At 62.3% G+C, this 113,404-nt stretch carries 106 protein-coding genes and 3 pseudogenes (2 of these 109 cut by a window edge); 42 read left to right on the forward strand and 67 right to left on the reverse strand.

Going from position 1 to position 113,404, the window contains the following annotated elements; genetic code table 11:
* Both PSV38_RS07290 and rpiA read left to right on the forward strand, forming a co-directional pair.
* Nucleotides 1-514 carry the 3' portion of a heparan-alpha-glucosaminide N-acetyltransferase gene (locus tag PSV38_RS07290; protein ID WP_300546243.1) on the forward strand. It extends 245 nt beyond the left edge of the window, so 514 of the gene's 759 nt are visible here — the last part of the coding sequence; its start codon lies beyond the left edge, outside the window; it ends in the stop codon at nt 512-514.
* Nucleotides 515-521: 7 nt separating this feature from the next.
* Nucleotides 522-1,193, forward strand: a complete 672-nt coding sequence (gene rpiA / locus PSV38_RS07295; protein WP_300546245.1) for a ribose-5-phosphate isomerase RpiA — start codon at nt 522-524, stop codon at nt 1,191-1,193.
* A gap of 22 nt (nt 1,194-1,215) precedes the next feature.
* Here rpiA and PSV38_RS07300 read toward each other — a convergent pair whose 3' ends face one another.
* From PSV38_RS07300 to PSV38_RS07320, 5 genes are all read right to left on the reverse strand, one after another.
* Nucleotides 1,216-1,851, reverse strand: a complete 636-nt coding sequence (locus PSV38_RS07300) for a glutaredoxin family protein (RefSeq protein ID WP_300546247.1) — start codon at nt 1,849-1,851, stop codon at nt 1,216-1,218.
* Between the two features lie 19 nt (nt 1,852-1,870).
* Nucleotides 1,871-3,913 (reverse strand): M3 family metallopeptidase, encoded by a 2,043-nt coding sequence (locus tag PSV38_RS07305; protein WP_300546248.1) that lies wholly within the window; start codon nt 3,911-3,913, stop codon nt 1,871-1,873.
* 19 nt (nt 3,914-3,932) lie between these two features.
* Nucleotides 3,933-4,778 (reverse strand): bifunctional methylenetetrahydrofolate dehydrogenase/methenyltetrahydrofolate cyclohydrolase FolD, encoded by an 846-nt coding sequence (gene folD / locus PSV38_RS07310; RefSeq protein WP_300546250.1) that lies wholly within the window; start codon nt 4,776-4,778, stop codon nt 3,933-3,935.
* Nucleotides 4,779-4,883: 105 nt separating this feature from the next.
* The gene (locus PSV38_RS07315; protein ID WP_300546252.1) at nt 4,884-5,528 is read right to left on the reverse strand and encodes a response regulator transcription factor; all 645 of its coding nucleotides are present in this window, start codon (nt 5,526-5,528) and stop codon (nt 4,884-4,886) included.
* Complete coding sequence (locus tag PSV38_RS07320; RefSeq protein ID WP_300546253.1) at nt 5,525-8,107, reverse strand: PAS domain S-box protein; 2,583 nt, start codon at nt 8,105-8,107, stop codon at nt 5,525-5,527. Before PSV38_RS07320 ends, PSV38_RS07315 begins: the two co-directional genes overlap by 4 nt.
* 159 nt (nt 8,108-8,266) lie before the next feature.
* On the opposite strand from PSV38_RS07320, the gene aceE reads away from it, so the two are divergent.
* The 6 genes from aceE to PSV38_RS07350 all read left to right on the forward strand — a co-directional run bounded on the left by aceE (nt 8,267) and on the right by PSV38_RS07350 (nt 15,589).
* Nucleotides 8,267-10,966, forward strand: coding sequence for a pyruvate dehydrogenase (acetyl-transferring), homodimeric type (gene aceE, locus PSV38_RS07325; RefSeq protein WP_300546254.1), 2,700 nt, complete (start codon nt 8,267-8,269; stop codon nt 10,964-10,966).
* A gap of 20 nt (nt 10,967-10,986) precedes the next feature.
* Nucleotides 10,987-12,330: a dihydrolipoyllysine-residue acetyltransferase gene (gene aceF, locus PSV38_RS07330; protein ID WP_300546255.1), complete on the forward strand. Its 1,344-nt coding sequence runs from the start codon at nt 10,987-10,989 to the stop codon at nt 12,328-12,330.
* Nucleotides 12,331-12,346: 16 nt separating this feature from the next.
* Nucleotides 12,347-14,215 (forward strand): dihydrolipoyl dehydrogenase, encoded by a 1,869-nt coding sequence (gene lpdA, locus PSV38_RS07335; protein ID WP_300546257.1) that lies wholly within the window; start codon nt 12,347-12,349, stop codon nt 14,213-14,215.
* 66 nt (nt 14,216-14,281) lie between these two features.
* The gene (locus PSV38_RS07340; protein WP_300546258.1) at nt 14,282-14,425 is read left to right on the forward strand and encodes a hypothetical protein; all 144 of its coding nucleotides are present in this window, start codon (nt 14,282-14,284) and stop codon (nt 14,423-14,425) included.
* Nucleotides 14,426-14,480: 55 nt separating this feature from the next.
* Entirely contained in the window at nt 14,481-14,909 is a 429-nt protein-coding gene (locus PSV38_RS07345) for an MbcA/ParS/Xre antitoxin family protein (protein ID WP_300546260.1), read from the forward strand.
* Nucleotides 14,906-15,589 carry an RES family NAD+ phosphorylase gene (locus tag PSV38_RS07350; protein WP_300546261.1) on the forward strand — a complete coding sequence of 228 codons (684 nt, stop codon included), beginning with the start codon at nt 14,906-14,908 and terminating at the stop codon, nt 15,587-15,589. The genes PSV38_RS07345 and PSV38_RS07350 overlap by 4 nt, the downstream gene beginning before the upstream one ends.
* A gap of 5 nt (nt 15,590-15,594) precedes the next feature.
* Here the strand turns inward: PSV38_RS07350 and PSV38_RS07355 are convergent, their stop codons facing one another.
* The 23 genes from PSV38_RS07355 to PSV38_RS07465 all read right to left on the reverse strand — a co-directional run bounded on the left by PSV38_RS07355 (nt 15,595) and on the right by PSV38_RS07465 (nt 39,203).
* Nucleotides 15,595-18,762: an error-prone DNA polymerase gene (locus PSV38_RS07355; RefSeq protein ID WP_300546263.1), complete on the reverse strand. Its 3,168-nt coding sequence runs from the start codon at nt 18,760-18,762 to the stop codon at nt 15,595-15,597.
* Entirely contained in the window at nt 18,759-20,084 is a 1,326-nt protein-coding gene (locus tag PSV38_RS07360; RefSeq protein WP_300546265.1) for a DNA polymerase Y family protein, read from the reverse strand. The genes PSV38_RS07355 and PSV38_RS07360 overlap by 4 nt, the downstream gene beginning before the upstream one ends.
* A gap of 6 nt (nt 20,085-20,090) precedes the next feature.
* Complete coding sequence (gene imuA, locus PSV38_RS07365; protein WP_300546266.1) at nt 20,091-20,798, reverse strand: translesion DNA synthesis-associated protein ImuA; 708 nt, start codon at nt 20,796-20,798, stop codon at nt 20,091-20,093.
* Nucleotides 20,799-20,870: 72 nt separating this feature from the next.
* Nucleotides 20,871-21,341 (reverse strand): hypothetical protein, encoded by a 471-nt coding sequence (locus PSV38_RS07370; protein WP_300546267.1) that lies wholly within the window; start codon nt 21,339-21,341, stop codon nt 20,871-20,873.
* Between the two features lie 16 nt (nt 21,342-21,357).
* Nucleotides 21,358-23,022, reverse strand: a complete 1,665-nt coding sequence (gene leuA / locus PSV38_RS07375; protein WP_300546268.1) for a 2-isopropylmalate synthase — start codon at nt 23,020-23,022, stop codon at nt 21,358-21,360.
* Nucleotides 23,023-23,219: 197 nt separating this feature from the next.
* Nucleotides 23,220-23,669 (reverse strand): hypothetical protein, encoded by a 450-nt coding sequence (locus PSV38_RS07380; protein WP_300546270.1) that lies wholly within the window; start codon nt 23,667-23,669, stop codon nt 23,220-23,222.
* Nucleotides 23,662-24,648 carry a prepilin-type N-terminal cleavage/methylation domain-containing protein gene (locus PSV38_RS07385; protein WP_300546271.1) on the reverse strand — a complete coding sequence of 329 codons (987 nt, stop codon included), beginning with the start codon at nt 24,646-24,648 and terminating at the stop codon, nt 23,662-23,664. Before PSV38_RS07385 ends, PSV38_RS07380 begins: the two co-directional genes overlap by 8 nt.
* Nucleotides 24,629-25,147: a hypothetical protein gene (locus PSV38_RS07390; RefSeq protein ID WP_300546272.1), complete on the reverse strand. Its 519-nt coding sequence runs from the start codon at nt 25,145-25,147 to the stop codon at nt 24,629-24,631. The genes PSV38_RS07385 and PSV38_RS07390 overlap by 20 nt, the downstream gene beginning before the upstream one ends.
* Nucleotides 25,148-25,199: 52 nt before the next feature.
* Nucleotides 25,200-25,640, reverse strand: coding sequence for a Tfp pilus assembly protein FimT/FimU (locus PSV38_RS07395; protein WP_300546273.1), 441 nt, complete (start codon nt 25,638-25,640; stop codon nt 25,200-25,202).
* Between the two features lie 17 nt (nt 25,641-25,657).
* Entirely contained in the window at nt 25,658-26,188 is a 531-nt protein-coding gene (locus PSV38_RS07400; RefSeq protein ID WP_300546274.1) for a type II secretion system protein, read from the reverse strand.
* Between the two features lie 83 nt (nt 26,189-26,271).
* A complete protein-coding gene (locus PSV38_RS07405; protein WP_300546275.1) occupies nt 26,272-27,495 on the reverse strand; it encodes a type II secretion system F family protein in 1,224 nt (407 codons plus the stop codon).
* Nucleotides 27,496-27,510: 15 nt separating this feature from the next.
* On the reverse strand, nt 27,511-29,205 hold the full coding sequence (locus PSV38_RS07410; protein ID WP_300546276.1) for a GspE/PulE family protein: 1,695 nt from the start codon (nt 29,203-29,205) through the stop codon (nt 27,511-27,513).
* A gap of 1 nt (nt 29,206) precedes the next feature.
* Nucleotides 29,207-30,190 carry a tetratricopeptide repeat protein gene (locus PSV38_RS07415; protein ID WP_300546277.1) on the reverse strand — a complete coding sequence of 328 codons (984 nt, stop codon included), beginning with the start codon at nt 30,188-30,190 and terminating at the stop codon, nt 29,207-29,209.
* Nucleotides 30,187-31,062, reverse strand: a complete 876-nt coding sequence (locus PSV38_RS07420; RefSeq protein ID WP_300546278.1) for an AAA family ATPase — start codon at nt 31,060-31,062, stop codon at nt 30,187-30,189. Before PSV38_RS07420 ends, PSV38_RS07415 begins: the two co-directional genes overlap by 4 nt.
* 5 nt (nt 31,063-31,067) lie before the next feature.
* A complete protein-coding gene (locus PSV38_RS07425; protein ID WP_300546279.1) occupies nt 31,068-32,798 on the reverse strand; it encodes a secretin N-terminal domain-containing protein in 1,731 nt (576 codons plus the stop codon).
* A complete protein-coding gene (locus PSV38_RS07430; RefSeq protein ID WP_300546281.1) occupies nt 32,798-33,193 on the reverse strand; it encodes a hypothetical protein in 396 nt (131 codons plus the stop codon). The genes PSV38_RS07425 and PSV38_RS07430 overlap by 1 nt, the downstream gene beginning before the upstream one ends.
* Complete coding sequence (locus tag PSV38_RS07435) at nt 33,178-33,837, reverse strand: hypothetical protein (RefSeq protein ID WP_300546282.1); 660 nt, start codon at nt 33,835-33,837, stop codon at nt 33,178-33,180. Before PSV38_RS07435 ends, PSV38_RS07430 begins: the two co-directional genes overlap by 16 nt.
* Nucleotides 33,834-34,439, reverse strand: coding sequence for a PilN domain-containing protein (locus tag PSV38_RS07440; protein ID WP_300546283.1), 606 nt, complete (start codon nt 34,437-34,439; stop codon nt 33,834-33,836). Before PSV38_RS07440 ends, PSV38_RS07435 begins: the two co-directional genes overlap by 4 nt.
* Complete coding sequence (locus tag PSV38_RS07445) at nt 34,436-35,296, reverse strand: hypothetical protein (protein ID WP_300546284.1); 861 nt, start codon at nt 35,294-35,296, stop codon at nt 34,436-34,438. Before PSV38_RS07445 ends, PSV38_RS07440 begins: the two co-directional genes overlap by 4 nt.
* A 241-nt stretch (nt 35,297-35,537) precedes the next feature.
* Nucleotides 35,538-36,065: a type II secretion system protein gene (locus tag PSV38_RS07450; RefSeq protein ID WP_300546285.1), complete on the reverse strand. Its 528-nt coding sequence runs from the start codon at nt 36,063-36,065 to the stop codon at nt 35,538-35,540.
* Between the two features lie 115 nt (nt 36,066-36,180).
* Nucleotides 36,181-37,419, reverse strand: coding sequence for a GGDEF domain-containing protein (locus PSV38_RS07455; protein ID WP_300546287.1), 1,239 nt, complete (start codon nt 37,417-37,419; stop codon nt 36,181-36,183).
* Nucleotides 37,416-38,711: a diguanylate cyclase gene (locus tag PSV38_RS07460; protein WP_300546289.1), complete on the reverse strand. Its 1,296-nt coding sequence runs from the start codon at nt 38,709-38,711 to the stop codon at nt 37,416-37,418. Before PSV38_RS07460 ends, PSV38_RS07455 begins: the two co-directional genes overlap by 4 nt.
* A 204-nt stretch (nt 38,712-38,915) precedes the next feature.
* Nucleotides 38,916-39,203: a hypothetical protein gene (locus PSV38_RS07465; protein WP_300546291.1), complete on the reverse strand. Its 288-nt coding sequence runs from the start codon at nt 39,201-39,203 to the stop codon at nt 38,916-38,918.
* A gap of 111 nt (nt 39,204-39,314) precedes the next feature.
* Here PSV38_RS07465 and PSV38_RS07470 point away from each other — a divergent pair, with 111 nt between their 5' ends.
* Nucleotides 39,315-39,962: a DNA-3-methyladenine glycosylase I gene (locus tag PSV38_RS07470; RefSeq protein ID WP_300546292.1), complete on the forward strand. Its 648-nt coding sequence runs from the start codon at nt 39,315-39,317 to the stop codon at nt 39,960-39,962.
* Here PSV38_RS07470 and PSV38_RS07475 read toward each other — a convergent pair.
* Nucleotides 39,943-40,497: an NAD(P)H-dependent oxidoreductase gene (locus PSV38_RS07475; protein ID WP_300546294.1), complete on the reverse strand. Its 555-nt coding sequence runs from the start codon at nt 40,495-40,497 to the stop codon at nt 39,943-39,945. The two genes, PSV38_RS07470 and PSV38_RS07475, sit on opposite strands and share 20 nt — an antisense overlap.
* 192 nt (nt 40,498-40,689) lie before the next feature.
* Here PSV38_RS07475 and PSV38_RS07480 point away from each other — a divergent pair, with 192 nt between their 5' ends.
* Complete coding sequence (locus tag PSV38_RS07480) at nt 40,690-41,064, forward strand: response regulator (protein ID WP_300546296.1); 375 nt, start codon at nt 40,690-40,692, stop codon at nt 41,062-41,064.
* Nucleotides 41,065-41,083: 19 nt separating this feature from the next.
* Here the strand turns inward: PSV38_RS07480 and PSV38_RS07485 are convergent, their stop codons facing one another.
* From PSV38_RS07485 to PSV38_RS07495, 3 genes are all read right to left on the reverse strand, one after another.
* Nucleotides 41,084-41,308, reverse strand: coding sequence for a hypothetical protein (locus PSV38_RS07485; RefSeq protein WP_300546297.1), 225 nt, complete (start codon nt 41,306-41,308; stop codon nt 41,084-41,086).
* A 73-nt stretch (nt 41,309-41,381) separates the two neighbouring features.
* A complete protein-coding gene (locus PSV38_RS07490; RefSeq protein ID WP_300546298.1) occupies nt 41,382-41,948 on the reverse strand; it encodes a hemerythrin domain-containing protein in 567 nt (188 codons plus the stop codon).
* A gap of 17 nt (nt 41,949-41,965) precedes the next feature.
* Nucleotides 41,966-42,802 (reverse strand): universal stress protein, encoded by an 837-nt coding sequence (locus tag PSV38_RS07495; RefSeq protein WP_300546299.1) that lies wholly within the window; start codon nt 42,800-42,802, stop codon nt 41,966-41,968.
* A gap of 84 nt (nt 42,803-42,886) precedes the next feature.
* Between PSV38_RS07495 and PSV38_RS07500 the strand changes: the two genes are divergently transcribed.
* Nucleotides 42,887-43,621, forward strand: coding sequence for a response regulator transcription factor (locus tag PSV38_RS07500; protein WP_300546300.1), 735 nt, complete (start codon nt 42,887-42,889; stop codon nt 43,619-43,621).
* Nucleotides 43,618-45,687 (forward strand): PAS domain S-box protein, encoded by a 2,070-nt coding sequence (locus tag PSV38_RS07505; protein ID WP_300546301.1) that lies wholly within the window; start codon nt 43,618-43,620, stop codon nt 45,685-45,687. Before PSV38_RS07500 ends, PSV38_RS07505 begins: the two co-directional genes overlap by 4 nt.
* On the opposite strand, the gene PSV38_RS07510 is transcribed toward PSV38_RS07505, so the two are convergent.
* A complete protein-coding gene (locus PSV38_RS07510; RefSeq protein WP_300546303.1) occupies nt 45,681-46,472 on the reverse strand; it encodes a helix-turn-helix domain-containing protein in 792 nt (263 codons plus the stop codon). The two genes, PSV38_RS07505 and PSV38_RS07510, sit on opposite strands and share 7 nt — an antisense overlap.
* A gap of 225 nt (nt 46,473-46,697) precedes the next feature.
* Between PSV38_RS07510 and PSV38_RS07515 the strand changes: the two genes are divergently transcribed.
* The 13 genes and pseudogenes from PSV38_RS07515 to PSV38_RS07575 all read left to right on the forward strand — a co-directional run bounded on the left by PSV38_RS07515 (nt 46,698) and on the right by PSV38_RS07575 (nt 60,030).
* The gene (locus PSV38_RS07515) at nt 46,698-47,231 is read left to right on the forward strand and encodes a hypothetical protein (protein ID WP_300546304.1); all 534 of its coding nucleotides are present in this window, start codon (nt 46,698-46,700) and stop codon (nt 47,229-47,231) included.
* Nucleotides 47,232-47,235: 4 nt separating this feature from the next.
* On the forward strand, nt 47,236-49,497 hold the full coding sequence (locus PSV38_RS07520; protein ID WP_300546306.1) for a cation-translocating P-type ATPase: 2,262 nt from the start codon (nt 47,236-47,238) through the stop codon (nt 49,495-49,497).
* Nucleotides 49,498-49,503: 6 nt separating this feature from the next.
* Nucleotides 49,504-49,671 carry a cbb3-type cytochrome oxidase assembly protein CcoS gene (gene ccoS, locus PSV38_RS07525; protein ID WP_300546308.1) on the forward strand — a complete coding sequence of 56 codons (168 nt, stop codon included), beginning with the start codon at nt 49,504-49,506 and terminating at the stop codon, nt 49,669-49,671.
* A gap of 50 nt (nt 49,672-49,721) precedes the next feature.
* Nucleotides 49,722-49,856 (forward strand): annotated as a pseudogene (locus PSV38_RS07530) (nitrogen fixation protein FixH); the annotation flags it as partial.
* 67 nt (nt 49,857-49,923) lie between these two features.
* Nucleotides 49,924-50,604: a sulfite exporter TauE/SafE family protein gene (locus PSV38_RS07535; protein ID WP_300546309.1), complete on the forward strand. Its 681-nt coding sequence runs from the start codon at nt 49,924-49,926 to the stop codon at nt 50,602-50,604.
* Nucleotides 50,605-50,799: 195 nt separating this feature from the next.
* Nucleotides 50,800-52,215, forward strand: a pseudogene (ccoN, locus tag PSV38_RS07540) (cytochrome-c oxidase, cbb3-type subunit I); the annotation flags it as partial.
* 48 nt (nt 52,216-52,263) lie between these two features.
* Nucleotides 52,264-52,848, forward strand: a complete 585-nt coding sequence (gene ccoO, locus PSV38_RS07545) for a cytochrome-c oxidase, cbb3-type subunit II (RefSeq protein ID WP_300546404.1) — start codon at nt 52,264-52,266, stop codon at nt 52,846-52,848.
* A 14-nt stretch (nt 52,849-52,862) separates the two neighbouring features.
* On the forward strand, nt 52,863-53,015 hold the full coding sequence (locus PSV38_RS07550; RefSeq protein WP_300546311.1) for a cbb3-type cytochrome c oxidase subunit 3: 153 nt from the start codon (nt 52,863-52,865) through the stop codon (nt 53,013-53,015).
* Nucleotides 53,008-53,931 carry a cytochrome-c oxidase, cbb3-type subunit III gene (gene ccoP, locus PSV38_RS07555; RefSeq protein ID WP_300546312.1) on the forward strand — a complete coding sequence of 308 codons (924 nt, stop codon included), beginning with the start codon at nt 53,008-53,010 and terminating at the stop codon, nt 53,929-53,931. Before PSV38_RS07550 ends, ccoP begins: the two co-directional genes overlap by 8 nt.
* Before the next feature lie 7 nt (nt 53,932-53,938).
* A complete protein-coding gene (ccoG, locus tag PSV38_RS07560; RefSeq protein WP_300546314.1) occupies nt 53,939-55,423 on the forward strand; it encodes a cytochrome c oxidase accessory protein CcoG in 1,485 nt (494 codons plus the stop codon).
* Nucleotides 55,424-55,432: 9 nt separating this feature from the next.
* A complete protein-coding gene (hemN, locus tag PSV38_RS07565; RefSeq protein ID WP_300546315.1) occupies nt 55,433-56,800 on the forward strand; it encodes an oxygen-independent coproporphyrinogen III oxidase in 1,368 nt (455 codons plus the stop codon).
* A 78-nt stretch (nt 56,801-56,878) separates the two neighbouring features.
* A complete protein-coding gene (locus PSV38_RS07570) occupies nt 56,879-59,629 on the forward strand; it encodes a PAS domain S-box protein (protein WP_300546317.1) in 2,751 nt (916 codons plus the stop codon).
* Between the two features lie 17 nt (nt 59,630-59,646).
* On the forward strand, nt 59,647-60,030 hold the full coding sequence (locus PSV38_RS07575; RefSeq protein ID WP_300546319.1) for a response regulator: 384 nt from the start codon (nt 59,647-59,649) through the stop codon (nt 60,028-60,030).
* 19 nt (nt 60,031-60,049) lie between these two features.
* Here PSV38_RS07575 and PSV38_RS07580 read toward each other — a convergent pair whose 3' ends face one another.
* The 7 genes and pseudogenes from PSV38_RS07580 to PSV38_RS07610 form a co-directional block, all read right to left on the reverse strand.
* On the reverse strand, nt 60,050-60,223 hold the full coding sequence (locus tag PSV38_RS07580; protein WP_300546320.1) for a hypothetical protein: 174 nt from the start codon (nt 60,221-60,223) through the stop codon (nt 60,050-60,052).
* Nucleotides 60,213-62,048: a response regulator gene (locus PSV38_RS07585; protein WP_300546321.1), complete on the reverse strand. Its 1,836-nt coding sequence runs from the start codon at nt 62,046-62,048 to the stop codon at nt 60,213-60,215. Before PSV38_RS07585 ends, PSV38_RS07580 begins: the two co-directional genes overlap by 11 nt.
* Nucleotides 62,045-62,684: pseudogene (locus PSV38_RS07590) on the reverse strand (ATP-binding protein). Before PSV38_RS07590 ends, PSV38_RS07585 begins: the two are co-directional and overlap by 4 nt.
* Nucleotides 62,684-63,721: an ATP-binding SpoIIE family protein phosphatase gene (locus tag PSV38_RS07595; RefSeq protein ID WP_300546322.1), complete on the reverse strand. Its 1,038-nt coding sequence runs from the start codon at nt 63,719-63,721 to the stop codon at nt 62,684-62,686. The pseudogene PSV38_RS07590 and the gene PSV38_RS07595 overlap by 1 nt, the downstream one beginning before the upstream one ends.
* Before the next feature lie 7 nt (nt 63,722-63,728).
* Complete coding sequence (locus tag PSV38_RS07600; RefSeq protein WP_366526647.1) at nt 63,729-64,133, reverse strand: anti-sigma regulatory factor; 405 nt, start codon at nt 64,131-64,133, stop codon at nt 63,729-63,731.
* A complete protein-coding gene (locus PSV38_RS07605) occupies nt 64,117-64,497 on the reverse strand; it encodes an STAS domain-containing protein (protein WP_300546323.1) in 381 nt (126 codons plus the stop codon). Before PSV38_RS07605 ends, PSV38_RS07600 begins: the two co-directional genes overlap by 17 nt.
* A 13-nt stretch (nt 64,498-64,510) precedes the next feature.
* Nucleotides 64,511-65,362, reverse strand: coding sequence for an STAS domain-containing protein (locus tag PSV38_RS07610; RefSeq protein WP_300546324.1), 852 nt, complete (start codon nt 65,360-65,362; stop codon nt 64,511-64,513).
* Nucleotides 65,363-65,884: 522 nt separating this feature from the next.
* Between PSV38_RS07610 and PSV38_RS07615 the strand changes: the two genes are divergently transcribed.
* The 4 genes from PSV38_RS07615 to PSV38_RS07630 all read left to right on the forward strand — a co-directional run bounded on the left by PSV38_RS07615 (nt 65,885) and on the right by PSV38_RS07630 (nt 67,486).
* A complete protein-coding gene (locus PSV38_RS07615) occupies nt 65,885-66,010 on the forward strand; it encodes a hypothetical protein (RefSeq protein WP_300546325.1) in 126 nt (41 codons plus the stop codon).
* 78 nt (nt 66,011-66,088) lie between these two features.
* Entirely contained in the window at nt 66,089-66,733 is a 645-nt protein-coding gene (locus PSV38_RS07620) for a hypothetical protein (RefSeq protein WP_300546327.1), read from the forward strand.
* Between the two features lie 10 nt (nt 66,734-66,743).
* On the forward strand, nt 66,744-67,079 hold the full coding sequence (locus PSV38_RS07625; protein ID WP_300546328.1) for a heavy metal-associated domain-containing protein: 336 nt from the start codon (nt 66,744-66,746) through the stop codon (nt 67,077-67,079).
* Nucleotides 67,076-67,486, forward strand: coding sequence for a hypothetical protein (locus PSV38_RS07630; RefSeq protein ID WP_300546329.1), 411 nt, complete (start codon nt 67,076-67,078; stop codon nt 67,484-67,486). The genes PSV38_RS07625 and PSV38_RS07630 overlap by 4 nt, the downstream gene beginning before the upstream one ends.
* An 8-nt stretch (nt 67,487-67,494) precedes the next feature.
* Here PSV38_RS07630 and PSV38_RS07635 read toward each other — a convergent pair whose 3' ends face one another.
* Together PSV38_RS07635 and PSV38_RS07640 are read right to left on the reverse strand one after the other, a co-directional pair.
* Complete coding sequence (locus tag PSV38_RS07635) at nt 67,495-68,814, reverse strand: type II toxin-antitoxin system HipA family toxin (RefSeq protein WP_300546330.1); 1,320 nt, start codon at nt 68,812-68,814, stop codon at nt 67,495-67,497.
* A 15-nt stretch (nt 68,815-68,829) separates the two neighbouring features.
* Nucleotides 68,830-69,144, reverse strand: coding sequence for a helix-turn-helix transcriptional regulator (locus PSV38_RS07640; RefSeq protein WP_300546331.1), 315 nt, complete (start codon nt 69,142-69,144; stop codon nt 68,830-68,832).
* Nucleotides 69,145-69,366: 222 nt separating this feature from the next.
* Here PSV38_RS07640 and PSV38_RS07645 point away from each other — a divergent pair, with 222 nt between their 5' ends.
* The gene (locus tag PSV38_RS07645) at nt 69,367-70,587 is read left to right on the forward strand and encodes a hypothetical protein (protein WP_300546332.1); all 1,221 of its coding nucleotides are present in this window, start codon (nt 69,367-69,369) and stop codon (nt 70,585-70,587) included.
* A gap of 44 nt (nt 70,588-70,631) precedes the next feature.
* Here the strand turns inward: PSV38_RS07645 and PSV38_RS07650 are convergent, their stop codons facing one another.
* Nucleotides 70,632-71,513 (reverse strand): alpha/beta hydrolase, encoded by an 882-nt coding sequence (locus PSV38_RS07650; RefSeq protein WP_300546333.1) that lies wholly within the window; start codon nt 71,511-71,513, stop codon nt 70,632-70,634.
* Between the two features lie 114 nt (nt 71,514-71,627).
* On the opposite strand from PSV38_RS07650, the gene PSV38_RS07655 reads away from it, so the two are divergent.
* The gene (locus PSV38_RS07655) at nt 71,628-72,476 is read left to right on the forward strand and encodes a helix-turn-helix transcriptional regulator (protein ID WP_300546334.1); all 849 of its coding nucleotides are present in this window, start codon (nt 71,628-71,630) and stop codon (nt 72,474-72,476) included.
* Nucleotides 72,477-72,488: 12 nt separating this feature from the next.
* On the opposite strand, the gene PSV38_RS07660 is transcribed toward PSV38_RS07655, so the two are convergent.
* Genes PSV38_RS07660 through PSV38_RS07680 form a run of 5 tightly spaced genes read right to left on the reverse strand, consistent with a single transcriptional unit; the run spans nt 72,489 to nt 78,493 of the window.
* Nucleotides 72,489-72,905 (reverse strand): hypothetical protein, encoded by a 417-nt coding sequence (locus tag PSV38_RS07660; protein ID WP_300546335.1) that lies wholly within the window; start codon nt 72,903-72,905, stop codon nt 72,489-72,491.
* A gap of 9 nt (nt 72,906-72,914) precedes the next feature.
* Nucleotides 72,915-74,171, reverse strand: a complete 1,257-nt coding sequence (locus PSV38_RS07665; RefSeq protein WP_300546336.1) for a hypothetical protein — start codon at nt 74,169-74,171, stop codon at nt 72,915-72,917.
* Between the two features lie 27 nt (nt 74,172-74,198).
* Complete coding sequence (locus tag PSV38_RS07670; RefSeq protein ID WP_300546337.1) at nt 74,199-75,296, reverse strand: two-component system response regulator; 1,098 nt, start codon at nt 75,294-75,296, stop codon at nt 74,199-74,201.
* Nucleotides 75,283-75,501, reverse strand: a complete 219-nt coding sequence (locus tag PSV38_RS07675) for a hypothetical protein (protein WP_300546338.1) — start codon at nt 75,499-75,501, stop codon at nt 75,283-75,285. Before PSV38_RS07675 ends, PSV38_RS07670 begins: the two co-directional genes overlap by 14 nt.
* Nucleotides 75,461-78,493, reverse strand: a complete 3,033-nt coding sequence (locus tag PSV38_RS07680) for a hybrid sensor histidine kinase/response regulator (RefSeq protein WP_300546339.1) — start codon at nt 78,491-78,493, stop codon at nt 75,461-75,463. Before PSV38_RS07680 ends, PSV38_RS07675 begins: the two co-directional genes overlap by 41 nt.
* A 197-nt stretch (nt 78,494-78,690) precedes the next feature.
* On the opposite strand from PSV38_RS07680, the gene PSV38_RS07685 reads away from it, so the two are divergent.
* The 5 genes from PSV38_RS07685 to PSV38_RS07705 all read left to right on the forward strand — a co-directional run bounded on the left by PSV38_RS07685 (nt 78,691) and on the right by PSV38_RS07705 (nt 82,858).
* Entirely contained in the window at nt 78,691-79,176 is a 486-nt protein-coding gene (locus PSV38_RS07685) for a pilin (RefSeq protein WP_300546340.1), read from the forward strand.
* 50 nt (nt 79,177-79,226) lie between these two features.
* Nucleotides 79,227-79,853 (forward strand): hypothetical protein, encoded by a 627-nt coding sequence (locus PSV38_RS07690; RefSeq protein WP_300546341.1) that lies wholly within the window; start codon nt 79,227-79,229, stop codon nt 79,851-79,853.
* A gap of 71 nt (nt 79,854-79,924) precedes the next feature.
* Nucleotides 79,925-80,965 carry an amino acid ABC transporter substrate-binding protein gene (locus PSV38_RS07695; protein WP_300546342.1) on the forward strand — a complete coding sequence of 347 codons (1,041 nt, stop codon included), beginning with the start codon at nt 79,925-79,927 and terminating at the stop codon, nt 80,963-80,965.
* Between the two features lies 1 nt (nt 80,966).
* Complete coding sequence (locus tag PSV38_RS07700; protein WP_300546343.1) at nt 80,967-81,821, forward strand: ABC transporter permease subunit; 855 nt, start codon at nt 80,967-80,969, stop codon at nt 81,819-81,821.
* Nucleotides 81,822-81,823: 2 nt separating this feature from the next.
* Complete coding sequence (locus tag PSV38_RS07705) at nt 81,824-82,858, forward strand: amino acid ABC transporter permease (protein WP_300546344.1); 1,035 nt, start codon at nt 81,824-81,826, stop codon at nt 82,856-82,858.
* 16 nt (nt 82,859-82,874) lie between these two features.
* Here the strand turns inward: PSV38_RS07705 and PSV38_RS07710 are convergent, their stop codons facing one another.
* The 6 genes from PSV38_RS07710 to mltG form a co-directional block, all read right to left on the reverse strand.
* Entirely contained in the window at nt 82,875-83,099 is a 225-nt protein-coding gene (locus PSV38_RS07710) for a hypothetical protein (RefSeq protein ID WP_300546345.1), read from the reverse strand.
* Between the two features lie 126 nt (nt 83,100-83,225).
* The gene (locus tag PSV38_RS07715) at nt 83,226-84,023 is read right to left on the reverse strand and encodes a TatD family hydrolase (protein ID WP_300546346.1); all 798 of its coding nucleotides are present in this window, start codon (nt 84,021-84,023) and stop codon (nt 83,226-83,228) included.
* A 42-nt stretch (nt 84,024-84,065) separates the two neighbouring features.
* On the reverse strand, nt 84,066-84,518 hold the full coding sequence (locus PSV38_RS07720; protein WP_300546347.1) for a PilZ domain-containing protein: 453 nt from the start codon (nt 84,516-84,518) through the stop codon (nt 84,066-84,068).
* A gap of 64 nt (nt 84,519-84,582) precedes the next feature.
* Nucleotides 84,583-85,608, reverse strand: a complete 1,026-nt coding sequence (locus PSV38_RS07725; protein WP_300546348.1) for a DNA polymerase III subunit delta' — start codon at nt 85,606-85,608, stop codon at nt 84,583-84,585.
* Nucleotides 85,605-86,216 (reverse strand): dTMP kinase, encoded by a 612-nt coding sequence (gene tmk / locus PSV38_RS07730; protein WP_300546349.1) that lies wholly within the window; start codon nt 86,214-86,216, stop codon nt 85,605-85,607. Before tmk ends, PSV38_RS07725 begins: the two co-directional genes overlap by 4 nt.
* Nucleotides 86,213-87,205: an endolytic transglycosylase MltG gene (gene mltG / locus PSV38_RS07735; RefSeq protein ID WP_300546350.1), complete on the reverse strand. Its 993-nt coding sequence runs from the start codon at nt 87,203-87,205 to the stop codon at nt 86,213-86,215. Before mltG ends, tmk begins: the two co-directional genes overlap by 4 nt.
* 106 nt (nt 87,206-87,311) lie before the next feature.
* Here mltG and PSV38_RS07740 point away from each other — a divergent pair, with 106 nt between their 5' ends.
* From PSV38_RS07740 to PSV38_RS07750, 3 genes are all read left to right on the forward strand, one after another.
* Nucleotides 87,312-88,295: a folate-binding protein gene (locus PSV38_RS07740; protein WP_300546351.1), complete on the forward strand. Its 984-nt coding sequence runs from the start codon at nt 87,312-87,314 to the stop codon at nt 88,293-88,295.
* Nucleotides 88,296-88,409: 114 nt separating this feature from the next.
* On the forward strand, nt 88,410-88,721 hold the full coding sequence (locus tag PSV38_RS07745) for a DUF4936 family protein (protein ID WP_300546352.1): 312 nt from the start codon (nt 88,410-88,412) through the stop codon (nt 88,719-88,721).
* A 15-nt stretch (nt 88,722-88,736) separates the two neighbouring features.
* Nucleotides 88,737-89,735, forward strand: coding sequence for an NRDE family protein (locus PSV38_RS07750; RefSeq protein WP_300546353.1), 999 nt, complete (start codon nt 88,737-88,739; stop codon nt 89,733-89,735).
* On the opposite strand, the gene PSV38_RS07755 is transcribed toward PSV38_RS07750, so the two are convergent.
* The 6 genes from PSV38_RS07755 to PSV38_RS07780 form a co-directional block, all read right to left on the reverse strand.
* Complete coding sequence (locus tag PSV38_RS07755) at nt 89,725-90,585, reverse strand: YbgC/FadM family acyl-CoA thioesterase (protein WP_300546354.1); 861 nt, start codon at nt 90,583-90,585, stop codon at nt 89,725-89,727. The genes PSV38_RS07750 and PSV38_RS07755 overlap by 11 nt on opposite strands.
* 74 nt (nt 90,586-90,659) lie before the next feature.
* A complete protein-coding gene (locus PSV38_RS07760) occupies nt 90,660-92,420 on the reverse strand; it encodes an AMP-binding protein (RefSeq protein ID WP_300546355.1) in 1,761 nt (586 codons plus the stop codon).
* A 150-nt stretch (nt 92,421-92,570) separates the two neighbouring features.
* Nucleotides 92,571-93,860, reverse strand: a complete 1,290-nt coding sequence (locus PSV38_RS07765) for an acetyl-CoA C-acetyltransferase (RefSeq protein ID WP_300546356.1) — start codon at nt 93,858-93,860, stop codon at nt 92,571-92,573.
* Nucleotides 93,861-93,919: 59 nt separating this feature from the next.
* Nucleotides 93,920-94,780, reverse strand: coding sequence for a MaoC/PaaZ C-terminal domain-containing protein (locus PSV38_RS07770; protein ID WP_300546357.1), 861 nt, complete (start codon nt 94,778-94,780; stop codon nt 93,920-93,922).
* 12 nt (nt 94,781-94,792) lie between these two features.
* Nucleotides 94,793-96,202 carry a 3-oxoacyl-ACP reductase gene (locus PSV38_RS07775; RefSeq protein ID WP_300546358.1) on the reverse strand — a complete coding sequence of 470 codons (1,410 nt, stop codon included), beginning with the start codon at nt 96,200-96,202 and terminating at the stop codon, nt 94,793-94,795.
* Nucleotides 96,203-96,335: 133 nt separating this feature from the next.
* Nucleotides 96,336-97,109 carry a TetR/AcrR family transcriptional regulator gene (locus tag PSV38_RS07780; protein WP_300546359.1) on the reverse strand — a complete coding sequence of 258 codons (774 nt, stop codon included), beginning with the start codon at nt 97,107-97,109 and terminating at the stop codon, nt 96,336-96,338.
* 165 nt (nt 97,110-97,274) lie between these two features.
* Between PSV38_RS07780 and PSV38_RS07785 the strand changes: the two genes are divergently transcribed.
* Complete coding sequence (locus PSV38_RS07785) at nt 97,275-98,411, forward strand: iron-containing alcohol dehydrogenase (protein ID WP_300546360.1); 1,137 nt, start codon at nt 97,275-97,277, stop codon at nt 98,409-98,411.
* On the opposite strand, the gene PSV38_RS07790 is transcribed toward PSV38_RS07785, so the two are convergent.
* From PSV38_RS07790 to PSV38_RS07800, 3 genes are read right to left on the reverse strand one after another with little or no spacing between them, the layout of a single operon-like run.
* Nucleotides 98,381-99,715: a hemolysin family protein gene (locus tag PSV38_RS07790; RefSeq protein WP_300546361.1), complete on the reverse strand. Its 1,335-nt coding sequence runs from the start codon at nt 99,713-99,715 to the stop codon at nt 98,381-98,383. The two genes, PSV38_RS07785 and PSV38_RS07790, sit on opposite strands and share 31 nt — an antisense overlap.
* A 16-nt stretch (nt 99,716-99,731) precedes the next feature.
* Nucleotides 99,732-100,802: a phospholipase gene (locus PSV38_RS07795; protein WP_300546362.1), complete on the reverse strand. Its 1,071-nt coding sequence runs from the start codon at nt 100,800-100,802 to the stop codon at nt 99,732-99,734.
* 19 nt (nt 100,803-100,821) lie between these two features.
* Nucleotides 100,822-101,622 (reverse strand): glutathione S-transferase family protein, encoded by an 801-nt coding sequence (locus PSV38_RS07800; RefSeq protein ID WP_300546363.1) that lies wholly within the window; start codon nt 101,620-101,622, stop codon nt 100,822-100,824.
* Nucleotides 101,623-101,750: 128 nt separating this feature from the next.
* Between PSV38_RS07800 and PSV38_RS07805 the strand changes: the two genes are divergently transcribed.
* Nucleotides 101,751-102,536 (forward strand): PEP-CTERM sorting domain-containing protein, encoded by a 786-nt coding sequence (locus PSV38_RS07805; protein WP_300546364.1) that lies wholly within the window; start codon nt 101,751-101,753, stop codon nt 102,534-102,536.
* Between the two features lie 28 nt (nt 102,537-102,564).
* On the opposite strand, the gene PSV38_RS07810 is transcribed toward PSV38_RS07805, so the two are convergent.
* On the reverse strand, nt 102,565-104,913 hold the full coding sequence (locus tag PSV38_RS07810) for a Tex family protein (protein ID WP_300546365.1): 2,349 nt from the start codon (nt 104,911-104,913) through the stop codon (nt 102,565-102,567).
* Nucleotides 104,914-105,060: 147 nt separating this feature from the next.
* On the opposite strand from PSV38_RS07810, the gene PSV38_RS07815 reads away from it, so the two are divergent.
* Nucleotides 105,061-106,095, forward strand: a complete 1,035-nt coding sequence (locus PSV38_RS07815; RefSeq protein ID WP_300546366.1) for a quinone-dependent dihydroorotate dehydrogenase — start codon at nt 105,061-105,063, stop codon at nt 106,093-106,095.
* Here the strand turns inward: PSV38_RS07815 and PSV38_RS07820 are convergent.
* The 3 genes from PSV38_RS07820 to PSV38_RS07830 form a co-directional block, all read right to left on the reverse strand.
* The gene (locus PSV38_RS07820; protein WP_300546367.1) at nt 106,092-107,849 is read right to left on the reverse strand and encodes an HDOD domain-containing protein; all 1,758 of its coding nucleotides are present in this window, start codon (nt 107,847-107,849) and stop codon (nt 106,092-106,094) included. The two genes, PSV38_RS07815 and PSV38_RS07820, sit on opposite strands and share 4 nt — an antisense overlap.
* 113 nt (nt 107,850-107,962) lie before the next feature.
* Entirely contained in the window at nt 107,963-111,274 is a 3,312-nt protein-coding gene (locus tag PSV38_RS07825; protein WP_300546368.1) for a UvrD-helicase domain-containing protein, read from the reverse strand.
* On the reverse strand, nt 111,271-113,404 hold the 3' portion of the coding sequence (locus PSV38_RS07830; protein ID WP_300546369.1) for a PD-(D/E)XK nuclease family protein. It continues 791 nt past the right edge of the window; 2,134 of the gene's 2,925 nt are visible here — the last part of the coding sequence; its start codon lies beyond the right edge, outside the window; the stop codon is at nt 111,271-111,273. The genes PSV38_RS07825 and PSV38_RS07830 overlap by 4 nt, the downstream gene beginning before the upstream one ends.

Genomic DNA, 113,404 nt, shown 5'->3' on the forward strand with positions numbered 1-113,404 from the left:
GCGCCGCTGGGGCCAAGTGGTGGGCTGTGCGGCCCTGGTGTCCCTGGGCAGCTGGTTCATGTTCCCGAACAGCTTCATCTACTTTGGCGTGCTGCACGGCATGGCCGTGATGCTGATCGTGGCACGCCTCAGCGCACCACTGAAATCCTGGCTTTGGCCTTTGGGGGCCATCGCCTTGGCGGTGCCCTTGTTCGCCCAGCATCCATTTTTCGACTCACGCGCCACCAATTGGCTGGGGTTGGTGACGTACAAGCCCATCACCGAAGATTACGTGCCCGTGCTGCCCTGGCTGGGCGTGATGTGGTGGGGCATGGCGGCCACACAGTGGTTGCTGGCCAGGCATCCTCACTGCATGGCTTCTGCCGCGAGCACGCATGGCAGCGGCGACAATTCAGGCTTGATCCCAACGATCAGAGCCGCGTTGGCCATCCTCGGCCGTTGGAGCCTGACTTTTTACATGCTGCACCAGCCCATGCTGATCGGTGCCTTGAACGCCTGGATTTTTTTGAAGTGACGACACCATGACCCAAGACGAAATGAAAACCCTGGTGGGCCAAGCCGCCCTGGACTACGTGAGCGCTGGCAGCGTGGTGGGCGTGGGCACGGGATCGACCGTGGACAAGTTCATCGACGCCCTGGGCGCCGCGCTCAAAGCCGATCCCCAACGGGTGGTGGGCGCGGTGTCCAGTTCCGTGCGCAGCACCGAACGGTTGCTCGCGCTGGGCGTCAAGGTGCTGCCGGCCGAGTCGGTCAGCAGCCTGGCCGTCTACATCGATGGCGCGGACGAAATCAACCACCAGGGCGACATGATCAAAGGCGGTGGCGCTGCTTTGACCCGCGAAAAGATCGTGGCCGACTTGGCCGAGCGCTTTGTATGCATCGCCGATGAAACCAAGCTGGTGGACACGTTGGGGCGCTTTCCCCTGCCGGTGGAGGTGATCCCGATGGCGTCGGCCCAGGTAATGCGCCGCTTCACCGCCATGGGCGCACAGGCCAAGGTGCGCGAGGGCGTAACCACCGATAACGGCAACCTGATCGTGGACGTTACTGGCCTGGCCATCACCAACCCTGCTCAGATGGAGTCGGACGTGAACCAGTGGCCGGGCGTGGTGACCGTGGGCATCTTTGCCCGCAACCGCGCGTCGGTGTGCCTGCTGGGCACACCGAATGGCGTCAGAACCTTGGCCTTTTGAAGGTCAAACCAAGCAAGCCAGCTTAGAACTTGAAGCCCGGTGGGGGCGGAGGCGTTGGGCTGGGCGCCGGGCTGACATTGCTAGGGGTGTCGGCCTGCAAGCGCAAGGGCTCGGGCACGGGTGCCCGCACTTCTGGCACGACCAATGGCGTGGCCGGTGGCTGCTTGTAGCTGGCCGGCAGCGCCGACTTGGCCGGGTAGCCAGCAGCATCCAGATAAGCAGTCCAGTCGTTTTGGGTGAAGCCCACCAGCTGCTTGCTGCCGACCTTCAACACCGGCAACTGCTGGACGCCCTCCTGCTTTTGCAAGGACAGGATGTCTTCAGAGGTCTCCACCGTTTTCTCGATGTGAGGAATGCCTCGGCCTTGCAGCATCTGGCGCGCGCTGTCGCAGGGCGCGCATTTGGATGACGAGTAGAAAGTGACCGGGTATTGGCTGGCGACGCGCTGCAACTCGAAGGGCAGGCCCGTGGCCTGCACCACGGTGCCGTTGGTTTTGAGCGTGGCGGCGGGCCGGTCAGCAGGTGGGCGGTCGGTGTAGGTGATGCGGCCATCGGGGGCCACGACCTTGTAAAGGGCCCAGGCCGGACCCGCTGTGACCAGGGTCAGGCTCACCACGGCGGTGGCCAGCAAGGAAGAGGACTGCAAGTAACGACTCATGTGGTTTTTACCTTTGGGTTCAGCTCATGCCTTGGTGACGCAACAGCGCATCGATGCTCGGTTCACGTCCTCGGAACGCCTTGAAATTATCCATGGCGCTGCGGCTGCCACCAGCTTCCAGGATGGACTCCCGATAAAGGCGGCCCACGTCCTGGTTCAGCACCCCGGCTTCACCAGAAGAAGCCTCCTCGAAAGCCGCGTAGGCATCTGCCGACAGCACCTCGGCCCACTTGTAACTGTAATAGCCTGCCGCGTAGCCGCCTGCAAAGATGTGTGAAAAGCTGTGTTGAAACCGGTTGAATGCCGGGGGGATGTTGACAGCCACCTCTTGGCGCACTTCATCGACCAAGGCCTGAACGCGCTGGTCGTTGCCGGTTTCGGCATGCAGGCGCATGTCAAACAGTGAAAATTCGACCTGGCGCAAGGTGGCCATGCCGCTTTGGAAGTTCTTGGCCGCGTTCATCTTGTCGAACAGCTCACGGGGCAAGGACTGGCGGGTGTCCAAGTGGCTTGTGAGTTGCTGAACCACGTCCAACTCCCAGCAAAAGTTTTCCATGAACTGGCTGGGCAGCTCAACCGCGTCCCATTCAACGCCGCTGATGCCCGACACGCCGATGTCGTCCACCTTGGTCAGCATGTGGTGCAGGCCATGGCCGAATTCGTGGAACAGCGTGGTCACGTCATCGTGGGTGAGGAGGGCGGGCTTGCCGCCCACACCTGAAGCAAAGTTGCAGACCAGGTGCGCCACGGGCGTTTGTGTCTGGTGGTTGTCCGGGCGCGTCCAGCGGCCACGCACGTCGTCCATCCAGGCGCCGGGGCGCTTGCCCGAGCGGGCATACAGGTCGAGGTAGAACTGGCCGACCAAGCTGCCAGCGCGCTCAATGCGGAAAAACCGCACCGACTCGTGCCAGACAGGCGCGCTGTCGGGTTTGATGTTCACGTCGAACAGGGTTTCGATCAGTTTGAACAATCCGCCCAGCACGGTGGGTTCGGTGAAGTACTGTTTGACCTCCTGGTCGCTGAAAGCATAGCGGGCCTCCTTGAGCTTTTCGCTGGCGAAGGCGATGTCCCAGGATTGCAGCTCGGTGAGGCCAAGTTCGGTGCGGGCAAAGTCGCGCAACTCGACCATGTCTTTTTCCGCGAAAGGGCGGGCGCGGCGGGCCAGGTCGCGCAGAAAGTCCGTGACCTGCTGCGGGCTGGTGGCCATCTTGGGCACCAGGGACACGTCGGCAAAGCTGGGGTAGCCCAGCAGCGCGGCTTCTTCCTGGCGCAGGGCCACGATTTGCTGCATCAGCGGCGAGTTGTCTCGTTCGGTCGGGCCGACTTCGCTGGCGCGGGTGGCGTAGGCACGGTAGAGCATTTCACGCAAAGGGCGGTGCGTGGCGTACTGCATGACGGGCAGGTAGCAGGGCATGTGCAGGGTCAGCTTGTGGCCGTCCTTGCCTTCGGCCTGCGCGGCGGCCCGGGTTGACTCCACCACGTCGGCAGGCACGTCAGCCAGCTCTTCGGCCGTGGCGTAGTAGCTGTAGGCATCGGTCGCGTCCATCACGTGCTCGGAGAAGGCCTGCGACAGGGCCGCTTGCAACTCCTGGATCTCGGCGAAGCGCTTCTTGGCATCTCCTTGCAACTCGGCACCACCCAGCACGAAGCCGCGCAAGGCCAGGTCCAGCGCACGGTGGCGAGCGGGGCTGAGTCGCTGTCCCTCCGGGGATTGGGCCAGGGCCTTGTACTTGGCGTAAAGGCGCTCATCAGCGCCCAGGCGGGTGTAAAACTCGGTCAGGCGGGGCAGGTTTTCGTTGTACGCAGCCCGGATTTCGGGCGTATCGGCCACGGCATTGAGGTGCCCCACGGCGCCCCAGGCGCGCCCCAAACGCTCGGTGGCCACATCCAGCAGCAGGGACAGGGTGTCGTAGTCGGGCGGCACATCAGGCCCCGTGACCTTGTCCAACGCTGCTTCAGCCTCCTTCAGCAACACGTCCATGGCAGGCGTGACGTGCCCGGGTTGGATGCTTGAGAAAGCGGGCAAGCCGAAGGTGTCGAGCAAGGGATTGGGTGTGGACATGGGCGTTGTCGGTGTTGGTTTAGAGGCGTTCAGCGGCTTCGATGGTGTTGACCAGCAACATGGTGATGGTCATGGGGCCGACACCGCCCGGCACGGGGGTGATCCAGCTCGCCACTTCCTTGACGCCGACAAAGTCGACGTCGCCACACAGCTTGCCTTCATCATCGCGGTTCATGCCGACGTCAATCACGACGGCCCCGGGTTTGACCATGTCGGCAGTGAGCACATTGCGCTTGCCCACGGCCGCCACCACGACATCGGCTTGACGCGTGTGGTAGGCCAGATCAGGTGTTGCACTGTGGCAGATGGTGACGGTGGCGCTGGATTGCAAGAGCATCATGGCCATGGGCTTGCCGACGATGTTGCTGCGCCCGATGACCACGGCGTGTTTGCCGCGCAGGTCATATCCAATCGATTCGAGCATCTTCATGCAGCCGTAGGGGGTGCAGGCCTTGAAGCCGGGCTCGCCCACCATCAGGGCACCCGCGCTGGCGACGTGGAAGCCGTCCACGTCTTTCAAGGGCGAGATGGACTCGATGACTTTGTGGTCGTCGATGTGCTTGGGCAGGGGCAGTTGCACCAGGATGCCGTGGATGGTGGGGTCGTTGTTCAGCGCCTCGACGCGGGCCAGCAGTTCGGCCTCGGTCATGGTGGCGGGGTATTTCTCAAGCACCGAGTGCAGGCCAGCATCCTGGCAAGCCTTGACCTTGTTGCGCACGTAGACCTGGCTGGCGGGGTTCTCACCGACCAGGATCACGGCCAGGCCAGGGGTGATGCCCTTTTCGGTGAGCTTGGCGGCGCGAATGGCCACCTCGGCGCGGAGTTGCTTGGACAGGGCGTTGCCGTCGATCAGTTGTGCGGTCATGGAGCGGGCTGCAATTCAGTCAAAAAAGGGGCGAAAGAACGAAAAAGGCCGCACGGGGGCGGCCTCTTGATGCGCGTGAGGGCAAATCGCCCCCGCAGGCCTTGCTCAGGGTTTCGCTGGCGCGTTGGCGGGTTGACCACTGGCCCCCAGGGCGATCTTGAGCAGATCGGCCACGGTGTTGGCGTTGAGCTTTTCCATCACGTTGGCACGGTGGGCTTCCACCGTTTTGATGCTGATGCCCAGGTCGTCGGCGATCTGCTTGTTCAAACGGCCCGCGACGATGCGTTCCAGCACCTGCGCTTCACGCGTGGTCAGGCGCGACAACAGGGCTTCCCGGCTGGCAGCCTCTTGCGAACTGGAGAACGCGGTGCGGGCTTCGTCGAGCATGCGCTCAACCAGGGCCACCAGGGCGTCTTCCTTGAAGGGCTTTTCGATGAAGTCCATCGCGCCCTTTTTCATGGTGTTCACGGCCATGGGCACGTCGCCGTGACCGGTGATGAACACGATGGGCAAAGGCGATTTTCGCTCGAGGAGCTTGTCCTGGAGTTCCAGGCCGCTCATGCCATCCATGCGGATGTCGGCGATCAGGCAGGCGACTTCGCGCGGATCGAATCGGGCCAGAAAGGATTCGGCCGAGTCAAAACACCGCACCCGGTAGTCTTTGCCTTCGAGGAGCCATTGCAGCGAATCGCGCACGGCCTCGTCGTCATCGACCACGTACACAGTGCCTTTTTTGGGGATCAGACTCATGGGTTATCGGCTAGCAAGTCGTTGGAGGGAGGGGTGATCGAATCGGAGAAATCCGGGGCACCACTGCTGTCGACCGGGAGGGTGAAAGTGAACTTGCACCCCATCACCGTTGAGCCATTGTAGATGTTCTCGGCGCCAATGCGACCGTGGTGTGACTCGATGATGGAACGGCACAAACTCAGGCCGATCCCCAGGCCTTCGGCCTTGGACGAGTGGAAGGCCTCAAAGAGGCGGCTGCTCATCTCTTCCTTCATGCCCGGCCCCGCGTCGGTGACGACGAATTCCACCACCTCGCCCTGGTCTTCGGTTTTGCGCAAATGCACGCGCAGGTCAACGTGGCGACGCGACTGTGGCATTTGCGCCGAATCAATCGCCTCAGCAGCGTTCTTGAGGAGATTCAGCAGCACCTGCTCGATCAGGATGGGATCGACCATCAGCGTGGGCAGGCGTTGGGCGATGGTGCTATTGAGCGTGACGCGGCGGCGGCGCATCTCGAAACCAGCCAATTCCAGCACGGCTTCGATGATGTCGCGGGCTCGGGCAGGCTGTCGCTGCGGCTCGCTGCGTTTCACGAACTGTCGGATTCGGTGGATGATTTGCCCGGCGCGCTGGGCCTGGCGCGAGGTTTTTTCCAGCGCCTCGATCAGCCCCTCGTTGCCAATGCTGCCCGATTTAATGCGGCTGACCATGCCGCTGCAGTAGTTGGAAATGGCCGCTAAGGGCTGGTTCAACTCGTGCGCCACAGTGGAGGCCATTTCGCCCATGGTGATCAGGCGGCTGGTGAACTGGGCTTTTTCGGCCTGACGTGCGGCAGCTTCCTCGCCCTGGCGACGGGCGGTGATGTCGGTGGCGATCAGCATCTGCGCCAGGTGGCCGTCGGTCCATTGGATGTAACGGGCGCGCACGTCGAACCACTTCTGGGCCGATTCCATGTAGATGTCGCGGGCATCGACGCCTGCGGCGGTCAGCTCTTGCGTGGGCAGGTTGCCAAAGTTGTCAACCGACTCATCACCGTCGGCCAGGTCGGCTGGATCAAACTCGCCACCGGTCAGCTCAGAGTGGGCGCCGGGGTTGGCGCCAAACCACAGGCGGTAAGAGCGGTTGGCGAACAGTAACTCGCCGCGTTGCACGGAGACCACAGACACCGCGGCGTCCAGGCCTTCCAGCACGGTGGTGAAGCGTTCGTGCGCGGCGGTGAGTTGGTCTCGAACGCGTTTGGCCTCGGTGATGTTGGTGACCGAGGTCATCCAGCCGGTCTGGTTGCCCTGCGAGTCGATCAGGGGCGAGACGTACATGCGGGCGTCGAACTGGCTCAGGTCGCGGCGCTGCATCACCACTTCCACGCCGCCGGTCGGGCTGCGGCCCAGCAGTTCTTGCTGGAACATGCGGTTGAATTCGTCCAGCCGGTCTTTGGGCCAATAGGGGTAGGGTGGCACGCAGCCGATCAGTTCCTCTTCGGCGAAGCCGGTCATCGCGCAGAAAGCCGGGTTGACGTAGGTGATGCGGCCTTCCAGGTCGATCGTGCGCATGCCGGTGAGCATGGAGTTTTCCATGGCCCGGCGGAAATTGGTCTCTTGCACCAGGGTTTTCTGGATCTGGGCGCGGCGGCGCATGTGGCGCAGGGTGCCCACCAGCGTCCACACGGTCAGGGCCGACAGGGCCACCACCATCCAGAAGAGGGTGTTGCCCACCAGGTTGGTGGAGGTGCGAAAGCCCATGCCTCGCAGGATCAGGCCATTGCCCACCGGCGTGACGATCACTTCGTGCACGAAAGTGGGCTTGGCTGAGCCTTCGGCCGAAGTGCTGACGGTGCTGGTCAGCACCTCGCCACCCGACTGCACCAGGCTCATCGCGTGGCGGCTGACGATTTCGCGCGGCACCATGTAGCGCATCAGCGCTTCCAGCGAGTATTCGGCCGACAGGGTGCCGATGAAGCCCGTGCTGTCGATCAGCGGCACCTGGATCTGGATGACCCTGGCAGCCAGCCCATTGATGTAGGGCTGGGAATAAACCGGTTGATTGCGCTCCTTGGCCAACCTGAACGCGCCTTGGGGGGCTTGAACGCCGCGCAAGGGATCGTAAGACGACAGGCTGGCGTAGGGATCGAGGTTCAAGCCCTGCGGTGCGGGCAGGTACAGGTTCATGGCGGAATGGGTCGCCTTGACCGTTTCGTCCGCCTGCGTCCAGGCCACACTGATGACCTCCGGGCGAGCGCGCACGAAGTCGCTCGCCTGCGACATGAACTGTTCCGAGTTCACCGCCTTGATGCTGATCTCGCGGGCCAGGCGCAGCAACTGCTCCTGGCTCTCGATCATGCGCATGCGGATCTGTTGCTGAACGACCTCGGTGTCGCGTTTCACCGACTCTTGTTCGCGCTCCAGCTCTTCATTGCGCAGGTACCAGAAGGCCACGATGATGGCGGCCAAAAACAACAGCACCGACACCAGGGGCCCCAGAGTTGCATACCGGTCTTGCTGGTTGGGCGACTGCTTGCGCCACCACTGCCAGAAGAAGCGGTTGGAGTTGCCGACCCCAGGTGTGCGTGAGGCGGCGGTGGACAGGGATGAGCGAGACGGCATCCCGCGATTATCCGTGTGGTCTCCCACAATCGACGTACTGCTTGAGAACGAGTGCAATCCCGATTCAATTCCAGCGTTAAGGATTCACTCTAATCACCCCACTCACTCAGGGGATGGCTGATACTCATGACACTGGTACATACCAACGGAGACTTGCTTATGTCCGCTGCCGATGCGCTGCCGTCTGCTTCTATGGATCTGGATCCGGAAGAGACCCGCGAATGGCTTGATGCCCTCTCAGGCGTCATTGAAACCGAGGGGCGAGGCCGTGCCCACGACCTGCTTGAACAACTGCTGGACCATGCCCGCCAGGCTGGCATCGACCTGCCGTTCTCGGCCAACACGGCCTATGTGAACACCATCGCGGTTCAAGACGAAGCGCAGTTTCCCGGCAACATGGAGATTGAAGAGCGCCTGCGCGCCTTCATGCGCTGGAACGCGCTGGCCATGGTGGTGCGGGCCAACCGCCACGAACCACCCGATGGGGGCGACCTGGGTGGCCACATCTCGTCGTTTGCGTCATTGGCAACCATGCTGGGCTGCGGCTTCAACCACTTCTGGCATGCCGAGCATGAAGGCCATGGCGGCGACCTCCTCTACATACAAGGCCATTCAGCGCCCGGCATCTACGCTCGCGCTTACATGGAAGGCCGGATCACCGAAGACCAATTGCTCAACTTCCGCCAGGAAGTGGGCGGCAAGGGCTTGTCGAGCTACCCGCATCCCAAGCTGATGCCTGAGTTCTGGCAATTCCCGACCGTGTCGATGGGCCTGGGCCCGATCATGGCCATTTACCAGGCGCGTTTTCTGAAGTACCTGCATGCCCGCGGCATTGCCGACACCTCCAACCGCAAGGTCTGGGTGTTCTGTGGCGACGGCGAGATGGACGAGCCCGAGTCGCTGGGCGCCATCGGCTTGGCCACGCGCGAAAAACTCGACAACCTCATCTTCGTCGTCAACTGCAATCTGCAGCGCCTGGATGGTCCGGTGCGTGGCAACGGCAAGATCGTGCAGGAGTTGGAAGGCGAGTTCCGCGGCGCGGGCTGGAACGTGATCAAGCTGCTGTGGGGCGGCTATTGGGATCCGCTGTTGGCGCGCGACAAGGATGGTTTGCTGCGCAAGGTCATGATGGACATGGTCGATGGCGACTACCAGGCCTGCAAGGCCAACGATGGCGCCTTTGTGCGACAGCATTTCTTTGGGCGCGATCCCAAGGTGGCCGAGATGGTGGCCAAGATGTCCGACGACGACATCTGGCGCTTGAACCGGGGCGGACACGACCCGCAAAAGGTGTACGCCGCCTACCACGCGGCCGTGAACCACACCGGCCAACCCACTGTGCTGCTGATCAAGACCGTGAAGGGCTTTGGCATGGGCAAGAGCGGTGAAGGCAAGAACACCGCGCACCAGACCAAAAAACTGACTGACGAGGACATCAAGACCTTCCGCGATCGATTCAACATCCCCATCACCGATGAAGACCTGCCCAAGGTGCCGTTCTACAAGCCGGCCGAGCACACGCCGGAGATGGAATACCTGCTTTCACGCCGCAAGGCGCTGGGGGGCTCCCTGCCCAAGCGGCGCGTCAAGGCGGACGAACAACTGACGGTGCCCGAACTGTCGGCGTTCAAAGCCGTGTTGGACCCCACCGCCGAAGGGCGTGAGGTCTCGACGACCCAGGCTTTTGTGCGCTGCCTGACACCCCTACTGCGCGATGCGCAACTGGGCCCGCGCGTGGTGCCCATCCTGGTGGACGAGGCCCGCACCTTTGGCATGGAAGGCCTGTTCCGCCAGATTGGCATCTACGCGCCTGAAGGCCAGAAGTACACCCCGGTCGACCGCGACCAGGTGAGCTACTACCGCGAAGACAAGGCTGGCCAGATCCTGCAAGAGGGCATCAACGAGGCCGGTGGGATGAGTTCGTGGATCGCGGCGGCGACGTCGTACTCCACCAACAACCGGATCATGATCCCGTTCTACGTGTACTACTCGATGTTCGGGCTGCAGCGCGTGGGCGACCTGGCCTGGGCGGCTGGCGACATGCAGGCGCGCGGCTTCTTGCTGGGCGGCACCTCCGGGCGCACGACGCTGAATGGCGAAGGCTTGCAGCACGAAGATGGCCACAGCCAACTGGTGGCATCGACCATCCCGAACTGCGTAAGCTACGACCCGACCTTTGCGCACGAGGTGGCGGTGATCGTGCAGCATGGCTTGAAGCGCATGGTCGAGCAGCAGGAAAACGTCTTCTATTACCTGACCCTGCTGAACGAGAACTATGCCCAACCCGGCCTGCGCGAAGGCACCGAGGCCGAGATCATCAAAGGCATGTATTTGCTGCAGGAGGGCGCCAAAAAGACGCCCCGCGTGAACCTGTTGGGTTCGGGCTCGATCCTGCGCGAATCGGTGGCGGCGCGCGCGCTGCTGGAGGCGGACTGGGGCGTGGCCGCCAATGTGTGGAGCTGCCCAAGCTTCAACGAACTGGCCCGCGATGGACAGGATGCCGAGCGCTGGAACCTGCTGCACCCGACCGAAACGCCCCGCGTGTCGTTCGTCGGGCAACAACTGGCGCCGCACGCCGGCCCGGTGATCGCCTCGACCGACTACGTCAAGACCTTTGCCGAGCAGATCCGCGCCTACATCCCCAAGGGCCGCACTTACAAGGTGTTGGGCACCGACGGGTTTGGCCGCAGCGACTTCCGCTACCGCCTGCGTGAGCATTTCGAGGTCAACCGGCACTACATCGTGGTGGCCGCGCTCAAGGCCCTGTCGGAAGAGGGCAGCGTGCCCGTGGCGAAGGTGGCCGAGGCCATCGCGCGCTACAAGATCGACGTCGACAAGATCAACCCGCTCTACGCTTGATGCACTTGAGGCAGCACTGAATGGCACTCATCGAATTGAAGGTTCCCGACATCGGCGACACGTCCGATGCCGCGGTCATTGAAATCCTGTTCAAGGTGGGCGACACGGTCAAGGCCGAGCAAAGCCTGATCACCCTGGAGTCGGACAAGGCCTCCATGGAGGTGCCGGCGGCGCAGGGTGGGGTCGTGAAAGAGATCAAGGTCAAGCTGGGCGACAAGGTCAGTGAAGGGGCCTTGATTGCCGTGCTGGAGGCTGCGGACGCCAGCGCTTCGGTGCCGACTGCAACGCCCGCCCCATCGAGCAAGGTTGGCGCGGCCGAGCCTGAACCTGCGCAAGTGGTGCAGGCGCCGGTCCAGGCCGCAGAGCTGGCTGAGCCTGTGAGTGGCCGCGTGCCACCTACCGCCGCCTTGCCCCCGGCCGAGCCGCCTGCTCAGCCTGGGCACCTGCCACATGCCTCGCCCTCGGTGCGTCTGTTCGCGCGCGAGTTGGGCGTGCCGCTGGGCAGCGTGCAAGGCTCAGGGCCCAAGGGACGGATCAAGCATTCGGACGTGCAAGCCTTCGTCAAGGCGGCTTTGGCGAAAGGCCCGGCCACTGGGGCTGTACCAACGGGATCGACGGCCGATGGCGAAGGCCTCAGCCTGTTGCCTTGGCCCAAGGTGGACTTCGCCAAGTACGGCCCCATCGAGCGCAAGCCACTGTCGCGCATCCAGAAGATCTCGGGCGCGAACCTGCACCGCAACTGGGTGCGCATCCCGCATGTCACCAACAACGAAGAGGCCGACATCACCGAGCTGGAAGCCTTGCGCGTCAAGCTCAATGAAGAGCACGCCAAGACCGGCCCCAAGTTCACGATGCTGGCCTTTTTGATCAAGGCCTGTGCCGTGGCTTTGAGAAAATTCCCGCAGTTCAACGCCTCGTTGGATGGCGACGACCTGGTGCTCAAGCAGTATGTGCACATCGGCTTTGCGGCCGACACGCCCAATGGCCTGGTCGTGCCGGTGATCCGCGATGCCGACACCAAGGGCTTGTCGCAACTGGCGACCGAGACTGCCGCCTTGGCACTCAAGGCCCGCGAAGGCAAGCTGTCGCCCGCCGACATGCAGGGCGGCACCTTCTCGATCTCGTCGCTGGGCGGCTTTGGTGGCACCACCTTCACGCCCATCATCAACGCGCCCGAGGTGGCCATTTTGGGCGTTTGCCGCGCGGCCATGAAACCGATGTGGAACGGCTCGGGCTTTGACCCGCGCTTGGTCATCCCGCTGAGCCTGAGCTACGACCACCGCGTGATCGATGGGGCCTCTGCCGCTCGCTTCAACGCCTTCCTGGCCACCTTGCTGGGCGATTTCCGCCGCGCACTTCTTTGAACCTTGAACTGACACCATGGCTTTGATCGACATCCCCGTGCCCGACATTGGCGACATCGCCGATGCGGCGGTCATTGAAATCCTGGTCAAGGCGGGTGACACCGTCAAGGCGGAACAGAGCCTGATCACGCTGGAGTCCGACAAGGCCTCCATGGAAGTGCCGTCGCCGCAGGCGGGCGTGGTCGGCGAGATCAAGGTCAAGCTGGGCGACAAAGTCGGGCAGGGCACGGTGATCCTGACGCTGGAGGCGTCGGGGCAGGGCGCTTCGCTCGCGCCGGTTTCGTCATCGGCTCCACCAGTGGCTGCGCAGACAGCTCGATCGCCAACTGCTGCAGCCAACCCGCCTCCGGCTGCCGCTGAAGCGCCCAAAGCCCCCGCCGCTCAACCTACCTCGGCCAGCCAAAGCCCCGACAACGCCGATTGCGACGTGCTCGTGCTGGGCGGTGGCCCTGGTGGCTACAGCGCAGCCTTCCGCGCTGCCGACTTGGGTTTGAGTGTCATCCTCGTCGAGCGCTACGCCGAACTCGGTGGCGTGTGCCTGAACGTGGGCTGCATCCCCTCCAAGGCCTTGCTGCACGTGGCGGCCGTGATGGAAGAGGTCAAGCATTTCGATGCCCTGGGCGTGAGCTTTGGCGAGCCCAAGCTGGACCTGGACAAGCTGCGCGAGCACAAGTCCAAGGCCACCGGCAAGCTCACCACCGGCCTGGTCGGCATGGCCAAGACGCGCAAGGTCACCGTGGTGCGTGGCTACGGCAGCTTTGTCGATGCCCACCAGATCAAAGTCGAAATCACTACTGGCCCGGCACAAGACAAGTCAGGCGAGACCAAAACGCTCAGCTTCAAGCGCTGCATCATCGCGGCGGGCTCGCAGTCCGTGCGCCTGCCCTTCATGCCAGACGATGCCCGCGTGGTCGACTCGACCGGCGCGTTGAGCCTGCCCTCGGTGCCGCGCAAGATGCTGGTCATCGGCGGCGGCATCATCGGCCTGGAAATGGGCACGGTCTATTCCACCCTCGGTGCCCGCATCGACGTGGTCGAGATGAGCGACACCCTGATGCCCGGCGCCGACCGCGACCTGGTCAAGGTCTGGGAAAAACACAACGCCAAGCGCTTTGACCGCCTCATGCTGGTCACCAAAACCGTCGCGGCCGAAGCGACGGCCGAGGGCATCCGCGTGAGTTTCGAGTCGGCCAAGCCGGGCGAACCGGCTCCGGCGCCCGAAACCTACGACCTTGTCTTGCAAGCCGTGGGACGCAGCCCCAATGGCCGCAAGATCGGCGCGGACCTGGCGGGCATCACGGTCAACGAACGCGGCTTCATCCCGGTGGATTCGCAGCAGCGCACCAACGTGCCGCACATCTTTGCCATCGGCGACATCGTGGGCCAGCCCATGTTGGCGCACAAGGCGACCCATGAGGGGCACGTTGCCGCCGAAGTCGCCGCAGGCGAGTTGCAGAACGACGCGGCCTTGTCGCGCGCCGCCTTCGATGCGCGCGTGATCCCCAGCGTGGCTTACACCGATCCGGAAATCGCCTGGGTTGGCCTGACCGAAGACCAGGCCAAAGTGCAAGGCCAAGCCATCAAGAAGGGGCTGTTCCCCTGGGCGGCTTCGGGCCGGGCGCTGGCCAATGGCCGCTCTGAAGGCTTCACCAAGCTCTTGTTTGATGCCGAAACCAAGCAGATCCTGGGGGGGGGCATCGTCGGCACCAACGCGGGCGACCTGATCAGCGAGGTGGCGCTGGCCATCGAGATGGGCGCTGACGAGGTTGACATCGGCAAAACCATTCACCCGCACCCCACGCTGGGTGAAAGCATCGGCCTGGCGGCCGAGGCGGCTCACGGCACTTGCACTGATTTGATGCCTGTCAAACGGCCCAAGGCCTGATCTTGGCGGTGGTCCGGTTACCATGATGGCCTGCCCCTCAAGGGGTCATTCACCGAGGAGTCCAACATGGCCAAAGGTCAGCAACGCAGTGGCAAGGAAGTCAAGAAACCCAAGCAGGACAAGACGCCTGCCAAACCTCTGTCGCCCGGCGCGGTGACGCCCACCACCACGACCGTGGTGCCAGCACGAGGCAAACTAAAGAACGCCTGATGCGCTCGCGGGTTCAAATCTGGACTTTTCATTTTAAAATGTCTAGAATTGAACCATGAGTGCCGCATTGCGTCCTTCCCTTGAGCCCGCCAAGCCGCAGGCGCCTTCTGTCCAACAGATGAGCGCCGCCGGTTTGCGGGCTTTTTCTCGCGTCGCCGAGGCCTGGGGTTTGAACACGGACGAGCAGTTGCGCCTGTTGGGCGAACCGGCCCGTTCCACCTACTTTGCCTGGCGCAAGTCGCCGGATGCGGCGCGCGTACCGCGTGACACCCTAGAGCGCCTGTCCAACCTGTTGGGCATCTACAAGTCTTTGCAAATTCTGTTGCCTGATCCACAAGCGGCGGACGACTGGGTGCGCCAGCCCAACACGGCCGAGTTGTTCGGTGGCCGCTCGGCCCTGGACCGCATGCTGGCGGGCAATGTCAGCGATTTGAACTTGGTGCGTCGTTACCTGGATTCGGTTCGCAGCGGCGGCTGGGCATGACCCCAGCAGCGCCTGAAGTCCGGCGCTTGCGCTGGCAGCCCGCCCATCGGATCGTGCCCACGCGCTACCCCACGGTGTACCTGTTCGACCGGGTGGCCGAGGCTGATGACTTCGATGCGCTTTATGCGCTGGAATCGCTCACCAACGAACGCATCCGCGATGAAGTTGGCCAGATCGAGCTGGTGCCAGCGCAAGACCGCGTGGTCGGCCCAGGCTCCGGCCCCGTCATGGCGGCGTTCACCCACCTTAACCCGGAAGGCAGCCGTTTTTCAGATGGCAGCTATGGTGTGTTCTACGCCGCGCACGACAAAGACACCGCGGTGGCCGAGACCCAGTACCACCACGCTAAATTCCTGGCCGCCACCAAGCAGGCCGCCATGCAGTTGCCAATGCGCCTCTACGCCGTGCGCATCAGCGCGCAAGTGCACGATCTGCGTCCGCTGGACCCGGATGGTGTCGGTGTGCACGCCGCTGAAAGCTACGCCGCCTCCAGGGCATTGGGCAAGCAGTTGCGCTTGCAAGGATCGGCGGGCGTGGCCTACCGCAGCGTGCGCCATCCAGGTGGCGAGTGCGTTGGCCTGTTCAAACCCAAAGGCGCCAGCCAGTGCGTGCATGCCGCGCACCTGCTGTACGTCTGGAATGGCGCGGGCTTTGTCGATGTTTACGAAAAGCTGGGGTAGTCCGTTCAGTGAAAGTCCCGGCTTTCGGTGGCCAATCGGCCCAGCAGGGGGGTCAGGTCACGCAAATGGTGCGCGATCAGGTGCCGAACCTCGCCTTCGCGCTGCCAGACGCCGTACACGGCCAGCAGGCGTGAATGAAGCAGTTCCTGGCGCTGTCTGTCACGCAGGTGCTTCCAGACGATCACATTGACAGTGCCCGTTTCGTCTTCCAGGGTCACGAAGACCACGCCACCGGCCGTGGGCGGTTGCTGCCGGACAGTGACGATGCCACAGGCGCGGGCCAGTTTGCCATGGGCGAGTTCACGCAAGGTTTCAGCGGACATCAGGCGTTGCTGGTCGAGCTTGGAGCGCAGCAAGCTCAAGGGGTGTCGCCGCAAGGTCAGTCCCAGGGATGCGTAGTCAAAGACGATCTCTTCGCCTTCGGGCGCGCAGGGCAGGGTGAGCAGGTCTTCATGAACCGGGGCCTCACGCAGCAAGGCTGGGGCACGGTGCAGGGCGGAGGCCTCCCAGACCTGTTGGCGGCGGTGGCCCGCCAAGCTGATCAGGGCATCGGCCGCCGCCAAGTGGCGCATGTCAGCCTGGTCGAGCTGGGCGCGGCGCGACAGTTCTTCGACGTTCTGGAAAGGGCCTCCGCCGCGTCGGGCTTCAATGATGCGCGTGGCGGCTTGCGATGACAGCCCGCTGACCATGGACAAGCCCAGGCGCGCAGAAGGCTGTCGGCTGCGATCGGTGAGGTCGACCAGCGTGCAGTCCAGGTCGCTGTGCACCACGTCAGGCGGGAAGACCATGACGCCATGGCGTGCGGCGTCTTGCACCAGTTGGCTGGGTGAGTAAAAGCCCAGGGGCTGGGCGTTGAGCAGCGCGGCCAGGAAGATGGCGGGCTCGTGGCACTTGATCCAGGCGCTGTCGTAGACCAGCAAGGCGAAGCTGGCCGAGTGTGATTCCGGGAAGCCGTAGGCGCCAAAGCCTTCGATCTGCTGGAAGATGCGTTCGGCGAACTCGGCGGTGTAGCCCTTGCGGGTCATGCCTTCGGTGATGCGCTGGTGAAACTGGTCGACGCTGCCATGGCGTTTCCAGGCCGCCATGGATCGGCGCAAGTCATCGGCCTCGCCTGCGGTGAAGCCCGCTGCGATCATGACCACTTGCATGACCTGCTCCTGGAAGATCGGAATGCCATGCGTGCGCCCCAAGGCGGGTTTCAGCAATTCCGGGCAATCGTTCGCCTCTTGGCCGGATCGGCGCAAGAGGTAGGGCTTGACCATGCCGCCCTGGATGGGCCCTGGCCTGACCAGCGCCACCTCCACCACCAAGTCGTAAAAGGTGCGCGGCTGCAGTTGCGGCAGCATGTTCATCTGTGCGCGGCTTTCGATCTGGAACACGCCGATGGTGTCGGCCTGGCAAATCATGTCGAAGGTGGCCGTGTCTTTGTCCGGGATGTCTTGCAGGGCAAAGGTGTGGCCTCGCCGGATGCTGATGAAGTCCAGCGCGCGCCGCAAGGCCGACAACATGCCCAGCGCCAGCACATCGACCTTGAGCATGCGTAAGGCGTCCAGGTCGTCCTTGTCCCACTGGATCACCGAGCGGTCGGGCATGGTGGCGTTTTCAATCGGCACCAGTTGGCACAAGGACGTTCTGGCAATCACGAAGCCACCCGTGTGCTGGCTGAGGTGCCGTGGAAAGCCGACGAGGATGCAGGTCAACTCCTGCCATTGCTGGATGCGGCGTTCGGTGGGTTCAATCCCCAGTTCGAGCAAACGTTGCGGGTCGATGCCCCGGCCGTCCCACCACTGGTGGTTCTCGGCCACACGCTCGATCACCTCAGCGCTGATGCCCAACGCTTTGCCCACGTCGCGCAAGGCGCTGCGCGTGCGGTAGGTGATCACCGTGGCGGTCAGGGCGGTGCGGTCGCGGCCGTATTTGCCATAGAGGTACTGGATGACCTCTTCGCGGCGCTGGTGTTCGAAATCAACGTCGATGTCGGGGGGCTCGTTGCGCTCGCGTGAAATGAAACGCTCGAACAGCAGCGTGTTGCGGGCCGGGTCGATTTCGGTGATGCCCAGGCAATAACACACGGTGGAGTTGGCGGCGCTGCCACGGCCTTGGCACAGAATGTTTCTGGACCGGGCGAAGCTCACGATGTCGTGCACGGTGAGGAAGTATTGTTCAAAGCCGAGTTCGCTGATCAGGGCCAGTTCTTTCTCGATCTGGTCGGTCACCTCATTGGGGATGCCCTTGGGAAAGCGCCCAAGGCCTCCCTCCTGGGTCAATTGACGCAGGTGCGATGCGGCGGTTTCACCGGCGGGGACGATCTCTTCGGGGTATTCGTAGCTGAGCTCGTCCAGGCTGAAGTGGCACTGGGCCACCACTTCTTGTGTGGTGGCCAGCAGGTCGGCGGGATAGCGCCGGGCCAGCCTCAAGCGACTGCGCAAGTGCTGCTCGGCATGACCTTGCAGGCCCAAGCCGCAATCGGGCAGCGACTTGCCCAGGCGCGTGGCGGTCAGCACGTCCTGCAGCGGCTTGCGGGATCGCACATGCATGTGGACATCACCGCTGGCCAGCAGGGGCACGCCGCTTTGGTGGCCAAGGTCGCGCAGGCAGCGCAGCCACCAAGCATCGTCCAGGGCGTTGAGCAATTCGACCGCAAGCCAGCATCGGCCTGCGAAGTGGGTTTGTAGCCACTGAGCCTGTTGCAGCAACTGGGGCCATGCCGTGCGCCGATGGGGCACCATCAGGATCAGGCAGTCTTTCAGGTTTGATGCCTGAATGTCTGGCAGCCTGAGCGTGTCGGTGCCTTTGCCTGGCGTGGCACGCCGAAGCCGGGTGATGAACTCGCAGAGTTGAGCGTAGCCCTCGCGTCGGCGAGCCAGCAGCACCAGTTTGAAGTCAGGCTCTGCCTCGACGGTGAACTCGCTGCCGATGATCAACTTGAAATCGGGTGGATCGTTGCCATCGGCCAGGGCCTGTTCACGCGCCTTGCGCAAGGCCAGGTGGGCGCGCACCACCCCGGCCACCGAGCAGTCATCGGTCAAGGCCAAGGCGGTGTAGCCCAAGGCCAAAGCACGGTCCACCAACTCGCCCGGGTGCGCTGCGCCACGCAAAAAGCTGAAGTTCGACACGCAATGCAGCTCGGCATAAGCGGGCAAGGCTGCGCGGCTGGGTCGGCTCGTCGTCATGCAAAGATGCCATGCAGGAACAAGGGGCTGGACTGGGTCTCTTGCACATGCCGTTCTCGGAAAACCCACAACAGCCCGGCTTGGTCGTTGTGCGCCAGGTAATAGTCGCGGGCCACGCTTTGCCCATCCCACCAACCGGCCTCCACGCGGTGGGGCCCGGCCAGCCATTGCAAGGGGCGCAAGGTCAATGCTTGAGGCTCTGGCAGCAGCCAGGCGGGCTGCGGATGGTCGGCGATGGGCTGGACAGCGCTGCGCATGTTGGCCGCGGGCGCGGCATCCACCGCAGGGATCCAATGTTGTGCGTGCTCGATCCGGTGGTCGGCTTGCACCACCGCTTGCCTGACGTGGTCCTTGCCCAGCCTGGCGGACAGCCTGTCCAGCAGGGTGGACAAGGCCTGCCGTTGCTGGCGCTGCGCGACAAGCGAGGCCAGGGCATCCGGCCCGGCGCCCAGGCCCAGCGTGCTGTGCTCCTGGAAAAGGCAATCGCTGTCGATGGCCAGCGCTTCAACCTCGTCAACGTGGAGGCTCAGGTCACCCACCGGGCCGCCCAGCGTGGTGCGGTTCAGGTGCTCGGCCAGCAAGCGGTGCAGGCGGTTGATGTCGCGTGAGGCCTCGGACAGGCGCATGACCAGCTCACCTTGGCCGGCCACATCGCGGCGATGAAAATCAAGCTGCCAGCGCAAGGTCAAGGACCTGACGCCACTGTGGCGCCCCGCCAGCCAGGCGCACAAGGGCTGCAGCAAGCGCTTGGCCGCGAACACCAGAGAGGCGGCGTTGTCTACCCGGCCTGGCAACTCCAGCCGCAAGTCGAAGCGCTCTGGCGCCTGCACCCACTCGAAGGCTTCGGGCTTGGTGCCATGCGCCTGGTCCAGCGCCAGCAGCAAGGCCGCACCGAAGCGGCGGCTCATGCCATGCCGAGGCAAACGGCGAACGTCGCCCAGGGTCTGGCAACCCAGTCTGGACAAGGTGGCTTCGTGGGCATGCACGGCGGTGATGGTGGACAAGGGCAGCTCGTCAAGGCGGTTGCTTTTGCCTTTAGTGGGGCGTCCGTACCGGGCCCGCGCCAACGTGGCCAAAGCCGTGGGACCGCACGCCCACCGAGCCCATCCCAGTGGCGCAGCGCCTTGCACGATCAGGCGTTTCAGGTTCTGCGAACCGCCAAAAAGACGGTGGCTGGCATGCACCTCCATGACCACCCCCTCGTCCAGCAAGGCCACTCGGGGCGAGAACTGCAAGGCCCACCAGGCAAGCGACAAAGCATCAAGGCTTTCATCAGGCGACGAGGGGGCCTCTTCGGGCAGCAGCGCGATCCAAAAAAGCATGGCCCATCACCACGGGCCGCAGCCCTTGAGCGGCACGGACCGCTGGATCAAAGGTTCCAGCCCGGCGGGCCAATGGGGCAACTCAATGATTCGGTCGAGCAAGGGGCCGCGCCGCTTCAGAATGTTCACCCGAAGCGGCGGCGGAAGTTTGGGCGGGTGCCCACTCACGCTCACTTCGAGCCGAAGCGGCGCGGCCGAGGATTCGGTGCGCGAAGCCTGGCGCCTGAAAATGAAGGCCAGTGCGGGATGGTGCATGGCACAGGCCTGCAAACGCCGCAGTTGGTCAGACCGGGCCTGGGGCAGCCAAGCCAGGACGGCGCTGACGCTGCGCGATTTCAAGGCTTGTTCCGTGGCCCACAAGGATTCGGTGGGTGTGCGGGTTTCAATCCACACCAAGCGGTCTTCGCGCAGGCCTTCTCGCCGCAAGGCCGGCAGGTGCGGGCTGTGCGGCGGATTGACCAGCAGCACCGTGCCGCCTTGCGACACGAGCCTCGCCAGTGCGGGCGACAAGAGACGCCATTCCGCATGCCCCTCGGGCGCCTGCAGCACCTCCGTCAGTGCTTGACAGGGCCAGCCGCCTCCGGGCAGTTCGGCATCGAGTGCCGGGTGCCCCGTCGACAGGACCGGTGTGGCCTGACCGCCCAGTGCATTGCCGCGCCACACCGTCTGGGCGATGTGGTCGGGCAAAACAGGGGACTGGCGGGCGAGCGACATGGAGGGTGTGGATACTGTTTATTTGTACAGTATCGTACCGCAACCCAGCCGCGCCGTGTTGAGCAAATGACGTCAGCGGGGTTTTCTGAACTCGTCCTCGATCCAAGCCGTGGCGGAGGCCATGTTCAGCTTGAAGCTGGCCGACACCCGCACTTGTGCCACCTGGTCACCGCCATCGTCGTGCGCGGCCAGCAGCGCATGCGGCTCGTACTCGTCGGCCACGATGTCCAGCGTGATGCGCCACTGGCGGGCCGCCACCGTCACCACCACCTCCTTGTGCAAGGTGGCATGCAGTTGCTGCTCGTGGCGGCGGATCACCTCCGAGGCTGTCTTGACCAAGGTGTTGAAGGCTGCCGTGTCCAGCGGCTTTGGGTTCTTCTTGTCCCTGCCCATGGTCCAGGGGCCGACGAGGGCGGGTTCGGGCTCGCCATCGCGCAGCATCTCAACGGCCCAGCCTTCGTCATCGTTGTTCTTGATGACGCGGGCCGTCCAGCCGTTGTCGGACCACAGGCGGGCTTCTTTCACAGGTGTCGTTTCAGTCATCCGCCGATCTTACGTCTCAGGCCCGGTTCAGCCGGTTGAGCGCCTGCACCAGGGCTTGCAAGGAGGCCGTGACCAGGTTGGGATGCCAGCCCGCGCCGTGCACGCTGCCGACCACGCCTGGCCCGCCCAGCTCAACCCAGGCCAAGGCCGATGCGTCTGAGCCTTGCCCCGTGGCGTGCTCTTCATAACCTTGCAACTGCACGCCCGGTGGCAGGTCCAATGCCTGCAAGGCATGCCAGGCCGCATCCAGCGGGCCATTGCCTTGGCCCACCAGGTCCCGTGTCTGCCCATCCACCTTCATGGCCAGGCTCACATGGGTCACGGCCCCGTGCGTTTCAAGCTGATGGCTCACCAACGCCAGCGGCGCGGTGCGTTCAAGGTATTCGCCACGAAATAAATCCCACAAGACGCTTGAAGTCAGCTCGCGCCCCGTGTCATCGGCCACGCGTTGCACGATGCCGCTGAATTCGATTTGCGCACGGCGCGGCAACACCAGCCCGTAGGCCGACTCCAGCAAGTACGTGATGCCGCCTTTGCCCGATTGGCTGTTGACCCGCACCACCGCCTCGTAATTGCCCCCCACATCGGCCGGGTCAATGGGCAGGTAAGGCACGGCCCACAAGGTCTGCCCCACCTGGGCCGTCATGCCTTTGCGGATGGCGTCCTGGTGCGATCCTGAAAACGCCGTGAAGACCAGATCACCCGCATAAGGATGGCGCGGGTGAACGGGCAGCGAGATGCATTGCTCCACCTCGCGCGCCAAGGCATGCAGGTTCGAAAAATCAAGGCCCGGGCTGACACCTTGGCTGTAGAGGTTGAGCGCCAGGGTGACCAGATCGACATTGCCGGTGCGCTCGCCATTGCCAAACAGGCAGCCTTCAACGCGTTGCGCGCCGGCCATCAAGGCCAACTCGGCCGCAGCCACGGCGGTGCCCCGGTCGTTGTGCGGGTGCACGCTCAACACGATGGCATCGCGCCGCGCCAAGTGGCGGTGCATCCACTCGATCTGGTCGGCGTAGACGTTGGGGGTCGATGCTTCGACTGTGGCCGGCAAGTTGATGATGGCCGGGCGCTCGGGGGTGGGTTGCCAAACCTCGGTCACGGCATTGCAGACCTCCAGCGCGAAATCCAGCTCGGTGGTGCTGAAGGTTTCCGGGCTGTACTGAAGCGTCCAATGGGTTTCGGGATGCTCGTCGGCCAGTTGCTTGATCAGGCGCGCGCTGTTGACCGCCAATTGCCGAACCTCGGCCTGGCTCATGTTGAACACCCATTGGCGCCAGGCGGGTGCCGTGGCGTTGTAAAGGTGGACGATGGCGCGCGGTGCACCGCGCAGTGATTCGAACGTGCGGCGGATCAGATCTTCCCGGGCCTGGGTGATGACCTCGATGGTCACGTCATCGGGAATGTGCCCGTCATCGATGAGCGTTCGCACCAGGTCGAAGTCGGTTTGCGAGGCCGCAGGAAACGCCACTTCGATTTCCTTGAAACCGATGTTGACCAAGGTCTTGAACAGGCGCAGCTTGGTGGCGCCATCCATGGGTTCGAACAGCGCCTGGTTGCCATCGCGCAGGTCGGTGCTCATCCACACAGGTGCCTGGGTCAGGCGCTGTTGGGGCCAGGTGCGGTCTGGCAAGTCAACGGTGGGGGCCGGGCGGTATTTTTGAGAGGGGTCTTTCAACATGATAAAAATGCTCCAGAAATGAAAAAGCCAGCTCGAAAGCTGGCTGGAGGGGTGTCGGAGGTTGGTGTGGCTGAAGGGTCAACCAAACTCAACACATGCACGCGCACCCACGCCAGCCAAGGTGGCTAGCGATAGCAGGGCGAGGGCGGTCATCGACAAGTTCATGGGCACAGTGTGACTTGCCATGAAGGTGAATGTCAACGTTGGACCCAGGTCGCGAGGGTCTTTTTAACGAAATCTGCGCCATTGGAGGTGGTCAGTGGCGTGCAACTGACCGCCCCGCCCGGCAAGGTGCAGGCAGTGGCTTCCAGCAGATAGACCCTGACGGTGGCCGCGCCTTCGGTGTACCCGGCGGCAGGGCTGTTGTCCGTGCAGCGCACCGTGACGGTGTAAGGCGCTAAAGTGCCGGGCATGGCCACGTTCTGGGATGCCGGGCAAAGGGGGACGGCTGGCCGTGCGATCTGATAGCGAGCCCAATCCAGTCCGGCCAGGGCGGCCTGGTTGGCCCGCGTGCTGCTCAACTCCTGGGTATAGCCACTTTGCACCGAGGTGAGCACCGTGATGCCAAACACCATGAGGCTTGACATCAGCACCACGGCCGCAATCACCAGCACGCTGGAAAATCCACCTTGCCTTTGGTCAGCCATCGTTGGCCCCCACCGAGAAGATCAGCTCCGCCTGCTCCGGGATCCCGCCCGCGGGAACAGGCGCCGACAGGGTCATCTTGATGGTGACCAGCCCACCGCGCCCACGCATGCCTGCGGGCTCAAGCGTGGAGGCCACCGACGTGATGTTGCACGCGATGTTGGTGGCCAGCGACACCGCCTGGACGCCGCCGCCAAAGGCAACGGGTTGTACCGGCAGGATGTTGTAGCCCGAGTAGCGTGTGAGCGTTCCAGACGTGATGTCGCAGGCGTAAGTCACGGGCGACGATGCGATCATGTAAAAGCGCTTGATCCGAGGTGACTCACCTGGAGCAGGGATGTCGGGAAACGTGTTGGGGGCCATGGTGATTTGCCGGCCACGGCGTGTGGCGTTCCAGGCGGCCAGGCTCACCAGTCGCGACTTGATGCTTTGCACGGCTGGCAACGCTGCATTGGCATAAGGATCACCTGTCAACCCCGTTGTGTTAGTGGGCGAGACCACGACAAAGTCGCTGCCATTCACCACTGCGGCATTGCCCACTGGGGTCACGTCTCCCAAAGACATGAAACAGGTGTCTGTGCAGGCGGCCGATGCGCCGAATGCCAGTTCGTCCGGGGTGGCCGTGCAACTGGGTGTTGTCGGGCACGCGGGCACGCCCACCAACGGATTCCCCGCCAGGTAGCGGCCCTGGGCATGCACCTGCAAAAACTCGATGAAGTAGCGGTTGCCCACATTGCGCACCCGCACACTGTTGGGCAAAGCCGTGGAAAAATCGGCCGTGAGTTTGCTTTGCACCCAGTCCAGGTTGGTGGTGACCCGGGCCCGCGCCGAGGCCTCCATGTAGGCCGTCATGGGCATGCGCAACATCGGGATGGCCACCGTGGCCAGAAGGCTGAGCAAGGTCAGCGCAATGACCATCTCGACCAGGGTGAAGCCCCTGGCTGAATGGTGCCAAGCCGCGTTAGAAGATGGTGGGCGCATGCCGAGTCCGAATAGCCTGAAGCGTCAAAGGCGCGGTGCCGGGGCAGGTCACGGTGACTGAAATGAGCACCGCCTCCATGCTGGGCAGGCCACTCGCCATGGCTTGTGGTGTCACAGCCGTCACGGAAGTGCAGCCCCGCAACGTGCTGCTGGCTGGATTGAGCACATTGCCTTTGATGTCGCAGATCCCGGCGCAGCCTGGGCCTGGCTGTACCAGGCCGTTGTAGTCATTAGGGTTGTCAAACCGGGTGTCCAGTGTGGTGGTGGCCGTGTGATAGCGGACCTCGCCGGGCTCTGGGCCCATGACCTCCGGCGTGGCGCTGCACCCGGCAGCCCGCAGGTCACAGGTGGTGAAGGGCATCAGGCGTATTTCGTTGAGCAAGGCCTGGGCCACCGTGATGGCCTGACGGGTGCGCATCACCTCGGCGGACTGGCTGGCCATGCGCATGAAGATCACCGTCATCGAACCGGCGACGATGCCCAGCAGGGTGATCAGCACCAGGACATCGATCAGGGTGAAACCCCGCGACCGCCTCGGCAACGGTGCGCGCCTATTGGTAAGTGATGTGGCTGGTTTCATGGGTGACCGCCACACTGTGGGGGCCCATCGTGATGGTCAATGGCACGTTCGAGGTCAGCCGACCATCTTGTGCAAACTGAACCAGTGCCGCCCCGCCCATCGTCACGTCTGCCGGTATGCGCAGCGTGAATGGTGTTCCGGCGTTGCCAGGTTCATCCACGGGGTTGGCCGCCGAGCAAGCGTTCGCGACCGTGTAGAGGGCCTGCACCGTGGTGGGCGTGACCAGGACACAAACGCTGCGCTGCTGAACGACCGACAACTTGCGGCAGTACTCCAGCATGGCACCCACCTGGTCACGCACACCCCGTTGATTGACGGGTGTGCGTGAGTTGAAAACCGGCAGCGAGATCCCCGCCAGGATGCCCAGGATCGCCATCACGACGATCAGCTCGACCATGGTGTAACCGCGCATGTGCTGCCTGATGTCAATCAGCAGCCGGTGACGATTGGCGTGCTCAGAACAGGTGCCACGCCCAAGGCGGTAGGTGCCGTGTAGGTGAACTGGCAGGTTGCGGGAGCCGTTGCACCCGTGACTCGAACGGTGATCGGGTTGCCGTTCACGATGGTGTAGCCTTCAGTGGGCACGATGCCGGACGCGGCGATGATGCCGTTGGCGTTGGACGCTGGATACAGGCGCGTCACGTTGATGAGAACGGGTTCTTCCGTGCACAAACTGCCATTGCCCGTGGTGGCGCTGATGGTGGTGGGCGTGCTGCCTGTGGCCAGGCACACACCTGGCACCACACCCTGGCGGGCCATGGCAGAGCCATGAACCATGGCAATGGCGGCGGCGGCGGCACCGCGAGCGGCATTGAGCTTGGCCGCCCGGGCATCGCCCTGCATGTTGGTGAATTTGGGCAAAGCCACGGCCGACAAAATGCCGAGGATCACAATCACGACGATGAGTTCGACCATCGTGAAGCCAGTTTGTGATTGCCGGGGGTAGGGGTGGTTATTCATGATTTATTGACTTTCTGGCAAGAATCATTGACATGAGCGGGATAAATTTCTCACAGTGCGATTCATTTCGACCGAATTTCTGACTACTTGAGCGCTGCGCGCCCTAAATCCCACATGGGCATGAAAACGCCCAGGGCCAGCACCAGCACCATGGCGCCCAGCACCATGATCAAGATGGGCTCAATCTGTTGCGACATGGTTTTCAACTCGTACTCCACTTCGCGCTGGTACATCTGCCCGATCTCGCCGAGCATCTCGTCAAGCCGACCTGTCTCTTCGCCGACCATGATCATTTGCAGGACCAAGGGCGTGAAGATACCGGCCCGGTTACTGGCCATCAGCACGCTCTCGCCTCGTTCGACCGAAGTGCGCAAGTTCACCAAGGCCTGTGCGATGTAAGCGTTGTCGACCACCTCCGTGGTCAGGACAAGGCCCTGCACGACGGGGATCCCGCTTTGCAGCACCAGGGCCAGGCTGCGGCTGACTCGGGCCAGCACGCCTTTGTGCATCACCTTGCCAGCCACCGGCAATTTGAGTTTGACGCGGTCCCACTGCAGTCGTCCGCCCGGCGTTGCCACATGCAGCTTGGCGGCGAAGATCAGGCCCATCACCGCCATGACCATGGCCGGCCACCAACTGACCACAAACTCTGAACTGCCCAGCAGGATGCGTGTCATCAAGGGCAACTCGGTCTTCATGCTGGCAAAGACTTTCGAGAACGAGGGGATCACGAACACCGTGATCACGGCCAGCGCGATCACCATGGCGGCAATCACGAACTTCGGGTAGCGCACCGCAGAATCCACCTGCTGCTTCATGTACCTCTGAAATTCCAGGTGATCGCTCAAATTGAGGAACACCTCCGTCAACCGGCCGGTGGACTCGCCCACGCGCACCATGGACACGTAGAAGGTGTCGAAGACATCGCTGCGCCGGCCCATGGCCTGAGACAGGTCATAGCCTTCGTCCAGAGAGCCCATCAACTGCTGGTAGATCTCGCGCAAGCCGTCTTCGGCTGATGAGTCTCTCAAGCCCTTCAAGGCTTGCAGCAATGGAACGCCAGCCTTGGTCAAGGTGTACAGCTGGCGTGTGAGCAACTGAAGTTGCTGATGGTTGATGCTGCGTTTGCCGAACAGCCTGGAGAAGGTGTCCTGCGCTGTTGCAACCTCGACCTTCAGGTCGATGTTCACGGGCGTGACACCCATGTTGGCCAGTGATTCGGCCACCAACAAGGGTGAGGCGGCATCCATCACGCCATTGATCGCCTGGCGATCCTTGTCGCGGCCGGTGTAGGTGAACCTGGGCACGGTGCGGCCTCAGTGTCAGAACTGGTTGCTGGCTTGCATGGCCTCGGCGATGGTGGTGACACCGTCGTGGGCCAGTTGCAGGGCATGCCGGCGCAAGGTGAAATCGGCAAAGGTTTTCTGCGCTTCGATGGCAAAGCCGGCAGGGTCATCGCTGTTCGCCAGGCGGACCAGCTCGGGCGTCATCTCCATCAGCTCGTAAACCCCGGACCGGCCTTTGTAGCCGCTGTTGTTGCATTGGCCACAACCCACGCCTTGGAAGAATGGCCCCCTATTGGCGTCTGCATCATCCAGCTTCAGCCAAGCGCTTTCATGCGCAGCAGGTTCGTGGGGGCGTTTGCAGCTTTGGCAGATCGTGCGCACGAGTCGCTGTGCAATCACCACGCGCAAACCCAAAGCCACCATGTACGGTGCCAGCCCCATGTCGCGCAGACGCATCGGGGTGCCCGCCGCATCCATGGTGTGCAGCGTGGACAGCACCATGTGCCCGGTCAACGCCGCGCGCAGTCCGATCTCGGCGGTTTCCTGGTCACGCATTTCGCCAACCAGGATGACGTCGGGATCCTGGCGCAAGCAGGCGCGCAGTACCTTGGCAAAGCTCAAGCCAACTTTCTCGTTGACCTGCACCTGGTTCAAGCCGGGCAGGCGGTATTCAATGGGGTCTTCAACCGTGATGATCTTGCGCGACACCGAGTTGATCTCGGCCATGGCAGCGTAGAGCGTGGTGGTCTTGCCGCTGCCGGTGGGCCCCGTCACCAGCACCATGCCTGAGGCCGAGGCCATCGCGGCACGCAAGCGCTTCAGGATGGGGGCGGGCATGCCGATGGCGTCCAGGCGGATGCGATCGGTGTTTTGTGGCAGCAGGCGCATGACCACCGATTCGCCATACTGTGTGGGCATGGTCGAAATGCGCACGTCCACCGTGGCGTTGCTGACCTTCATCTGGAAGCGGCCGTCCTGCGGCAGGCGCCGCTCGGAGATGTCCAGGCTGGCCATGAGCTTGAGCCGCTGCACCACCGCCGAAGTGATCTTCGAGCTGGAGGTGCTTTGCACCTGCATCGAACCATCGATGCGGAAGCGGATCACGAGCTGGCCCTCTTGAGGCTCGATGTGGATGTCGGACACGTCCAGGGACATGGCCGCGTCAAACACCGATTGCAGCAGGCGCACGATGGGGGCATCTTCAGCCGTGGCGGCCACGTCAACCGTGGTCAGGCCAATGCCGGCGCTGGCCATGTCAGCCGCCACCTCTTTGGCCAGGCCCGTGATCTCTTCGTGGCGCTGATAGACACGCTCAATGCTCGCCAGCAAAGCATCCTCGGTCACCACGACCGGATAGACCGCCGTGTTCAGTGCCCGGCACACCTGGTCGTAGGCCAACATGTCGGTGGGATCGACCAGGCCAACCTGCAGCCCCAGATCCTGCTCGGCCAACACGATCGCCCGAAGGCGTCGTGCCTGGGCTTCTGGCAAGCGCCGAACCAAGGCTTCGTCAAGGTCCCTTTCCAGCAGGTTGACGAAGGGAATGCGCATCTGTTCGCTGATGACGATGCCAATGGCCTCGTCTGTGACCAGCTTGAGGTCCATCAAGGCCCGGCCAAGCCGACGGCCTGAGAGCTTCTGGTGCGCCAGGGCCGCGCCCAGCTGCTCATTGGTGATCAGGCCGCGTTGGACCAGCGCCTCGCCAAGCCGGAATTTTGGTGAAGGGATCATGTCAGTTCAAGGTCCGGATTTTTTCATCGATGAAGGCCGCCATGTCTGCGCGGTCCATGCCCAGGGACTGGGCCTTGGCATACACGCGACGCGCATCCTGCGGCTGGCCCTGGGCCTCCAGGGCCACACCCAATCCGAGCCACCACAGGCTGTTGTCGGGCTGTTGAGCCACGGCACTCTGGTAGTCCAGTGACGCGCGCTTGAAGTCGCCTGATCGGGACAAGATCCCGCCCCGCAGACCATGCCCGTCCGCGCCAAGTTTTGCCTGCTGATCCAGCAGCGCCAAGGCCGATTCGTGTTGGCCGCGGTCGCTGAGCATGCGGGCCAGCAGGTAGGCCAGGCGCCCTTGCTGTGGATTCATCGCCAGGCCTTGGCGTGCAAGGGCCTCGGCTTCAGTCAAACGTTGCTGTTCGTGCAGCAGCGAGACCGCGAACTGCCGTGCATCGGCGTCCAGTGGATCCACCGTGACAGATTCCAGCGCCCGGTCAATGGCTTGACTGGTATGTCCGGCAGCGGATAAATCTGCCGCCTCTCTGTACAGCATCTGTGCCCGTTGCCGGGGTGTCTCGTCGATCACCTGCTTGTCAACGGCGGCGGTGTTGGTGTTGGTAGCGGGCTCCGGCGTGAGCACCTTGTCCCCGGTTGGTCGCTGCTCAGGCTTTTGTGCCGGGGGCGGATGAACCAACACTTTGGCCTTGCCCTTGGCTTGGGACGATGCAATCGCGGTGCTGGCCACCAGGACGGTCGCAGGTGCGGCATCGCTGATGACCAGCGGCCTTGGCGGCAGCGACGCGAAGGCTTGGCCTGCCACAGGCCAGGGTGCGTGAATGGCGATGGCCATCAACGAGCCACCTGCCAGCACCAGGCCGCCAAGACGGCGCATGGATTTGGGCCGTGGTACCGCCGCCATGACCAGGCCGGGGCTGTGGGGCAAGCCCGATTGCCGGGCTTGCAAATCTTGCAGCATTCGATTGATCACGCTCATGTTGACACCCGAGCGCTGAAACGAAGGCCCAGGCTTGCAGCCAGGATGGGGCGGACCGTTCTCAGCAAGCTCTTGTCATCTCGCAGTGCGGCCCAGGCCATCTTCGCGCTGACGCGATGACCGCCCTGGCCGAACGCCAGCATCAAGCACTTGTGAGCCAGCGCATTGGCACGGCGCGGCACGCCGGCGCTTCCCATCCACAAGATGTAGCGTGCAGCGGGCGAGTACACGTCCGGGCCACGCCAACCGGCCACCGTCATGCGGTGTCGCACATAAGATTCGAAATCGGCCAAACTCAGAGAGGACAAGCGTGCCGAGAAACTCATGCGGCTGGCCAGCGAGCGCAAAGATGGCTGGCCCAGCATGTCGTCAAACTCAGGTTGACCAAACAGCACAATCTGGATGAGCTTTTGCTTGCCGGTCTCGATGTTGGACAGCAGGCGCAGAGATTCAAGCGTCTCAGGCGGCAGCGCCTGGGCCTCGTCAATGCACAGAACCACCCGCTTGTTGCGCTTGGCCAGGGCCAGCAACTGGGTCTCGACCGCACTGTACAAATCGTGCTCGTCACGCTGGCGGCCCGGGCGCATGGCCAGGTCACTGCTCAAGGCGCGCAGCATTTCCTGAGGGCTCAGGCGCGGGTTTGGCACATAGGCGGACACCGTGTTGCGCGGCAAGCGCTGAAGCAGCGTCCGGCACAGCAGGGTTTTGCCCGTGCCCACTTCGCCCGTGATTTTGATGAAGCCTTCGCCACTGTCCAAAGCCAGCAGCAGCACATTCAAAGCCGCCTGATAGGGCTCGGCCAGGTAAGTGAAGTCAACATCGGGCGTCAGTGAGAATGGCATTTCTCTGAGGCCGAAGTGTGGCAGGTACATGGTGATTACTCCACGGCCTTGACAGGCTTGCCGGCCTGGCTGTACTCACTGAGGCGATGCTGGGTATTGGCCAGCTCTTGCGCCCATTGGGCTTCACCTTTGATGATGGTTGGCTTGAGCAGGAACACCAGTTCACGCTTTTCAAGGCGGCGGTTCTTGCGGGAGAATAAATTGCCAACCAAGGGCACGTCGCCGGCGCCAGGCACCTTGCTGTCGTCAGAGGTCTGTGTCTGCTGCATCAAGCCACCAATGGCCACGATCACGCCGTCCTGCATTCGCACAACCGTGTCGGTTTCGTTGATGTTGCTGGAGGCCAGAGGCAGCGAGAAACTGCCCAAGGTGCCCAGGTTCACCACCTTGGTCCGCTCGGACACATTGCTGACCGAAGGCCGGATGTGCAAGGTGACCATGCCGTCCTCGTCGATCTGTGGTGTCACATCCAGCGAGATGCCTGAGAAGAAGGGTTGCACCGTGATCGAAGGTGTCGTGATGTTGCCAGAGGCGCTTGATGTGATGGTGGTTGACACGTTGGTGATGAAGAAATCATCCGTGCCCACTCGCAGCAAAGCCTTCTGGTTGTTGACGGCGGCCACGCGCGGTGACGACAGCACCTGCACCGTGCCCTGGGTTTCCAGGAAAGACAGCAGCCCCACGAAGCCATTGGTGGTGAAGGCCATGCCCAGCAGACCCGCGCCATTGGCGGCGCCCGGGCTGGCCAGTACCTGGCCCAGTGTGGACATGGTGATGGTTTCATCAGTCACCGTCGTGGCGATCGAGCCTTGCTCGAACCCATACCGCTGCCCGATGCTGCCTGGAATATTGATGCGGCCCGCGTCAGCCCCCACGGAGAAGCGATGATTGCCGCCATTGAGCCCCGCCCAATTGATGCCCGATTCGAAGCCATCCTTGAGGGTCACCTCCACAATTTTGGCTTCCAGCATCACTTGGCGTTCTACCGAAAGCTTGGAGGCCCTCAGGAATTTTTCGACTTCGGCCAGGTCTTTGGGAAAAGCCCGCACGACGACCACGCCGGTTTGCTGCGAGAGCACCACCTGGCGGCCGCCCTCTGTGCCGACGAGGGCCTTGAGCGACGTGTCCAGCTCGCGCCAGAAGTCAGCGTCGGTGGTGGTGGTCACCTGGCTGCCTTCCTGTGCACTCGTGCCACCGCCAGCACTGGCACCACCTGCCGAAGCCCCGCCATTGAGGGTGGAAGTGATGGAGCCGGACGTGACACGTGTATCGCTGTGCCCCACACGCCGAGCGGCGGGGTAGCTGACCTGGAAGATGCGGCTGCTGAGCGCCGCGGCCTGAACCATCACCCGATTCCCTTCAATGCGGTACTCGTAGCCATACAGCTCCCGCAGCACCTCCAGGGCTTCCTTGACCGTCACTTCCTTCAGACTGACCGTCACCGTGCCAGGCAAGCTGCTGGCCAGCAGGATGTTGTAGCGAGAGCCCGATGCAATGGCCTGATAGACCTGCGCGGGCGACGCGTTGGTCACCGACAGATCAAAGCGGTACTCGGGTGCAGCCAAGGGCAGGGGCTTGATTCGGCTCACGGGGGGCATCAAGGCTTGCAAGACCTGCTCGGGTGCTTTCGCCACCGGCCGAGGTGCCGACCCGGGTTGCAACTCCTTGTCAATGGCCGACAGCGTGCGCCCCGGTGCCGGGCCAAGTTGACAGGCTGACAAGCCAGCGCAGCAACCCAACAGGGTCGCCAGACGTTGAAGGTGCATCATGGCATCCTCGTGGAAGTAGGAGTATTTCTGGGCGAGCGTGTCATCTCGACCCCAGGAGAAAGGACCAATCGCTCGACGGTGCCATCGGCGTGCTTGAGCTGCACTGCGTGGCGCTCTATGGCCACCAGCACCACCCCATCGCGGACCATGTCACCTTGGGTGACCCAGCGGCCATCGATCAAGGCGCTGGGACTGCGCCCTCGCTTGATGCCGGTCAGCCCGCCAACGCCAAACGCCACCCCCTCAGTCACCAAGGGAGCGCCCGTGCCCGTGCCCGAGGCCGCCATGGCAGGGGGCAAGAAGGGCGCAGAAGGGCCCAGTGCCCATGCTGAGCTGGTGGTTGACAGCATGGCCAGGCAGACCAGCTTGGCCATGATCAGAGCGCGAGCCATGTTTTCTCCAACCCAATCGTGACCAGCACAACCGTTACTTCAATGGCCCCGGAGGGCAGCGCCAGCATGTGAACGCTTTCCACCCGCATCGGCCGGCTGTCGTTCTCCAAGGCATCCAGCGTGGGCGCCATTCTTTTCAATTCCGTCTGCAGCTTCAGCTCATAGCGGTGTCGGTAAAGCGTGGGGTGCTTGTCTTCAGCAGCTGAGCCGGCGGCTTCGGCCACGGCATCCGTCGCTTCGTTCGTGGGTGCATCGATGACCAGCTCGTCCACATTCAAGGCGCGCAGGCTTTCAATGGTGGCGAACTTTGTGCGCAGCGTTCGCGCCAACAGGAAGCTCAGCGAATCTTTCAAAGTGTTGTTCAGCCCGAACGCGGTCAGATCCTTGTCGACTTTGACCTTGCGTTGATCAAGCTCCAAAGCCAGATTGGCCTGCTGTTGCTGGGCGTCCAACTGAACTTGCTGCTCACCCTGTGCCGTGGCGGCCATGCTTTCGACCAGGGCCTTTCGCTGCGCGTTCATCGGCGAAACGATCAGCATGTCCAGTCCCAGGATCGAGGCGACCACGGCGGCAAGCACTGCCATGCGGTCTCGCTCGCTCAAGCGCTCCACCAGACTCAAGCATTTGGCAATGGCGCTGCTCATGGTGCAGCCACCTTGGCCGTGGTGGCCACTACAAAATGGTATTGCAGTGGCTGTTGCGGCACCTGCGCAATGCTGTCCTCTTCGTGTCTTTCACTGGCCAGCGGCTCCAGCGTCACGACGTTCACCGGCACGCCCCGCAAGGCGGGCACCTTGGCCAGCCGGGCCGAGTACTCGGCCAAGGCCGTTGGATCGGTGGCCCCACCCACAATGCGGACGCCACCTTTTCCCGCAAATTCGATCTCCTTGAGCCACAAGCTGCCCGGCAACGCGGCAATCAGGCTGCTCAGCATCAGTGAATTGCCAACCGGCAAGTCGTTGAGTCTTGCCAGGCCATCGCGCAAGGCCTCATCGCGTGCCAGGGCTCGCTGGCGGGCTGACAAGGGCCCCGCCACGTCGACATCCTCAGAGGGATTGAGCGCGGCAACGCGTTCGTCGCTCACCTTGGCCAGCGCAATGGTCCTGTTCAGCAGGAAGCGTTCGTATCCATAGTGCGCACCCAATGCCGCCATGGCCACGGCCGTGAACATGGCGACCGCCCTGGCAGGCAGGTGCTCCACCTTGGGCAGCAGCGTTGAATCGATCAGATTGATCTGCTGCTTCATGGCGTGGTCTCCATGCGCAGTGCGGCGCCGATGGCCAGCGTGTAGTCCAATCGCTGCTCAACATCCTCTTCGCGCGGCGGATCCTCCAAGCTCAACCAGTCGTCCAGCAGAAAGGGCTGCACGCGCAGGTCGATCTGGGCGCTAAGGTCCCTGGCCACACCGGGCGCGTCCACCACCGAGGACAACCACACGAGCGTCAGGTCGGCCGCGGAAAACTGGCGGCCAAAGGCATCGGTGGTCCGCTGAATCTCCAACGCAAAGCGCTCGAACAGGGTCGCGCGCTCCAGGTCATCCATGGCCAGCAATTGGCCACCGCCGATGTTCAGTTGTCGAAATGTGCAAAGGCTTTGCTGCCAGACGATGATGAGGCTGGTGGTATCCCAGCCCACATGCAGAAATGCCACGGCCTGCTCGCCCGAGGCCAGCACGGCGATGTTTCGCAAAGCCATTTCGGCGATGTCGATGCTGGACAAGGCCAGCTTGGCTTTGTGCCAATGCAGCATCCACGCGCCCACCACCGACTTGCGCGTCACAACTGACAGCACGCGGCTGGGAGAGTTCCCGGTTTGCTCTCCTGGCACCGTCATGCAATCCAGCGCTGCATCGTGGGGAGGAAAATCGATGAGGTCTTTCAACAGCCAGCGCACGGCATCCTGGAGCTCGGATGGCTCGACAGGCGGGGCGTCGATCTGAAGGATCTGGTAATCGCTGGGCTCAAGCAGCAGATTGGTCTGATTGCCTTTTGGGGCGCTTGTCTTCTGCCAGTCAAGCAGTGCTTCGATCCGATCCGGACCAGCAAAGCGTTGCAGTTTGTGAATGCCCGGTTTGCCGCCAGGTGCCTGGCGAGCGCATGCCACGAGGATCTGATCGCGCCCAATGTGAACGCCTGTCCAGCCCGCATTAGTGGGTTTGGCACGTCCTGAGGGAAGCCAGGTAGGTAGTGGCATGTTGAACTGAGCCGCATATTGGTATGTCCACGACTCTAGTCAGACTCCCTTTTTCAATAGGCACAAAAAGACCGATAAAACGAGGTCAACTGAAACCGTTAAATAGCGCACACTTGTTGCGCCCCGCGTGCCTGCCGTCACAAGCGCCGGTTCAGCAACCGGATGTATTGGCCGCGCTCAAGACAGGAATGCTGTGCGTGGCTGTCGCGGCTGTGTACGTGAATTGACAGGATTCCGGAGAGGGGCTGTCAGCCAATCGAATCGTGACCGAGTTGCCGACCACCAGCACTTCATTCTCACGGAGGTCGATCTCGGCGGCCGCCACAATGCCTTCGGACGATGCCGCCGGATAGGCGTGGGCAAATGCCACCAAGGTGTGCAACTCCGTGCACAAAGTGCCATGGCCTTCCTTGGACAAAGCGGCAAGCTTGCCATTGGCCGTGCAGGCTTGCTTGGTCCCCAGTTTGCTCTGAGCCACCGCCAAACTGTGCGTCATGGCTGCTGCCGCCGCCACCGATCCCCGGACATCCATGAGCTTGGAGATTCGATGGCTGGACTGGTAACTGTTGATCTTTGGCAGCGCCATGCCCGAGACAAGGCCCAGAACGGCGATCACCACCGCCACTTCCAGAATGGTGAGCCCGGTTTGCTTTTTGTTCTGATGGGTAGTGCGCGTCACGATCATTCCTTCAACGGGTAGAACTCGACCTGGGGCGGTCTCATGGTTCCGTTTTCGGCTGATTTGGTGGTGGCTTGAGGCCCATTCAGGGCATTTCACACGAACAAAGTCGGGGTTAAAGGGAGCACACCCGGTTGCGGCCCTGGTGCTTGGCTTCGTACAGCGCGCGATCGGCCTTGGAGATCAAGCCATCGGGCGTGGCGCCCGGCGTGGCCGCATTGCAGCAAGCCACGCCCAGGCTGACCGTGACCACAGGCAAGGTGGGCGATGTTTCGTGCGGCATTGCCATGTCTTGCACAGCCTTGCGAAGCCTCTCGGCCGCCTGCATGGCCAGCGCCAAAGAGGTGTTGGGCAGCACAGCAATGAACTCCTCACCGCCATAGCGCGCCACCATGTCACCGGGCTGGCGAAGGCTGTTGTGCATCACGCTGGCCACCTGACGCAGGCACTCGTCTCCCGCAGGATGGCCGTGGTGATCGTTATAAGGCTTGAAATGATCCACATCCATCATGATGATGACCACTTCCGTGCCACCATGTTTGGCACGTTGCCACAGGTCTTGGAGGTATTCCTGAAAATGCCGACGGTTGAACAGCGCGGTCAACACATCCACCCGCGACAGTTCCTGCAGCTTCAGGTTCACCTCGCGAAGGTCTTTGACCAGCGCTCGCTCGCGTTCGCTGAGCAGGTAGCGTCGGCGCTTGTCGCGCTCCATGACGTAATTGGCGCACAGCGAGAAGGCCACCGTGGCCGCGGTCAGTGAGCAGATGGGCAACACCAGCCGTGGGTTGAAGTTGGGCAGCACCACCACTCCCACGACCTGGATGGCCAGCACGGCCAGCGAAAAGCCCAGCGCAGACCAAAAACGCAGACGCTGAACCAGGTTGCCGTACATCACCACCACGGCAAAGCCCGCGTGGTAGAAGTCGCTCAAAGGACTGTGGGTGATCGACAGGGCGTAGGCCAGGGTGGCCGCCGCGAACAAGCCGCTGACCAGCACCGCAGAATCAAGCAACACCGGGTGCTGCATCAAAGGCTTGTCTCGGCCCACCCAGAGCACCACCAAGGCGACCAAGGCAATGGGCGTGAAAATCAGCAGTCGCAGCCGGACCGCGATCGAAAACACGTCGGGAATCAGCAGGTAGTCCGCGACCAGGAAACCGTCGTACACCAACAGCGAAATCAAGCCGCTGATGATGAAATGCCGCAAACGCTGCTGAGGATCCTGGCTGAGGAATTGATGCTCTAGCCCAGCCGGAAACTTCATCCACCGGAAGCCCAGAGTCAGCAAATCTTGCAACTGACTCATGCGCAGCTTGTCAGCCTCAAGCGATGCTGGGTGAGCCGCGCTCATGCGGCGTTCTCGGCGTCAGGGTCGGGCCAGACGCGATTGCGCCCGCTGTTCTTGGCTCGGTAAAGTGCCTCGTCGGCCTTGATCAACAGGGCTTTCTGACTGGCGCCCCGGTCGATGGGGCGCATGGCCGCCACGCCCACGCTGACCGTCACGAACGAACTGGTTGGCGACCCCACGTGAGGCATGCGAAGTCGCTCGATGGCCACCTTGATGCGGTCGGCCGCCTGCAAGGCAATGGGCAAGGTCGTGCCGGTCAGCACGGCAATGAATTCTTCGCCACCAAACCGGGCCACCAGGTCGCCCGGACGTCGCAGCCGACGTTTGAGGGTGCCGGCCATCTGGCGCAAGCATTCGTCGCCAGCGGGATGGCCATAGTGGTCGTTGTAGGCCTTGAAGTGATCCACATCGATCATGATCAAAGAGACCTCGCTGCCGTCCAACTCGGCACGCTCCCAGACTCTCGTCAGGAACTCGTCGAAATGTCGGCGGTTGGCCACCTGGGTGAGCAGGTCCGCGCGGGAGATTTTGTCCAGGCGTTCGTTGGCGGTTTTCAGAGCCTCCAGCAGATTGGTTTCGCGGATCCGCAGCAGCCAGTTCTGGCGCTCGTCGCGCTCCAGGCTGTAACAGCCGAACAGGGTGAAGGTCACGGTCGAGATCAGGACCAGCGCCGAGGGGATCATGACTTCGATGGGCGCGGGCGGGATGAAATGCAGGGCCACCACCGTGCCCATGGCGATGAAAATGTCCAGGGCCATGGCCATCCAGAAACGCATTTGCGCCACGGAATGGCTGAACATCACCACCATGGCCAAACCCACCAGATAGGGGCCAGCCAAGGGATCCTGGCTGATGCTGGGCAGGTACAGAACAATGACTGTGGCCAGCATGCCGGCCAGCAACACCAGGATTTCTCGGAAAAAGGGGTGGGGGGTTTTGATCAACACGTACAGGCCGATCAGGCACACCGGCGTGAACAAACCCGTGCGCAGCGCCACCGCCTCTGCAAAGACATCGGGGATCATCAACACGTCAGTCAGCAGGTAGCCATTGAACAAAATGACGACCAGTGCCGCGGTGATGACGATGACCCTCAGACGGTCGGCGGCGGTATCGTGCTGAAAGCGCCGTTCAAGCTCAGCCGGAAAACGAAGCGTGGGGAACCCGCTGGCCAGCAACTGGTCGATGTGCTCAGCGGAGTCAGCGGAGACCGGACCATAGTCAACCGGCGCAAGGTCAATCGCCCCAAAGCCTGTCGTGGGGACGAAGTCGCGTGCGGTAGGGCTGATAGACACCGAGGCAGATCCAGGCGTTTGCTGCTTAAAACCGTCAAACATACAACAACATGATCACGAATAGCTGAGGTGGTGTCTGGGCCCGCCATCATCAATCAATCACCATGGTCTGAGGTTAGATTCTGCCCCTCGAAGCTCGGGATACAGGGACGAATTCACGTGTGATTTTGCCGCAAATTGCATCAACTGGTGACCTTCAGGAACCTATTCCACGTCCGTTTTTCCAAAGAGATGCACAAACAAATCGTCGTCGGTGATCTCCCGCACCGACAGGCCATCTACCGGCTCGCTGAACGGCGTCGGGGGCTGAACAGGCAGCAAGGCGGCCGGCATGGTGTCGGCGAAATTGACCACGGGGCCATTGCCGTCACCAGCCCGTTGCAAGCGCCACGACAAGGAGTCGGCCAAGGAAGGCGTGTCATCCCACTGCACAAAGCCAGGAGCCGGCTGTGCGGAGCGTTCGACTGGATAGGATGGTGGTGGCGTTTTCATATGGGACCTAGCGTACTCAGATCAGTTACACCTGAACACAGGATAAAAGCGCCTTTGAAAGGCCAGTTCCCTCGGGTTAACCTCAAGGCCTTTGCAAAACATCTCCTCACCATGACCACGCCCCAAGGCCTCTTCTCCGACTCGCCAGGCCTTCTGCGCTGTGCCTGGTGTCAGGCCACACCGGCCTACCATAGGTACCACGATCAAGAATGGGGCTTTGCGGAAACCGATGACCGGCAGCTGTTCGAGAAGCTGTGCCTGGAAGGCTTTCAGGCTGGATTGAGTTGGCTCACCATCCTCAACAAACGGGAGGCCTTTCGGCAAGCCTTCGCCCATTTCGATGTGGACCAGGTGGCCAGATTTGGCGACAGCGACATCGAGCGCCTGGTCTTGGATGCCGGCATCGTGCGGCACCGCGGCAAGATCGTCTCGACCATCAACAACGCGCGGCGGGCGATTGAGTTGCGCGATGAGTTCGGTTCGCTGGCAGCCTATGTCTGGGGCTTTGAACCAGCACCACAGGCGCGACCCAAGGTTCTGACCTTTGAGGCGTTCAAGGCCATGCCCATCGCACCAGAAGCCACCGCCTTGTCCAAAGACCTGAAAAAGCGCGGCTGGACCTTCGTAGGCCCCACCACCATGTACGCCTTCATGCAAGCCATGGGCATGGTCAATGACCACATCGAAGGCTGCGGCGTGCGAGAGGCGGCATCGGCCGCGCGAGCCGCCTTGAAACCCATCAAACGGCCAGCTTCCTGACCCAGGCCACGTAGCGGTCCACCCAGCCCTGCAAAAACTTTCTGCTGCCTTCGTTGGCAATGCTGCCATCGGGGCCAAACAGGCCTTCTTTGGCTTGAACAAACGCTTCGGGTTGGCCCAAGGTGGGTACATCCAGGTAGGCCAGAACATTGCGCAGATGTTGCTGGGCGAGGGACGTGCCAATGGCGCCCACGGAAACACCGATCACTCCCGCTGGCTTGCCTGCCCACACGCTTTGCCCATAGGGCCGCGAGGCATGGTCGATGGCGTTTTTCAAAACGCCCGGAAAGGAGCGGTTGTACTCCGGGGTCACGAACAGCAAGCCTTGGGCAGACTTGACCTCTGCCTTCAACCGTTGGACGGATTCCGCCGGGTTGGCATCGTCATCCTGGTTGTACAAGGGTAGATCGTCGATTCGGACATGCTCGAAGTCAAAGTCCGCCGGGGCCAGTTTGGCCAACGCGATGGCCAGTTGGTGGTTGAACGACTCCTTGCGCAGACTGCCCACCACGACCGCGATTTTGATTTGACTCATGAAAGCTCCTTTGCTGGATTCGGCTTTGATTAAAGCGTCATTGCAAGCAAGCTGCACGAACTCGTGGTGAACCCCGTCACCCAGCAGGTTTTTCGGTCTGCCAACGCACGCGCTTTCAGGAATTTTTAAGTGCACCTTCAGAAGGGCCGTTCTGGTGGGCTCAACATGCCTGTCCAGTTGTAAGAGGTTCCCATGGGACAGACGGTTTTGGTCGTGGACGACAATGCCTTGAATCGCGAGTTATTGCGATTGGTGTTGGAGCAGCAGGGGTATGCCGTTGTCGAAGCCACCACGGCGGAAGAAGCGCTGACCATGGTCCGCGACGGCCACCCCGCTTTGGTGTTGATGGACTGTCACCTGCCAGGCATGGATGGCCTGACGGCCACCCGCCAACTCAAAGGCATTGAAGCCACTTGCAGCATCCCGGTGGTCGCTGTCACCGCTCACGCCATGCCAGGCGACCGCGAACGGGCCTTGGCGGCGGGTTGCAATGAATACATTTCCAAACCCGTGGATTTTTCTCGCTTGATCACCATCGTCAGCAAACTGGTGCCCGCGTCATCCTGAGCGGTGATGCCGGGCCCTCTTACATGCGCGCCAGAGCCTCGCGGATGCGTTGAATCGTTTGATCCATGGGCGCTCTGCTGGAGACTTCCAATCCGAGCTGGCGCGCAATGTCGTTGACCTTGACTGGGTTGAGCGGCACACCCCCGTCGTCAATGGCCTTGATCAACGCCTGAGCCCGCTGCATTTCCGCAGAGCAAGCCGGGCGTGGAGAAAAGAGGCGGGTCAACCGTTTGAGGTATTGCATGTCCCGCTGATTTTTTCAGCGAAATCGAATTCAGAACATTCGATTTGAGGGGAATCTCCGGACTTCAGGGCGCCTATTCCTCATCGGGATGCAATGGCTTATCGCGGCGTTCGGCCATTTCCCGGCGCATGGCATCAAGGTCTTGCAGAGACTGACTCGCTTTAGCTCGGGGGTAGATCAAACGCTCTTCCTCCTCCATGTGATGTCGGCAAAGCAAGTTGAATCTTTGGGCCAAGGCCCGAAGCTCTCCGATATGCGGGTGGCTGTAGCCCCGGGCAATCATGTCCAGGTGGGGCACCAGACTCAACCATTGCGCTTCGATCTCCACATGGTCATGCCGAAGATGCTCGATCATGCAGGTCATCTCAGGGTCGCCACTCTTCAGCAGGATTGGAAACACATGCTGCTCTTCATCCAAATGGTGGGGCAGTCCCGTGGTGGTGAAAAACAAATGAATGCTCCGCGAGAGCTCCCTGGCCGAGGCATCGACACCGTCCGTTGCCACATGCTCAATCAAGGTGTGCAGGTCATCCAACATGGTCAGGATTTCCTGATGACATTTGTCCAGGACGTCAAATGGCGCAGGGGCATAGAAGGCCGCTTGGGCATGGGACAAGAGCCGATCAGGTGAGTTCGTCATGGCGTCCTCGATTTTTTTCAATGAGCCATCAGCACCGGCAATGACATGCCCTGCAAGATGGTCCTGGTGGCTCCGCCCAGCACCCACTCCCTGGCTCGGCTGTGCCCATAGCAGCCCATCACCAGCAAGCCCGCCTGGACATCCTCGGCCAGAGACAGCAGCGCCGTGCCCACGCCGTGGAAGGATTCGGGGCGCCTCACGTGCCAGATCGGTTTGATGTCGTGCAAGCCTAGATAGCGCTCCAAGTGGGCGCGGCTCGCAGGATCGTCATCGATGGGATCACCCAAGATCGCCACATGCACGTCCTGCGCCTTGGCCAGGAATGGCCATGCAGCATCCAATGCCCTCGCAGACTCCCGACTGCCATTCCAGGCGATTAGAACAGTCTTGACGGCCCGTCCGAAAACCTGGTCATTCGCGGGCACGATCAACGCAGGTTTGCCGCTGTGCTCAAGGACCGAGGGCACGAAATCGTCAGGAACTCCGCAGTTGGTGTGAGGCGCATGCGTCGGCTGGCCCAGCACCAGCAGATCGGCGTAAAGCGCATGCTGGGCAAAATCGTACGGCGATTGGGTTCGGACTTCATCCCAACTCACGTTGGGCAAGCCTTCGGTCGCCGATTGAAATACGGCATGGGCCTTGGCACGCCGTTCGGTGTCCAGTCTGGACAGCGTTGCGAAGGCGGCTTGGTCGCCCACGTGGTGAGCGGGGTGCAGCACCAGCCAAGGCGTCACAGCGTAAAGGGCCGTGATTCGGGCTGAAAAAGACGCCGCCAGAGGCTGGGCAAATTTCAGGCGCTCAAGGGCAAGCTCAGAGCCATCAACATGGACAAGCACATGGCGCAATGGGTTCATAATCATCTCCATCCAAGCTGCCGTCAGATGTTAGAAAATAGACGACGTCCCTTGAATCCCTTTGCGCCAGATCAAGAAATCAACGTGTCTAGCCCAGTCCACATTGCCGTTGTCGATGATGAACCCGAGATCACCCAGTTGCTGGGCAACTACCTCTCCGGTCATGGCTTCCGCGTCAGCGTTCTTCACTCCGGGGTGGCCTTGATGGCGCTGATGGCGCTGGATGCACCTCAAGTGGTGCTGTTGGACTTGGGATTGCCAGGCGAGGACGGCTTGAGCATCGCCCGACAGCTTCGCGAAAAGTGGCGCTGCGGCCTCTTGATCGTGACCGGTCGCGGCGACCCTGTGGACAAAGTGGTCGGTCTTGAACTGGGCGCCGACGACTACGTCACCAAGCCCTTTGACCTGCGCGAATTGCTGGCCCGAACCAAAGCGGTTCTGCGCAGAATCACTCCGCCCGACAACGAGCCGACCCTGCAGAACACACAGCAGGTTCATGACGCATGGCGGTTCTTGAATTGGACCTTCGATCAAGGGGCCCGTCGCCTGCTGGCACCCCAAGGTGACGAAGTGCCACTGACCAGTGGCGAGTTTGATTTGCTCGCAGTGTTCCTGCAGCATCCAGGACGCGTGTTGTCCCGCGACTTCTTGTTGGAACACACCCGAGGGCGTGAGGCGGGGCCCTTCGACCGAACGATCGATGTCCAAGTGGGACGCCTTCGCAAAAAGCTGGAAGAAGACTCCCAGGATCCCAAGATCATCAAGTCGGTGCGTGGGGCAGGGTACGTTTTCGTGCCGCTTGTCAGCGCAGCATCATGAACCATCAATTGCCTCCAGGACTGGACCAGGTTTCGGTGTTTCAGTCCATCTTCAAGGCTTATCCCGATGCCCTTCTGTTGGTAGACGAGGGCGGAATGATCGTGATGGCCAATCCTTCGGCCACCGAACTGCTGGGCTACCAACGTGACGAGTTGGTGGGGCTTGCGGTGGAGGCCCTGGTGCCCGATGCCATTCGCCCTCGGCATGCCAACTACCGCAAAGCTTACGGCCGCAATCCTCATGCTCGCCCCATGGGAACACAGATGGACCTGGTGGCCAAGCGCAAAGACGGCACGGAGGTGATGGTCGAAATTGCGCTCAGCCCACTCAAAGACCTCGGCTTTCCCTATGTGGTGACGGCCATCCGGGGCATCGGGGCCTATCCGCGGGTCAAGCAGGCTCTGCAGCGCGCTCGGTACAGCGACTATGTCGCCCGTTTGGGGCGGCTGGCGGTGGACATGCGCGATCCCCAAGAGCTTCTGCAAGAGGTGCCCAAGATGGCCACCGAGGCCTTGCATGTCGAGTCCAGCGCGGTTTACTTGCTGGACCCCAGCCGCTTGCAGTTCTTCGTGGTCAGCGGGGTGGGGTTGGTGGCCGAAGAGCACCTGGGAGCTCGATTGCCCAGCACGCCGGACAGGATGCCGGGCTATGTGCTGGCCAACAATGCCCCGCTGCTGGTCAAGGATGGCCGCACCGAGCAACGCTTTGGTGTGTTGCGCAGCTACCTGGACGTTGGCCTCATCAGCGGCTTGGCCGTGCCGCTGTCTGACCGAGGCCGGACCGTGGGGGTGCTGGTTGTCAGGTCCACTCAGGCGGACCGTTTCGGTGAGGATGAAACCCGGTTTCTGGAATCGGTTGGCAATCTGCTGGCCAGCACCTTGCAACGCTCGCAAACGGAAGAAGCACTGAGGCATTCCCAGCGCCTGGAAAGCGTCGGCCAACTCACCGGCGGCATCGCGCACGACTTCAACAACCTGTTGACCGTCATTCAGGGCAATCTCCAGGTGCTGGAAGAATTGCCGAGCATCACCGCCGATCCCCATGCCCAACAATTGCTGGGTGCGGCGTTGCGGGCTGGAAAACGCAGCGCCGAGCTGACCAGCAAACTCCTGGCATTTTCTCGTCGGCAGGTTCTGCAGCCTGGGCGCGTCGATGTCGTCGCCCAGTTGTACTCTTTGGCCGACATGTTGCGCCGCACCTTGGATCAACGCATTCAGATCAAATTGGCCGTGGATGGGGCCTGCCCCCCGTGCCTGGCCGACCCCGGCCAACTCGAGGCAGCCCTGCTCAATTTGGCCATCAACGCGCGCGATGCGATGCCGGATGGGGGTACCCTGACCATCGCCTGCAAAGTCTGCAATGCATTGCCAGCCGATCTTCAATCCGATGTGTCCGATTCGGACGGGGCATCGACTCCCTTTGTTGAGATATCACTGACAGACACCGGCACGGGCATGTCTGAAGAGATCAAGAAGCGCGCGTTCGAGCCCTTCTTCACCACCAAAGAGGCGGGTCGAGGCACGGGGCTGGGCTTGAGCACCGTTTATGGTTTTGCCCGGCAGTCGCGAGGCGCCGTGGCGATCGACAGCACCATCGGTGTCGGCACAACTTTGACCTTGTACATTCCCGCTCCACCACAAGACGATGAGCCAGAGGTGCCACAAGCCCCATCCGCCCACCCTGTGCCGATGGGCCTTCGGGTGGCGTTGGTCGAAGATGACCCGGAGGTCAGGGCGGTGGTTGAGCGGTTTCTTGAAGCCCTGGGCTGCCGGGTCACGCCTTTCGCCAGTGCTGAAGAGGCCTTGATTGGCTTTGACGCTGGCGAGGATGTTCAGCTGCTGCTGACTGACATCGCCTTGGGCCCAGGCATGCGCGGCATGGAGTTGGCCAAGATAGCGCAAGCGCGCTGGCCCGCCTTGGCCATCATCCTGATGTCGGGGTTCTCATCTGAACTGCTTGACGCTAACCGCGACGCGCCCGAGCATTGGGAATTGCTCCAGAAGCCTTACGGCCGAGATGAACTGGCCAATGCCATCGCCAACGTCACCTCGGCATCACCTCATTGAAGCGTGGCCATGCGGGCGGCAGGCAAGCTGCTTTCAATGAAGGCCACCAGTTGGGTCACGTCGGGAATCAGGATGTCGCGTCGGCCCTTGGCGGTGAAACCGATCAGGCTCTTGCTGGCCAATCGGGTCAAGGCTCGGCTGACCGTTTCAAGCGTCATCCCCAGGTAGTTGCCAATTTCTGCGCGGGTCATGCGCAGGGTGATCTGGTCGGTGCGCAAGCCACGTTGGGCCAGTGATTCGGCCCAATACCGCAGGAAGTCGGCCACCCGCGCATCGGCGGACAAGGTGCACAGCGACAACAGCGAGTCCCGATCACGTGTGATTTCACGGCTCATGGTTTCATGGAGCAGCGCCATCAACGCGGGTTGAGTCGCGGCGGCCTGGCACAAGGACGCGTAACTCACGCACCACACTTCGGCCGTGTCCATCGCGACAGCATCACAGCCATAGCGGCCACGTGCAATGCCATCAAAGCCCAGCCAGTCGCCCTTGAAGTGCAAGCCGACGACCTGCTCCCGACCGTCTTGCGACGCATTGATGGTTTTGAAAATGCCCGAATTGAGCACGTACAGGTATTTGAAAGGTTGACCCGACTCATAGATCTTGTCACCCGCATGTACCAAGCGCCGCTGAATGGTCACCGCCTGTTGCAGCAAACGCAAGCTGCTCGCAATCCGTTCGCTGACCCCTGAGGTATCCGTGTTTCTCCAGTCCAGATCTGCCATCACGGGCACGGCGAAGGGCAGGTGAGTGGGCTGGGTGGAAGTGTGGGTGGAGGTGGTCATTGTGACTTTCGCTGGACTGGGCGTTGGTGGGTTTCTGTCAATGCTGTCAGTCTAAAAATGGCGGATCACTGACGTGCCAACGGCATGTCTCGCTGCGTAACGTTGCGTAAACGGTCTGTATCAGCCCCTTGGCGCTTGACCTGCGTCAACCCCCGTTGCTTGGCCCCGCCGTAGCCTCCGTCACAGCAGGATCATCCCGATGCTGCCCCTCAACGGCCCTCCAATGTGAGCCCCTACCTCGACTACAAAGCGCTGAACGCTCCCGGCGGCCTGAATGAACAACAGGTCCGGACGTTGATTTGCGCGGCGGACAGCCTGACTGCCAGGGCCAGCGTGCCTGGCGCTGCGCAGATGCTGTTGCGTGGTAAGAACATTGCCTTGGTCTTCGGTCACTCAGATGCAGGCGATGCCAGTACTTTTGAGCGCGCTGCCACGAGCCTGGGTGCGCGCGTGGCCCGAATCCGCTCCAGCGATGCTGGCCTGGCCCCAGGAGCCGACCTCATCGCCACGGCCAGAATGCTGGGCCGCCTGTATGAGGCGGTTGAATGCCAGGGCGTGGATGGCGAGGTCGTTGCCCAGCTGGTGCAGCATGCGGGCACGGTTGTCTACAATGGCATTGGATCGCCATCTCATGAAGCATTCAGGCAGTTTGAGCACATGAAGCATCAGGCGCTGGCGCACGTTGCAGGCAACGCCCATGACGATCATGGTTGCCGGGAAGCCTTCATCCAGGCGGTGCTGCTGAGTACCCTGCGCTGATCCCATGAACACCCCTGCAAAGTCCCCACCGATCCAGACGCCTGACGCCCAAGTGACAGTGCTGGATGACGAAGTGGAAGCCGCGCAGTTCACCCGGTGGACATCCCTGGCCAATGGCCGACGCCTTGGCGAGTCTTCCTTGCGCATCGGCGGAATGCATTGCACGGCTTGCGCAGCGACCATCGAACAGGCACTTCAAGGCGTAACCGGCGTGACCGAGGTGCGAGTCAGCGCCGCAGGGCAGTGCGCCACCGTTTCCTGGGATGTTGAGCGGACCCGTCCTTCTGAACTCGTGCAGGCCATTGAGCGAGCAGGCTACCGCGCCACACCGGACACCGTGGCCGACGCGCGCGCCTTTCGCCTGAAAGAATCCAGGGATGCGCTGTGGCGCCTGTTCGTGGCGTCGTTTTGCGCCATGCAGGTGATGATGCTGGCCACACCGTCGTATGTCAGCGCATCAGGCCAGCTCGAGCCCGACTTGAAGCAGCTGCTCGATTGGGGCAGTTGGCTGCTCACCCTGCCGGTGATGATCTTTGCCGCAGCCCCTTTCCTGAGTGGCGCATGGCGCTCATTGCGCAACCGCCGAATCGGCATGGATGTGCCAGCCGCCTTGGGCATGCTGGTGGCCTTCATCGCCAGCAGCGGCGCCACGTTCGACCCGGGTGGTGTGTTCGGTCGGGAGGTCTATTTTGATTCGCTGACCATGTTCATCAGCTTCCTGCTCGGGGGGCGATACCTGGAAATGCGGGCCCGTCACCACGCCGAGCGCTCGCTGGAAGACACCATCGGTCGGCTGCCAGAGATCGCTCTGCGCGAGAGCCCAGATGGCAGCGTCATGGCCATCAGCGTGTTGCGCCTGAAGCGCGGCGACATCATCCGGGTGCCAGTGGGCGGGGCCTTCTGTGCTGACGGGATCGTGACCCAAGGCCAGACACGCGCGGATGAGTCGCTGCTGACCGGTGAATCAGCCCCGGTTGAGAAGACCGTGGGCGATGCCGTGGTGGCGGGGAGCCTGAATTTGGCCGCGCCGGTTGCCATGCGGGTCGAGCACGTGGGCGCAGACACCCGCTACGAAGCGATCGTCGCCATGATGCGCGATGCGCGCACGCAGCGCCCTGCATCGGTCACCGCCAGTGATCGCTGGGCAACGCCTTTCCTGTGGTCGATCCTGGTGCTGGCGGCCGCGGCTGCGGCAGTGTGGAGCGTGATTGACCCATCTCGGGCCATCTGGGTGGCCGTCTCCGTGCTGATCGTGACTTGTCCGTGCGCCTTGTCACTGGCGGCGCCCTCGGCCATGCTGTCGGCGGCGATGGCCATGGCCAAGCAAGGCCTGCTGTTGCGCCGGATCGAGGCCATTGAAGGCTTGGCGGGTATGCAGACCTTGTTCATCGACAAAACCGGCACCTTGACCGAAGCGCGGCGTCAGCGGGCCACGATGATCCGCACCGGCCCAGATGAACGTTGGACGGATGATGCGTTGCGCCAGCAGGCCGCGTCGCTCGCCGCGTGGTCGACACACCCGCTTGCCAAGGTTCTGGCGCAGGAAACGGCCAAAGCGACAGGGGTGTGGCATGGCCTGCGTGAAACACCCGGCCAAGGCATCGAAGGCTGCGCCAGCGATGGATCGATCTGGCAACTGGGCCGGGCATCTCGCGCGGTGCCGGTGGCGGCGAATGATGGCCACGACGCTGAGACCTGGCTGAGCCGCGATGGTCAACCGGTGGCCTGCTTCCGGTTCACCGAGACCCTGCGCCCTGGCGCCATGGAGGCGGTCAGGGCCCTTGAGCAGGATGGCGTGAGTGTCATCTTGTTGTCGGGTGACAGCGCTGAGCGCGTCCACCGAGTGGGCCGCTTGCTGGGTCTGAATGACTGCCAAGGCGGCATGGCGCCGCAAGACAAGCTGACCGCCGTGCGAGAGGCTCAAGCGCGCGGCCAGCAGGTGGCGATGTTGGGTGATGGCATCAATGATGCGCCGGTTCTGGCCCAGGCCGACACCTCGATCGCCATGGGGGAGGGCGCGCAAATTGCACGAGCCCAAGCCGACGGGGTGCTGGTCACCAATGACCTGCAGGACGTGGTTCGCGCACGCGCCCTGGCCAAGAAGACCTTGCGCGTGGTGCGCCAGAACTTCATCTGGGCGGCTTCCTACAACGCGGCTTGCGTGCCATTGGCCCTGATGGGTTGGTTGCCGCCATGGGCTGCGGGCCTGGGCATGGCCACCAGCTCACTGCTGGTCGTGCTCAACTCGCTGCGCCTCTCGCGCTGACCCTGCATGGACATCCTCTACCTGCTGATTCCCCTGTCGTCGGTGCTGGTGCTGGTCATCTTGGGTGTTTTTGCGTGGGCTCTGTATTCCGGCCAATTTGATGACGTGGAGCAGCACGGCGAGCAAATTTTGGACGCCGCGCATGAGTCGACTGATTTGCATCAAGGTGACTGAGCACGCCCCAACGAATAATCTCAGTTGAGCAAGGAAATCAGAGGCGCGTAATGGCTGACAACACACGAACAATCATGGGCCCACCCACACTCCCGTGGTGGCGCATCCCCATGGTGTGGCTGGTGATTGGCGGCCCGGCCTTGGTCGTGGTCGCTGGCTTCATCACCTTGGCCCTCGCCATCAATGGCGGCGACCAGCCTGTCCACAACCCAGGATCTGCCTCGCAGGCGTTTCGTCGCTGACACCAACACCATGCAGTGGCCGCTGATCCTCGCTGGCTTGGCCATGGGCGTGGCCGCCACACCGCATTGCGCCGTCATGTGCGCGGCGCCTTGCGCGGCGGTGACGCGTGGAGACAAGCACAGCGCGACCAGTTTTCAAGTGGGGCGCCTGATCAGCTACATGCTCGTGGGCGCACTGGCCGCGTACAGCGTGTCCACTCTCGGCGTCTGGAGCGAAACAGTGCCTGCGCTGCGTCCGCTGTGGACGCTTTTGCACCTGGCTTGCCTGGGGTTGGGTCTGTGGTGGTTGTTCACGGGCGAGCAACCCACCTGGATGAGGCGCGACGACACCGTGTCCGTGATCCGCATGCCAGGACGCCATTCACCCGTGATGCGCGCAGGCCTCACGGGCTTGGCATGGGCGGCCTGGCCCTGCGCCGCACTGCAAGGGGCGCTGGTGCTGGCGGCGCTGGCCAACACGCCATTGGCGGGTGCCTTGGTGATGGGCGCCTTCTCGGTGGCGTCCATGCCGGGCCTGCTGCTCGCTCCCTGGGCGTGGAAGCGCTGGCAGGCGCATCACGGCACCACCATTTCTCCCGGACAGCTGTCGCTGCACGGTTTTCGCATCGCCGGGATCGGCTTGGTGCTCGCCTCTGGCTGGGCCTTGACACACGACCTCTGGCAACGCTTTGCAACCTGGTGCACCACATGATGATCAGAGCCCTTGCCTTCGTCCTCGCCACCTTGGGCGCCACTGGCGTTTTGGTGGCCGCCGGGCTGAATGAACACGATGAGCGCGCGGCCGCTCTGAGTCTTGATCAGGGTCAAGGCTCAAACGGGGCCTTTGCCCAACAATCCCGGTAGACCCTTCAATCTCAAGCACGAAAACAACGAAAGGACGCGCCGAATGGCCGCTCTAAAATCTGCCGTGGTCAACTATGACGACTGGCCTGTTCGACAGTTCGCATTGGCGGCGGTGCTGTGGGGCGTGGTTGGCATGACCGTCGGCGTTCTGATCGCTGCTCAACTGGCTTGGCCCGACCTGACTGCGAACATCCCGTGGCTCAGCTATGGGCGCCTCAGGCCACTGCACACCAACGCGGTGATCTTCGCCTTTGGCGGCTGCGCGCTGTTTGCCACGTCTTACCATGTGGCCCAGCGCACGGGTCAAACCCGATTGTTCGCACCGGCCTTGGCCAAGTTCACCTTCTGGGGATGGCAGGCCGTCATCGTGGCGGCTGCGATCACACTCCCGATGGGCTACACGCAAGGCAAGGAATACGCCGAGCTGGAATGGCCCATCGACGTTCTGATCACGGTGGTGTGGGTCTCTTACGCTATCGTGTTCTTCGGCACCATCGCCAAACGGCAAGTTCGGCACATCTACGTGGCCAACTGGTTCTTTGGCGCGTTCATCCTGGCCGTGGCCCTCTTGCACGTGGTCAACAGCGCCGTCATGCCCGTGAGCCTGTGGAAGAGCTACTCGGCTTACGCCGGTGTTCAAGACGCGATGGTGCAATGGTGGTACGGCCACAATGCCGTCGGCTTCTTCCTCACCGCAGGCTTCCTGGGCATGATGTATTACTACATCCCCAAGCAGGCCGAGCGGCCGGTGTACTCGTACCGCCTGTCGATCGTGCACTTCTGGGCACTGATCTTCACCTACATGTGGGCTGGTCCGCACCACCTGCACTACACCGCCTTGCCCGACTGGGCGCAATCGGTGGGCATGGTGTTCTCGCTGGTGCTTTTAGCCCCCAGCTGGGGCGGCATGATCAACGGTGTGATGACCTTGTCGGGCGCCTGGTACAAGCTGCGCGACGACCCCATCCTCAAGTTCCTGATCGTGGCCTTGTCTTTCTATGGCATGGCCACCTTCGAAGGCCCGATGATGTCCATCAAGACCGTCAATGCGCTGTCGCATTACACGGACTGGACAGTGGGCCACGTGCACGCCGGGGCCTTGGGCTGGGTTGGTTTCATCACCATGGGATCGCTTTACTACCTGATCCCCCGCATGTTCGGCCGGACCACCATGTTCAGCGTCAAGGCGATCGAGATCCACTTCTGGATCGCGACACTGGGCGTCGTCCTGTACATCGCGGCGATGTGGATCGCCGGCGTGATGCAGGGCTTGATGTGGCGTGCGGTGAATCCCGACGGCACCTTGGTTTACAGCTTCATTGAAAGTGTGAAGGCCACATTCCCGTTCTATGTGGTTCGCCTGAGTGGTGGTTTGCTGTACCTCAGCGGCATGTTGCTGATGGCCTGGAACGTGGTCATGACCGTGCGGGCAGGCAAACCCGCCGTCGCGAAGGTTCCTGCTACCAAGCATGAAGGGCACGTCAACCCGGCGCGGGGACACGAAAAAATCGAGACCAACAATGGCCTGATGATCGTCCTGATCCTGTTGGTGGTGGCCGTGGGCGGCTTGGTTGAGATCGTGCCCCTGTTCTTCCAACGCTCCACCACTGAAGCCGTGGCGGGTGTCAAACCCTACACCGCCTTGCAACTCGTGGGCCGTGATATCTACCTGCGTGAAGGTTGCTACAACTGCCACTCACAGATGATTCGCGCCTTGCAGTCCGAGACATTGCGGTATGGGCACTACTCCTTGGCAGGCGAGTTCGTTTATGACCGGCCATTCCAATGGGGCAGCAAGCGCACCGGGCCGGACCTGGCACGCGTTGGTGGCAAGTACAGCGATGAATGGCACCGCATTCACCTGACCAGCCCACGCGACCTGGTCCCTGAGTCCAACATGGCAGCCTACCCATGGCTGGCCACCAAGCCAGTCGATCCGGCCAGCGTGCCGCCTCGCTTGACGGCCATGAAGCGCCTGGGCGTGCCTTACACGCAAGCCGAAGTCGATGCGTCGTCCGAAGCCGTGCAGGGCAAGACTGAGCTGGAAGCGCTCATCGCCTACCTGCAGGTGTTGGGTACCCAACTGAAGTAACAAGGAGACCCCACATGGACCTCAATGAGTTACGCGTCCTGGTCACCATGGCCAGCTTCGTCAGCTTTGGCGGCATCGCTGTCTGGGCCTGCTGGCCCGGGCATCGCGCTGATTTTGACGCCGCAGCACAACTTCCCTTCAGCGACGAGGAGCCCGTTCGTGAGTGATTTCATCAGCAGTGGATGGTCCTACTACGTTGCCGCAGCCACCATCATCGGCCTTCTGGCCTGCCTGGCCTTGTTGGTCATCGCAGCCAGGCGCAAGGTCATTCCTGGCGACAACACCACCGGCCATGTCTGGGACGAAGACCTGCGAGAACTGAACAACCCCCTGCCGCGCTGGTGGATGGGGCTGTTTGTGGGCACGGTGATTTTCGCCTTTGCCTACCTCGCGCTCTATCCCGGACTGGGCAGCACACGTGGCTACTTTGATTGGAGCACCAATGGTCAGCACGCCGCCGAAGTGGAAGCAGCCCGCGCGCTGAGTGCCCCGCTTTATGCCAAGTTCGCAGGTTTGCCCGCCAACCAGTTGGCGAAAGATCCTCAGGCCATGGGGATTGGCGAGCGCCTGTTCGTCAACAACTGTGCCACTTGCCATGGATCGGATGCCCGCGGCAGCAAAGGCTTTCCCGACTTGACCGACAACGATTGGCTTCACGGTGGCGCCGTCGAGAAGATCGAAGAGACCATCACGAAGGGGCGGATTGGCATGATGCCCCCCATGGGCGGGGCAGTGGGCACTGAAGCCGATGCGCGCAACCTGGCCCACTATGTCTTGAGTCTGTCTGGCGGTGCACACAACAACATCGCGGCACAATTGGGTCGGTCATCATTTTCGGCGTGTGCGGCTTGTCATGGCATGGATGGCAAGGGCAACCAGGCCCTCGGCGCTCCCAATCTGACCGACAAGGTTTGGTTGCATGGCTGGGGTGAAGAGGCCGTCATGAGCATGATCAAGAATGGCAAAACCAACCAGATGCCAGCCCATGGCACCCGTTTGACCGCCGAGCAGATCCATGTCCTGGCGGCGTATGTCTGGCAGATGTCCCAACCCAAGGTGGAGAGCGTTGCCCTGCAACGGTGAACCAACCATGACTGGACCGGATAAGAAAGCGACGTCGGCGCGGGTCATACCGATCGTTCCGGTACCTAACGCCTCGGCTGATGGCGAGGCGACACAACTCGTGTCCCTGTATGAAAAGCAGCCCAAGATCCACCCACGCGCCGTTCACGGCTGGTTTGCTGCGTGGCGCTGGACTTTGGTGTGGTTGACCCAGGCCATTTTCTATGGATTGGCCTGGCTGCCCTGGAACGGCCGTCAGGCCTTGCTGTTTGACCTGACCGCCCGGCGCTTCTTCATCTTCGATCTGGTGCTGTACCCGCAGGACTTCATTTACCTGACGGGGTTGTTGGTCATTTGCGCCTTTGCGCTGTTCCTGTTCACCGCCGTGGCCGGGCGCCTTTGGTGCGGCTATGCCTGCCCTCAAACGGTGTACACCGAAATATTCCTTTGGGTCGAGCGCCAGTTCGAGGGTGACCGGAGTCAACGCCTCAAGCTGGATGCAGGCCCCTGGGGATGGCGCAAGGTTTGGCGCAAGTTTGGCAAGCACTTCACCTGGGGTGTCATTGCCTTGTGGACGGGCTTCACCTTCGTGGGCTACTTCACACCCATCAGAACGCTGGCCGCAGAAGTCACCCAGTTCAACCTGGGCCCCTGGGAAACCTTCTGGGTGCTGTTCTATGGGCTGGCCACGTATGGCAACGCTGGCTACTTGCGTGAACAGGTGTGCAAGTACATGTGCCCCTATGCGCGCTTTCAGAGCGCCATGTTTGACCACGACACGCTGGTCATCAGCTATGACCAGGCGCGTGGCGACCCTCGCGGAACCCGCGCCCGCAGTGCCGACCTCCAGCAACTGGGCCTGGGCGATTGCATCGACTGCGGCTTGTGTGTGCAAGTGTGCCCAACGGGCATCGACATCCGAGATGGCCTGCAGTACGAGTGCATCGGCTGCGCCGCCTGCATCGACGTCTGCGACAGCGTCATGGACAAGATGCGCTACCCACGCGGCCTGATCAAGTACGCCACGCAGTCGGGCATGGAACAGAAGCTCACTTCGCGCCAAATGATGGGCCGCATGCTGCGGCCTCGTATCCTCATTTACAGCGGCATCCTGGTGACCATCTCACTGGCGCTGGTGGCCAGCCTGGCCCTGAAAAGTCCGTTCAAGGTTGACGTGGTGAGAGACCGAGGGTCTTTGGCCCGCATTGCAGGGGAGGGCAACATTGAAAACGTTTACCGCCTGCAACTGATGAACGCCACGGAACAAACCCAGCGCCTGCAGGTGCAGGTCAGTGGTTTGCCTGGGGCCAAGGTCACTGGCGTGTCGGTGATCGAGGTGGAGGCCACCGAAGCCCGCTGGTTCCCAGTCGTCGTCCAGGTGCCGCAAGAATCTGCCCACCAACTGAGCCCTGGCGCACACCCGATTCAGTTTCGAATCGAACGCCTGGCTGAAGACGGGCAGGGCAGCAACGCCAACGTGGTGGAAAAGTCCACCTTCGTCATTCCTCGTTGAAAGCCGTTCATGAACAGTTCGTCGCCTGTGGAGTTGGACTCGCGATTGCTCCAACGCCTGGACAAGGGTGGGCCGCGCTACACCTCCTACCCCACGGCAGACCGCTTCAATGAACGCTTTCAGCCGCAGGACTATGAACGGGCGCTGAAGAAGCGGGCCGAAGGCCTGGCGGCCGGTCTGACCATCGCGCCCTTGTCCGTGTATGTGCATTTGCCGTTCTGTGAATCGGTGTGCTACTACTGCGCCTGCAACAAGATCGTCACGCGCGATCACAGCCGCGCCACCCAGTACCTTGATGCGATCGAGCTGGAAGTCGATCTGCACTTGCGGGCATGGCGGCACCCCCAGCAGGCCTCGCAACTCCACCTGGGTGGTGGCACGCCCACCTTCCTGAGCGACCAGGAACTCCGCCGCTTGATGGCCATCCTGCGCCATGCGGTCGAGTTCTTACCTGGTGCTGAAATGTCTGTCGAGGTGGATCCGCGAACCGTGACGCCACAACGATTGGCCAATCTGGCTGAAATGGGGTTCAACCGGATCAGCTTTGGCGTGCAAGACTTCGACGCACAGGTTCAAGCCGCCGTGCACCGCGTTCAACCTTTTGAGTCTGTTCAAGGCTTGATGGAAAGCGCCCGGTCGTTGGGCTATGGCTCCATCAACACGGACCTGATCTATGGCTTGCCCAAGCAAACGCCCGAGTCGTTTGCCAGAACCCTTGGACAGGTTGCGCAACTGAGGCCTGACCGCATCGCGCTGTATGGCTATGCCCACATGCCGGATCGCTTCAAGCCGCAGCGCCGCATCCTGACACCTGATCTGCCCACACAAGCGCAGCGGGTGAGCATGCTCGAACAGGCGATCAAGCGCTTCAGGGCCGAAGGCTATGACTACATCGGCATGGACCACTTCGCTTTGCCAGACGACTCGTTGGCCGTCGCCAAGCGTCAGGGCAGGCTGCAGCGCAATTTTCAAGGCTACAGCACGCAACCCGACTGCGACATTGTGGCGTTGGGGGTGTCCGCCATCGGGCGCGTCGGTAACAGCTATTCGCAGAACGCCAAGACGCTGGACAAGTACCAGGCCGCTCTGGTGCAAGGGCGTTTCCCCACGGAGAAAGGCATTTGGTTGTCCAACGATGACCTCATTCGCCGCACCGTGGTCATGGCATTGATGTGCCAAGGCCGACTGGATTTCGACGCGATTGAAAGCACCTGCGGCATCACGGTGTCCGAATACTTCAGGCCAGAACTGGCTCGATTGCAAGGGATGGTGGGCGAGGGCATGCTGGTGCTTGAGCCTCGCGCCGTGCAGCTGACCCCCTTGGGGTGGCACTTTGTGCGGAGCGTGTCCATGGTGTTCGACCGGTACCTGCAATGACAACAGTGGCTCGCATGCCACTCATTGACAGCGGCTTCTGAAAACACTGATCATGCCCTTCTACTGGAGGGCTGGCCTGTGGATCAAGTCGTTTCGTTTCTGGGGCGCAATGGTTACCTGCCGCATGGCTACTGTTTTACATGGCAGCCGGAGCTTTTGTGGTCCATGGTGGTCGCGGACCTGGTCATCGCAGCCGCGTACTTCTCGATCCCACTGGCCATGCTGAGTTTCGTCCGAAAACGTGGGGAATCCTCCACGAACTGGTTGGTCGGGCTGTTTAGCGCCTTCATCTTCGCTTGTGGCATCACGCACGTGGCCGATGTGATCACCATCTGGCAACCGTTCTATGGCTTGCAAGCCATCAGCAAAGTGGTGACGGCCCTCATTTCCTTGGTCACCGCCATTGCCCTGTGGCCGCTGATTCCCAAGGCACTCAAGATCCCTTCGGTCGCGCAGTTGCAGTCGAGCATTGAGTCGCTCGAAGCTGAGGTTAAACAACGGCGTGCCGCTGAAGAAAACCTCTCAGACACCCAAGAAGCCCTGGTCATCGCGCTGGCCAGCATTGGCGCCGGATTCATGGCCACCGACCGCCAGGGCCGTGTCAGCCGCATGAATGCGGTGGCCGAACAAGTCACCGGCTGGAGCCAGGACCAAGCATTGGGCCGACCGATGTCCGAGATTTTTAACCGCCAAGACCAGCCCGACTCAAACCTGGGCCGCAACCCCGTTGACCTCATGATCGGCATGGGGGCCACCATTGACACCGTGCATCAGGTGGTGGCCATCCGCCCTGACCAAACGCGCGTCTCCCTGGAAGTGCAAGCCTCGCTGACCTATTCGCCAGACCGAGAGGTGAGGGGGCTGGCCATGGTTTTCAGAGACATGACGCAGCTGAATGAGGCCGAGGTTGGAGCCAATCAGTTGGCCGCCATTGTCGACTCGTCTTATGACGCCATCATTGGCAAAACCCTGGACGGGCGCATCACCAGCTGGAACAGGGGAGCGCAGTCCCTGTTTGGCTACACGGCGCAAGAAGCCATTGGCCAACCAATCCAGATGTTGTTGCCGCCCGATCGCGCCGCTGAAGAAATGGCCATCCTGGCCGAGCTGTCGGCCGGTGTTCAAATCGCCCCCTTTAACACGGTTCGCCGGGCCAAAAATGGCGACCTGGTGGACGTCTCCGTCACCATCTCGCCTATCAGAGACGCGCACGGCCAGATCATTGGCGCCTCCAAGATTGCACGAGACATCACCCAACAAAAACGCGTTGAGCAGATGCACCTGGAGGCCGAGAGGCTTGAGGCCGAAAACCGCCAGATTCACGCAGCGAGTCGACTCAAAAGTGAGTTTCTGGCCAACATGTCGCATGAGTTGAGGACACCACTCAATGCCATCATTGGCTTCGCGGGCTTGCTCCATGGCGACGCGGTCCCGGCTCAATCGCCCAAGCATCGTGAGTTCCTGGGCTACATCGAAACCAGCGGCCAGCACCTGCTGCAGTTGATCAACGATGTGCTGGACCTGTCCAAGGTTGAGGCTGGCAAGCTGGAGTTTTACCCGGAGCCGGTGGACCTGGCACTGCTGGTCAAAGAAGTCACCACGATCCTTCAGACTTCGGCCAACCGACAAGGGGTGACCGTTTGCGCAGAGATCGACGAGAGCATTGGCGAGCTTCACATTGACCCGGCGCGGCTCAAGCAAGTGCTCTACAACTACCTGTCCAATGCCATCAAGTTCACGCGGCCTGGTGGGCAGGTCACTTTGCGGGCAATGCCGCAGGGAAGGGCCCATTTCCGGATTGAAGTTGAAGACACCGGCGTCGGGATTGCCGAAGCGGATTTGTCAAAGCTCTTTGTCGAGTTTCGTCAGCTTGACAGTGGCTACACCAAACGGCACCAAGGCACCGGATTGGGCCTGGCATTGACACGCAGGCTGGTCCAGGCCCAGGGCGGACACATTGGGGTGCGCAGCACGCTGGGCGTGGGCAGCGTGTTCCACCTGGTCCTGCGTCGGCACAATGCTTCCAGCGAGGCATTGCCCAGCCCGGCCTCTGGCAGCGGACATCGCTTTCTGGTGATCACGGACAACGCGGACGAGCAACACCGCATGACCGACGCGCTCACGGCCGTGGGCGTTGAGGTGGACCATGCATCCACCGGCGACCAAGCTGTGGCGCGTGCTCGCAACCACACCTATGACGCGATCACGCTGGACCTGATCTTGTCGGACTGCCGCGGGCTGGAAGCGCTGTCAGCCATTCGCAGCAAGGGGCCCAGTCGGCAATCGCCCGTGGTGGCCGTGACCATGAGGACGGCATCCTCATTGGCCGCCAACTTCCCGGTGACCGATGTGCTGAGCAAGCCGCTTGAAACCCGACACCTCGGCATGGTGTTGGGCAATTTGGGCTTGACCCAGCGTCGCGGCGCGCGCGTCATGGTGGTGGACGACGATCAACTGGCGCTGGACTTGATGGAGGCCACCTTGGGCAAGCTCGGCATTGAGTTCATTGGCTTGTTGGACGGCCGCCGGGCACTTGCCGAAATGGCTGAGCATCGGCCCGACGCCATCATCCTTGACCTGATGATGCCCGGCATGGACGGGTTTGAAGTCCTGGACGCACTGCGTCAGCATTCGCAATGGAAACACATACCAGTGTTCATCTGGACCTGCATGCTGTTGACCCAGGACGAGTACGCGCACTTGGCAAATTCTGCCTTGGCGATCTTGAACAAAGGCGGCGGAAGCCTGGCGGCGTTGCTGGACGAACTGCGGCGCTGGAGATGTCCGGCGGCCATGGCCACGGCGACATCTGATGATGGGGAGGCGTGATGACGGCCCGGCGAATCATGATCATCGACGACAACCACATGAACCTTGAGCTGGTGTCCTACATGCTGGATGCCGGCGGATTTGTCGTGAAGATGGAAAGTGGCGCTGCCACGGCCTTGGACAGCATCCCGACATTCCGGCCAGACCTGATCTTGATGGACATCCAGTTGCCCGACATGGACGGCTTGGAGTTGACCCAGCGGCTGAAGGGCAATCCAGCCACCGCTGACATCGTGATCGTGGCGTTCACAGCCTATGCCATGAAAGGCGACGAGGCCAAGATGCTGGCCGCAGGGTGCGATGGCTACATTTCAAAGCCCATCAATGTGGCGACCTTCGTTTCGCAGGTGGAGGCATGTCTTTCTGTGCCGTCATCTGCTGGCGAGCCAAGAATAGCTTAGGGGTTGCTTGGCACCATGATCAGTTTCTTGCCCTGCCTGTGAGCCGCAAAATGGCCGCCATCAGGTCATTGGGACGCAGGGGTTTGGCGCAATAGGCGTTGAATCCGGCAGCCAGGGCCAGTGCCTCATCCTGCGGGCGTGCGAAAGCGGTGAGGGCGATCGCGGGCAGGTGGGTGCTGCTTTCATTTTTCAAGCCGCCGCACCTCGCGGATCAGGGCGTGGCCATCCTTGCCTGGCATGCCGATGTCGCTGACCAGCACATGGGGTCTGGCTTGATGGATGAAGCGCAAGCCCTCGTCATAGCCATCCGCCGACACCACCTCAGCGCCCCGGTCTCGCAGGATCATGCACAGGATGTCGCGCGCCTCTTGGTCGTCATCGACGATCACGATCGACAGGCCGTTCAGGCTTGAGGGCGGGATGCTGATTTCTGCCACTTCGCTCTCGTCCACCAAGGGCATGTGATCGGAGTCCGTCCGTTCGAATGCGGTCGTTGGATTGGTGGGAAGCGTCACCGTGAAGGTAGCGCCTTTGCCCACGCCTTCGCTGGCCGCCCGAATAGTGCCGCCATGCAACTCCACCAGTTGCTTCACGATGGACAGGCCCAGCCCCAGGCCACCGTGGTAGCGGTTGCTGGCCGAATCGCTTTGGGTGAAGCGGTCAAACAAATAAGGCAGGAACTCGGACTTGATGCCTTGGCCCAGGTCCTGCACCTTGAGCGTCAACTCCGCGTCAGTCTGCAACAGCTGGACCGTGATCTGTCCGCCGGGCTCCGAGAACTTGATGGCATTGCTCAGCAGGTTCCAGATGATCTGCTGCAAGCGGGATGGGTCAGCGGTCAGCGGGCGAGTGGCTTGTTCGACATCGACTTGGGCAGTCAGCGACTTGTCTCGCATCAGGGCGCCCAGGGTCGTCACGGCCGAGCTCACCAGTTCGGCCACGTCCACGCTCTCCAGTTCCAGGCGCAGTTTGCCCAGGTCCATGCGCGACACATCCAGGATGTCCGAGATCAGTCGGCGCTGCGTTTCAGCGTTGCGGGCAATGGCGTTGAGGCCTCGTGTCAGGTTGTTGACCCCTTCCGGGTGCTTCAGCACGTGGACCCAGCTCAGGATGGCGTTGAGTGGTGTGCGCAGTTCGTGCGACAGCACTGCGATGAATTCGTCCTTGGAGCGGCTAATGCGTTCAGCGGCGACGCGCGCGGCCTGTTCGCGCTCAAGCAATTGTTCGCGTTGCTGGGTCAGGGCGATGCGCTCGGAAATGTCGGTGGCCATGGCCATGGTGAGGCCTTGCTCGACGTGGGCCGACAGGCTCCACGCCAGGTGCAGTTGTTCTCCCTGGGCATTCAACAGCGGGAACTCACCGCGCCACATGCTTTGCTGATGCTGACTCAGGTAACCGGAGATTCTCTCAGCCCATTCGGGCGGTGCCAGGTCCACCACACGCTGGCCGACCACGGCGGGCTGTTGACGTCCCAACATCGTCAGCATGGCCGGGTTGACCTCGACGAAGTAGCCCTCGGTGTTGATCAGACAGATGCCGCCCACTGCCTGGTTATAGATGGCACGAAAGCGGGCCTCACTGCTGCGCATGGCGTCTTCTGCATCGCGCGTGCGGCCCAGGGTCTGGATGGTGGCAATGAGCAGCGAGGGCTCAGCCGGGTGCGTCATGTAAGCGTCGGCGCCCGAGTAAAGGCCACGCACTTTGTCCTCGTTGTCCACATAGGCTGCCGACAAGTAGACCACCGGCAGGTGGGTGGTCTCCGGACGGGCCCGCAAGGCCTTGCAGACTTCGAAGCCATTGATGTCGGGCAGGTGCACGTCCAGCACCACGGCTGCCAAGCCCGGGTGGGAGCGTTGCAAGGCTTCGCCACCCGTGCAAGCTTCGAGTGTTCGAAAACCTGCGGCTCGCAAGATGCGGGCTGTGGAATAGCGTGTCGCCGGGTTATCGTCGACGACCAACACTTCCGGCATGCCCGAAGGGTCTGGTGCGAGATCCTGCGGATCGTTAACGGCACTCATGGTCGGGGGGGCGGTTGGCATTTGTCGTCCTGACCAGGCAGGCGGGGCGGAAGAATCACGGAGAAGGTGGAGCCGCTGCCCAGCTCGCTTTGCAGACTGACCGTGCCGCCCAGCAACTCGGCCAGGCGCTTGCTGAGCGACAGCCCCAGGCCGGTGCCGCGCAGGCGTTTCTGGATGGGGGAATCAACCTGGGTGAAGTCTTGGAAGATCGCGTGGTGGAACTCTGGCGAAATGCCTATGCCGGTGTCGCACACCGCAAACGTGACCGTGCCTTCTTCATCGCGGCGTGCGGACACGCAGGTCGTCGACCATTTCCGAGAACTCGGCCGAAGTGCTCTGGATGAACTTGACCTGCACCTCCTGCTCAGCCGTCAAGGGGCCATCGATGCGGTCGATCAGCAGCCGAGAAATGCTCTGGATCGAGCCGATCGGGGTGCGGAATTCGTGGCTCATGTAAGCCAGAAATTGGCTTTTCAATTCGGTGGCCCGCTGCAGTTCTTGGGCCTGCGAATCAAGTTCGGCGTAAAGCGCCAGCACGCCACGGTTGGTTTCTTCAAGTTCCGCGCGCAGGTCTTCCAGTTCGAGGTTCTTGGCTTGCAATTCGGACTGCAAGTGTTCGAATAGCTGTTCGGTCATCAGGCGCCTCGCCGTTTCAGGACCACCACCGTGGCATCGTCGAGGCCACGGCAATGTTCGCGGACCAGCCATCCAGCCACCACGGTGGGGTGATGTTGCAAGATTCCCTGAGCATTGTCCAGGTCCCAGCGTGTGGTCAGGCCGTCGGAATGCAGCACCAGCAGGGCGTAAGGCGGCCATTCTTGCTTCACGTCCTGCAGTCGACGGATCTGTATGCCCACAGTGCCATGCTGCGATGCGAGCGACTTGTCCCTCACACCCGAAATCAGCCTGCCCGCGATGTTCCCGGCACCCGAGAAGGTCAAGACGTTGTCGTCCATGTTCAGTTGCGCCATGAGCACCGCCGCACCACGGGTGGCCCGAAGCATCTGATGCATGCGCTCCACCGCTTGGCTAGGCGGGATGAAGGGCGCGTCTTTGAACACGGTCACCGCAGCGTTCGAAGCCTCGAAAGCCAACGGGCCATGACCCAGCCCGTCGGCCACAATGATGGATGCCTGCGACCCCTGCTGAACAACGGCCCAGGCATCCCCACAGACGAATTCACCGGGCGCCGCCAGCGCAACTGAGCCCTGGACAAAGCTTGAAGGATTCGCTGGCACCAACGGGGTTTCACCGGCGTCTACCTTGGCCGCCACACGCGACATGATCACCGTGCCGGCAGGCTGCGATGAAAAGAGATCGAACTCCGTGGAAAGTCGCCTGACCGCGCCCAGCCCGGAGCCTGGCGTGTCGCCGGTGGGGTAGCCATCAGCCATGCAAGCCCGAACATTGGGGATGCCGGGGCCGTGATCCAGCGACAGGATCTCGACCATGGCTTGGCCATCATCGCCTTCGACCGCACCGACCAGCAGCCGACCCTTCTGCGCATGGCGGACCAGGTTGGTGCCCAGTTCGGTGGCGACCAAAGCCGCGCGGCCGGTGGCCACTTCGTCGAAACCAAGTTGCTCGGCCACTCTGACCGCAGCTCGCCGGGCATGGCCAACCTGGCTGGCATCGTGCACGTCAATGGCAAGGTGGCAAGGTACTTCTAGCATGAGCACATCACTTCCAGCGCGTGATGCTGACGCAGGTGCCTTCACCCACGACGGATCTGATCTCGAACTCGTTCACCAGGCGTCGGCTGCCCGTCAGGCCCATGCCCATGCCTTTGCCCGAGGTCCAGCCATCGGTCAAAGCCAGGTCCATGTCGGGGATGCCGGGGCCCTGGTCCTCGAAGTGCAGGCGCAGGCCATTGCGAAGGCCGTCTTGCAGTAGTTCCCAGCGCATCTCGCCGCCACCGCCATACACCACGGTGTTACGCGACAGCTCGCTGGCCGCCGTGATCATCTTGGTCTGGTCCACCAGCGAGAACTTGAGCTCTTGGGCCAGCTTACGCACCGTCTGACGGCTCAGCACGATGTCCTGCTCGGTGAGTAGCTGCATCGAGCCCTTAGAGGTCGCTGTCACTGTCCTGCTCCTTGGCCGATTTGGTGAGCAAGGCCATGCCCTTCTCGACATTCAGTGCCGTCCGCACGCCTTCCAGTGACAGCCCCAACTCGACCAGCGTGATCGCCACGGCCGGCTGCATGCCCACCACCACGGTGTTCGCGTCCAGCACGCGCGCAATGCCCGAGATGCTGGCCAGCATGCGACCAATGAAGGAGTCGACGATCTCCAGCGCGGAGATGTCGATCAGCACGCCCTTGGCGCCAGTCGTCTCAATCCTGCTGGCCAGGTCATCCTGTAGCGCCATGGCAGTTCGGTCCTGCATGTCCACCTGGATGGTGACCAGCAGGCAAGTGCCCATCCGGAGAATTGGAATGCGTTCCATGGTGATTGCAGTCTCAGACCTTGGTGCGGGTGATGGTGTAACCCGTGGACTTCAGGGCGATGGACAAGGCATCGGCCAGTGTGGCTTTGGTGGTGATGCCTTGCAGGTCAATGCCCAGGTGCACGATAGTTTGCGCGATTTGTGGGCGGATGCCGCTGATGATGCATTCGGCGCCCATCAGGCGGATCGCCGTCACGGTTTTGAGCAGGTGCTGCGCCACCAAAGTATCCACTGTAGGCACGCCGGTGATGTCGATGATGGCCAGTTCCGAGCCGGTGTCGACGATGCGTTGAAGCAGGGCTTCCATCACCAGTTGGGTGCGGCTGCTGTCCAGTGTGCCGATCATGGGCACGGCCAGGACACCATCCCACAGCTTGATCACAGGGGTGGACAGCTCCAGTAACTCCTGTTGTTGGCGGCCGATGATGTCCTCGCGCGTGCGCTGGTAGGTATTGATGGTGAACAGCGCCATGTGGTCGATCAGGGTGGAAATCCACCAGATGAGGTCGACCAGCGTCGAGGGGTCACTGGCCAAGCGCTGTTGCAGCCCCGAGAACAGCGGCTTTTTAAACGCCATGACGAACACGCTGGTGTCGCCCGCCGAAGCACCTTGCGCAGCGCGAGAAGAGGACAGATCTGCCAGGGCGTAGCGCAGGGCCTGCCAGGGTGCATCGTCAAACCGGAGTGGATCGCCATCGGCCAGGATGCCTTCATGGAAGGCGGTCAGCAATGTGTTGGCACTGCCGACATTGCTAGCGGACTTACCGCTCTGGGAGTGTTTCTGGGCTTCCGTCAGCCACTCGGCCAAGATCTGTTCGCGACTGGATTTCAGTAACCCGTCAATGGCAGTGTTCTGAGTTTTCATTTGGTCCCTCAATATGGATTCCAGGACGCACTTGGCGCCGTGTCATGAAATGTTGCCGGAAACTATACAGGGTCCATCATTGACAGGCCAGGTAACCCGTTCTGAGCGTTGCCGCCGCTAAACTCCTTGGTTCTGAGGCCGACAGCGTGGGTTTCATCTCAAGAGCGAGCCCCCAATCGCCACCACCAGCAATCTGTGATCCCAGGCACGGTACATTTTCGAGTTGACATAATATACATCGTAGAAAGTAAACATGTTGGCCGTGAGAGCCGCTATCATGGCCTCATGCGCCGACTGCTCATCCTCGTCATGATTGTTCTGCTTCCCTTGCGAAGTTGGGCGGGCGATCTGATGGGCGTTGAAATGGCAGCACGCAGCACGGTTTCTGCGATGGCGGGCGCCATGCCTCCCGGGTGCGCGATGCATCATTCGCAGCCAAGCCAAGCCCACACCCCAGAAGCCAATGTTGGGCACGCTCACAGCGATGGGAAAACCTGTGCGTCTTGTGGCCTGTGCATCCCCATGGCGGAACTGGCGGTTGCTCGGCTGGAAGTCACCACGTTTGCCATGCACACCCCGCCCCTGATGGGCAGTGCAGATTTCATGAGTGCCTCACTGGCGCCCACCGTCAAGCCCCCCATTTTTTGATCTCCAAGCCCAAAGTGCGTCCGCAGTTTCTGCGGTGACATGAACCGTGGCTCGACCTGAGCCACTGCTGGAGATGCAATGAAAAAAACCCTCCTGTTGGCTCATGTGGCGGTCGTCGTCGCTGCCAGCGCGGCCCACGCCGCACCCATGGGCTTCAAGGACAGTGCCATGGCCATGGGCGACTTCAGTCCCAATTGGCGAGAGTCCTGGGTCAACTACGCCCTGACCTCACGCGATGCGGTCGGCGTGGGCGGCGTGTACATGCGGTCCGATGACAAGTCGAAGACCCGGACGCTGGCCGAGGTGAACTACACGCGGCTTGTGCAACGGTGGAATCTGCCGCATGCACAGGCGAACGTTTGGTTCTTCGCGGGTGCCGGTTCAATCCGGGGCAACGACTTCGCGGGGACCAAGCTGGCTGTCGCGCCCGGCGTTCAGGTGGACTATGAAACCACTCGAATCTACCTGGCCGCCACGGGGCGCCTGTACCGGGCGGAGGGCTTGAACCACGACTTTGCGTCCATCCGCGCTGGCTTCTCGTTCTACGAGGTGAACTACGACGAGATCCAACCCTGGTTCGTCGTCGAAGCGCGCCGCATGCGGGGCTTGTCGGACACGACAGAGATCACGCCCATGCTGCGCCTTATCCACAACCGCTATTTCGTCGAGCTGGGGGTCAACACCTCCAAAGAGGCTCGGGCGAACATCATGTACATCTTCTGAAGGAACTTCAATGAAACACCACTCACACATTCTGGTCGCTGTGGCTCTGAGCAGCATCACCACCTTGTCTTTTGCCGCAACCAGCGTCAAGGCCACAGTCAACGGCATGGTCTGCGCGTTCTGTGCTCAGGGCATTGAAAAGCGGCTGTCAAAGATGCCCGCCACTCAAGCGGTCTATGTGGACCTGAAGCAGAAAATTGTCGCCGTGGAGGCCAAAGCCGGCCAGACCTTGGACGGCAAGGCGATCACTGCCGAAATCACCGACGCGGGTTACGACGTGACGAAGCTGGAGACGGTCGAGAAGTCGGTGGCCGACATCAAGGCGGAAGTGAAGGCCCAGAAATGAGCGCAGACGGCGTCATCGAGTCAAAGGCGAGCCTGTGGACCTCGGTCCTCAGTCTGTTCGCCAGCTCCAGCACCTTGGTCTGCTGCGCTTTGCCAGCATTGCTGGTGACGCTCGGCGCAGGTGCAGCGCTGTCGTCGCTGGTGTCGGTCTTCCCGCAGGTGGTTTGGCTCAGCGAGCACAAGGTCGGCCTGTTCTTGTTCGCTGGGCTGGCCATGGCAGGCAGTGGCTTGCTGCAATGGCGGAACAGGACGGCGCCCTGCCCGGCCGACCCGCTGTTGCGACGAGCCTGTTTGAAGACACGCTTGATGTCGCGGCGCCTGTATGTGTTCAGTCTGGCGGTGTACCTGGTTGGCGCCTGGTTTGCCTTCGCTCAGCCTTGGCTGAGTGGGGCCTTTGCAGAAAGCTAGGCACGATTTCAGATGAGCAGCAAATGCTGCTTCTGAAGCTTCCCCATCTCATCCTGCGGAAGCTCAGCTTCACGCGCAAACCTTGGCCAATCCTCAATGGCCGAACGAACCTGGTCGATCACGCGGCGGCCGGTGCCGACACCGAAACGCGCAGCCTCGGCCAGCAGGTCATCAACGCAGAAGCCCTTGAACTTGCCATTGACCGACATGAGATGCTGGCTCGTCCATTCGCCGGTGGGATTGTGCGCAAACGTCACGTCGTAGGCCGGCGACAGCGCCCAAGTCTTGCCGCCCTGCCGCAGCAGGAACGAGAAGTTCTTGGTGTGGTCATCGCAGTTGCGCCCCATCACGTTGAACACCATGCGCCTGAAAGCCTCCTCCTGGTCTTCGTAAGGCATGTTCAATTGCCGGATGACCGTGAACAGCTGCGAATAGGCATTGGCTCCCTTCTTCTTGTAGTCGAGGTGGTCCATGGCGCAGAGCGTCTGCATGTGATGGCGCCCGGTTTGCCCCTCGCGGTCAAAGCGCTTGGTCATGAAGTGCGCGCGGCCGTTTTCGCTCAAGAGCCGACAGTCGGTCATCCGGATGCCCGCTGCGCGCGCCATCAGGTGATAGGCGTATTCGATGCGGCCGTAGTTCTGCGATGCACCAAGCTCGCTGTCCACGCCCATCCCGTCGAACTTGAGCAGCCAATGCTCGAACCCTTCGGGTGCATCGAGTTGGCCCGAGCGGATTTCACCCGTCTGCGGCTGCAAGGCGATGACCGCTTTGGCGCGCGCGCCACCTGCCGAGGTGCCGACGTCGATGATGCTGCGCAACGCCGCGTTCGCGTGGTCGTCGCCATCCAGGTGGCCGGTCACGATCTTTCTTGCCTCTTCAACCAGTTCGCTCAGTGCGATGGCCGTCGGCTTGTGCTTGGCCGGCCCGCGCGTCGGCTTGAACGTCATCGCGCCCATCGCCCGCGTGCTCATGTAGGCAAGCCGGTCAAGGGGCGTGACGTTGGCGGCGGCGATACCTTGGTCGGCCATGTACCGGTTGATGAGCGCGTTGCCAAAGTCATCGGGAAGCGCGTCGCTCAGTAGCGCTGGCAGGCGTTTGTAGGTGGCGTCTGGCAAGTCTGTGAACAGGTAGACCTCGTCCGGATTCGCCCGCATGCGCAGCGGAGACGGTTCAATGGCCTTGTTGGCAAACGCTGGTGTGTATTGAAAAGCGTAGTACCCATAGCGCTGGTCCAGCGCCACCGAGCCGATGTGCTCGCCCCAGAGGTAAGCCTCGACGACATTGACGTGCTTGTAGGCCTTGGGTTTTTTTCGTGGTGAAGTGACCATGCGATTGGCGCCTGATCAAGGCTGCTCAGGGCGCGCGCGCCGCGAGGCACGCTGCCGTGGCTCTGCCTGACGAGACAGCGCCAGCGGGCTGACGGTGGCGATGGGGGCAACGGTGTCGAGCCAGGCTTCGCGGCCCAACGCACGAAGAACGCAAACCAAGGTCTTGACCGTGGAGCCTTCTGCGTTCTCGAGACTGCGCACGGCGCGCACGCTGATGCCTGCCCGCTCGGCCAGCGTCTTCTGGCCCAGGTTTTTTGCGAGCCGAAGAGTCTTGAGTTTTTCACCCAGCTCTGCTTCGAGCTCTTGGGGCGTCAGATTGGCAGTCACCATGATTTCCATAAGTTCTACAAAAGGCGTATTTCAGCCCATTGATCGAAAATTTTCTGTTGATTGTCCTTCTTTTACCTCTTATTGTAATTTAATTGGCACTTGAATCAATGAATATAAGAGGCGCATATACGCCTATTAACTTGATTTTTATCAAAACTCATGCATTACATTGCAAATCAAACGCAAGCCATTGATTGCAAATGAAAATACAGGGAGTAATGAATGACTGATCAACCCAAGGACGCCGCACTTGCGGCCACCGACACGCCCTCACCGGCACCAGCGACCTCCGGATCGCTCAAGGGATCGCCCATCGAATGGTGGCAACTGACAACAACTTGGCTAACCAGGAGCGCCGCGATTGCCACCGCCATGGGTGCAGTGATTGTCACGGTCTACTTTCTGAGAATCCGCTACCTGCCCATCGACAGCTTGGCCAGCATGGCATCGCTGAGCGGTATCGTGGCCTTGCTGGCCTGCGCTTTGCTGCTGTCATTCATGGTGATGTGGGGCGCACCATCGGGCTTTGTGTACATGACCAAATCTGTGGGCATGTGGGAGGCACTGTCGATTCGACTACAAGTTCCCTCAATAGATGCTGATAAGCCGGTGCGAATTTCGCCGCTCCGTGTGTTTGGCCTTGTCACTGCGGCCGTAGGCATCCCCTGGTTGGCAATAGTGTTGGCGGCGGTGCCAGACTTGGGCCTTGGCCCGACATACCGCTCGCAAATACAGTTCCTCGCAACCGCAACTTGGTTGGCAGCACTGACCAGCTTTTCATACCAGCCCACCATGGCGTCATTCAGCGTCCAGAGAGCTGGCTGGTTCGCCGGATTTTCCTTGTTCGCAACGTACCCGTTGTTTGCCTTTGTCGAGATGAGCACGATGTCCCCGTTGAACATCAATGGGACCACCACGGTTTGGCTTTGGCTATTGGCTGGCCTTGCCGTGGCCATCTTTCTCCACTCAGTCAACCTTGGCATTGCCTTGAAAGCCGATGAAGGCAAGCAAGCCTTCGCCTGGGCTTTCCAGGCCGTGGCCATATTCATTTGCGTCTCCGGTACCGCCGTGGTGCTGGGTATTTCCAGCAAAGTGCACGATGGATTGATGCGCATCGTCTCGGTTCGCATCCCTCATGCCCACATCGTGGTCCAAAAAGGCACTTGCGATGCACTTCGGCTGGCCGGCGTGAACGCCAGTCGCTACGCAGCCATGCCGGGTGAAACTGCACCCGATGCCTGCGTACTCATGGACGTTACCGTGCTCTCCCGAGTTGGAAGCCAATGGCGTATTGCTTGCAGCAGAAGCACGGAAACAGATAAGACCTACAGAGGCTTCAACATCGATGCCAAGGAAGTGATCACCTTGGTCGACGTCCCCACTGAAGCGCAGGTTGCCAACAAGGGCGGCGAGGACATTTGCCAGGGAATGTGGTCACCCTGAAGCACAGAGGATGGCCAGGTTGGGCTCGTGGAATGGCAGCCCAGTCAGATGGCGCATGACTTGCCTTCAGGCTGTTCTTGCAACGCATTTTCCTGGTGAAAGCGTCTGATGTTGTCGGCCACCTGCCCTGCATGCTCCAAACTCAGGAACACGCCCGCGCTGTCAACCCATTGCAGCTCGGCATGGGGCAACTCGCTCAGCAATCGCTCTGCCAAACGCTTTGGAAAATGCCGGCAGCGTGTGGACCACAGCAGCAACACCGGCCGGTTGAATCCTTGCAGTGCAAAACCGGCTTCTTCCGTGAAGCGGGTCGAGACGCTGCGCAAGAACTTCCTCACATCTCGGCGCACACCGGCATCTTTGCGCAGGGGCTGGAGCCAGTGCTCAATCAGGTCATCGGCCAAGGGCCCCTCGGTCAGATCGCCGAATGCGATGGGCAGCCGCCTCAGCACCGGCACGTGGTGCAGCAACTGCGCAGACACCCAGGCCAAGCCCGGAACGTGTCCCCACCATTTGAGCGTGGCAAACGCTGGCGGCGGGAAAACGTCGTAGGCATCACAAGTGGTCAACACCGCGCGGCCGATGCGCTCAGGATGTCGCGCGCACACCATCTGCACCAAGGCACCTCCACTGTCGTTGCCCACCAGGGTCACGTCCCTCAAGTCGAGTGCCGCGATGAAGTCTGCAATGAGCCGAGCCACGCCGGGCACCGACAGATCCGCGTCGGGTTTCATCGCCTTGGCATGGGCGCCCAGGGGCCAATTGGGAAAAATGCAGCGCACACCTTGGCCCAGATCTGGCAGAAGGGGCAGCCAAAGCTGGTGGTCGGCCAGCAGCCCATGCACAAAAACAATGGGCTGCCCCCTGCCCTGGTCCAGATATTGAAGCGGGCCTTGCGGCAGGTGGATGGTTTTGAGTGAACTCATGGTGCTCTCCGGTGTTTGGGCCAATCGCGCATGCATGTTCTGCGCGCCAATCACATCGGGCAATTACCTTGGAGGTCATTGAAACGGCCCACGGGGGAAGAGATACTGCGGCCCATGAAGAACGCCGAACCTTTGCGCCTGAGCCCTCATGAGCCACCCCCGTTTGGCAGCCTTCTGCGGCAGTGGCGTGACGTGCGCAAGCGCTCGCAGCTGGACTTGGCGCTAGAGGCCAACGTTTCGCAGCGCCACCTGAGCTTTCTGGAATCAGGCCGCGCGCAACCCAGCCGTGAGATGGTGCTGCAGTTGGCCGAGGTGCTGGGCGTGCCTCTGCGCGAGCGAAACCTGCTGATGAGCGCAGCCGGGTTCGCGCCGATTTTTCAGCAGCGGGCGCTGCAAAACGACGAGATGAAAGCGGTGCGCGAAGCCCTGGAGCTGATGCTCCAGCATCACGAGCCCTACCCTGCCCTGGTGGTCAACCGGCAGTGGGACATGGTGATGAGCAATGGGCCAGCCCAGCGCTTCACGGCCATGTTGGGCGAGCCGGATGCGCTATGGCGCCTCGTTGATCCCAGCGGGGGCCGCAATGTGATGCGCATGACTTTTCACCCGCAGGGCATGCAACCCTTGCTGAGAAACTGGGCGCAAGTGGCGCCGCTGTTGTTGTCACGGCTTCAGCGAGAGGTGGCGGCGGACCCAACGCACCTGGCGCTGCGGCAGCTGCTGGCCGATGTCTGCCAGTTCCCGGGCGTGCCGGAGACCTGGCATCACCAAGGGTGGGTGCTACCCATGCCGCCACCCATTTTTCCGTTGGAATACGACCTAGGCGAGCACACTCTCAAGGTGTTCTCGATGGTGTCCACCTTTGGCACGGCGCTGGACATCACCGCCGAAGAGCTTCGGGTTGAAACCTTCTTTCCGGCGGATGATTTCTCACGCGACTTCTTCCGCATGCTGTCGCCCTGACCAGGGCCGCCACTACTTGCGCAGCACCACGTTCATGCCCGGTAAAACATCCGCTTCATCGACATAGCCAATGGCGCCTGGTGTCTTGCTCACGAACTCGATCATCTCGGCCGTTTGCTTAACCTCGTGCGGAGGTGTTCCCTTGCCCACATAGCGGCGAACAGTCCAGTAGGCCACGTACTGGTCTTCATCGGTCTGCAGGTACTGGCTCAGAAAGCGCTGGCGTGCCACCAGGTTGGGGGTGCCGTTGGCAGGCCGCACCCGCACCCCATCGACCTCAATGGTCTTGCCCATGAAAATGCGCTGAACCGTCGTCAGGTCGATCTTGCGGACGTTGGCGTGGCCGATGACCACGATGCGGTCGGCCGCATGGCACAAGGGTACGCAGGCCAGCAGCAACCATGCGAAGGTGTATTGAAGGCGTGTCATGAGCACTCCTTAGTACGCAAAGTTGTAGCTGATGGACAGCACATCGATGCCTGTGTTGGACACTGCGGGGCCTGCGCTGGGCGAGTCGATCATGGCCGAGCCCTTGCGCACCCAGGTGTGCAGCCACTCGGCCTTGAGTTTGCTGTGGGGGGTGAGCGCGTACGACGAGCCAATGGCCAGTGAATGCTGGTCATAAAAAGGGATGCTGTCCGCAAAACGGCGCTGGCTGGCGTTGATCACGTCGGTCACGCCGGGCACCAGGTCTGGAACCGATGACTGGCTCAAGGCTTCATGAGCACGGGCCGGGGCGCCCACGGTTTTCAATACCGAGGCCGACACATAGGGCGTCCACTTGTCCATGCTTTTCAGGACGGCGATGTAGCCACCGGCGGTGTTGGCACCCAGGTCGGTGTCGTGCTGGATGTTGCGCTCGGCCTCAAACATGATCCGCCAGTTGCCAGGCAGCTGCTGGTCAATGCCCACGGTGATGATGTCGTTCCTGATCTTGGGCGTGGTGCCGCTGGCATCGTAAACCGGCCCAAAAGGCGTGGTGATGGACTGGGTGCTGACAGGATTGAGGGGCCCACCATCCGGGCGGGTGACGGCATGGTGCGCGCTGAAGCGCAACATGGTGTCTTCCGCACGCCAGGTCAACACGCTGCCGCTGACACGGGTGTCGTACTTGTTGAATGAGGTTCCGGTGTCACGGGTGTTCAAGCGAACCCAGACTTTGGCCTGGCCACTGTAAACATCCAGGCTGAGGTCGGAGTTGCCCAAGGCCCAGTTGCGGGTGATGTACAAGCCCGTCACGTCGGTCGTGGGGGCGATGGAATACATCTCGGTGGGCAGGCGGGCAAATTCATAGCTTTGGCCCACGTCCAGATTTTCAGACGACAGGTACAAAGGGATGCGCAGCTTGCCCGCGCGCAGCAGCCAGTCGTTGTTGGGGCGCCAGGAGGCGAAGGCCCAGCTGGCGGTCAGGTCCCAATCCTGGTCGTTGCGGGCCGATGGCGCCAGCTTGCCCTGCACGGTGGCCGACAGCTCGGGGGTGAATTGAACATCCAGCTGCGCACCCAAGACGGTGTCGCGCATGAGGCTGCCATCAGAATCGATGAAGCGCTGGTAGCGGTAGTCCTGGTTGGAGATGGCGGCGCCGATGGTGCCAAAGGCTGAATAGGAAAAATCCTGCGCCTGGGCCGCCGTGCAGGCGAACACCATCAGTGCCACGGCCATCGCATTCGGAAGAGATCGATCGTTGCTTTTCATGTGCAGTCGGTCCTGGTTCAAGGTGTGTCAATCTTTCCACTGGCTGGCGATGTCGATGAACATCGCTTGCGTGGCATGCAGGGCGTCCACGATGTCGCCGTCAAAATGCTTGCCGCGGCCTTCGTTGATGAAGGCCATGGCCACTTCATGGCTGAAGGGTTCCTTGTAGGGCCTGCGGCTGATCAAGGCGTCGTACACATCGGCCACGGCCATCAACCTGGCCGACAGGGGAATGGCCTGGCCACGCAGCCCGTCGGGGTAGCCGGAGCCATCCCACTTTTCATGGTGGGAGCGGGCGATCTCCATGGCGTAGGCCAGGAAGTCGGTTTCCTCGCCTACGCGCAAAGCCGCGCGGTTGAGCATCTCCCAACCGTGCAATGGGTGGCCTCTCATGACCTCGAATTCTTCCGCGGTCAACTTGCCCGGCTTGAGCAGGATGCTGTCAGGGATGGCGACCTTGCCGATGTCGTGCAGCGGTGCCGACTTGGCGATCAGCTGGATGCTGTCGGGGTTGAGCACGTCGTGGTGCAGGCCCTGCCCCCACAGGTGCGTGGCCAGCACGCGCACATATTCCTGGGTGCGCTTGACGTGGTTGCCGGTGTCTTCGTCTCTGAACTCGGCGAACGAGATCATGATGAAGAGCGTTGAATCCCGCAGGTGGTCCAGCTGCGCCATTTGCGTTTCCAGCTGGGTCTGAAGCTTGACGTTGCGGTTGTTCAGGTAGTCGTGAAAGGCCTTGTTCTGCAGGTGCGTCTTGACACGAGCCTTGACCACCGCCGGGCTGATGGGCTTGTGGATGTAGTCGGCCCCGCCAACTTCAAAGCCTCGGGTTTCGTCTTCCGGCTCCTGCATGGCGGTCAGGAAAATCACGGGGATGTGGCTGGTGCGTGGGTCTTGCTTGAGGCGTTGGCAGACCTCGTAGCCGTCCATGCCGGGCATCATCAGATCCAGCAAGACCAGATCAGGTGGTGAGCGCTGGGCCAGCTCAAGCGCCTTGGCGCCGGACGATGCCAGCTTGACGCGGTAGGTCTTGTCCAGCAGGCCGGCCAGCAGCGTCAGGTTGGTGGGCGCATCGTCCACCACCAGGATGGTCGGGGTGTGGGCCTGCGCTTCATGGGGTGACATCGTCGAGCCTTTCTTGCAGTAGAGCCAAGGCTGCGTCGAAATCACAGCTTTCGATGGCGGTGTCCAATCGGCTGAAGACTACCGGATCGAATGCAGTCATGAACACCGCGCGCTGTTGACGCCACAGGCTGATCGCGGCGCTGTCGCTGTCGTGGACCAGACGTTCAAGTGCCTCGGTTTGCGCCTGGATGGCATCGGCATCCACGTCGGCATGCGGGGTGACCAAGGGGGGGCAGGCCCACTTGCAATTGAGGGATCAGCACCAGCAGCAATGCCTCTGCGGCCTCCTTCAAGGCATCGACCAGGGATTGGGTGCGTTCGGCAGACTCTTGCTTGACGGCCCGCTCCAGCTCGGCACAAAGGCGGGCCATGTCGTTCGCGCCGATGGTGGCGCACAGGCCGCGCAGGGTATGTGCTTCGCGCGCCAGGCTTGGCCAGTCGTGGGCCTGAGCGGCGGTGGCCAGCGCTGAACCGCCCGTCATCACATGATCGACAAAGCCGTTCAGCACGCGGACGTAGAGGCTCAGGTTGCCCTCCAGCCTGGTCAAGGCCTGGCGTGAGTCAAGGCCTGGTGCCTGGGGCAGCCTGCCGGTGGCGCTGCTTGGCCACACAGGTTCGACACGTGCCGAGGGGACCTTGTTCAAGGGGTGGTAACGGGCCAGCGTGGCGTACAGCTTTTTGGGCTCCAGCGGTTTGCTGATGTGGTCCTGCATGCCAATGGCCAGGCACAAGTCCCGCTCTTCGTCCAGCGCGTGGGCGGTCATGGCCAGGATGGGCAAGGCCCGAAAGCGTTCATCAGCGCGGATCTGGCGGGTGGCTTCGTGGCCGTCCATCACCGGCATGTGCAGGTCCATCAGCACCACGTCGTAGGCGGCAGGACCGCTCATGCGCAGGTGCTCCACCGCCTCACAACCGTTGTCGACCGATTTCACGATGGCGCCGCGGCGGCTCAGCAACTCGATCGCCAGTTGCTGGTTCAAGGCGTTGTCCTCCACCAGGAACACGCGCAGGCCGTCCAGGCTGATGGCCGCATCGGGTGACTGTTGCGCATGTGCCGCCGAGGTGTCGATCCCCGTCAACTTGCCGAAGAGGCTGCGCAAGGCATCGGGCAGGATGGGCTTGGGCAGGAAGCTGTCGGCCCCCGCCTGGGTGGCGTTGGCCTGCAGGCTGTCCCAGCCGTAAGCCGAGATGACGACCACGTCCACGCCAGGATGGACCTGGCGCAAGCGGCCGGTGACTTCGGCCCCACCCATGTCCGGCAAGACCCAGTCCAGCAACACCATGTCGAATGCTTCCCCGGCCTCATCAGCAGCGGTGACCATGGCCAGGGCCTGGGCGCCGTTTTCTGCGGTGGCCACGAGCCCGCCATGTTCGCCATCGGCGTGTTTGCCCACACCCATCATCGTCAAGAGGCCCGCCATCGACGTTCGGGTTTCGCTTTGGTCATCCACGATCAGCACACGCAGCGCCTCGATGCGTGGCGGCGGAACGGTCGTGGCCAATGATGCTGAATCAAGCACCAGACTGACCGGCAATGTGACGGTGAAGACGGAGCCGGCCCCATGCTGGCTGGCCACCGAGATCTGCCCGCCCATCAGCGTGGTCAAGCGCTGGCAGATGCTCAGGCCAAGGCCGGTGCCTCCGTAGCGCCGGGTGGTGCTGTCGTCGGCCTGCGTGAATTCCTGGAACAGTCGGCTTTGCTGCTCACGGTTCATGCCGATGCCGGTGTCGCAGACCTCAAAGCGCAAGGTGGCTTGGGCGCCGTCACGGTCCTCCAGGCCCACCCTCACCTTCACGTGGCCGCTGTGTGTGAACTTGACGGCGTTGGCCAACAGGTTGGTCAAGATCTGGCCCACCCGCAGCAGGTCGCCCAGCACCACGCCGGCATCGCTCAGCAAGGCTGGATCGGTGAACTCGCACAGCAGTTCAATTTCGCGCTCCTGGGCTTTCTGACGCACCAGCATCAGCGCGTTGCCCACCACCTCTTCGACGCGGTAGGGCGCGCGCTCAAGGGACAGGCGCCCTGCTTCGATCTTCGAGAAATCCAGGATGTCGTTGATGACGCCCAGCAGGATCTGCGATGCCGACAGCACCTTGTCCAGGTAGTCCTTCTGCTGGTCGGTCAGGGGGGTTTGAAGGGCCAGGTGCGTCATGCCGATGATGGCGTTCATCGGGGTGCGGATTTCATGGCTCATGTTGGCCAGGAACAGCGACTTGGCCTTGGTGGCTGATTCGGCCTGGTCGCGCGCGGCCTGCAAATCGGTTTGAACTTGCGCACGCGCGGCCAGGTCCTCCTGAATGGATTGCGCCATGGTGTCCATGGTGACGCCCAGGGCGAAGACTTCCCTGACCGCGTGAGAGCGGGGGTTTCCACGGGACGAGTAGTCGCCCTTGGCAAAGGCGCGTGCCTGGTCACTCAAGGCGTTGATGGGTTGGAGCACGCGGCGGCGCATGACCAGCAGGGCTGCGCCCATGACGGGCAGGAGCAAGAAATCAACGGCCACGGCCAGGGCGATGAAGCTTGACACCCGGGTTGATGCCTGCGTCACGGCATCCTCGGTGCGGGCATTGGCAAGGCGGGTCAAGTCGGCAATGGCGCGGGTCAGGTCCGCACCATCTTGCTCATACGATTTGGAGTAAACCAGCTTGGTCGCATAGGCCAGGTTGGGTTCACCCTCCGAGACGAACACTTGGTGCTGCGCGTCGTACAAGCCTTGCGTGGCGGCAAAGGCCACCTGCTCGGTCTTTTTCAGCTGCTCCGTGGCGGCCAGCACGCGTTGCAGGCAGGCCAACTCCGCAGGGCTCAGGTTCAAAGCCTTCATGCGGTCAAGCAAGGAAACGCGGGGGCCACCTTCGGGCAAAGCATGTGGCTTGCGCCTGGCAATCACATCCTCCCAATAGACACTGACATCGTCGGTGCTGGGCGCGGCATTTTCGCCTTGGCGAATCCCGTAGATGTCGTAGTAAGTCAGGAGGTAGTTGACATCGCCGGTGGCGGTGTAGGCGCGCACCAATCGCCGCAGCAAATCGGTTTCAAGCCGCAGCTGTTCCAGGGCTCGGGTCGTCTGTTCGCGCTGCAATGCGACCCGGGGGCTGGTTTCAAATGCCGACCGGATCAGCACCAGGAACACGAAATTGGCCATCAACGCCAAAATGACGCCCAGGAACATGCTGTGCGAAACGGTTCTCAATTTCACCCGCACACTCCCAGTCGCGGGCCGTTGGACAAAGCATGTCTGGTGACACAGAAATAGGCCATGGATGGGTATCGGACACTCCGCACCCGGCTGAAGCCCATCTGCGTGACGGAATCGTCACATGCTCATTCGAACCACTGAGCGCCCCGCCAACTTGGCACAATGCTTGAATCTGCAACGCACCGGACTGCTCCTCCATGACCAAGGCTCACCGTGGCTTCACCCTGATCGAAATGCTGGTGGTGATCGCGATCATCGCCATTTTGGCCTTGATCGCCATGCCGAGCTACCAGGGCAAGGTCATCCGGGACCAGATCGCAGAAGGCGCCGCGCTGGCGGCCATCGCGAAACCACCGGTGGCCGCTTCATGGGCCATTTCCAAGGTGCTGCCCCCCGACAACGCAGCGGCCGGTTTGCCCAGCGCCGACAAGATTGTCAACAGCGTGGTCAGCAATGTGGCGGTGACCGATGGCGCCATCCACATCACGTTTGGCAACCGCGTGAATGGGGCCATCAAGGGCAAGGTCCTGAGCTTGCGCCCAGCCGTGATTGAAGACGCCCAGATTGTGCCGGTGACCTGGGTGTGTGGTCACGCCGAGGCGCCCGACAAGATGACCCTCAAGGGCGCCGACAAGACCGACATCCCCGCGGCTTTTTTACCGATCAACTGCAAAGCCAAGTGAATAAGCTGGGTGCGTTTTCAATTGGATAATTTTGCAGGGAGTGCCCGCCGATGGCAATGTCACATCGCACCTTTGCGCCTGGCAATGTCCGCGCACTGGTTTTGTTTTTTCTTGGCGCACAGGCCGGGCTGTCAGTGGGCGCGCCGGGCATGTACCGTTGCTACAACGGCAATTCGATGTATGTCTCGGACAAGCCTTGCCGAGCCGAAAAGCGTGAAGAGAAGTTCACCGCCATGGGCCCTTCGGGGACTCCCATGCCCATTCGCGGCCAGAGCTACAACCTGCCCTCTGTTGAGAAGGCGCCCGAGCACTTGCGTTACCTGAGCACCGGTTGTGCCCAGCTCAATGACGCGATTCGAACCGCACCAACACGGGGCCTGCGTTCGGACGTTATCCATCAGCTCAGGTCGGAATACCAAGCCAAATGCAGTGATGATGAAAATGAGGCTTACCGATCCCTGCGCAATGACCGAGATCAAGCCAGGCAGGAACGCCGGGCTGAGCAACAAGCCCATCAAGCTCAAAGAGAGTTCAGCCAAAAGGAGCGCGACCGTTGCAACGAGATGCTTCGCATCCTCCATGGCAAGCGCAGCCAGTTCGAATCCATGACCGAAGGACAGAAGAACGACTTTGTGAACTTCCAGTCGAACTACAGCATGCGCTGCAAGAACGACTGAACCGCCGAGCAGATTTTCCTCACGTATCCTTGCGGCTTACTGACTGACCGCTTTCAAGCAAGGATCGGCGCATGCGCTGGACGACATTGAACCGCTTTTGCCGGGCTACCCTGGCCGTGTCCGCCATGTGGGCCACGCTGATTGGGCCGGCCTGGGCAGGCAAGACGCTGGACGCCATCCGCGAGCGTGGCAAGGTTCAATGCGGCGTCAGCACCGGTGTGGCCGGTTTCTCTGCGCCAAACAGCCAAGGCCGCTGGACCGGCCTGGATGTGGACGTGTGCCGAGCCTTGGCCGCGGCGGTTCTGGGCGATGGCGACAAGGTCAATTTCGTGCCGCTCAACTCGCAGCAACGCTTCACCTCCCTGCAGTCAGGCCAGGTTGATCTGCTGTCGCGCAATACCTCGTGGACCTTGACCCGCGATGCCTCTTTGGGCTTTCACTTCGCGGCAGTCACTTACTACGACGGGCAAGGATTTTTGGTGCCCAAAAAGCTCAAGCTGAGCAGCGCCAAGCAATTGCGCAACGCGCAGGTGTGCATCCAATCGGGCACCACCACCGAGAAGAACCTGTCGGACTTTTCTCGCTCGCAGGGCGTGCCCTTCAAGCCCGTGGTCTATGACTCGTTCGAGGCCGCCTTCAAGGCGTTCTTCTCGGGTCGCTGCCAGGCCTACACCACCGATGCCTCAGGCTTGGCCATCGTGCGCAACAAAGAGGCGCCCCACCCGGAGGACTACATGATCCTGCCCGAGTTGATCTCGAAAGAGCCCTTGGGCCCCCTGGTGCGTCGCGGTGACGACGAGTGGTTTGCCATCGTCAAATGGACGGTTTACGCCTTGATCGAGGCCGAAGAACTGGGCCTGACGCAGTCCAACATCGGCGGGTTTCGCACCAGCGCCTCACCGTCGATCCAGCGCTTTGTGGGCACTGGCGAAGACATGGGCAAACTGCTGGGGCTGGACAAAGCCTGGTCTTACCGCGCGGTCAAAACCGTGGGCAACTATGGTGAGGTCTATGAGCGCAACGTGGGCTCGGGCTCTCTGCTGAAACTGCCCCGTGGGCCCAATCGCCTCTGGAGCCAGGGCGGTCTGATGTACGCCCCACCCATCCGCTGACATGCTTGATTTCCTGAACCAGCCCGCCGGGTTTGGCATTGGCGAGACGGGCCTGTTGGTTTACGACGCCAGCCAACCCCTGTGGCGGGCCATGGCCGTGGGCCTGGGCAACACCTTGCGGGTGTCCCTGCCCGCCTTGGTGTTCGCCACCGTGCTGGGCACCTTGATTGCGCTGGCGCGGCGTTCTGCGCACCCCGGCATGAAAACCGCTGGCCAGGTCTACATCGATGTGGTGCGCAATGTGCCTTTGCTGGTGCAACTGCTGATGTGGTACTTCCTGCTGCTCGACTGGCTGCCCGACACCACGCTGGCATTGGGCTGGGTGCCGGGGGTCACGCTCAGCAAAGGCGGCCTGAGTTTTCCGTGGTTGGCGGCAGGTCCCGGTGGCTGGTGGTGGAGCATCCCCGCTCAGGATGGGCTCAGCGTCACGGGTGGGGCCACGGTGACCCCTGAATACCTGGCAGTGTTCATGGCCTTGGTCACGTACACCGCGGCCTTCGTGGCCGAGGTGGTCCGGGCGGGGCTGGAGTCCGTGCCCCAATCCTTGAGCGAGGCTGCCCAAACCCTGGGTGCCCGCCCCCACCAGGTGATGCTGCGCGTGGTGCTGCCACAAGCACTGCGCACCATGGTCCCAGCCATGACCAACCAATACCTGAACCTGATCAAGAACTCGTCACTGGCAGTGGCCGTGGGCTACCCTGACCTGGTCTCGGTGGGCAACACAGCACTGAACCAAACTGGCCGTGCGGTGGAGTGCATCCTGGTGATGATGTCGATCTACCTCGCGCTCTCGCTGCTGACCGCCGCCTTGATGAACTGGTTCAATGCGCGGCATGCGCTCAAGGGCCAGTCTTGATGATGAAAAAGACCGGCGCCATTTCCACCACAGTGTCCGCGCTCTTCTGGGTCGCGCTGACCTATGCCGCCTGGCGGCTGCTGGATTGGGGCGTGTTGAACGCGGTGTTCAGGCCCGATGAGCCCGCGTGTCATGCGCTGGAGCGTTCCGGCGCCTGCTGGGGCGTCATCACCGAAAAAATCCGCCCGCTTCTGTTTGGCCGCTATCCGCATGACGAACAATGGCGGCCTTTGCTGGCCCTGCCATTGATGCTGCTGGGCGCAGGCGCCCTGCTTTGGCGGCCCTGGGCATGGTCTCTGCGGGGCGTGCTGTGGGGGACTGGGTTGCTGTCAGCGACTGTGGGCATGCTGATGCACGGCGGTGTCGCGGGCCTGGTGGTGGTGCCCTCCGATCAATGGGGCGGGCTGCCCCTGACCTTGATCCTTGCGGGCCTGACCATGGCGCTGTCTGTGCCGCTGGGCATTGCACTGGCGTTGGGCCGCAGGGCCCGGTGGCCGTGGGTGCGCTGGGCCTGCACGGCGTTCATTGAGGTCACCCGGGGCGTGCCTTTGGTGATGGTCTTGTTCATGGCCGCGTTCATGCTGCCCGCCATCATCCCTGCCCGTTTCGAGGTGAGTTTGCTGTGGCGAGTGATGATCGCGTTGACCTTGTTCTCGGCCGCCTACCTGGCCGAGATCGTGCGGGGCGGTCTGCAAACCGTGGGCTCGGACCAGTTCGACGCCGCCAAGGTGATGGGCCTGTCAGGCTGGCAGACCCAAAGGTTGGTCGTGCTGCCTCAAGCCTTGCGGGCGGTGCTGCCTGCCTTGGTCAGCCATGCCATCGGCCTGCTCAAGGACACCTCATTGGTGATGGTGGTTAGCCTGCATGAGTTGACGGGGGCTTTGTCGCTCAGCCTGGGGGGCGACCCGCAGTGGCGGCCCTACTACCTGGAAGGCTACTTGTTCGTGGCGGCCATTTATGCCGCCATGTGCCTGAGCCTGTCGCGTGCAGGCAGTCGTGTTGAGCGGCACTGGCTGGCCACCGGAGGCCAGCAATGACACCGCGCTGAATCAGTCAGTCGGCACCGAGGATGTCGTTTTCCAGGTCGGGCGCGCTGTCCACTTCCTGGTCATAGGCATTGGTGTCGCCATTGATGTGAGGAATCAGGGGCTTGTCCAGCGGGCGGCAGATGCGGCTTTGCAGGTGGTTCAGACGCTCCGATCGCTCCATCGCTTCGATCACTGCTTGGGGATCCATCATGAGGGCGAAGGGATTGGCGTAAAGACCTGTGTTTTGCATACTGACTCCGGTGTGAAGAAGTGCCGTTTCGATGGGCTGACTTTAGGCTTCACGGTCCGGGGGCGGTAGTCGCCGAAAATCCAAACCGTCTGTCAGAAATTGTCTGACAAGGGTTTGAACTCTGGTTCAGTTCAAGGTCGCGGTAAGCGGTGGTATCGCGAACAATTGCTCGAAATTGCGGCTTGTGACCCGGCCTAACTCCTCGGGTTCAACCCCCTTAAGTTCGGCCAGGAAACGGCCGACCAGGGCCACGTAAGCGGGCGAGTTGGTTTTGCCCCGGTGGGGCATGGGGGCCAGGTAGGGGCTGTCGGTTTCGATCAGGCAGCGGTCGAGTGGCACGAATTTGGCCACCTCACGCAGGTCAGCCGCGGTTTTGAAGGTCAGTATCCCTGAGAACGAGATGTAGAACCCCAGGTCCAGCGCAGCCCGTGCCACGGCCTGGCTTTCGGTGAAGCAGTGGAACACGCCTCGGGATTGGTGCTGGCCCGATTCGGTCAGGATGGCGATGGTGTCGTCGCTGGCCTGGCGGGTGTGGATCACCAGGGGCAGTTGGGTGTCCAGCCCTGCCTGGATGTGAATGCGAAAGCGCTCGCGCTGCCAGTGCATGTCGGCCACGGAACGCTCGCCCAGGCGGTAGTAGTCCAGCCCAGTCTCTCCAATGCCCACCACGCGCGGGAGCGCCGCACGGCTGACCAGGTCGGCCAGCGTGGGTTCTTGCACATCTTCGTTGTCGGGATGGACGCCCACGGTGGCCCAGAAATTGTCGAAGCGAGTGGCCAGGGCGTGGACCTGTGGAAACTCTTCCAGCGTGGTGCTGATGCACAAGGCACGCGCTACTTTGGCCTGCGCCATCTCGGCACGCACCTGGTCCAGCGTGTCAGCGTAATCGGGGAAATTGAGGTGGCAGTGCGAGTCGACAAACATGAGGGCAGCGGGCGGTTGCGTTGAGCAAACCCCGATCTTGCCTCAAAGCGTCTGGGTCGGCTTGTTGGACGACAGGGACGTGCCCAGGATTTGCTCGATCTTGATGCGCAGCAAGCGGGTCTTCTCGTCAGACGGAAAACGCACGCCCACGCCCTGGGTGCGGCCGCCCGAGGCATTGGCCGGTGTGATCCAGGAAATCTTGCCCGCCACGGGATAGCGCTGGGCCTCGTCTGGCAGAGACAGCAGCAGGTAGATGTCGTCGCCCAGCTTGTAGTCGCGCGTGGTGGGCACGAACAAGCCGCCGTCAGAAAAAGCCGGGATGTAGGCGGCATACAGCGCGCCCTTTTCACGAAATACAAGTTGAATGACGCTGGGCCGGGTCACAGCGGCGTTCGGCACCGCACCCGCCGCACCACCCAGGGGGGTCGTGCTGGTCTTGCCTGGCCCGGAGTTGGCAAAGGCAGACGGCAGGGCTGTGGTGTGGAATTCGCTCATCGTGGTGAAAGTGTAACGTCGCCGATCAACGGCAAACGTGAATTTAAGCGCGGGAGAAGCCCCTTTACTTGTTGAAACGCAAGGCCAGACGAGCTTGTTGCAATAACGATTCCACCCTCAAATTCAGGTTCCAGGGGTGCTCGGCGGTGCGGCTGGCCTTGCGCAACTCACCCGACCAGGCCGTGAGCCGGGTCAGATCACCATGGCGGTGCAAGCTGCCCTCGGGAAAATACCGGGGCGCGGCACCCGTGGCCATGCAGGCCAGGTCGTGACACAATTTTTGAAGCGTCTCGACCACCAGGGGCAAGGGCCAGCCGGCCATCGCGCCACTTTGCCCAAGTGCCACATCGCGCGGAATCTGCGGCCAGCGCACGGCATCCAGCCCCATGGCATGGCGGTCTCGTGCGGTCAGCGGTTGGCCCCCAGCCGCTTGCAGCAACACGCTGGCATCAACTTCACTCAAACCATTGATCTGCGCCCGCAACCACGCGCTTGAAGCGGCTTTGTCCGGCAATGGCAGGCGCCAGGCCTGGCAACGGCTGCGCACCGTGGGCAGCAATTCGTCCAGCGAACCGGCGCTGACCACAAAGCGCAGCATGCCGGGCGGCTCTTCCAGGGTCTTGAGCAAGGTGTTGCTGGACACCATGTTCATCCGTTCGGCCGGGTGCACCACCACAACCTTGGCGCGGCCGCGCGAAGCGGTTTGTTGCGAAAACTGCACCACCGCCCGAATGGCTTCAACCTTGATGTCCTGGCTGAGCTTTTTGGTCTTGCCGGATTTTTCGGACGCGCCCTCCTCGTCATCGCCAGAACCGGTCCAGCCCAAGGCGGCCTGCAGGGCTTCGGGCACGATCACCACCAGGTCCGGGTGCGAGCGCGCCGAGATCAGGTGGCAGCTGCCGCAGGCCCCGCAAGCAGGCTTGAATGGGCTGCCCGGGGCCTGGGCCTCGCATAACCAGGATTGCGCCAGGGCCATGGAAAACTCGAACTGTCCGACGCCCTGCGGGCCGTGAACCAGGGTGGCGTGACCATGGGCTTGCGCCAGGGCCTGGGCAAGGGGCTCGTGGTGCCAGGGCAGCAAATCGGTCACAACCAGCCTTTGGATTGAAGTGCGGCATCAACCTGCCGGGCCACGTCAGCCGGGCTGGCGCTGGCATCGATCAATGCAAAACGTGGCACATCGGCTTGCATGCGGGCCTGGTACCCCGCCCGAACCCGTTCAAAGAAGGCGGTGTCCTGGGCTTCGAAGCGATCTGGCTGGCGCGCGGCCGACAAGCGGGCGGCCGCCACGGCGGGGGGCAAGTCGAACAGGAGGGTCAGGTCGGGCTGGCGTTGGCCTTGCACCCATTGCTCAAGCGTGCTGAGCACCGACAGGTCAAAGCCCCGCCCTGCGCCCTGGTAGGCAAAGGTGGCATCGGTGAAGCGGTCGGACAAAACCCAGGCGCCTCTGGCCAAGGCGGGCTCGATCACCCGGACCAGGTGATCGCGGCGCGCGGCGAACACCAGCAAGGACTCGGTCAGCGCATCCATCGGATCGTGCAAGACGCTTTGGCGCAGCTTTTCCGCCAGGGGCGTGCCACCCGGTTCTCGCGTGCGCACCACGTCGCGTCCTGCCTGGCGCAACTGGCTTTCCAAGGCATCCAGGTGACTGGTCTTGCCAGCGCCGTCAATGCCTTCAAACGAGATGAACCGGCTCATGGGCGCTTTCTCTGGTACTGGTTGACCGCGCGATTATGCTCAGCCAGGGTGCTGCTGAACACGCTGCTGCCATCGCCACGCGAGACGAAGTACAAGGCATTGGTCTCGGCCGGGTGCACCGTGGCCAGCAAGGCCGCTTTGCCTGGCATGGCGATGGGCGATGGTGGCAAGCCGGTGCGCATGTAGGTGTTGTACGGCGTGTCAGTCTGCAAATGGCTGCGCTTGAGGTTGCCATCAAACTCATCACCCATGCCGTAGATCACGGTGGGGTCGGTCTGCAAAGGCATGCGCACACGCAGGCGGTTGCAAAACACACCGGCAATCATCGGTCGATCGGCTTGCAAGCCGGTTTCTTTCTCCACGATCGAGGCCAGGATCAGCATCTCTTGTGGCGAGCTCAAAGGGCAGCTGGTGCTGGGGCCGCGCAAGGTCCAGGCGTCACTCAAGTGCTTTTGCATTGCCCGGTGGGCCCGTTTCAGCACGGCCAGATCGGTGCTGCCCTTGGCATACGAATACGTGTCCGGAAAGAACTGCCCTTCGGGCGACAAGTCGGGGTTGCCCAGTTGGGCCATGAGTTGGGCATCACTCAGCTTCGCGGTGCTGGCCTGCAAGCCATCGGCTTGTGCGAGTTCAGCCCGGAATCGCTTGAAGGTCCAGCCATCGATGAGCTTGACCACGGCCAGGCGCTCATCGCCCATCACCATCATGCGCAACAGGGACTGCGGGGTAGCGCCGGGCTCCAGCATGTAGCTGCCGGCCCTGATCTGCCGCGCCTGGCCCGACCAGCGAAACCACTGGTAAAGCATCACGGGTGAAGCATCCACCCCGGCCTCAACCCAACCGCGGGCGATCTCACGCGGGGTGGTGCCCGACTCGATGGCCAGCTCGATGTCATCACCGTGCGTGCGCAACGGCTGGTGCACCCACCAATACACGGTGCCTGCGCAGGCCACAGCAGCCAGCAACAGCAATCCGAGCAAAAAGCTCATGACGCCGCCTTGTTGAGGCCTGGCGTTGGGGTGATTTATGAACAGCTTAGTCGGGATCATCCGTGGACCAATGATGGATTTGACGACCGTGATGATAATGACCCCCATGCAAGACTTTCATTTTCCAGACGTCAAGGCCCTCAATGGTGCCGTCGCCCTGTCCCATTTGGGCATCATTTCAGCCGAAGGCCCAGACGCGGCCAGCTTCCTCCATGGCCAGTTGAGCCAGGATGTGACGGGGCAATCGCCCCACCAGGCACGCCTGGCCGCATTCTGCTCCGCCAAGGGCCGCATGCTGGCCAGTTTCACCATCGTCAAACCCGAGCCTGAAACGCTTTGGCTGCTCACCGACGCGCAAGTGCTGCCTGCCGTGCTCAAGCGGTTGTCCATGTTCGTGATGCGCGCCAAGGCGCGCTTGAGTGATGCTGTCGGCGCTTTGTCGGCCGTGGGGCTGGTGGGGTCACAGGCTGCTCAATGGCTGGGCGATGCGGCCCCTGCCGAGCCCTGGCAAGCTAGCCCCCATGCCGCCAGCGGTGGCCAGGTGGTGCGCTTGCCCGAGGTGTTCGGCGCCCCCCGCTGGCTGTGGATCGGGCCGCTTGAAGCCGCCCAGGCCCTGGTTCAGGCCTTGCCCGCCCTGCCCTTGGCCTCGTGGCAGTGGCTGGACGTGATGAGCGGCGTGGTGCGGATCGAGCCGCCCACGGTAGACCAATTCGTGCCACAGATGGTCAACTATGAGCTCGTGGGCGGCGTGCATTTCCAGAAAGGCTGCTACCCCGGCCAAGAAATCGTGGCGCGCAGCCAGTACCGGGGCACCCTCAAGCGGCGCACCTTCTTGCTGCACGGCCACGCGCCCATCCAGGCTGGTCAGGAGGTGTTTTCGGCAGCAGACCCCGGGCAGCCCGCCGGCATGGTGGCCAATGCCGCGGCCATTCCGGCCCCTGATGGGCAGGCCGGTACCGCCTTCAGCGCCCTGGTCGAGTTGAAATGGCAAGCCCTGGAGGCCGGATGGCACCTCGGCAGCGCCGATGGTCCTGCCCTGGCCTTGGGCACCATGCCCTACGAAGTCCCGCTGGGCACCTCCGACGATTGATTTGGCAATTTCTTAACGGCAATCGGCCTCGGTTTCGGTGCAAGCCTGCGGAGCGCTGTTTCAGGGGGGCGATCGACGGGGTAACCTCCATCTCACTTGACCGCTAAGGAACTCATGGCCACGGCAGACGCAGTCCCGGCAAAAGCTTTGTTCATCTACTACAAGGTGGACCCGGCCCATGCACCAGCGTTTGAAAAGGCGGTTCGGCAAATGCAGATCGCTTTGCGGCGATCCCATGAAGACCTGACAGCCAGACTGTGGATTCGCGCCGATGCGCAAGCGTCAGCGCAGACCTGGATGGAAACCTATGAACACCCTGATGGCGTCAGCGTCTTGCTGGCCACCTTGATCGAGTTGGCCGCGCAGGATTTGCCCGCTGGCCAGGTCGGTGATCGGCACGTCGAGATGTTCAGCAACATTGACTGAGAAGGACACAGCCTGATGTGCTTGGTGGCCGTGGCGCTGGATCAAAGCAGCCGTTTTCCCTTTGTGATGGCGGGCAACCGCGAAGAGTTCTTCGACCGCCCGGCCAACCGGCTGGGTTGGTGGGACCCCGGGTCAGGCACGCCCTCGATCCTGGGTGGGCGCGATCTGCAGGCTGGAGGCACCTGGCTGGGCCTCACGGCCCACGGCAGGCTGGGCGTTGTCACCAATGTCCGCGATCCATCTCAAGTGGACCCGACGGCGCCATCGCGGGGTGAGATCGTGCCCTTGTGGTTGCAGGGAGACATCCCCATGAACCGCTTGTGGCCGCGCCTGGCCATGTCGGGCTACAACGGCTTCAACCTGCTGACGGTGGACTTTGCCGAAGGCGAAGCCTACTGGGTGAACAACACCAAGCTGTACCCTCAACGCCTGGAGCGCGGTCTGTATGGCGTGTCCAACGCGGGCCTGAACACGCCCTGGCCCAAAGTGCAGGCTTTGAAGACCCGCATGAAAGCCGCGTTGAACAGCGCCGCCGACCTGGAGGGCCTGGTGGTGCGGCTGTTCGAGGCCTTGACCGACCCGACCATCGCCCCTGATGACAAGCTGCCCTTCACTGGCGTGCCGATGGAGTGGGAGCGGCTGCTGTCGGCAGCCTTCGTGCGCTCGCCCGATGGGAACTACGGCACGCGCTGCTCCACCCTGGTCATCAGTGAGCGGATCAATAAACGACTGGTGACGCACGTGCTGGAACGCACTTATTCCAACCAGTCGAGCATGGCCTTGCTGCGCCGTGTCACGCTCAAGAACTGGCCGCCACGGCACACGGCGGCCGCGTCCGAATTGGCGCGCCTGGACGCCACCTTGCCACCGCCGGGCATGCGCCCCGAAGAGCCGTTTGAAAGCAGCGACGTGTCCGAACACGACAACCACGCCCTGCCCCCGACGCCAGTGGCCCGCAAGACGCGCGCGCGCAGCCTGATCAAGTCGGCCGCAGCGCGCCCTGTCAAAGCCTGAGTGTCATGACGATGTGGGGAATGCCCACTTCATCAAACACAGGGCCCTGCGGTTCAAAACCGGCGCGCTGGTAGAAGGCCTGGGCGCTGGTCTGGGCATGCAAAGTCACCGCTTGAACGCCTTGCTGCCCTGCCGCACCGATCAGGGCTTGCAAGACCTGTTCGCCCAGCCCCACCCCACGGCTGCTGCGCAGCACTGCCATTCGCCCGATCTTGGCCTCGCCCTCAGGCATGCCCTGGGTGATCAGCCGCCCGGTGGCCAAGGCCAGGCCCGCCAGGTTGGTGACCACGGCGTGCAAAGCCTGCGCGTCGTCGTCGTCCCACTCTTCAGATTCCGGGATGGCCTGCTCTTCAATGAACACCGCTGTGCGCACCGCACGGGCCGAGGGCGCAAGGCTCGCCCAGTCTCCGCACTGCAGGGCATGGACGGGCGCCGCCAGCCCATGCCGCTCCAGCTGTGAACGCAAGGCCTCGGGCACTGGCGCTGGACGGCCCGTGGCCAGGCTGGTGAACACGTACACCGTCTCGCCGCTCACCAGCAAGCGCCCGCTGGCCAGCATGGCCCACGCCATGGTCATGGACGAACGGCCGATGCGCTCGCAGCGAACGCCGATGTCCAGCCAATCGTCAAGCCGGGCTGGCGCGTGGTACTCCAGCACATTGCGGCGCACGAAGATGTCACCGCCCAGATGCGCCAGTCCCTCGGGGTATGGCAGGCCCACAGCCCGCCAATAGTCAGAGATGGCGGTGTCGAGGTAGTTGAGGTAGTGGCCGTTGAAGACCACGCGCTGTGCATCTACCTCGGACCAGCGCACCCGCAATCGGTGGTGAAACGGAAATTCAGTCGTCATGAAAAAAGCCCGCATGGGTGAGCATGCGGGCCATTGTCTGGCACAAGTCAAGTGCCAGGGGTGATGGAATCAGCTTACTTCTTGTCGCGCAATTCGCGGCGCAGGATCTTGCCCACGGGCGACTTGGGCAACTCTTCGGTGCGGAACTCGACGATGCGGGGGATCTTGTAGCCCGTCAGGTTCTTGCGGCAATGCTCGATGATCGACTCTTTGGTCAAACCAGGGTTGCGCGGCACGATGATGACCTTGACACGTTCGCCAGCCGCGTCGTCCAGCACGCCAACGGCAGCCACTTCCTTGACATCGGGGTGCATGGCGACCACGTCTTCGATCTCGTTCGGGTACACGTTGAAGCCCGACACCAGGATCATGTCCTTCTTGCGGTCCACGATCTTGCAGAAGCCCTTGTCATCGATGATGCCGATGTCGCCCGTGGCCAGCCAGCCCTCCTTGTCCAGGACTTCGGCCGTGGCGTCGGGACGCTGCCAGTAGCCCTTCATGACTTGGGGACCACGCACGCACAACTCGCCCGGTTCGCCGATGTCGGCCCAGGTACCGTCTTCACGGCGCATGCGCACTTCGGTGGAGGGCACTGGCACGCCGATGGAGCCGGTGAAGGTGGGGCCCGGCTTGGAGATGTCCACGGGGGCCTGGGTCACGATGGGTGAGCACTCGGTCAAGCCATAGCCCTCAACCACGGCGTTGCCAGTGACTTCTTTCCAGCGTTCGGCCACATTGCGCTGCAGGGCCATGCCGCCGGCAATCGACAGCTTCAGCTTGGAAAAATCCAGGCCACGGAACGCCGGATCTTCCAGGAAGGAAGCGAACAAGGTGTTCACGCCTGTGATGCCCGAGAACTTCTCGTTCTTCAGGATCATCATCACGCGCTTGGTGTCGCGCGGGTTGGCGATCAGGATGTTGCGGCCACCCAGCGCCATGAAGATCAGGCCGTTCACCGTCAGCGAAAAGATGTGGTACATCGGGATCAAGGTGACCACGGTTTCCGTCTCGCCGGTCAACTGGCCTTCGGCGAAAGCCAAAGCCTGCTGGCAGTTGGTCAGCACATTGCGGTGCGTCAGCATGGCACCCTTCGCCACGCCGGTGGTGCCACCGGTGTACTGCAAAAAGGCCAGGTCATCGGGTTTGACGGTAACCGGCTTGAGCTTGACTTGCGAGCCCTGCTTGAGCGCTTCGCGCATCCAGATGGCCTTGGGCAGGCTGTAGGCCGGCACCATTTTCTGAACTTTGCGCAGGATGAAATTGAGCGCCCAACCTTTGGGGTTGAAGAAGCCGTCGGCCAGCAGATCGCCGATCTGCGTCAGCACGATGTTCTTGATCTGGGTGCCCGCTTGCGCGTCTTGCAGGGTCTTGGCGAAAGTCTCCATCACGATGATGGTCTCCGCGCCGGAATCCTTGAGTTGGTGGTTCAGTTCACGCGCCGTGTACAGCGGGTTCACGTTGACCACAACCGCGCCAATGCGCAGCACGGCGAACAGGGCCACCGGGTACTGGAAGGTGTTGGGCAGCATGATCGCCACGCGGTCACCCTGCTTGACGCCCTTGCTTTGCAGGAAGCCTGCAAACTCCTTGACCAGGCGGTCCAGGCGAGAGTTGAGCATCTCCGTGCCGATGCTGACAAAGCCCGGACGGTCGCGGAACTTGTTGACGCACTCATCGAAATACTCGGTGAGCGACTGGTACTTGTTGATGTCGATGTCATGAGCGACGCCCTTGACATACGAGGACAACCAAATGCGGTTGGTGGTGCCGTCGGGGTTGACGATGGACTGGCCGGGCACAGGTGCCGATGCCGTGGCTGCTGCGGATGTGGTCATTTGATGTCTCCTCGTATGCCTGCCAAGCTCTTGGCTTGGCAGGAGGGGCTTTCACGGGACAAGGGTTGTCTCGCGTTGCCTGTTTAAGCGGACAAGTGTATCAACCTGTGAAGGAGGTTTGAAAGCCCCCTTCGCAAATTGCCCCCATTTTTACCGCTCCAGGATGGCGACCACGCCCTGGCCACCGGCCGCGCAAATGGAGATGAGGCCACGGCCGGAACCCTTTTGCGCCAGCATCTTGGCCAGCGTGGCCACGATGCGACCACCCGTTGCAGCGAAGGGGTGACCAGCGGCCAGCGAGCTGCCGTTGATGTTGAGCTTGCTCATGTCGATTGATCCCAAAGGCTGCTCGCGGCCCAGGCGCTCCTTGCAGTACTTGGCATCTTCCCAGGCCTTCAGCGTGCACAGCACTTGGGCGGCAAAGGCTTCGTGGATTTCATAGAAATCAAAGTCTTGCAGCTTGATGCCAGCGCGGTCAAGCATGCGGGGCACGGCATAGGCCGGGGCCATCAGCAGGCCTTCCTTCTTGTTGAAGAAGTCCACCGCAGCCACTTCGCTGAAGGTGATGTAGGCCAACACGGGCAGGTTGCGGGCACGCGCCCATTCCTCGCTGCCCAACAGCACGGCCGAGGCGCCATCGGTCAGGGGCGTGGAGTTGCCGGGAGTCAAGGTGCCTTGGCCAGGCGCCACCTTCTTGTCGAAGCAAGGCTTGAGCGAACGCAGCTTCTCGATCGTGAGGTCGCCGCGCAGGTTGTTGTCCTTGGTGACGCCCTTGAACGGGGTCATCAGGTCGGCAAAGAAGCCATCGCTGTAGGCGCGGGCCAGGTTCTGATGGCTCTTGAAGGTCAACTGGTCTTGGTCTTCGCGGGCAATGCCCCATTCGCGCGACATCAGTTCGGCGTGCTCGCCCATCGAGAAGCCTGTGCGCGGCTCACCGTTCTTGGGGATGGCCGGCTTGACCAGCATGCTGGGGCGGATCTTGGAGATGATCTTGAGCTGAGCCATGGTGCCCTTGGCACGGTTGGCCTCCATCAGGATCTTGCGCATCTTTTCGTTGATGCCAATGGGCGCGTCAGAGGTGGTGTCCACGCCGCCGCCGATGCCGCACTCGATGTGGCCCAGGGCGATCTTGTTGGCCACCAGCATGATGGCTTCCAGGCCGGTGCCACAGGCTTGCTGCAGATCGTAGGCAGGGGTTTCGGGCGACAAGGTGGTCGACAGCACCGTCTCGCGCACCAGGTTGAAGTCCTTCGAGTGCTTCATGACCGCGCCAGCGGCCACGTCACCCAGGCGCTCGCCATGCAGGTTGAAGCGATCAACCAGGCCTTGCAGCGTGGCGGTCAGCATGTCCTGGTTGGAGACGTGCGAGTAAACGGTGTTGGAGCGGGCAAACGGGATGCGGTTGCCACCAATGATGGCGACGCGGCGGATGGTGTTCATGGATGGATCCCCAGAAGGTGAGATGCAAAAAATGGATTTGAGCGGATCAGGCGGTGCGGTCAGTAAGTGACCCGGCCGCGCAGGTGGGGCTTGTCGCCCTTGGCATTGCGAACTTCGAACAGCGCGCCATCTTCCTGGCGTGTGGACCACAGCGAAGCGCGGGCCGGCAAGAACAAAGGCGTCTTGAATTCGACCATCGCTTCGCCCTGTTCAATGGGTTCGCGCGGCATCAGGGTGGCCAAGGCGCGGGCCTTGGTCCACATGCCGTGGGCAATGGCTTTGCGAAAGCCGAACATCTTGGCCGTGATGCCGGACAGGTGGATGGGGTTGATGTCGCCAGACACACGACCATAGCGTCGGCCAATGCCGCCCGCCGCGAAGAAATCGGCCTGGTGTGACAGTGGCGTCGGGTCAATCAGGGCCGAGGCAAACGCCTCGCCTTTAGGCTGGCGAACGCCGACGCGCAGCAGGTACTGCGTGCCTTCCCAGACCAGTTGGTCGTTACGCAAGGCCCGTTGATTGAGCGTGAAGATCTGCCCTTTTTCGTGCGCAATCAAGGGGCCGGTGGCCACTTCGATGCGCAGCTCATCGCCCACATTAATGCGCTGGAGTTGCTTGACGCTGTTGGCCAGGTGCACGGTGCCCATGGCGGGCCAGGGGTAGTACTTCGAGCCAAAAAACGCCATCGTCAGCGGAAACGTCAGCATCTGCGGATAGGTGATGGGCACCCCATGCGCACGGCTGAAACCACACACCCGCGAATAGCTGGCAATGTTGGCTTCTTCAACCCTGACGCGTGGCCGCGCATAGGTCACTTCTGGCAGAGACTCGATCACGCCCGGCCGCTTGGTGCTGGACTGCATGGCCCGCACATACATCGTGAGCGGGTTGACCAACTTGTTGACTTCGATGAGCTTCATGGCGATCTCGAGTCAGGCGCCGATCAGGCTTTGGCCGCAGACACGGATCACGTTCGACGTGACACCGCTGGAGGCCGGGCTGGCGTACCAGGCGATGGCTTCGGCCACGTCCTCCGGCTGACCGCCCTGGCTCATGGAGTTCATGCGGCGACCGGCTTCGCGGATGGCGAAGGGGATGGCGGCGGTCATCTGCGTTTCGATGAAACCTGGCGCCACGGCATTGATGGTGATGCCGCGCTCTGCAAAGATCGGCGCGGTGCCCTGCACCATGCCCACCACGCCAGCCTTGGAGACTGCGTAATTGGTCTGGCCCATGTTGCCTGCCAAGCCCGAGATGGACGACACGCACACGATGCGCCCGCCGTTCTTGATCGCGCCTGATTCAACCAGCGCATCGTTGATGCGCTCTTGGGTCGACAGGTTCACGTTGACCACCAACTGCCAGAGGTGTTCCTTCATGTTAGCGATGGTCTTGTCGCGGGTGATGCCGGCGTTGTGGACCACGATGTCCCAACCGCCCTGGGCCTTGGCGGCCTCCACCAGTTTTTGCGGAGCATCAGCTGCGCCGATGTCCAGCGCGATGGCCGTGCCGTTCAGCTTCTTGGCGACTTCGTCCAGGCCGGCTTGTGCTTGGGGCACGTCCAGGCAGATCACTTCGGCGCCGTCACGGGCCATGATCTCGGCAATCGCAGCGCCAATGCCACGCGAAGCGCCAGTGACCAAGGCCTTCTTGCCAGCCAGGGGCTTGTTCCAGTCAGCGGGAATGGCTTGCGGGCCCACGATCGCGCCGACGCGGATGACCTGTGCCGACACATAGGCCGACTTGGGCGACAGCAGGAAGCGCAAGGTCGATTCGACATTGCCTTCAGCGCCTTCGGCCACGTAGACCAACTGGGCATTGATGCCCTTCTTAAGTTCCTTGCCCAGCGAACGGGCCAGGCCTTCCAGTGAACGCTGAATGGCGGCCTTGCGAGGGCTCTTGCACAACTCGGGTGGGCGGCCAATGATGACCACGCGGCCACAAGGCAGCACCGAACGGGCCGCGTCGTGGAAGAACCAGTACAGCGCGTCAGACTGTGTGCTGTCGTCCAGGCCAGTGGCATCGAACACCAGGGCCTTGACCTTCTCGCCTGGCTTGCCGTCCGTGCCCCAACGGCCGGTCGTCAAACCCGCCTTGTTGGCCACCGACACCCATTGGGGCAGCTTGGCATGGGCCATGGTCTGGGCCGAGATGGATTTGAAAAAGGCGGCCAGCGATTCCAGCATCGGCGTTTCGCCAGCGCCACCGATCAGAACGGTGCCTTGAACAACGGGCTGCCCTTCTTTGTAGCGCTCCAGCGGCAACGGCTTGGGCAGGCCCAGGGCGTTGATGAGCTTGGCGCCCATGGGCGAATTGGCAAAATCAAGGTAACCGTCTTTCATACTGATCGCTTCAAGAAAAACAGCCGGACGGCGTGCACAGCCGCCTCGGCCTGGTTGGGATCAAGAGGCGGCAACCACGCCGCCTCACCGTTGGTCGGTGCGTCCATCGCGCACCACACCGCCGTCAGCCTGGTCAGGCTGACGAGTTCGCCGCCTCGTTGGGCTGCGCGTCTGATGCAATGGGGAACAGACCTTGGCTGGGAAAGCCAGGAATCTTGAGAATGTGTCCGAACAGGGTGTCGTGCTCTGCGTCGGGCAAGGGGGCCTTCAGGGCCGCGACCATCAGCGACGCCAGGCGGGACAGGATCAGGGATTCGTCATCACCCTCACCCCGCGTGAAATCACGGATGAGGCGCTGGGTGTTGCCACCGGCCAAAATGCCGGACAGGGCGCCCATGGCGAAATGCAGGCGGAAACCCAGCTCACTGCGGTTCAGATCGGGCAAGGTGCGCTGGAATGCCAGGAAAAACCGGCCCAGCGTCTCGATGTAATGGTTGTTGATGAAGTCGCGCACCACGGGCGACGGATCGGTATAGGCACGACCCAGGAAATGCAGATAGCGCTCGGCGGCCGGCGTGCCGCTGCGGAAAATGCGCACCGCAGGCAGGAACATGGCCACCAGCACGTGCTCGCAAGTCAGATCGCCATGCAGGGTGTTTTCAAACCATTCGAGCATGGCCACGCGCTGTGCATTGAGCTGGTCAAGCTGGCGGGCCAGAACCGCGTGGATCAGCGCATCTTTGCTGCCAAAGTGGTAGTTCACCGCCGCCAGGTTGACACCGGCCGCCGTGGTGATCTGGCGCATGGACATCGATTCAAAACCGCCGGAGACGAACAAAACCTCGGCCGCATCCAGGATGCGGGACTTGGTGTCGGTGGGTGACAAGCGGGGGGCGGCCGTCGGCATGGTCAGTTTGGTCTCCGGGATACGAACGTTTCAAACGCCCGTTTCATCTCATTGGGTGCGTATGGTATTGCACCTTTGGCCGCTGGTGCAATTGTTTTCAAACAAAATCCAGGACTCCCCCTCAGTGCGGGGGCTTTGGGCCAGCGTCGATGTAAAGTGCTGGCCATGTCTACGATCCTTTACCTCACCCAAATCCAATTTGAATTTGGCGCCATCCAGTTGCTGGCCTCGGAATGCGAGCGGGTTGGCATCAAGCGCCCCTTGATCGTCACCGACGCTGGTGTGCGCGCGGCCGGCGTGCTGCAAAAGGCACTGGACGCCTTGAAGGGCTGGCCCGTCACGATTTTTGACCAGACCCCGCCCAACCCCACCGAAGCGTCGGTGCGCGCGGCGCACGAGGTCTGGACCGAGTCCAAATCTGACGGACTGATCGCTGTGGGCGGTGGCTCCAGCATTGACTTGGCCAAGGGCTTGGCGATCATGGCCACCCACCCCGGCCCCCTGAAAACCTACGCCACCATTGAGGGCGGCTCGCCCAAGATCACGGCGCAGGCCGCGCCTTTGATCGCCGTGCCGACCACGGCAGGCACCGGCAGCGAAGTGGCACGCGGCGCCATCGTGATCGTGGACGACGGCCGCAAGCTGGGCTTCCACTCCTGGAACCTGATGCCCAAGGCCGCCATCTGCGATCCGGAATTGACCCTGGGCCTGCCCCCTGCCCTGACGGCCGCCACCGGCATGGACGCCATCGCCCACTGCATGGAAACCTTCATGGCGCCCGCCTTCAACCCGCCCGCCGACGGCATCGCGCTGGACGGCCTGGAGCGCGCGTGGCACCACATCGAGCGCGCCACCAAAGATGGCAGCGACCGCGAAGCGCGCCTGAACATGATGAGCGCTTCCATGCAGGGCGCCATGGCGTTTCAAAAAGGTTTGGGCGCGGTTCACAGCCTGAGCCACAGCCTGGGCGGCGTGAACCCCAAACTGCACCACGGCACCCTCAATGCCATGTTCTTGCCCGCCGTCATCCAGTTCAACTCGCAAGCCGAGTCGATCAAGAAGGAACGCCGCCTCGAGCGCATGGCCCACGCCATGGGCTTGAGCAGCGGAGGCGACATCCCTCAGGCCATCCGCGATCTGAATGCTCGGCTGGGTCTGGCCAAGGGTTTAGGCGAGTTAGGTGTTCAGCGCGAATGGTTCGACAAGGTCGTCGATGGCGCGATGAAAGACCACTGCCACAAGACCAACCCGCGCATCGCCACGCCTGAGGATTACGTCGAGCTGCTGTTGGCCTCGATGTGAGTTGAGGCTGGGAGCGTCACTTCGCGGGTCACCATCACTTGGTCGATCTTGTAGCTGTCCACGTCCATCACCTCGAAGCGGAAGCCGCCCCAGACCACCACGTCGGTGCGTTTGGGGATGCGCCGCAGCATGACCATCATGAAACCGGCCAGGGTTTCGTAGTCTTCCTGCAGGGGCAAATCGTACAGCTCCAGCGCCTGCATCACGTCCGGGATGGGCGTCATGCCGTCGATCAGCCAAGAGTTGGCATCGCGCTGCACGATCTGCTCTTCGTCCATCGAGATCACCAAGCCGCCCATCACCGTGCTCATCACGTCGTTGATGGTGATGATGCCCACGACCAAGCTGTACTCGTTGACGATGACGGCAAAGTCGTCCTGAGCCTGGCGGAACTGGGTCAACAACTCGGACAGCGTCAGGCGATCGGGGACGATCAGCACCTTGTTGATCAGGCCATCGGCCTCCAGTGAAATGGGCAGCGAATTCAACACCCGGCTGAGCAGGTGCTTCGAGTCCACATAACCCACCACGTGGTCGATGCTGCCCTTGCACACCAGGTAGGTGGAGTGCGGGTACTGGTCGATTCGGGCCCGGATCAGGATCTCGCTGTCGTCTTGCAAAAAGTGCACGATGCGTTCGCGGCCGGTCATGGCACTGGTCACGGTGCGGGTTTCCAACTCGAACACGTTCTCGATCACCTGGTGCTCGCGGGCGGCCAGCACACCGGCTTCAGCGCCCGCATGGGCCATGGCGCGGATGTCATCAGAGGTGATGCTGTCGTCGCGCCGGGTGGGCAGGCCCAAGAGCTTGAACAAGGCATCGGTGAGGTGGCTGAAGAACCACACGACGGGCCTGAATACCGCCAGGAAGATCCGCATGGGGCCGACCACGCTGACCGCCACTTTTTCAGGCGCGACCATGCCCAGGCGCTTGGGGAACAGGTCGGACAGCAAGATGAACAAGCTGGTAACCACGACGAAAGACAGCAGCAAGCCCACGGTTTCAGCCCGTTCTGGCGAGACCTGGAAGGTGCGCAGCATCATCTGGATGAAGGGCGAGAACGCGCCCTCCCCCACGATGCCACCCAGGATGGCCACGCTGTTCTGGCCGATCTGGATGACCGTGAAGTAGTCACCAGGTTGGTCTTGCACGTGCATGACCTGCTGGGCGCGCAAATCGCCTTGCTCCAACATCTGGCGCAGGCGCACACGGCGCGAGGCGGCCACGGCCAGTTCGGCGGTCGAGAAAAAAGCGCTGACCGCGATGAGCGCGGCGACCAGCATCAGGCTGACGGTGGAGTCCATGAAAACAGTGTAGCGATCACAGGGCCCGGACTTCGCTGATCGGACAGCCTCGCTGCAACCAATCGCCCCACTCCTGTGCCAGGCGTTCACTTTCCGCCACGGCCGCGCTCCACCGCTTGACGCGCTGGGGGAAATCCAGACGGGTGAAATCGTCGCGATCGGGCAGCTTGCCGCCGGGCAGTTGGGCGACCCATTCGGGATTGGGTGCCAGCAAAACCATGTTGCTCAAGCCTGGCGTGGGCAGGTGGCGGCGCTTGAAGGACTTGTCGAGCCAGCCGGGCACGATGGATTGCTGGAAGTGAGGATAGAGTACCAGGCCGCTGTCCATGGCGTTGAAGTTCCAGTGGAAGTGGTAATCGACCAAGCCCCCGTCCCAATGCGCCCCCGGGGTGGCACCGGGGATGTCGCGCACGGCATCCAGCAGAAAGGGGATGCTGCACGAGGCTTGCAACGCGGGTTTGAAATTCTCGGTGGTCAGTGCCCAACGCGCGGTGGGCAGGTCACGCAGGGCCAGGGGCAAGGCTTCGCCGACAGATGAAAAAACATTGCGCTCCAGGAAGGCCCCGACGCTGCGGCGCGACAAGGCATTGCCCAAAGCCAGGCCCGCGAAACCCAGCGGGGTGCGCATGCGGGTGCCCGCACGCAAGAGCTGTCGCCCGCGTGCGGTGACCACGTGCAAGCGCCAGCGCGGGTGGGACAGGATGCCCTCAGTGTCTGTACCAAAAAAAGTGTCCAGCGCTTGCCCGAAACCGGCGCTGACGCGCTGCGGCGATGGCATTTTGTGCCCGGCTTCCGGTTCGTAATTTTGGTGAACGTAGTCGTGCGCGAGGCGCTCGAAGGCTTTGGCCGGTTGCGGCATGGTGGCGGTGGCCATGCGCCAGGCACCGATGGACGCGCCCACCAGGTGCACTGTGTGCTGTGTTGGGGCGAGCCATTCGCCGAAGAGCTGCCGGTCCAGGTGCGTCAGGATCAGGCCCTTGGGGCCGCCCGCCGCGGCCGGAATCAGGCGGACATCGTGCGCGCTCAGGCCATGTTGTTCAATGTGGCGGCGGGCAACCGGGCCTGCGTGGATGTGCAAGGCTTTCATGGTGGTTTTCGTCCGTCAATCAGGCGGCGACGGGTGTTTCCTTGGCGAACGGCGCCTCGCGGTGCCGGCGGTAGACCTCACGCACCCAATCCATGCAGGGCCGGTGGGCCAGCCAGGTTGGCTCGTGAGCGGCATCGCGCCGGAAGGACTTGGCGCCATAGACAGGATGTTCATCAGGGCAAGCCAGTGGGGCCAGGATGGACGCTGCCGTGATGTCAGCCACTGAAAATTGATGCCCCGCCAAGTAGCGCCGACCATCACTGAGGCGACCGTCTAGCCACGCCAGGGTCTGCTGGATGCGCAGGGCCGATTGCGCCGCAGCCCGGGACGAGACGCCCAGTCGCCGTTTGAAAAGCCACTTGCTGATGGGAAAAAACAGCCGCACCAGGCGTGCCTGGTTCCTGCTGGCATGGCGAGTCCACATCTCAATCACCCGGTCGTCCTGATCCAGGGCTGAGAAATACAAGTAACGTGCCACGTCGTCGCCGATGGCGTCAAAGCGCGCCTCGATGTCCATGATGTCTGCGTTCAGGGAGATGGCCCGAGGCATCACGGCCAGCGGGCCCATGCGTTTGTCCAGCCACTGCAGGATGTGGGTGCTGTCCTGCACATGCTCGACCTTGCCACCGGGCTGGTTCGACTGCAGGATCGGCAGGGTGGTTTCGCCCTGCCCGCCCATGCGCAAGGCAGGCACCAGGTGCAAGGTGGGCGTCATGAGCACCTCTCGGAACTTCAGGCCCGACGCGTCCAGTGTCCAGCGGATCTTTTCGCTGAAATGGGACATCGAGAAAGTGTAGAGGGTCAGGCTGGCGGTAGACATCTCCGTCAGGATACTCCAGCGCCACCCGACCAGACGGTGCGGCGCAGCCTCTGGTCGAGGGTCATATGAGGCTTTGCTTGCGGGAGCAGGCCCCTGATAATCGACTTTTTTGTTTTCAGGGAGATTGCATGTCGTTCCGCAAAGTGGCCAGCACCAGTCTGTGCGCCGCACTCATGTCACTGCTGGCGCCTGCCATGGCCGCGCCGGTTCATTACACGTTTTCCACGGGGTCGATCATTTACGGCCCCTCCGAGATCACCAGCCTGCTGAGCGGCTTGACGGTCTCGGGGGCATTCACCTACGAGCCAGCCACGCCCTTGTTCGGCCAATCCGGAGACCTCGGTTTCGAACCAGGCTATTCGATCTACGCCACCAGCGGACCGGTGATTCAGTCCTTCTATCACATCAGCGGCGCCATCGGCACCCATCAGTTTTCCGACATCACCGGCACCACCAGCGTCCGCAATGGCTACACCGGCGGAGTAGCCACCAGTTCAACGCTGGACATCATCACGCTGAATTCGGAAGTCACCCCCAAGGTGGGCACCAACACGCAGCCCACGGAATACCAGCGCCAACTCAATGGCTTCACGATTGGTGACTACACCTTGAACAATGTGCGCCTGTTGTGGGTGGGCGGTGTGACCGGTGGCACGTTCAACTTCCTGAACGACAGCGGACTGCCGGCTGAGCTGCCAAGTTTTCAAGGCCGCTTGATCTTCGACTTTGTGCGCACCGACGATCCCACCAACACGGCCAACGTGTCGTACTACTCGAACTCCGTGGGCTTTGGTGGCCTCACGGTTCAGGCGGCAGCGGTTCCAGAGGCCAATACCAGCCTCATGATGGTGGTAGGCCTGGGAATACTGGGCTTGGCCACACGCCGTCGGCAGCACAAGCGCCAGGTGGCCTGATCACTGATCTGCGAGGCCCCCAGGGGGCTCAGCGCTTGGTCTGCAACTTGGCAAACGCGGCCGCCATGGCCGATTGCTCCTGCGGCTGCGGGCTGGAAGAACCACCACCACGAGGTGCACTAGATCGCTCATTGCGCGCGGCCGGCCGGTAGTTGTTGTCAGCCTTCGCCGCGCCCTTGGCAGGCATGGCCGTGTCCAGCTTCATCGTCAGCGAGATGCGCTTGCGGGCCAGGTCCACTTCCAGCACCTTGACCTTGACGATGTCGCCCGTCTTGACCACTTCGCGCGCGTCGGTCACAAACTTGTTGGACAACTGGCTCACGTGGATAAGGCCATCCTGGTGCACCCCCAGGTCCACAAACGCGCCGAACTGCGCCACGTTGCTCACGGTGCCTTCCAGAACCATGCCTTCCTGCAGGTCCTTGATGTCGTCCACGCCATCGTTGAAGCGCGCCACCTTGAAGTCAGGGCGCGGATCACGGCCGGGCTTTTCCAGCTCGGCCAGGATGTCCTTGATGGTCACGATGCCGAACTTCTCATCGGCAAAGGCCTCGGGCTTGAGCGCGCGGATCACGTCGGCGCGGCCCACCATCTCGCTGATGGGCTTGCCCGCCGCCTTGATCATCTTTTCGATGACTGGGTAGGTTTCCGGGTGCACGCCCGACATGTCCAGCGGGTTGTCGCCATCGCGGATGCGCAAAAAGCCCGCCGCTTGCTCAAACGTCTTGGCGCCCAGGCCGGCCACGTCCATCAGCTGCTTGCGGTTCTTGAAGGCGCCATTGGCATCACGCCAACGCACGATGCTGTTGGCCACCGTGGTGCTCAAGCCCGACACGCGCGACAGCAGCGGCGCCGAGGCGGTGTTCAGGTCCACGCCCACCGAGTTCACGCAGTCTTCCACCACGGTGCTCAAGGTGCGGGCCATCTCGCTCTGGTTGACGTCGTGCTGGTACTGGCCCACGCCGATGCTCTTGGGGTCGATTTTGACCAGTTCGGCCAGTGGGTCTTGCAGGCGGCGGGCAATGCTGACGGCACCACGCAAGGTCACGTCCAGGTCAGGCAGCTCCTTGCTGGCAAATTCAGAAGCTGAATAGACCGAAGCGCCGGCCTCTGACACCACCACCTTGTCAATCATGGTGCCGGGCGCCAGTTGCTGGATGCGCTTGATCAGGTCGGCGGCCAGCTTGTCGGTCTCGCGGCTGGCGGTGCCGTTACCGATGGCGATCAGGTTGACGCCATGGGTGGCGCACAGGCGGCCCAAGGTGTGGATCGAGCCTTCCCAATCCTTGCGCGGCTCGTGCGGATAGACGGTCGACGTGTCGAGCACCTTGCCGGTGTCGCTGACCACGGCCACCTTGACGCCGGTGCGGATGCCGGGGTCGAGGCCCATGACGACGCGCTTGCCCGCAGGGGCGGCCAGCAGCAGGTCGCGCAGGTTTTCAGCGAAGACCTTGATGGCCGTCTTCTCGGCATCTTCGCGCAGGCGCGAGAACAGGTCGCGCTCCATGCTCAGGCTGAGCTTGACCTTCCAGGTCCAGCCGATGGTCTTGCGGATCAGGTCATCAGAGGCGCGCTTGCCGTGGCTCCAGCCCAGGTGGCGGGCGATGCGGCCTTCGGCGATGCTGGGCTGGCCGGGCACGATCTCTTCATCCAGCAACAGCTTGGCGTCCAGGAACTCCAGCGTGCGGCCGCGGAACACGGCCAGCGCGCGGTGCGAGGGCACGGTGCGGATCGGCTCGTCGTAGTCAAAATAGTCGCGGAACTTGGAGATGTCGGGGTTCTGCTCGTCCTTGCCGTCCATCAGCTTGGACTTGAACAGGCCCTCTTCCCACAGCCAGTCGCGCATCTTGCCGATCAGGGTGGCGTCTTCGGCCCAGCGCTCGGACAGGATGTCGCGCACGCCATCCAGCACGGCAAAGGTGTCGGCAAAGCCGCCATCGGCGTTGACGAAGGCGGCGGCTTCAACCTGCGGATCCAGTGATGGATCGGCGAACAATTTGTCGGCCAAGGGCTCGATGCCGGCTTCGCGGGCAATCATGGCCTTGGTTCGGCGCTTTTGCTTGTAGGGCAGGTACAGGTCTTCGAGCTCCTGCTTGGTGGGCGCGGCCTCGATGGCGGCGCGCAGCTCGGGCGTCAGCTTGCCCTGCTCATCGATGCTCTTGATGACGGCTTCGCGGCGGTCTTCCAGCTCGCGCAGGTAGGTCAGGCGGGCTTCCAGGTCGCGCAGTTGCGTGTCGTCCAGGCCGTCGGTGGCTTCCTTGCGGTAACGGGAGATGAAGGGCACGGTGGCGCCCCCATCCAGCAACTCCACGGCAGCGTTGACTTGGGCAGGCCGAACCTTCAGTTCGGCCGCGATTTGCATCAGGATCTTGTTCAAGCGGGTGCCCTAGGAAAATCTACGGAAAATGCGAGCGCATCGATCAGGGGCCGCAGTTTGCCATAGGCGGGCTGCCTCAACAGTCCCTGGCAATCTGGGACAATACCGGACCTGCGCCTTGCCGCGCCCACGTGTTTTTGCCCGTCCATGCCCCTGATTCCCTACGCCCTGTCCCGCGCCGTCCTGTTCAACCTGGACCCGGAAGTTGCCCACGAACTGACCATGGGCGCCCTCGCACGGTTTCAGAACACGCCGCTGGACTGTGCCTGGGGCGCCAGCCGGGTCAGCGATCCAGTGGAGATCGCTGGGTTGAGGTTCCCCAACCGCATCGGCATGGCCGCAGGGCTGGACAAGAATGGGCGCTGCATCGACGGCCTGGGCGCCATGGGCTTTGGCTTTGTGGAAGTGGGCACGGTCACGCCCAAGCCACAGCCGGGCAACCCCAAGCCGCGCATGTTCCGCCTGCCACAAGCCAATGCGCTGATCAACCGCCTGGGCTTCAACAACGACGGCCTGGATGCCTTTGTGAGCAATGTGCGGCGCGCACGCTTTCGCCAGCAGGGCGGCATCCTGGGCTTGAACATTGGCAAAAACGCCAGCACCCCGATCGAGAACGCGGTCGATGACTACCTGATCGGCCTGGAAGGCGTCTACCCCTGGGCCGACTACGTCACGGTCAACATTTCGTCGCCCAACACGCAGAACCTGCGCAGCCTGCAAAGCGATGAGGCGCTTGACAAGTTATTGGGCGCCTTGCAAACCCGCCGCCAGGCCTTGATGGCTCGCGACAAGCGCCACGTGCCCATGTTCGTGAAGATCGCGCCTGATCTGGACGAGACCCAAGTGGGCGTGATCGCCGCCACCTTGCAGAACAATGGCATCGATGGCGTGATTGCCACCAACACCACCATCAGCCGCGATGCCGTCAAGGGCATGGCACACGCTGAAGAGACCGGCGGTCTGAGTGGCGCGCCCGTTTTCGAAGGCAGCAACCAGGTCATCCGGCAGTTGCGGGCCGCCTTGGGGCCGCGTTTCCCCATCATCGGGGTGGGTGGTGTCATGAGCGGGGCCGATGCACGCGCCAAGCGCGATGCGGGGGCCGATCTGGTCCAGGTCTACACCGGACTGATCTACAAGGGTCCCGCCCTGGTGACCGACTGCGCCCTGGCGCTCAAGAATTAACCAACCCTGGCGGGCGCCACGGGCATATCCACCAGGCGGACCGAGGTCTCCAACGCTTCCTGGCAGTCTTTGAAGGTCAACCCCAGAGACCGGGCATAGCGGGTGAAGCAATGGTTCACCAGCGCTTGCGCGCGAGCAGGCTCTGCACCCACCGCCGTGGTCAGTTCGTTGGCCAGGCTGGCCACTGCGCGCAACATTTCCTCCTTGTCATCAGGTCGACGCACGGGTGATGACTTGTTCAAGGGCCGAGCGGCCTGCTGGAGCTTGTCGTCCATGCCCCAGTAGCGCATCACGGCGATGGACAACTCTTCCATGTCCACGCCCAGCACAGCACCGGCTGCGGCTTCCATGTTCATCCCAGGGGTGGGTGGGCTGGTCGCATCGGGCGAGGGCCCGGGCTGCATGAGCCGGTCGATCTGGGCGGCTTCGTCAGGAAAGTGATAGCGCACCAGCAAATGCCCCAGGCGCTGCGAGATCGCGGCCACCAAGGCCTCTTCGTCGCTGATGGAAAACGGGGCCAGCAGGCGGGCGATGTGCCCCGCAATGCTGGTGCGGCGCAACTCGTTTTCCAGGGTGGTCTGGGCCACAGGAGTTGGCGCATCAACCTCGACCTTTGAAGTGACCGCACCCAAGGCGCCCGGCCAAGGCCGCAACACCGATGCCACATTGCGCAGCCCTAATTGCCCCATCAACACCACAGACCTGGTGATGGTGGTCACGCGGTCATCGCTGATGCCGGTTTGGAATCTCGCGGTGTTCACACTGCGGAGCAATTCCCACACGAGGCCCGGATCTTTGGCGATGACGTCAACGATGTCATCCACGCGCAGATTGTCCTTGCCCAGTGACTGGCTGAACACACGGCCCATGCGTGGGCGGCTCGGCAGGCTACCCACCGTGTTCAAGCGGTCAATCAGCAATGCCAGCGGGCCCCCGGATTCCTGCTCGTTGGTCTTGATCCAACCTTGCAGGGCTGCCAGCAAGGTGCGCGCGTTCAGGTAGCGCTGGCGTTGCTGGCGATCAGTGGAGCGGTTGACAATGGCCCGCAAAGTGTCGGGCACGGGTTGCGCGGCAGACCAAGGCAGACGCACGATCTCTCGCCCGACTCGTTGAGCGGCACTGCACAGGTCGGCGTCGTCCAGCGCCGGTCCGCCCGCCAGCAGGCGGTACATCAGCAAGCCGGCCATGAGCACATCGTGTTCGGCGTCAGCACGCTGTTGCTGTAAACCAGCATTCGCTTTGGGTTTTCCAGGCACTTCGGCCATGAAGCCCACGCCCAAACCCGCCAGGCTGGCGCGGCCATGGGTGTCAATCAACACATTGTGCAGGCCCAGATCCCGATGAGCCACGCCAGCATCGTGGGCATAAGCCACGCCTTCCAGCACATCTACCATCCAACCGACCATCTCGACCAAGGTGGGTTGTGGCCCGGCGGCCAGGCGCTCGGCCAATGACACGCAAGCGCCACGGTGTGCGCTGACAAAGGGCCAGCCGTCCTGGATGCTGATTTCCAGCACATCGACCAGCCGAGGGTGCTTCAGCCGGGCGGCGGCCTGAACGTCCTGGTGCCAGGCTTCCAGTTCTTTGGGTAGGCGTGGCTGCGCCCGCGGCACGCACAGCACCACCTCGTGTTGCAACCTGGGATCATTCGCCCGCCAGGTGGTCGCCGCCAGACTGCGGCTGAGCAATTGGCGCAACTCAAAGCGGCCAAAGTGCGGAACCGGCGGTGACGAGGGCGGCGTGATGACGGCCATGGGCGGTGAAAGATGCTTTTTTCATGGGGTGATACATCGCCCCGGTATGTCGGATTGAACCGCAGTTGCGCCAGGTCTGAAAGTGTTTCAAAAGCCGGGAAGACCGCCTTTTTTCAAACCAATTCAATCAGCCGCCCCTCGCCGGTGATGAAGGCCGCCCGAACGACGTCCCCGGGCTGCAGCTGTGAGACCGCTTCCACGTAGTGCCGCATTTGCGCCTGGTAGGCGGGCAGATCTTGGGGGCGATGCTGGAGTTTGTAGTCCAGCACCCACCATTCACGCCCGGTGGACAAGTCCAGCGCCACCAAGCGGTCTATCCGCAAGGCCTGGCCGCCGTGGATCAAGCCCACCTCGTTCCCGGCCCAGGCAAGCTGGTCCGGGTCCAGCCATGCCGCCAACTCCTGACTGCCCAGGATGCTGGACACCAGAGGCTCGGCACGCTCCAACACCGTCGTTGGGGCTGACAGCGACTGGCAGGCGGCCTGGATCGCTTGCTGGACACGCTGCGTGCTCCGGTGGTCGACGGCCACCGCGGTCAACCATTCAAGGGCCTTGTGAACCACTTGCCCCAACAAGGCGGCATCTTCGACCATGGGCGGCAGTGTGGCTGGCTCAAGCACCCCAGGTCGGGCTTCCAAAGCGGGCAGCACGGCCAGCCAGGCATCGGGCGTTGACTTGTCAGGGACCGCAGTCGGGTCTGGCGATCGCGGCACCCAGGCGTGCGCCTCACCGACCGCCTGTGAATCAATCAAACGCTGCCACCAACTGCCATGCTTGTTGCTGGTCCGAGGTTGCGTTCGGCTGAACACCAGCTGTTCGCGAGCCCGGGTCAGGGCCACGTACAGGGCATTGAGTTCTTCCCGCCGCTGCGCTGCACGTTCCTGGTCCATGGCTTGGCTCAGGCTCGGCGGTGGGTTGGCTTCAGATCGGATGAAAGCGCAGCTCACCGGGCGGGCTGCGCTTTCGGGCCAATCGACCATCACGGTGTGGTTGTTCGGGCGCCCTTCCTGGGCATCCGAGTCCACGATGAACACCACACGCGCTTCCAGGCCCTTGGCGCCGTGGATGGTCAACAGCTGAACCGCGCCCGGGTGAACGCGTGTCGGCAGGGCCAGCGGCAAGCGCTTGAGTGCCCTGATCCACCGGTAAGGCGTGGCATCGCGACCACCATCCATGTCCAGGCTTTGCGCCAGCAAGGCGTTGATGTGGACCATGGCTTGCGCTCGCATTGAGGGCGGCACAGTGGCCACCCAGCGCTCGCGGATCCGTCCTTGCGTCAACATCGCTTCCAACAGGTCGTGAGGTGGCGCGTGCCGGGCCAGCTCTTGCCACTGAGCCAGCGACTGGGCCGCGTGCTGCACGACTGGGCCTGCATCACCCCATGCCATCAGGGCGTTCCACCAAGTGCCCCCCGATGCTCGGGCTCGGGCGGCCAAGCTCATGACCTCTTCATCCGACCAGCCAAACACCGGGCTGCGAAGGGCGTGCGCCAAAGCCAGGTCGTGCTGGGGCGACACCAGGGCTTCGACCAAGGCCACCAGATCGCGCACCTCGGGCGTGTCGATGAGCCGCGTGTCTTCAGGCGCCACATAGGGCACGCCCTGAGCCTGTAGCGCCAGGCCCACCCAAGCCAGCGTCGCACGCTTGCGGCTGAGCACGAAAATGTCTTCTGGCTGCACGCCCTGGTCGCGAATCAGCTCGCCGATGGCCTGGGCCACATGATCGGCTTCAAGCTGCTTGAGTGAAGAGTCGGGCTCTTCTCGGGGTTCGATCAAGGTGTCGCGCCAGGTGATCTCACCCTCCTGGCCACGGGGTTCGCTTGGGGGCCGAGGCACATCGGGCAACACCGACACCTTGGCCACCTCAAGCGATTCCGTGGTGTGTGCCCTGAAACCCGTGAAAGCACCTTCGGCCACGGCGGTGTCCATGACGCGGTTCAGCACCTCGATCACACCGGGCGCATTGCGGCGCGTGTGATCGCACGAGAGCAGATCGCCTTGCAAGCCATCCAGCACAAAATGCTTGGCAGCCTCGAACACACGCGGGTCGGCGCGCCTGAAACGGTAAATGCTTTGCTTGGGGTCTCCCACCAAAAACACCTGCATCGACTGACGTCCGCTCAGGCCACCGCCCGCCCCCGCGTAACCGCCCAGCCACGACTTCATCGTCTGCCACTGCAGGGGGCTGGTGTCCTGAAACTCGTCCATCAGCAACTGCCGCACTTGCGTGTCCAGCCGCTCCTGAATCCAACCTGCCACGGACGAATCGCTCAGCAGGTGCGAAGCGGCCAGTTCCAGATCGACCATGTCCACCTGCCCTCGCTGCGCCTTGAGGCTGGTGTATTCCTCGAACAAGGCGCGGGCCAACAGGCACATGCGCTGGTGCTGCCCATGGGCCTGGGCCTGATCAACCGCCAACGCCAAGTCCGAGAGCCAGGCCACGGCCCAAGCCAATTCGTCGAACTCGCCCAGTTGTTTGCGCGGCCCCTTGTCCGTGAACAAGGCCTGGCGCAAGCCGTCGTATTGGGCCACGGCATGGCCCTGCCCCAGGGCCTGCTCAATGCCTTGGCCGGCCGTCTGTGCCCTGGCGCCTTTGGCCTGACACAACAGCTTTGCCAAGGCCCAGAACTGATCCTTGACGGAGGGTTTCAGCAAAGCCTCACGGGGATCGTTCACGCCCGCCCATTCCGCCGACCATTGGCCCACAGATTCAACACTGCCTTCCAGGTGCCCAGCCTGATCGGCCAAGGTGATTTCCAAGCGATTGGACAAGGCCGATTGCAGCCAAGACTCCAGGTTGAAGCGACCCACATCGCGCACCATGGCCACAAACGCGTCCAGCTCGACACGCGCCTGGGGATCATCTGACTCACTGGCCGATTGCTGCGCGTCCATGCGCCTGAGGAAGCGTCCCCACAACTCAGGCCACAGCTCGCTGCTGTCTTCGACCAGGTTCAACTCCGGCGGCAGGCCCAACTCGGCCAGAGCATCCAATGGCGCGGCACGCACCAGCCGCGAAAACCAGCCGTGGATGGTGTGGATTTCCACCCCTCGACCATCTTCCAGCCACTGCCGGTACAAGTCGGCCAAGGCCGCCGAAGCCTGAACGGCCTGCGTCGGCAGCATGCCGCGCATCACCAATTGCTTCTGGCGCTCGGCATCGTCGGCATGGGAAAATTCGCGCAGCCATTCGTGCAGGCGCTCGCGCATCTCGCCAGCGGCCTTGCGCGTGAAGGTGATGGCCAGAATCTGAGAAGGCGCCACGCCATCGAGCAAAGCCCGCAAGATGCGAGACACCAACATCCAGGTCTTGCCAGCCCCGGCACAGGCCTCGACCACCACGCTGCGCTGGGGATCGCAAGCCACTTGGTAAAAGTGCTCACGCGGCACGGCTTCATCGTTGATGCGGTAAGCGGCCAAGCTCATGGAAGTACCTCCGCCAAGGTCCAATGGTCACGCCTGCACAGGCCGCGCACCTCGCAGTACTCGCAAGCCACCCCTTCGCCCAAAGCGGGCATGGCCGCCCCGGCCAGCAAACGTGTCAGGTCCATGCGGACCCCTTCCACCAAAGCCTGAGCCGACTCGATCACATGAGGGTGTTGCACCGGGGTGACGCCTTTTTCATCCATCTGAAGGTAGAGGCCCTCGACCGCAGTGGTCACCCGCTGCGGATCGCCGGGATCGGCCGTGGCGGACGCATGTTGCGCCAAGGCGGCATAGAAGGCCAACTGCGTGTCTTCCAGCGGTTGCCTGACCTTCTGCTTGAGCCCCTCCAGCGAGCCGGTTTTGTAGTCGATCACGGTCCAGGCCGCATCCTCACCGCCCTGGCCTCGCCGGTCCAGCCGGTCCAGTTGGCCGTGCAGGGTCACCATCAAGTCCTCACCTGATTCACAGGACAAAGCCATGGGCCACTGCACCACTTCTTCGGCTTTCGCGAATCGCCAGCCCTGGCCCTCATGGCCATGCAGCCAGGCCACGTAGTTCACGGCCAAGCGTTCCAGCGTGGCGGCAAAGGGCAAGAAAAATGGCCGGCGGCTGTCACGGTCCAGGCCCTGCGCCTGTGTCACGTCCTGCGCGGCCTGCACCCACAAGGCCACATCGTCGGCCTTGGCGCCCAGCACCTCATCTCGGCGGGTGTGAAAGCTTTGCAGCACCGCATGCAACCACACCCCAAAGTCAGAGCGATCCACGCCCTCTTCCAGTTCGTCCAGTTGCCGCAGGTTCAACACATGTCGCGCAAAAAAACGGTAGGGACATTGGCGCAAGGACTCGTAAGACGTGGCCGTGATCTGCGCAGGCAGCGGCAACGTCAAGCCACCGCTGGCGACACCGGATGTCGGCGGATTCCGCAGGCGCGGACGGGGCATGTCCATGGGCAAAGTCGCCACCCGCTGCATCAGCCGAACATCTTGCAGGTGGCCCAAAGCCTGCCCAGTGTGCATGGACCAACGCTCGAACCAGGGGCTGGGCTCCAAGGGTTCTCGACCATTGGCTTTGCGGCACAGGCACACCATGCCAGGCTGGGCCATCAACAAGGCAAACGATGCCCACTGCGCATCGCGGGTGGTCGCCTTGGTCGGCAAGCCCATCTGCTCCGACAAGGCACCGTGCACCCACCCTGGCACGCCGTTCATCGCCCCCAACTGCCCCTCATCCGAGCCCGGCATCACCACCGCGCTGAAGGGCCGGAGCACCGCGCGTGTCAAAGGCGTCACGACCACGTCCACCTTGGCATCGCCCGCAGCCGCCGACTCCAGGCGGAAGCTCGACTCCTCCAGCACATCGTCAACCCAACGACTCAAGCCCTGCCCATCCATGCGCAAGCCCTGGGTCACCAAGGGCCAGGCCACCGTTTCACCGCCGTCGTCGGTACTCAGGTGCAAGGCCTTCAGCACCGACACGCCAGCCACATCGCCCTCCAAAACCTGCCAAGCCCCGCAGTCTCTCAGGGCCTCGGCCACCTGCGCCAGCATGGCCGACAAAGGCGCGCGACCGCCAGCCCACAAAGGCGCCAGTAACTGCACCGTCTGCCATGCCCTCGACCACAATCGCCGGGCAGGCTCGGGCATCGCCTGGCGCCCCTCAGGCACCAGATCCGCGCTCAAGTCCCGACCATGCCCCGACAGGCCCCAGGCCACCAGCAAGCCATGGCGTCGGCACCAAGTCTCCAAAGCGGCCACCGCCTCGTCCAACTCCGCAGGCGCCCCGAACTCAGGCCAACTGACCCAGCCCGACTTGAGCCAATCCAACAAATCATCGGTGGATGCACGTGGCTGCGATGCGGCCAGCATGCGCGTCACGGCCGCCCCGGCGCGCGTGGTCGACAGCTTCCAGCCAGTTTCGTCCGACAAGGTCGCACCTGCGCCCTCCAGCAAGGCACGCACACGCCTCACCAAGCTTCGGTCCAGTGCAATCAAGGCCACCGGATCGCCCGCGGATGCCCGCGCTTGCTGAACCGCGGAAAGCACATGGGCAGCTGCCTGCTGAGCCTCATCTTCAAAGTCCAGGCAGCGGGCCAATGCAGGCAAAGACGCGTCCGCGTCATCAAGCTGCGCT

This window comes from Aquabacterium sp. (assembly GCF_029946005.1).
Taxonomy (GTDB): domain Bacteria; phylum Pseudomonadota; class Gammaproteobacteria; order Burkholderiales; family Burkholderiaceae_C; genus Aquabacterium.

What these genes read in the sequence shown, in the direction of transcription:
- PSV38_RS07650 (WP_300546333.1), bottom strand. Translation starts at nt 71,513, where the DNA reads ATGAGTTCACTCAAAACCATCCACCTGCCGCAAGGCCCGCTTCAATAT.
- PSV38_RS07355 (WP_300546263.1), bottom strand. Translation starts at nt 18,762, where the DNA reads ATGACGACGAGCCGACCCAGCCGCGCAGCCTTGCCCGCTTATGCCGAG.
- PSV38_RS07535 (WP_300546309.1), top strand. Translation starts at nt 49,924, where the DNA reads ATGCAGTGGCCGCTGATCCTCGCTGGCTTGGCCATGGGCGTGGCCGCC.
- PSV38_RS07520 (WP_300546306.1), top strand. Translation starts at nt 47,236, where the DNA reads ATGAACACCCCTGCAAAGTCCCCACCGATCCAGACGCCTGACGCCCAA.
- PSV38_RS07305 (WP_300546248.1), bottom strand. Translation starts at nt 3,913, where the DNA reads ATGTCCACACCCAATCCCTTGCTCGACACCTTCGGCTTGCCCGCTTTC.
- ccoS (WP_300546308.1), top strand. Translation starts at nt 49,504, where the DNA reads ATGGACATCCTCTACCTGCTGATTCCCCTGTCGTCGGTGCTGGTGCTG.
- PSV38_RS07805 (WP_300546364.1), top strand. Translation starts at nt 101,751, where the DNA reads ATGTCGTTCCGCAAAGTGGCCAGCACCAGTCTGTGCGCCGCACTCATG.
- PSV38_RS07550 (WP_300546311.1), top strand. Translation starts at nt 52,863, where the DNA reads ATGGACCTCAATGAGTTACGCGTCCTGGTCACCATGGCCAGCTTCGTC.
- PSV38_RS07765 (WP_300546356.1), bottom strand. Translation starts at nt 93,860, where the DNA reads ATGAACACCATCCGCCGCGTCGCCATCATTGGTGGCAACCGCATCCCG.
- PSV38_RS07440 (WP_300546283.1), bottom strand. Translation starts at nt 34,439, where the DNA reads ATGAAGCAGCAGATCAATCTGATCGATTCAACGCTGCTGCCCAAGGTG.
- PSV38_RS07425 (WP_300546279.1), bottom strand. Translation starts at nt 32,798, where the DNA reads ATGCACCTTCAACGTCTGGCGACCCTGTTGGGTTGCTGCGCTGGCTTG.
- PSV38_RS07635 (WP_300546330.1), bottom strand. Translation starts at nt 68,814, where the DNA reads ATGGTCACTTCACCACGAAAAAAACCCAAGGCCTACAAGCACGTCAAT.
- PSV38_RS07340 (WP_300546258.1), top strand. Translation starts at nt 14,282, where the DNA reads ATGGCCAAAGGTCAGCAACGCAGTGGCAAGGAAGTCAAGAAACCCAAG.
- PSV38_RS07410 (WP_300546276.1), bottom strand. Translation starts at nt 29,205, where the DNA reads ATGATCCCTTCACCAAAATTCCGGCTTGGCGAGGCGCTGGTCCAACGC.
- PSV38_RS07720 (WP_300546347.1), bottom strand. Translation starts at nt 84,518, where the DNA reads ATGAGCGAATTCCACACCACAGCCCTGCCGTCTGCCTTTGCCAACTCC.
- PSV38_RS07760 (WP_300546355.1), bottom strand. Translation starts at nt 92,420, where the DNA reads ATGACCACATCCGCAGCAGCCACGGCATCGGCACCTGTGCCCGGCCAG.
- PSV38_RS07575 (WP_300546319.1), top strand. Translation starts at nt 59,647, where the DNA reads ATGATCATCGACGACAACCACATGAACCTTGAGCTGGTGTCCTACATG.
- PSV38_RS07655 (WP_300546334.1), top strand. Translation starts at nt 71,628, where the DNA reads ATGAAGAACGCCGAACCTTTGCGCCTGAGCCCTCATGAGCCACCCCCG.
- PSV38_RS07610 (WP_300546324.1), bottom strand. Translation starts at nt 65,362, where the DNA reads ATGAAAACTCAGAACACTGCCATTGACGGGTTACTGAAATCCAGTCGC.
- mltG (WP_300546350.1), bottom strand. Translation starts at nt 87,205, where the DNA reads ATGAGCTTTTTGCTCGGATTGCTGTTGCTGGCTGCTGTGGCCTGCGCA.
- PSV38_RS07780 (WP_300546359.1), bottom strand. Translation starts at nt 97,109, where the DNA reads ATGCCGACGGCCGCCCCCCGCTTGTCACCCACCGACACCAAGTCCCGC.
- PSV38_RS07485 (WP_300546297.1), bottom strand. Translation starts at nt 41,308, where the DNA reads ATGCAATACCTCAAACGGTTGACCCGCCTCTTTTCTCCACGCCCGGCT.
- PSV38_RS07710 (WP_300546345.1), bottom strand. Translation starts at nt 83,099, where the DNA reads ATGCAAAACACAGGTCTTTACGCCAATCCCTTCGCCCTCATGATGGAT.
- PSV38_RS07800 (WP_300546363.1), bottom strand. Translation starts at nt 101,622, where the DNA reads ATGTCTACCGCCAGCCTGACCCTCTACACTTTCTCGATGTCCCATTTC.
- PSV38_RS07795 (WP_300546362.1), bottom strand. Translation starts at nt 100,802, where the DNA reads ATGAAAGCCTTGCACATCCACGCAGGCCCGGTTGCCCGCCGCCACATT.
- PSV38_RS07360 (WP_300546265.1), bottom strand. Translation starts at nt 20,084, where the DNA reads ATGCTTTTTTGGATCGCGCTGCTGCCCGAAGAGGCCCCCTCGTCGCCT.
- PSV38_RS07395 (WP_300546273.1), bottom strand. Translation starts at nt 25,640, where the DNA reads ATGCGCGGTTACACCATGGTCGAGCTGATCGTCGTGATGGCGATCCTG.
- PSV38_RS07605 (WP_300546323.1), bottom strand. Translation starts at nt 64,497, where the DNA reads ATGGAACGCATTCCAATTCTCCGGATGGGCACTTGCCTGCTGGTCACC.
- PSV38_RS07385 (WP_300546271.1), bottom strand. Translation starts at nt 24,648, where the DNA reads ATGCGCCCACCATCTTCTAACGCGGCTTGGCACCATTCAGCCAGGGGC.
- PSV38_RS07740 (WP_300546351.1), top strand. Translation starts at nt 87,312, where the DNA reads ATGCAAGACTTTCATTTTCCAGACGTCAAGGCCCTCAATGGTGCCGTC.
- lpdA (WP_300546257.1), top strand. Translation starts at nt 12,347, where the DNA reads ATGGCTTTGATCGACATCCCCGTGCCCGACATTGGCGACATCGCCGAT.
- PSV38_RS07690 (WP_300546341.1), top strand. Translation starts at nt 79,227, where the DNA reads ATGGCAATGTCACATCGCACCTTTGCGCCTGGCAATGTCCGCGCACTG.
- PSV38_RS07455 (WP_300546287.1), bottom strand. Translation starts at nt 37,419, where the DNA reads ATGAGCGCGGCTCACCCAGCATCGCTTGAGGCTGACAAGCTGCGCATG.
- PSV38_RS07715 (WP_300546346.1), bottom strand. Translation starts at nt 84,023, where the DNA reads ATGTTTGTCGACTCGCACTGCCACCTCAATTTCCCCGATTACGCTGAC.
- PSV38_RS07775 (WP_300546358.1), bottom strand. Translation starts at nt 96,202, where the DNA reads ATGAAAGACGGTTACCTTGATTTTGCCAATTCGCCCATGGGCGCCAAG.
- PSV38_RS07475 (WP_300546294.1), bottom strand. Translation starts at nt 40,497, where the DNA reads ATGAGTCAAATCAAAATCGCGGTCGTGGTGGGCAGTCTGCGCAAGGAG.
- PSV38_RS07695 (WP_300546342.1), top strand. Translation starts at nt 79,925, where the DNA reads ATGCGCTGGACGACATTGAACCGCTTTTGCCGGGCTACCCTGGCCGTG.
- PSV38_RS07595 (WP_300546322.1), bottom strand. Translation starts at nt 63,721, where the DNA reads ATGCTAGAAGTACCTTGCCACCTTGCCATTGACGTGCACGATGCCAGC.
- PSV38_RS07345 (WP_300546260.1), top strand. Translation starts at nt 14,481, where the DNA reads ATGAGTGCCGCATTGCGTCCTTCCCTTGAGCCCGCCAAGCCGCAGGCG.
- aceF (WP_300546255.1), top strand. Translation starts at nt 10,987, where the DNA reads ATGGCACTCATCGAATTGAAGGTTCCCGACATCGGCGACACGTCCGAT.
- PSV38_RS07320 (WP_300546253.1), bottom strand. Translation starts at nt 8,107, where the DNA reads ATGCCGTCTCGCTCATCCCTGTCCACCGCCGCCTCACGCACACCTGGG.
- PSV38_RS07755 (WP_300546354.1), bottom strand. Translation starts at nt 90,585, where the DNA reads ATGACGACTGAATTTCCGTTTCACCACCGATTGCGGGTGCGCTGGTCC.
- PSV38_RS07380 (WP_300546270.1), bottom strand. Translation starts at nt 23,669, where the DNA reads ATGGCTGACCAAAGGCAAGGTGGATTTTCCAGCGTGCTGGTGATTGCG.
- PSV38_RS07815 (WP_300546366.1), top strand. Translation starts at nt 105,061, where the DNA reads ATGCCCCTGATTCCCTACGCCCTGTCCCGCGCCGTCCTGTTCAACCTG.
- PSV38_RS07790 (WP_300546361.1), bottom strand. Translation starts at nt 99,715, where the DNA reads ATGGACTCCACCGTCAGCCTGATGCTGGTCGCCGCGCTCATCGCGGTC.
- PSV38_RS07705 (WP_300546344.1), top strand. Translation starts at nt 81,824, where the DNA reads ATGAAAAAGACCGGCGCCATTTCCACCACAGTGTCCGCGCTCTTCTGG.
- aceE (WP_300546254.1), top strand. Translation starts at nt 8,267, where the DNA reads ATGTCCGCTGCCGATGCGCTGCCGTCTGCTTCTATGGATCTGGATCCG.
- PSV38_RS07750 (WP_300546353.1), top strand. Translation starts at nt 88,737, where the DNA reads ATGTGCTTGGTGGCCGTGGCGCTGGATCAAAGCAGCCGTTTTCCCTTT.
- PSV38_RS07415 (WP_300546277.1), bottom strand. Translation starts at nt 30,190, where the DNA reads ATGAGCGTGATCAATCGAATGCTGCAAGATTTGCAAGCCCGGCAATCG.
- PSV38_RS07825 (WP_300546368.1), bottom strand. Translation starts at nt 111,274, where the DNA reads ATGAGCTTGGCCGCTTACCGCATCAACGATGAAGCCGTGCCGCGTGAG.
- PSV38_RS07745 (WP_300546352.1), top strand. Translation starts at nt 88,410, where the DNA reads ATGGCCACGGCAGACGCAGTCCCGGCAAAAGCTTTGTTCATCTACTAC.
- PSV38_RS07685 (WP_300546340.1), top strand. Translation starts at nt 78,691, where the DNA reads ATGACCAAGGCTCACCGTGGCTTCACCCTGATCGAAATGCTGGTGGTG.
- PSV38_RS07490 (WP_300546298.1), bottom strand. Translation starts at nt 41,948, where the DNA reads ATGACGAACTCACCTGATCGGCTCTTGTCCCATGCCCAAGCGGCCTTC.
- PSV38_RS07510 (WP_300546303.1), bottom strand. Translation starts at nt 46,472, where the DNA reads ATGACCACCTCCACCCACACTTCCACCCAGCCCACTCACCTGCCCTTC.
- PSV38_RS07785 (WP_300546360.1), top strand. Translation starts at nt 97,275, where the DNA reads ATGTCTACGATCCTTTACCTCACCCAAATCCAATTTGAATTTGGCGCC.
- PSV38_RS07505 (WP_300546301.1), top strand. Translation starts at nt 43,618, where the DNA reads ATGAACCATCAATTGCCTCCAGGACTGGACCAGGTTTCGGTGTTTCAG.
- PSV38_RS07495 (WP_300546299.1), bottom strand. Translation starts at nt 42,802, where the DNA reads ATGAACCCATTGCGCCATGTGCTTGTCCATGTTGATGGCTCTGAGCTT.
- PSV38_RS07670 (WP_300546337.1), bottom strand. Translation starts at nt 75,296, where the DNA reads ATGTCACCCCATGAAGCGCAGGCCCACACCCCGACCATCCTGGTGGTG.
- PSV38_RS07615 (WP_300546325.1), top strand. Translation starts at nt 65,885, where the DNA reads ATGGCGGAACTGGCGGTTGCTCGGCTGGAAGTCACCACGTTTGCCATG.
- PSV38_RS07370 (WP_300546267.1), bottom strand. Translation starts at nt 21,341, where the DNA reads ATGACTGAAACGACACCTGTGAAAGAAGCCCGCCTGTGGTCCGACAAC.
- imuA (WP_300546266.1), bottom strand. Translation starts at nt 20,798, where the DNA reads ATGTCGCTCGCCCGCCAGTCCCCTGTTTTGCCCGACCACATCGCCCAG.
- PSV38_RS07400 (WP_300546274.1), bottom strand. Translation starts at nt 26,188, where the DNA reads ATGAATAACCACCCCTACCCCCGGCAATCACAAACTGGCTTCACGATG.
- PSV38_RS07620 (WP_300546327.1), top strand. Translation starts at nt 66,089, where the DNA reads ATGAAAAAAACCCTCCTGTTGGCTCATGTGGCGGTCGTCGTCGCTGCC.
- PSV38_RS07630 (WP_300546329.1), top strand. Translation starts at nt 67,076, where the DNA reads ATGAGCGCAGACGGCGTCATCGAGTCAAAGGCGAGCCTGTGGACCTCG.
- PSV38_RS07480 (WP_300546296.1), top strand. Translation starts at nt 40,690, where the DNA reads ATGGGACAGACGGTTTTGGTCGTGGACGACAATGCCTTGAATCGCGAG.
- PSV38_RS07770 (WP_300546357.1), bottom strand. Translation starts at nt 94,780, where the DNA reads ATGAAGCTCATCGAAGTCAACAAGTTGGTCAACCCGCTCACGATGTAT.
- PSV38_RS07435 (WP_300546282.1), bottom strand. Translation starts at nt 33,837, where the DNA reads ATGAGCAGCGCCATTGCCAAATGCTTGAGTCTGGTGGAGCGCTTGAGC.
- folD (WP_300546250.1), bottom strand. Translation starts at nt 4,778, where the DNA reads ATGACCGCACAACTGATCGACGGCAACGCCCTGTCCAAGCAACTCCGC.
- PSV38_RS07640 (WP_300546331.1), bottom strand. Translation starts at nt 69,144, where the DNA reads ATGGTGACTGCCAATCTGACGCCCCAAGAGCTCGAAGCAGAGCTGGGT.
- PSV38_RS07350 (WP_300546261.1), top strand. Translation starts at nt 14,906, where the DNA reads ATGACCCCAGCAGCGCCTGAAGTCCGGCGCTTGCGCTGGCAGCCCGCC.
- PSV38_RS07465 (WP_300546291.1), bottom strand. Translation starts at nt 39,203, where the DNA reads ATGAAAACGCCACCACCATCCTATCCAGTCGAACGCTCCGCACAGCCG.
- leuA (WP_300546268.1), bottom strand. Translation starts at nt 23,022, where the DNA reads ATGTTGAAAGACCCCTCTCAAAAATACCGCCCGGCCCCCACCGTTGAC.
- PSV38_RS07315 (WP_300546252.1), bottom strand. Translation starts at nt 5,528, where the DNA reads ATGAGTCTGATCCCCAAAAAAGGCACTGTGTACGTGGTCGATGACGAC.
- PSV38_RS07300 (WP_300546247.1), bottom strand. Translation starts at nt 1,851, where the DNA reads ATGAGTCGTTACTTGCAGTCCTCTTCCTTGCTGGCCACCGCCGTGGTG.
- PSV38_RS07585 (WP_300546321.1), bottom strand. Translation starts at nt 62,048, where the DNA reads ATGAGTGCCGTTAACGATCCGCAGGATCTCGCACCAGACCCTTCGGGC.
- PSV38_RS07700 (WP_300546343.1), top strand. Translation starts at nt 80,967, where the DNA reads ATGCTTGATTTCCTGAACCAGCCCGCCGGGTTTGGCATTGGCGAGACG.
- rpiA (WP_300546245.1), top strand. Translation starts at nt 522, where the DNA reads ATGACCCAAGACGAAATGAAAACCCTGGTGGGCCAAGCCGCCCTGGAC.
- tmk (WP_300546349.1), bottom strand. Translation starts at nt 86,216, where the DNA reads ATGAGCCGGTTCATCTCGTTTGAAGGCATTGACGGCGCTGGCAAGACC.
- PSV38_RS07470 (WP_300546292.1), top strand. Translation starts at nt 39,315, where the DNA reads ATGACCACGCCCCAAGGCCTCTTCTCCGACTCGCCAGGCCTTCTGCGC.
- PSV38_RS07665 (WP_300546336.1), bottom strand. Translation starts at nt 74,171, where the DNA reads ATGAAAAGCAACGATCGATCTCTTCCGAATGCGATGGCCGTGGCACTG.
- hemN (WP_300546315.1), top strand. Translation starts at nt 55,433, where the DNA reads ATGAACAGTTCGTCGCCTGTGGAGTTGGACTCGCGATTGCTCCAACGC.
- ccoG (WP_300546314.1), top strand. Translation starts at nt 53,939, where the DNA reads ATGACTGGACCGGATAAGAAAGCGACGTCGGCGCGGGTCATACCGATC.
- PSV38_RS07820 (WP_300546367.1), bottom strand. Translation starts at nt 107,849, where the DNA reads ATGGCCGTCATCACGCCGCCCTCGTCACCGCCGGTTCCGCACTTTGGC.
- PSV38_RS07420 (WP_300546278.1), bottom strand. Translation starts at nt 31,062, where the DNA reads ATGTACCTGCCACACTTCGGCCTCAGAGAAATGCCATTCTCACTGACG.
- PSV38_RS07645 (WP_300546332.1), top strand. Translation starts at nt 69,367, where the DNA reads ATGACTGATCAACCCAAGGACGCCGCACTTGCGGCCACCGACACGCCC.
- PSV38_RS07430 (WP_300546281.1), bottom strand. Translation starts at nt 33,193, where the DNA reads ATGGCTCGCGCTCTGATCATGGCCAAGCTGGTCTGCCTGGCCATGCTG.
- PSV38_RS07660 (WP_300546335.1), bottom strand. Translation starts at nt 72,905, where the DNA reads ATGACACGCCTTCAATACACCTTCGCATGGTTGCTGCTGGCCTGCGTA.
- PSV38_RS07625 (WP_300546328.1), top strand. Translation starts at nt 66,744, where the DNA reads ATGAAACACCACTCACACATTCTGGTCGCTGTGGCTCTGAGCAGCATC.